This window comes from Streptomyces sp. NPDC052064 (assembly GCF_055585925.1).
This window is the reverse complement of record NZ_JBVJJE010000001.1, coordinates 785,410-896,145: the sequence shown is the minus strand read 5'-3', so window position 1 is coordinate 896,145 and position 110,736 is coordinate 785,410. Positions and strand designations below refer to the sequence as shown.

Annotated in this window: 111 protein-coding genes and 1 pseudogene (2 of these 112 cut by a window edge); 74 read left to right on the top strand and 38 right to left on the bottom strand. The window is 69.4% G+C overall.

From position 1 onward, the window contains the following. Positions 1-247 carry the 5' end (the start) of a hypothetical protein gene (locus ACZ6TU_RS04285; protein WP_467672450.1) on the bottom strand. Its footprint begins 719 nt before the window's first position, so only the first 247 of its 966 coding nucleotides appear in the window; the start codon lies at positions 245-247; its stop codon lies off the left edge, out of view. Between the two features lie 231 nt (positions 248-478). Between ACZ6TU_RS04285 and ACZ6TU_RS04280 the strand changes: the two genes are divergently transcribed. From ACZ6TU_RS04280 to ACZ6TU_RS04270, 3 genes are all read left to right on the top strand, one after another. Further along, entirely contained in the window at positions 479-2,107 is a 1,629-nt protein-coding gene (locus tag ACZ6TU_RS04280; protein ID WP_469546598.1) for an MFS transporter, read from the top strand. A gap of 17 nt (positions 2,108-2,124) precedes the next feature. Next, a complete protein-coding gene (locus tag ACZ6TU_RS04275; protein WP_467672448.1) occupies positions 2,125-2,658 on the top strand; it encodes a hypothetical protein in 534 nt (177 codons plus the stop codon). A gap of 126 nt (positions 2,659-2,784) precedes the next feature. Next, positions 2,785-2,982 (top strand): hypothetical protein, encoded by a 198-nt coding sequence (locus tag ACZ6TU_RS04270; RefSeq protein ID WP_467672598.1) that lies wholly within the window; start codon positions 2,785-2,787, stop codon positions 2,980-2,982. 19 nt (positions 2,983-3,001) lie between these two features. Here ACZ6TU_RS04270 and ACZ6TU_RS04265 read toward each other — a convergent pair whose 3' ends face one another. Beyond that, positions 3,002-4,411, bottom strand: coding sequence for a DUF2252 domain-containing protein (locus ACZ6TU_RS04265; RefSeq protein WP_469546474.1), 1,410 nt, complete (start codon positions 4,409-4,411; stop codon positions 3,002-3,004). Continuing rightward, entirely contained in the window at positions 4,408-5,049 is a 642-nt protein-coding gene (locus ACZ6TU_RS04260; RefSeq protein WP_469546472.1) for a potassium channel family protein, read from the bottom strand. The genes ACZ6TU_RS04265 and ACZ6TU_RS04260 overlap by 4 nt, the downstream gene beginning before the upstream one ends. A gap of 220 nt (positions 5,050-5,269) precedes the next feature. Here ACZ6TU_RS04260 and ACZ6TU_RS04255 point away from each other — a divergent pair, with 220 nt between their 5' ends. The 5 genes from ACZ6TU_RS04255 to ACZ6TU_RS04235 all read left to right on the top strand — a co-directional run bounded on the left by ACZ6TU_RS04255 (position 5,270) and on the right by ACZ6TU_RS04235 (position 9,861). Then, on the top strand, positions 5,270-5,929 hold the full coding sequence (locus tag ACZ6TU_RS04255; RefSeq protein ID WP_467672442.1) for an HdeD family acid-resistance protein: 660 nt from the start codon (positions 5,270-5,272) through the stop codon (positions 5,927-5,929). 94 nt (positions 5,930-6,023) lie between these two features. After that, the gene (locus ACZ6TU_RS04250) at positions 6,024-7,382 is read left to right on the top strand and encodes a hypothetical protein (RefSeq protein WP_469546468.1); all 1,359 of its coding nucleotides are present in this window, start codon (positions 6,024-6,026) and stop codon (positions 7,380-7,382) included. A gap of 149 nt (positions 7,383-7,531) precedes the next feature. Further along, positions 7,532-7,996, top strand: a complete 465-nt coding sequence (locus ACZ6TU_RS04245) for an SHOCT domain-containing protein (RefSeq protein WP_467672438.1) — start codon at positions 7,532-7,534, stop codon at positions 7,994-7,996. Positions 7,997-8,026: 30 nt separating this feature from the next. Next, positions 8,027-8,506: a DUF7144 family membrane protein gene (locus ACZ6TU_RS04240; protein ID WP_467672436.1), complete on the top strand. Its 480-nt coding sequence runs from the start codon at positions 8,027-8,029 to the stop codon at positions 8,504-8,506. A 53-nt stretch (positions 8,507-8,559) separates the two neighbouring features. Further along, the gene (locus tag ACZ6TU_RS04235) at positions 8,560-9,861 is read left to right on the top strand and encodes a diacylglycerol/lipid kinase family protein (RefSeq protein WP_467672434.1); all 1,302 of its coding nucleotides are present in this window, start codon (positions 8,560-8,562) and stop codon (positions 9,859-9,861) included. Positions 9,862-10,213: 352 nt separating this feature from the next. On the opposite strand, the gene ACZ6TU_RS04230 is transcribed toward ACZ6TU_RS04235, so the two are convergent. Next, a complete protein-coding gene (locus ACZ6TU_RS04230) occupies positions 10,214-11,176 on the bottom strand; it encodes a TetR/AcrR family transcriptional regulator C-terminal domain-containing protein (RefSeq protein WP_467672432.1) in 963 nt (320 codons plus the stop codon). A gap of 178 nt (positions 11,177-11,354) precedes the next feature. Here ACZ6TU_RS04230 and ACZ6TU_RS04225 point away from each other — a divergent pair, with 178 nt between their 5' ends. After that, positions 11,355-12,566, top strand: coding sequence for an FAD-dependent monooxygenase (locus ACZ6TU_RS04225; RefSeq protein ID WP_467672430.1), 1,212 nt, complete (start codon positions 11,355-11,357; stop codon positions 12,564-12,566). A 182-nt stretch (positions 12,567-12,748) separates the two neighbouring features. Continuing rightward, positions 12,749-13,996: an MFS transporter gene (locus tag ACZ6TU_RS04220; RefSeq protein ID WP_467672428.1), complete on the top strand. Its 1,248-nt coding sequence runs from the start codon at positions 12,749-12,751 to the stop codon at positions 13,994-13,996. Between the two features lie 282 nt (positions 13,997-14,278). Here ACZ6TU_RS04220 and ACZ6TU_RS04215 read toward each other — a convergent pair whose 3' ends face one another. Then, positions 14,279-14,518, bottom strand: a complete 240-nt coding sequence (locus tag ACZ6TU_RS04215; protein ID WP_467672426.1) for a hypothetical protein — start codon at positions 14,516-14,518, stop codon at positions 14,279-14,281. Between the two features lie 57 nt (positions 14,519-14,575). Here ACZ6TU_RS04215 and ACZ6TU_RS04210 point away from each other — a divergent pair, with 57 nt between their 5' ends. Then, positions 14,576-14,722 (top strand): hypothetical protein, encoded by a 147-nt coding sequence (locus ACZ6TU_RS04210; RefSeq protein ID WP_467672424.1) that lies wholly within the window; start codon positions 14,576-14,578, stop codon positions 14,720-14,722. A gap of 101 nt (positions 14,723-14,823) precedes the next feature. Here the strand turns inward: ACZ6TU_RS04210 and ACZ6TU_RS04205 are convergent, their stop codons facing one another. Next, positions 14,824-15,408 carry a TetR/AcrR family transcriptional regulator gene (locus ACZ6TU_RS04205; RefSeq protein WP_467672422.1) on the bottom strand — a complete coding sequence of 195 codons (585 nt, stop codon included), beginning with the start codon at positions 15,406-15,408 and terminating at the stop codon, positions 14,824-14,826. 154 nt (positions 15,409-15,562) lie between these two features. On the opposite strand from ACZ6TU_RS04205, the gene ACZ6TU_RS04200 reads away from it, so the two are divergent. From ACZ6TU_RS04200 to ACZ6TU_RS04185, 4 genes are read left to right on the top strand one after another with little or no spacing between them, the layout of a single operon-like run. Continuing rightward, entirely contained in the window at positions 15,563-15,994 is a 432-nt protein-coding gene (locus ACZ6TU_RS04200) for a tautomerase family protein (RefSeq protein ID WP_469546460.1), read from the top strand. Next, a complete protein-coding gene (locus ACZ6TU_RS04195) occupies positions 15,987-16,997 on the top strand; it encodes a zinc-dependent alcohol dehydrogenase (protein ID WP_467672418.1) in 1,011 nt (336 codons plus the stop codon). Before ACZ6TU_RS04200 ends, ACZ6TU_RS04195 begins: the two co-directional genes overlap by 8 nt. Next, a complete protein-coding gene (locus ACZ6TU_RS04190) occupies positions 16,990-17,700 on the top strand; it encodes a PaaI family thioesterase (protein ID WP_469546458.1) in 711 nt (236 codons plus the stop codon). Before ACZ6TU_RS04195 ends, ACZ6TU_RS04190 begins: the two co-directional genes overlap by 8 nt. Before the next feature lie 26 nt (positions 17,701-17,726). Then, positions 17,727-18,380, top strand: coding sequence for a M15 family metallopeptidase (locus tag ACZ6TU_RS04185; RefSeq protein ID WP_469546454.1), 654 nt, complete (start codon positions 17,727-17,729; stop codon positions 18,378-18,380). Positions 18,381-18,494: 114 nt separating this feature from the next. Here ACZ6TU_RS04185 and ACZ6TU_RS04180 read toward each other — a convergent pair whose 3' ends face one another. After that, positions 18,495-19,259: a MerR family transcriptional regulator gene (locus ACZ6TU_RS04180; RefSeq protein WP_467672410.1), complete on the bottom strand. Its 765-nt coding sequence runs from the start codon at positions 19,257-19,259 to the stop codon at positions 18,495-18,497. Between the two features lie 81 nt (positions 19,260-19,340). Between ACZ6TU_RS04180 and uvrA the strand changes: the two genes are divergently transcribed. Both uvrA and ACZ6TU_RS04170 read left to right on the top strand, forming a co-directional pair. Continuing rightward, positions 19,341-21,800, top strand: coding sequence for an excinuclease ABC subunit UvrA (uvrA, locus tag ACZ6TU_RS04175; RefSeq protein WP_469546450.1), 2,460 nt, complete (start codon positions 19,341-19,343; stop codon positions 21,798-21,800). A gap of 75 nt (positions 21,801-21,875) precedes the next feature. Beyond that, complete coding sequence (locus ACZ6TU_RS04170) at positions 21,876-22,298, top strand: DUF6281 family protein (protein ID WP_469546447.1); 423 nt, start codon at positions 21,876-21,878, stop codon at positions 22,296-22,298. 14 nt (positions 22,299-22,312) lie between these two features. Here ACZ6TU_RS04170 and ACZ6TU_RS04165 read toward each other — a convergent pair whose 3' ends face one another. After that, positions 22,313-22,918 carry a DUF7848 domain-containing protein gene (locus tag ACZ6TU_RS04165; RefSeq protein ID WP_467672404.1) on the bottom strand — a complete coding sequence of 202 codons (606 nt, stop codon included), beginning with the start codon at positions 22,916-22,918 and terminating at the stop codon, positions 22,313-22,315. A 105-nt stretch (positions 22,919-23,023) separates the two neighbouring features. Between ACZ6TU_RS04165 and ACZ6TU_RS04160 the strand changes: the two genes are divergently transcribed. Together ACZ6TU_RS04160 and ACZ6TU_RS04155 are read left to right on the top strand one after the other, a co-directional pair. Beyond that, on the top strand, positions 23,024-23,983 hold the full coding sequence (locus ACZ6TU_RS04160) for a helix-turn-helix domain-containing protein (RefSeq protein WP_469546443.1): 960 nt from the start codon (positions 23,024-23,026) through the stop codon (positions 23,981-23,983). Beyond that, positions 23,931-24,044 (top strand): DUF397 domain-containing protein, encoded by a 114-nt coding sequence (locus ACZ6TU_RS04155; protein ID WP_243382681.1) that lies wholly within the window; start codon positions 23,931-23,933, stop codon positions 24,042-24,044. Before ACZ6TU_RS04160 ends, ACZ6TU_RS04155 begins: the two co-directional genes overlap by 53 nt. Position 24,045: 1 nt before the next feature. Here the strand turns inward: ACZ6TU_RS04155 and ACZ6TU_RS04150 are convergent, their stop codons facing one another. Continuing rightward, a complete protein-coding gene (locus tag ACZ6TU_RS04150; RefSeq protein ID WP_467672400.1) occupies positions 24,046-24,390 on the bottom strand; it encodes a hypothetical protein in 345 nt (114 codons plus the stop codon). Then, a complete protein-coding gene (locus ACZ6TU_RS04145; protein WP_467672398.1) occupies positions 24,387-25,043 on the bottom strand; it encodes a DUF6232 family protein in 657 nt (218 codons plus the stop codon). The genes ACZ6TU_RS04150 and ACZ6TU_RS04145 overlap by 4 nt, the downstream gene beginning before the upstream one ends. Positions 25,044-25,314: 271 nt before the next feature. On the opposite strand from ACZ6TU_RS04145, the gene ACZ6TU_RS04140 reads away from it, so the two are divergent. Next, positions 25,315-26,262: a DMT family transporter gene (locus ACZ6TU_RS04140; RefSeq protein ID WP_467672396.1), complete on the top strand. Its 948-nt coding sequence runs from the start codon at positions 25,315-25,317 to the stop codon at positions 26,260-26,262. On the opposite strand, the gene ACZ6TU_RS04135 is transcribed toward ACZ6TU_RS04140, so the two are convergent. Together ACZ6TU_RS04135 and ACZ6TU_RS04130 are read right to left on the bottom strand one after the other, a co-directional pair. Next, positions 26,159-27,043: a LysR family transcriptional regulator gene (locus tag ACZ6TU_RS04135; RefSeq protein WP_467672394.1), complete on the bottom strand. Its 885-nt coding sequence runs from the start codon at positions 27,041-27,043 to the stop codon at positions 26,159-26,161. The two genes, ACZ6TU_RS04140 and ACZ6TU_RS04135, sit on opposite strands and share 104 nt — an antisense overlap. Before the next feature lies 1 nt (position 27,044). Further along, the gene (locus ACZ6TU_RS04130) at positions 27,045-27,374 is read right to left on the bottom strand and encodes a PLD nuclease N-terminal domain-containing protein (protein ID WP_467672392.1); all 330 of its coding nucleotides are present in this window, start codon (positions 27,372-27,374) and stop codon (positions 27,045-27,047) included. 69 nt (positions 27,375-27,443) lie between these two features. Between ACZ6TU_RS04130 and ACZ6TU_RS04125 the strand changes: the two genes are divergently transcribed. Together ACZ6TU_RS04125 and mqnP are read left to right on the top strand one after the other, a co-directional pair. Next, positions 27,444-28,895 (top strand): menaquinone biosynthesis decarboxylase, encoded by a 1,452-nt coding sequence (locus tag ACZ6TU_RS04125; protein WP_467672390.1) that lies wholly within the window; start codon positions 27,444-27,446, stop codon positions 28,893-28,895. After that, the gene (gene mqnP / locus ACZ6TU_RS04120; RefSeq protein ID WP_467672388.1) at positions 28,892-29,794 is read left to right on the top strand and encodes a menaquinone biosynthesis prenyltransferase MqnP; all 903 of its coding nucleotides are present in this window, start codon (positions 28,892-28,894) and stop codon (positions 29,792-29,794) included. Before ACZ6TU_RS04125 ends, mqnP begins: the two co-directional genes overlap by 4 nt. On the opposite strand, the gene ACZ6TU_RS04115 is transcribed toward mqnP, so the two are convergent. After that, positions 29,784-30,389 (bottom strand): rhomboid family intramembrane serine protease, encoded by a 606-nt coding sequence (locus ACZ6TU_RS04115; protein WP_469546435.1) that lies wholly within the window; start codon positions 30,387-30,389, stop codon positions 29,784-29,786. The two genes, mqnP and ACZ6TU_RS04115, sit on opposite strands and share 11 nt — an antisense overlap. 91 nt (positions 30,390-30,480) lie before the next feature. Here ACZ6TU_RS04115 and ACZ6TU_RS04110 point away from each other — a divergent pair, with 91 nt between their 5' ends. The 9 genes from ACZ6TU_RS04110 to ACZ6TU_RS04070 all read left to right on the top strand — a co-directional run bounded on the left by ACZ6TU_RS04110 (position 30,481) and on the right by ACZ6TU_RS04070 (position 36,865). Continuing rightward, complete coding sequence (locus ACZ6TU_RS04110; RefSeq protein ID WP_467672384.1) at positions 30,481-31,167, top strand: UbiX family flavin prenyltransferase; 687 nt, start codon at positions 30,481-30,483, stop codon at positions 31,165-31,167. 79 nt (positions 31,168-31,246) lie between these two features. Then, positions 31,247-31,702: an Lrp/AsnC family transcriptional regulator gene (locus ACZ6TU_RS04105; RefSeq protein WP_390991669.1), complete on the top strand. Its 456-nt coding sequence runs from the start codon at positions 31,247-31,249 to the stop codon at positions 31,700-31,702. Positions 31,703-31,739: 37 nt separating this feature from the next. Continuing rightward, the gene (gene mqnE, locus ACZ6TU_RS04100) at positions 31,740-32,903 is read left to right on the top strand and encodes an aminofutalosine synthase MqnE (protein WP_467672382.1); all 1,164 of its coding nucleotides are present in this window, start codon (positions 31,740-31,742) and stop codon (positions 32,901-32,903) included. A gap of 24 nt (positions 32,904-32,927) precedes the next feature. Beyond that, positions 32,928-33,578: a UdgX family uracil-DNA binding protein gene (locus ACZ6TU_RS04095; RefSeq protein ID WP_467672380.1), complete on the top strand. Its 651-nt coding sequence runs from the start codon at positions 32,928-32,930 to the stop codon at positions 33,576-33,578. A gap of 16 nt (positions 33,579-33,594) precedes the next feature. Continuing rightward, positions 33,595-34,119: a GNAT family N-acetyltransferase gene (locus ACZ6TU_RS04090; RefSeq protein ID WP_467672378.1), complete on the top strand. Its 525-nt coding sequence runs from the start codon at positions 33,595-33,597 to the stop codon at positions 34,117-34,119. A 104-nt stretch (positions 34,120-34,223) separates the two neighbouring features. Next, positions 34,224-34,523: a DUF4229 domain-containing protein gene (locus tag ACZ6TU_RS04085; RefSeq protein WP_467672376.1), complete on the top strand. Its 300-nt coding sequence runs from the start codon at positions 34,224-34,226 to the stop codon at positions 34,521-34,523. Positions 34,524-34,688: 165 nt separating this feature from the next. Beyond that, a complete protein-coding gene (locus tag ACZ6TU_RS04080; RefSeq protein WP_330219385.1) occupies positions 34,689-34,766 on the top strand; it encodes a putative leader peptide in 78 nt (25 codons plus the stop codon). A 62-nt stretch (positions 34,767-34,828) separates the two neighbouring features. Further along, on the top strand, positions 34,829-36,130 hold the full coding sequence (locus ACZ6TU_RS04075) for a dicarboxylate/amino acid:cation symporter (protein ID WP_467672374.1): 1,302 nt from the start codon (positions 34,829-34,831) through the stop codon (positions 36,128-36,130). A 78-nt stretch (positions 36,131-36,208) separates the two neighbouring features. Beyond that, complete coding sequence (locus ACZ6TU_RS04070; protein ID WP_467672372.1) at positions 36,209-36,865, top strand: TetR/AcrR family transcriptional regulator; 657 nt, start codon at positions 36,209-36,211, stop codon at positions 36,863-36,865. Positions 36,866-36,881: 16 nt separating this feature from the next. Here the strand turns inward: ACZ6TU_RS04070 and ACZ6TU_RS04065 are convergent, their stop codons facing one another. Further along, positions 36,882-37,748: a MaoC family dehydratase gene (locus ACZ6TU_RS04065; RefSeq protein WP_469546426.1), complete on the bottom strand. Its 867-nt coding sequence runs from the start codon at positions 37,746-37,748 to the stop codon at positions 36,882-36,884. Continuing rightward, positions 37,748-39,055 (bottom strand): 3-oxoacyl-ACP reductase, encoded by a 1,308-nt coding sequence (locus ACZ6TU_RS04060; RefSeq protein ID WP_467672368.1) that lies wholly within the window; start codon positions 39,053-39,055, stop codon positions 37,748-37,750. Before ACZ6TU_RS04060 ends, ACZ6TU_RS04065 begins: the two co-directional genes overlap by 1 nt. Before the next feature lie 94 nt (positions 39,056-39,149). On the opposite strand from ACZ6TU_RS04060, the gene ACZ6TU_RS04055 reads away from it, so the two are divergent. The 7 genes from ACZ6TU_RS04055 (at position 39,150) to kstD (ending at position 51,299) form a co-directional block, all read left to right on the top strand. Further along, positions 39,150-40,433 (top strand): acetyl-CoA C-acetyltransferase, encoded by a 1,284-nt coding sequence (locus ACZ6TU_RS04055; RefSeq protein WP_467672366.1) that lies wholly within the window; start codon positions 39,150-39,152, stop codon positions 40,431-40,433. A gap of 231 nt (positions 40,434-40,664) precedes the next feature. Next, positions 40,665-42,584 carry an AMP-dependent synthetase/ligase gene (locus ACZ6TU_RS04050; RefSeq protein WP_467672364.1) on the top strand — a complete coding sequence of 640 codons (1,920 nt, stop codon included), beginning with the start codon at positions 40,665-40,667 and terminating at the stop codon, positions 42,582-42,584. Between the two features lie 69 nt (positions 42,585-42,653). Further along, complete coding sequence (locus ACZ6TU_RS04045) at positions 42,654-46,178, top strand: NACHT domain-containing protein (RefSeq protein ID WP_469546421.1); 3,525 nt, start codon at positions 42,654-42,656, stop codon at positions 46,176-46,178. Positions 46,179-46,339: 161 nt separating this feature from the next. After that, positions 46,340-47,434 (top strand): sugar ABC transporter substrate-binding protein, encoded by a 1,095-nt coding sequence (locus tag ACZ6TU_RS04040; RefSeq protein ID WP_467672360.1) that lies wholly within the window; start codon positions 46,340-46,342, stop codon positions 47,432-47,434. Between the two features lie 61 nt (positions 47,435-47,495). Beyond that, positions 47,496-48,095, top strand: a complete 600-nt coding sequence (locus ACZ6TU_RS04035) for a TetR/AcrR family transcriptional regulator (protein WP_467672358.1) — start codon at positions 47,496-47,498, stop codon at positions 48,093-48,095. 120 nt (positions 48,096-48,215) lie between these two features. Continuing rightward, on the top strand, positions 48,216-49,427 hold the full coding sequence (locus ACZ6TU_RS04030; RefSeq protein ID WP_469546416.1) for an MFS transporter: 1,212 nt from the start codon (positions 48,216-48,218) through the stop codon (positions 49,425-49,427). 90 nt (positions 49,428-49,517) lie between these two features. Beyond that, the gene (kstD, locus tag ACZ6TU_RS04025; RefSeq protein ID WP_469546414.1) at positions 49,518-51,299 is read left to right on the top strand and encodes a 3-oxosteroid 1-dehydrogenase; all 1,782 of its coding nucleotides are present in this window, start codon (positions 49,518-49,520) and stop codon (positions 51,297-51,299) included. Positions 51,300-51,339: 40 nt separating this feature from the next. Here kstD and ACZ6TU_RS04020 read toward each other — a convergent pair whose 3' ends face one another. The 3 genes from ACZ6TU_RS04020 to ACZ6TU_RS04010 form a co-directional block, all read right to left on the bottom strand. Continuing rightward, on the bottom strand, positions 51,340-51,999 hold the full coding sequence (locus ACZ6TU_RS04020; protein WP_467672352.1) for a class I SAM-dependent methyltransferase: 660 nt from the start codon (positions 51,997-51,999) through the stop codon (positions 51,340-51,342). 64 nt (positions 52,000-52,063) lie between these two features. Further along, positions 52,064-52,309, bottom strand: a complete 246-nt coding sequence (locus tag ACZ6TU_RS04015; protein ID WP_467672350.1) for a glycine zipper domain-containing protein — start codon at positions 52,307-52,309, stop codon at positions 52,064-52,066. A 117-nt stretch (positions 52,310-52,426) separates the two neighbouring features. Beyond that, the gene (locus ACZ6TU_RS04010; protein ID WP_003992177.1) at positions 52,427-52,630 is read right to left on the bottom strand and encodes a cold-shock protein; all 204 of its coding nucleotides are present in this window, start codon (positions 52,628-52,630) and stop codon (positions 52,427-52,429) included. A gap of 320 nt (positions 52,631-52,950) precedes the next feature. Here ACZ6TU_RS04010 and ACZ6TU_RS04005 point away from each other — a divergent pair, with 320 nt between their 5' ends. Together ACZ6TU_RS04005 and ACZ6TU_RS04000 are read left to right on the top strand one after the other, a co-directional pair. Next, complete coding sequence (locus ACZ6TU_RS04005; RefSeq protein WP_467672348.1) at positions 52,951-53,799, top strand: menaquinone biosynthetic enzyme MqnA/MqnD family protein; 849 nt, start codon at positions 52,951-52,953, stop codon at positions 53,797-53,799. A 90-nt stretch (positions 53,800-53,889) separates the two neighbouring features. After that, a complete protein-coding gene (locus ACZ6TU_RS04000; RefSeq protein ID WP_467672346.1) occupies positions 53,890-55,629 on the top strand; it encodes a serine/threonine-protein kinase in 1,740 nt (579 codons plus the stop codon). Here the strand turns inward: ACZ6TU_RS04000 and ACZ6TU_RS03995 are convergent. Then, entirely contained in the window at positions 55,544-56,209 is a 666-nt protein-coding gene (locus ACZ6TU_RS03995) for a hypothetical protein (RefSeq protein ID WP_467672344.1), read from the bottom strand. The genes ACZ6TU_RS04000 and ACZ6TU_RS03995 overlap by 86 nt on opposite strands. Positions 56,210-56,316: 107 nt before the next feature. Between ACZ6TU_RS03995 and ACZ6TU_RS03990 the strand changes: the two genes are divergently transcribed. Both ACZ6TU_RS03990 and ACZ6TU_RS03985 read left to right on the top strand, forming a co-directional pair. After that, the gene (locus ACZ6TU_RS03990) at positions 56,317-58,668 is read left to right on the top strand and encodes a protein kinase domain-containing protein (RefSeq protein ID WP_467672342.1); all 2,352 of its coding nucleotides are present in this window, start codon (positions 56,317-56,319) and stop codon (positions 58,666-58,668) included. 98 nt (positions 58,669-58,766) lie between these two features. Then, a complete protein-coding gene (locus tag ACZ6TU_RS03985) occupies positions 58,767-63,248 on the top strand; it encodes an FtsK/SpoIIIE domain-containing protein (RefSeq protein WP_467672596.1) in 4,482 nt (1,493 codons plus the stop codon). A 63-nt stretch (positions 63,249-63,311) separates the two neighbouring features. On the opposite strand, the gene ACZ6TU_RS03980 is transcribed toward ACZ6TU_RS03985, so the two are convergent. Both ACZ6TU_RS03980 and ACZ6TU_RS03975 read right to left on the bottom strand, forming a co-directional pair. After that, a complete protein-coding gene (locus ACZ6TU_RS03980) occupies positions 63,312-63,920 on the bottom strand; it encodes a hypothetical protein (protein ID WP_467672340.1) in 609 nt (202 codons plus the stop codon). A 141-nt stretch (positions 63,921-64,061) separates the two neighbouring features. Beyond that, a complete protein-coding gene (locus ACZ6TU_RS03975; protein WP_003992186.1) occupies positions 64,062-64,322 on the bottom strand; it encodes a WXG100 family type VII secretion target in 261 nt (86 codons plus the stop codon). A 204-nt stretch (positions 64,323-64,526) separates the two neighbouring features. On the opposite strand from ACZ6TU_RS03975, the gene ACZ6TU_RS03970 reads away from it, so the two are divergent. The 3 genes from ACZ6TU_RS03970 to ACZ6TU_RS03960 all read left to right on the top strand — a co-directional run bounded on the left by ACZ6TU_RS03970 (position 64,527) and on the right by ACZ6TU_RS03960 (position 66,158). After that, positions 64,527-64,787, top strand: a complete 261-nt coding sequence (locus ACZ6TU_RS03970) for a hypothetical protein (RefSeq protein ID WP_467672338.1) — start codon at positions 64,527-64,529, stop codon at positions 64,785-64,787. A 39-nt stretch (positions 64,788-64,826) separates the two neighbouring features. Beyond that, the gene (locus ACZ6TU_RS03965) at positions 64,827-65,666 is read left to right on the top strand and encodes a hypothetical protein (RefSeq protein WP_469546405.1); all 840 of its coding nucleotides are present in this window, start codon (positions 64,827-64,829) and stop codon (positions 65,664-65,666) included. A 90-nt stretch (positions 65,667-65,756) separates the two neighbouring features. Further along, positions 65,757-66,158 carry a hypothetical protein gene (locus tag ACZ6TU_RS03960; protein ID WP_467672334.1) on the top strand — a complete coding sequence of 134 codons (402 nt, stop codon included), beginning with the start codon at positions 65,757-65,759 and terminating at the stop codon, positions 66,156-66,158. A 22-nt stretch (positions 66,159-66,180) separates the two neighbouring features. Here ACZ6TU_RS03960 and ACZ6TU_RS03955 read toward each other — a convergent pair whose 3' ends face one another. The 4 genes from ACZ6TU_RS03955 to ACZ6TU_RS03940 all read right to left on the bottom strand — a co-directional run bounded on the left by ACZ6TU_RS03955 (position 66,181) and on the right by ACZ6TU_RS03940 (position 69,650). Next, entirely contained in the window at positions 66,181-67,617 is a 1,437-nt protein-coding gene (locus ACZ6TU_RS03955; protein ID WP_467672332.1) for a PE-PGRS family protein, read from the bottom strand. 179 nt (positions 67,618-67,796) lie between these two features. Continuing rightward, a complete protein-coding gene (locus ACZ6TU_RS03950) occupies positions 67,797-68,474 on the bottom strand; it encodes a hypothetical protein (protein WP_467672330.1) in 678 nt (225 codons plus the stop codon). Positions 68,475-68,825: 351 nt separating this feature from the next. Beyond that, positions 68,826-69,428, bottom strand: a complete 603-nt coding sequence (locus ACZ6TU_RS03945; RefSeq protein ID WP_467672328.1) for a hypothetical protein — start codon at positions 69,426-69,428, stop codon at positions 68,826-68,828. Between the two features lie 78 nt (positions 69,429-69,506). Beyond that, the gene (locus ACZ6TU_RS03940; protein WP_469546401.1) at positions 69,507-69,650 is read right to left on the bottom strand and encodes a hypothetical protein; all 144 of its coding nucleotides are present in this window, start codon (positions 69,648-69,650) and stop codon (positions 69,507-69,509) included. Positions 69,651-70,709: 1,059 nt separating this feature from the next. Here ACZ6TU_RS03940 and ACZ6TU_RS03935 point away from each other — a divergent pair. From ACZ6TU_RS03935 to ACZ6TU_RS03900, 8 genes are all read left to right on the top strand, one after another. Further along, a complete protein-coding gene (locus tag ACZ6TU_RS03935; protein ID WP_467672324.1) occupies positions 70,710-71,285 on the top strand; it encodes a hypothetical protein in 576 nt (191 codons plus the stop codon). Between the two features lie 103 nt (positions 71,286-71,388). Continuing rightward, positions 71,389-72,564 (top strand): hypothetical protein, encoded by a 1,176-nt coding sequence (locus ACZ6TU_RS03930; protein WP_467672322.1) that lies wholly within the window; start codon positions 71,389-71,391, stop codon positions 72,562-72,564. A gap of 47 nt (positions 72,565-72,611) precedes the next feature. Then, the gene (locus tag ACZ6TU_RS03925) at positions 72,612-73,190 is read left to right on the top strand and encodes a hypothetical protein (RefSeq protein ID WP_467672320.1); all 579 of its coding nucleotides are present in this window, start codon (positions 72,612-72,614) and stop codon (positions 73,188-73,190) included. 60 nt (positions 73,191-73,250) lie between these two features. Beyond that, positions 73,251-74,090 carry a hypothetical protein gene (locus tag ACZ6TU_RS03920; protein ID WP_467672318.1) on the top strand — a complete coding sequence of 280 codons (840 nt, stop codon included), beginning with the start codon at positions 73,251-73,253 and terminating at the stop codon, positions 74,088-74,090. Between the two features lie 611 nt (positions 74,091-74,701). Next, positions 74,702-75,088: a hypothetical protein gene (locus ACZ6TU_RS03915; protein WP_467672316.1), complete on the top strand. Its 387-nt coding sequence runs from the start codon at positions 74,702-74,704 to the stop codon at positions 75,086-75,088. A gap of 28 nt (positions 75,089-75,116) precedes the next feature. Then, positions 75,117-75,329: a hypothetical protein gene (locus ACZ6TU_RS03910; protein WP_467672314.1), complete on the top strand. Its 213-nt coding sequence runs from the start codon at positions 75,117-75,119 to the stop codon at positions 75,327-75,329. A 129-nt stretch (positions 75,330-75,458) separates the two neighbouring features. Continuing rightward, positions 75,459-75,866: a hypothetical protein gene (locus ACZ6TU_RS03905; RefSeq protein WP_467672312.1), complete on the top strand. Its 408-nt coding sequence runs from the start codon at positions 75,459-75,461 to the stop codon at positions 75,864-75,866. 219 nt (positions 75,867-76,085) lie between these two features. Beyond that, a complete protein-coding gene (locus tag ACZ6TU_RS03900; protein ID WP_467672310.1) occupies positions 76,086-76,631 on the top strand; it encodes a hypothetical protein in 546 nt (181 codons plus the stop codon). Positions 76,632-77,031: 400 nt separating this feature from the next. Here ACZ6TU_RS03900 and ACZ6TU_RS03895 read toward each other — a convergent pair. Then, positions 77,032-78,092, bottom strand: a pseudogene (locus ACZ6TU_RS03895) (hypothetical protein). Between the two features lie 572 nt (positions 78,093-78,664). Between ACZ6TU_RS03895 and ACZ6TU_RS03890 the strand changes: the two are divergent. The 4 genes from ACZ6TU_RS03890 (at position 78,665) to ACZ6TU_RS03875 (ending at position 82,409) form a co-directional block, all read left to right on the top strand. Beyond that, positions 78,665-79,162 (top strand): hypothetical protein, encoded by a 498-nt coding sequence (locus ACZ6TU_RS03890; protein WP_467672309.1) that lies wholly within the window; start codon positions 78,665-78,667, stop codon positions 79,160-79,162. A gap of 69 nt (positions 79,163-79,231) precedes the next feature. Then, positions 79,232-80,038 carry a hypothetical protein gene (locus ACZ6TU_RS03885; protein ID WP_467672307.1) on the top strand — a complete coding sequence of 269 codons (807 nt, stop codon included), beginning with the start codon at positions 79,232-79,234 and terminating at the stop codon, positions 80,036-80,038. A 102-nt stretch (positions 80,039-80,140) separates the two neighbouring features. Next, positions 80,141-81,379: a mucin-2 gene (locus tag ACZ6TU_RS03880; protein ID WP_467672305.1), complete on the top strand. Its 1,239-nt coding sequence runs from the start codon at positions 80,141-80,143 to the stop codon at positions 81,377-81,379. Positions 81,380-82,010: 631 nt separating this feature from the next. Then, entirely contained in the window at positions 82,011-82,409 is a 399-nt protein-coding gene (locus tag ACZ6TU_RS03875; protein WP_467672304.1) for a hypothetical protein, read from the top strand. Positions 82,410-82,416: 7 nt separating this feature from the next. Here ACZ6TU_RS03875 and ACZ6TU_RS03870 read toward each other — a convergent pair whose 3' ends face one another. From ACZ6TU_RS03870 to ACZ6TU_RS03855, 4 genes are all read right to left on the bottom strand, one after another. After that, the gene (locus ACZ6TU_RS03870) at positions 82,417-82,977 is read right to left on the bottom strand and encodes a hypothetical protein (protein WP_467672302.1); all 561 of its coding nucleotides are present in this window, start codon (positions 82,975-82,977) and stop codon (positions 82,417-82,419) included. A 177-nt stretch (positions 82,978-83,154) separates the two neighbouring features. Beyond that, the gene (locus ACZ6TU_RS03865) at positions 83,155-84,036 is read right to left on the bottom strand and encodes a hypothetical protein (RefSeq protein WP_467672300.1); all 882 of its coding nucleotides are present in this window, start codon (positions 84,034-84,036) and stop codon (positions 83,155-83,157) included. 137 nt (positions 84,037-84,173) lie between these two features. Next, positions 84,174-84,827 (bottom strand): hypothetical protein, encoded by a 654-nt coding sequence (locus ACZ6TU_RS03860; protein WP_467672298.1) that lies wholly within the window; start codon positions 84,825-84,827, stop codon positions 84,174-84,176. A gap of 385 nt (positions 84,828-85,212) precedes the next feature. Continuing rightward, a complete protein-coding gene (locus ACZ6TU_RS03855) occupies positions 85,213-86,160 on the bottom strand; it encodes a hypothetical protein (protein ID WP_467672296.1) in 948 nt (315 codons plus the stop codon). Between the two features lie 423 nt (positions 86,161-86,583). Here ACZ6TU_RS03855 and ACZ6TU_RS03850 point away from each other — a divergent pair, with 423 nt between their 5' ends. Next, positions 86,584-88,509 (top strand): glycosyltransferase, encoded by a 1,926-nt coding sequence (locus ACZ6TU_RS03850; RefSeq protein WP_469546388.1) that lies wholly within the window; start codon positions 86,584-86,586, stop codon positions 88,507-88,509. A gap of 40 nt (positions 88,510-88,549) precedes the next feature. Beyond that, positions 88,550-89,755, top strand: a complete 1,206-nt coding sequence (locus ACZ6TU_RS03845) for an LCP family protein (RefSeq protein ID WP_469546386.1) — start codon at positions 88,550-88,552, stop codon at positions 89,753-89,755. Here ACZ6TU_RS03845 and ACZ6TU_RS03840 read toward each other — a convergent pair whose 3' ends face one another. The 3 genes from ACZ6TU_RS03840 to ACZ6TU_RS03830 form a co-directional block, all read right to left on the bottom strand. Beyond that, the gene (locus ACZ6TU_RS03840; protein ID WP_467672290.1) at positions 89,756-91,006 is read right to left on the bottom strand and encodes a hypothetical protein; all 1,251 of its coding nucleotides are present in this window, start codon (positions 91,004-91,006) and stop codon (positions 89,756-89,758) included. After that, complete coding sequence (locus ACZ6TU_RS03835) at positions 90,996-93,050, bottom strand: hypothetical protein (protein ID WP_469546384.1); 2,055 nt, start codon at positions 93,048-93,050, stop codon at positions 90,996-90,998. Before ACZ6TU_RS03835 ends, ACZ6TU_RS03840 begins: the two co-directional genes overlap by 11 nt. A gap of 156 nt (positions 93,051-93,206) precedes the next feature. Continuing rightward, a complete protein-coding gene (locus tag ACZ6TU_RS03830; protein ID WP_469546383.1) occupies positions 93,207-93,908 on the bottom strand; it encodes a hypothetical protein in 702 nt (233 codons plus the stop codon). Positions 93,909-94,541: 633 nt separating this feature from the next. Here ACZ6TU_RS03830 and ACZ6TU_RS03825 point away from each other — a divergent pair. The 13 genes from ACZ6TU_RS03825 (at position 94,542) to ACZ6TU_RS03765 (ending at position 103,459) form a co-directional block, all read left to right on the top strand. Then, a complete protein-coding gene (locus tag ACZ6TU_RS03825; protein ID WP_467672284.1) occupies positions 94,542-95,267 on the top strand; it encodes a hypothetical protein in 726 nt (241 codons plus the stop codon). A 17-nt stretch (positions 95,268-95,284) separates the two neighbouring features. Then, positions 95,285-96,187 (top strand): hypothetical protein, encoded by a 903-nt coding sequence (locus ACZ6TU_RS03820; RefSeq protein WP_467672282.1) that lies wholly within the window; start codon positions 95,285-95,287, stop codon positions 96,185-96,187. Next, on the top strand, positions 96,184-97,491 hold the full coding sequence (locus tag ACZ6TU_RS03815; RefSeq protein WP_467672280.1) for a CpaF family protein: 1,308 nt from the start codon (positions 96,184-96,186) through the stop codon (positions 97,489-97,491). Before ACZ6TU_RS03820 ends, ACZ6TU_RS03815 begins: the two co-directional genes overlap by 4 nt. Positions 97,492-97,537: 46 nt before the next feature. Beyond that, positions 97,538-98,488, top strand: coding sequence for a type II secretion system F family protein (locus ACZ6TU_RS03810; protein ID WP_467672594.1), 951 nt, complete (start codon positions 97,538-97,540; stop codon positions 98,486-98,488). Next, positions 98,485-99,408, top strand: a complete 924-nt coding sequence (locus tag ACZ6TU_RS03805; protein ID WP_467672278.1) for a type II secretion system F family protein — start codon at positions 98,485-98,487, stop codon at positions 99,406-99,408. The genes ACZ6TU_RS03810 and ACZ6TU_RS03805 overlap by 4 nt, the downstream gene beginning before the upstream one ends. Before the next feature lie 68 nt (positions 99,409-99,476). Next, entirely contained in the window at positions 99,477-99,728 is a 252-nt protein-coding gene (locus ACZ6TU_RS03800; protein ID WP_010041603.1) for a hypothetical protein, read from the top strand. A 64-nt stretch (positions 99,729-99,792) separates the two neighbouring features. Beyond that, entirely contained in the window at positions 99,793-100,251 is a 459-nt protein-coding gene (locus tag ACZ6TU_RS03795; RefSeq protein ID WP_467672276.1) for a TadE family protein, read from the top strand. Then, positions 100,251-100,685 carry a TadE/TadG family type IV pilus assembly protein gene (locus ACZ6TU_RS03790; RefSeq protein ID WP_467672274.1) on the top strand — a complete coding sequence of 145 codons (435 nt, stop codon included), beginning with the start codon at positions 100,251-100,253 and terminating at the stop codon, positions 100,683-100,685. Before ACZ6TU_RS03795 ends, ACZ6TU_RS03790 begins: the two co-directional genes overlap by 1 nt. Beyond that, positions 100,682-101,158, top strand: a complete 477-nt coding sequence (locus ACZ6TU_RS03785) for a pilus assembly protein TadG-related protein (RefSeq protein WP_467672272.1) — start codon at positions 100,682-100,684, stop codon at positions 101,156-101,158. The genes ACZ6TU_RS03790 and ACZ6TU_RS03785 overlap by 4 nt, the downstream gene beginning before the upstream one ends. A gap of 71 nt (positions 101,159-101,229) precedes the next feature. Beyond that, entirely contained in the window at positions 101,230-101,628 is a 399-nt protein-coding gene (locus tag ACZ6TU_RS03780) for a hypothetical protein (protein ID WP_469546373.1), read from the top strand. Next, the gene (locus ACZ6TU_RS03775) at positions 101,615-101,890 is read left to right on the top strand and encodes a hypothetical protein (RefSeq protein WP_469546370.1); all 276 of its coding nucleotides are present in this window, start codon (positions 101,615-101,617) and stop codon (positions 101,888-101,890) included. Before ACZ6TU_RS03780 ends, ACZ6TU_RS03775 begins: the two co-directional genes overlap by 14 nt. 60 nt (positions 101,891-101,950) lie before the next feature. After that, the gene (locus tag ACZ6TU_RS03770; protein WP_469546366.1) at positions 101,951-102,940 is read left to right on the top strand and encodes a hypothetical protein; all 990 of its coding nucleotides are present in this window, start codon (positions 101,951-101,953) and stop codon (positions 102,938-102,940) included. A 291-nt stretch (positions 102,941-103,231) separates the two neighbouring features. Next, a complete protein-coding gene (locus ACZ6TU_RS03765; protein ID WP_467672266.1) occupies positions 103,232-103,459 on the top strand; it encodes a hypothetical protein in 228 nt (75 codons plus the stop codon). A gap of 67 nt (positions 103,460-103,526) precedes the next feature. Here the strand turns inward: ACZ6TU_RS03765 and ACZ6TU_RS03760 are convergent, their stop codons facing one another. After that, positions 103,527-103,886, bottom strand: a complete 360-nt coding sequence (locus ACZ6TU_RS03760) for a hypothetical protein (RefSeq protein WP_467672592.1) — start codon at positions 103,884-103,886, stop codon at positions 103,527-103,529. A 273-nt stretch (positions 103,887-104,159) separates the two neighbouring features. Then, a complete protein-coding gene (locus ACZ6TU_RS03755; protein ID WP_467672264.1) occupies positions 104,160-104,840 on the bottom strand; it encodes a hypothetical protein in 681 nt (226 codons plus the stop codon). Between the two features lie 179 nt (positions 104,841-105,019). Here ACZ6TU_RS03755 and ACZ6TU_RS03750 point away from each other — a divergent pair, with 179 nt between their 5' ends. Then, positions 105,020-105,664 carry a hypothetical protein gene (locus tag ACZ6TU_RS03750; RefSeq protein ID WP_467672262.1) on the top strand — a complete coding sequence of 215 codons (645 nt, stop codon included), beginning with the start codon at positions 105,020-105,022 and terminating at the stop codon, positions 105,662-105,664. 79 nt (positions 105,665-105,743) lie between these two features. On the opposite strand, the gene ACZ6TU_RS03745 is transcribed toward ACZ6TU_RS03750, so the two are convergent. From ACZ6TU_RS03745 to ACZ6TU_RS03735, 3 genes are all read right to left on the bottom strand, one after another. Further along, positions 105,744-106,280, bottom strand: a complete 537-nt coding sequence (locus tag ACZ6TU_RS03745; RefSeq protein ID WP_467672260.1) for a hypothetical protein — start codon at positions 106,278-106,280, stop codon at positions 105,744-105,746. 145 nt (positions 106,281-106,425) lie between these two features. Beyond that, on the bottom strand, positions 106,426-107,496 hold the full coding sequence (locus ACZ6TU_RS03740) for a hypothetical protein (RefSeq protein WP_467672258.1): 1,071 nt from the start codon (positions 107,494-107,496) through the stop codon (positions 106,426-106,428). Then, on the bottom strand, positions 107,493-108,149 hold the full coding sequence (locus ACZ6TU_RS03735) for a hypothetical protein (protein WP_469546360.1): 657 nt from the start codon (positions 108,147-108,149) through the stop codon (positions 107,493-107,495). The genes ACZ6TU_RS03740 and ACZ6TU_RS03735 overlap by 4 nt, the downstream gene beginning before the upstream one ends. Positions 108,150-108,489: 340 nt before the next feature. Between ACZ6TU_RS03735 and ACZ6TU_RS03730 the strand changes: the two genes are divergently transcribed. Next, positions 108,490-110,736: the 5' portion of a BTAD domain-containing putative transcriptional regulator gene (locus ACZ6TU_RS03730; RefSeq protein WP_467672254.1), read on the top strand. The gene runs 750 nt beyond the window's last position; only the first 2,247 of its 2,997 coding nucleotides appear in the window; the start codon lies at positions 108,490-108,492; the stop codon falls past the right edge of the window.

Sequence of the window (110,736 nt, the reverse complement as noted above, 5' to 3'; positions counted from 1 at the left end):
CCGATACGACAGTCCGTCGGCCGCGAGCGACCACCCGGGCCCGGAGCTCCGCCTCGGTGGCGTCGGGGTGCCTCCGCCGAAGTGAGGCGATTGCTTCGGGCACGGCCGGCCCGATGCGGCGGACGGCGAAGTCGGCGAGAAGTTCGGGGAGGTGCCCGGGATCGGTGACGACCGACGCCAGCAGCGAGCGTTCAGGGGAGGGCTCCTTGCGGGAGCCCGCAGTTCTCGGATACGCCCGGTGCTGCACATGTCGTATCTACCACGAATCACCTCGATCGCCGCCTGGCTCACCATCGAAGTCGGCGCCCGCCCTCCTCACCAGCACACACCACCGCGGCGCGGCCCTTCCCCCGTGGCGGGTGAGGCACGGGGCCCGCGCTTGGGATGCGATGGGAGGAGCAGCGAGGCGTGCGCCGGCCTGCTGCCCCGCCTGCTCCGGCGGCGTACCTGAGCTGGACAATTCTGCGAGGTGGACAGCGTGAAGCACTGGCGGGCTCTGATCGTCCTCGGTACGGCCCAGTTCCTGATGGTCCTGGACACCTCCGTCATGAACGTGTCCATCAGTCAGCTGGTCGAGGACTTCGACACGGAGGTCACCGCCATCCAGGCCGTCATCACGCTGTACGCGCTCGTCATGGCCGCGTTCATGATCATCGGTGGCAGGTTCGGGGACATTCTGGGGCGTCGCCGCATGTTCCTGCTGGGGCTGGTCGTCTACGGCGTGGGGTCCGCCCTGACCGCTGTGGCGCCCACCCTGTGGGTCCTCACGCTGGGTTGGTCCGTCATCGAGGGGCTCGGAGCCGCCATGGTGCTGCCGGCCATGGCCGCCCTCGTCGCGGAGTCGTATCGCGGGAAGGACCGGGCCGTCGCCTACGCGGTCATCGGCGGGCTCGCCGGCGCCGGGATCGCGGTCGGCCCGCTGCTGGGCGGCTGGGTGACGACGTACCTGACCTGGCGGCTGGTCTTCGCGGGCGAGGTGGTGGTCGTCGCGGCCGTCCTGCTGTGCCGCCGCGTGATCGCGACGCCCGCTCCGACCGGCCCGCGCCCCCGGCTGGACGGGGTCGGCGCGGTGCTCTCCGCGGCCGGACTGGGGCTGGGCGTGCTCGGGGTGCTGCAGAGCAGCACCTGGGGATGGGTGCAGCCCCGCAACCCCCCTTTCACCGTCCTGGGCTTCGCCCCGACGCTGTTCGTCGTCGGCGCCGGGGCGGCCGTCCTGGCGCTCTTCCGGCAATGGGAACGGCGGCGGGAGCACCGGGGCGCCGACCCCCTCGTGCACCTGTCCCTGCTGGGCAGACCCTTGCTGCGGTCCGGTCTGATGACGCTGCTGAGCCAGAACCTCATCCTGCTGGGGCTGTTCTTCACGATCCCGCTGTACTTGCAGGTGGTTCAGGGGTTCGACGCCTTCGAGACGGGCCTGCGTCTGCTCCCGGTGTCCGCCACCATGCTTGTGACCTCCCTGTCCGCGTCCTCGCTGGGACGGGTATGGGGGCCGCGCCGGGTGGTGCGGCTGGCCCTGCTGACCCTGACGGCGGCCATCGTGTGGCTGCTGGCCACCATCGACCCGGTCATCGACGACGCGCAGTTCGCCGGAGCCATGGCCCTGCTGGGCGTGGGCGTCGGCCTGCTCGCCTCGCAACTGGGCAACGTCGTCCAGTCCGGCGTCGGCGAGGACGAACGCAGTGAGGCCGGAGGGCTCCAGTTCACGGCCCAGAATCTGGGCTCCGCGCTGGGCACCGCGCTCATCGGGTCCATTCTGATCGGTGCGCTGGCCCACGCCTTCACCACGCAGGTGGACGACAATCCGCAGCTGTCCGAACAGACCCGTGAACAGGTCGGTGTCGCCCTCCAGGCCGGGATCACCTTCGTCCCCACCGATCGGGTGCGCTCGGCGGCCGAGCGTGCCGGGCTGCCGCCGTCCGAGGTCGACGCCGTCGCGGACTCCTACGCCTCCGCGCAGCTGGACGGCCTGAAGGCGGCGATCCTGGCCACCGGCGGCATCGCCCTCGCCAGCTTCCTGGTCACTCCGCACCTGCCCACCGCCCGGGAAGGCCGTCGCCAGCAGCCGGACGCCGAGGCTCCGGCCGGGGCGACGGGATCGACGCGCTGAGTTCGGGGGAGTCACCGGTGTCCAGAACCAGAGCCACGACCGGCCCGGCCGCGGCCCGCGCGGAGCGCCGAGCCGAGCGCCGGGCCCACGCGGACTACACGGGCGGCGTCTACGGATCCATGCTCGCGGCCTCCGTGGTGATCGGCGCGGGCTCACTGGGCTCGTTCCCCCGCACCGAGCTGGTGCTGCTGCTGTTGCTGACCGGAGTGGTCTTCTGGGTCGCGCATGTGCACGCCCAGCTGTTCGGGGCGCGCCTGGCGCAACAGGCTCTGGACCGCCGGGTCGTGCTGCACGTGTGCCGTGACGAGTGGCCGATCGTCAACGCCACCGTTCCGCCGGCCGCAGCGGTGGCCGTCAGCCCGCTCCTGGGACTGGACGTGCGAGGCACTCTCTGGCTGGCTCTCTGCGTCGCCGTGACCGGCCAGGTGGGCTGGTCCGTGGCCGCGGCCCGCCGCGCCGGTGCTTCGCCGCGGCTCATGGCCGCCACCGCATCGGTCAACGTGGTGCTCGGGCTGCTGATCATCTCCTTCAAGATCGTTCTGAAGCATTGATCCTTGGCGTCCGCTCGCCGGGCGGCGGTCACCTGTACCGGGTGAGGTCCGACGGGGCACGGAGGCGGAGGATCGCGGGAAAGGGCACCGTCCGCCGGACCGAAGCAGTCCATGGAGGGACAGCTCGTGCGCTACGAGATCCGCATCGAGGGACACTTGTCGGAAGCGCTGGCCAAGGCGTTTCCGGAGCTGGGCCACGTGGTGATGTCCGGTCAGACCGTCCTGTTCGGCCCTGTCGTGGACGAAGCGCACCTCTATGGGCTGCTGGCTCGCTGCCAGTCACTGGGACTGCGGGTCCTGGAGATGCGCCAGCTGCCGGAGTGACGGGACCGGGGCGCCGTACTCACAGCCGCTCCGCCCTGATCCGGCCGGAGCGGCAGGCGTCCTCCAACGCCGCGAAGTCCCGTTCGTTCTGGTCGGCGTACGACTGGGCGAACTCCGTGAGCGCGCGGTCGAAGCGGTCGCCGGCGCCCAGATAGGCGGCGAGGGCGATGGGATCGCCCGAGCGGGCGTGGGCCCGCGCCAGGGACGCCCCGCACAGCCGGCCGAAGAGGGCGAGCAGGCCCGGCCCCATGGTCTCCGGCTGCGCGATGCCCTTCCAGTCCCACAGCTGGCGCACGTAGAAGTCCCGGTCCTGACCGTCGAGGCCCACGACGTGCGTCCAGCCCAGGAAGATGTCACTGGCCGTCTGCATCAGGCGCTGTCCGGTCACCACCCGGCGCCCCTGGTTGTCGTAGCCATCGCCACCCGTGTGGGCGGACAGCACGGACTCCTGGGCTTCCTTGGCCTGAAGCAGAAGCGGATCGTCGTCGTCCCTGCCGAGCAGGAGCAGGATCCAGCAGCGCGTACCGACACTGCCGACACCCACCACCTTCCGGGCCATGTCCACCAGACGGTAGTGGCGCAACAGGTGGCGGCGTTCGGACGGCAGGGTCCGCGCGTACCCGTCCACCAGGGTCCGAAGCTCCCTCTCGCGCCCCTCTTCGGAGGGATCGTCGAGCAGGTGGTCGATCGGAGTGATCAGTGGCGGGTCGGGAGTGATGCGACGGCCCTGCGCCGTGACCCTGGTGAGCTTGGCGAAGGCCCGCAGATGGGTACGCGTGCGGGCCCGCTCCGCCGCCCGGGCGGTACGGCGTGCCGCCTCCGCGTCCCTCGACGAGGTCATCAGCTCCCGCAACCGGTCGGCGTCGTCCTGGGCGTACCAGACGTCCAGGGTGCGCATGCCGGCGAACTCGTGCATCCGCTCCCGGTACGCCTTCACACAGGCGCGCACGGTGCTGTTCTGCTCTTTGAGCGAGAAGCCGTTCGCCCGGGCCGCCGTCACGAAACCGGCCGCCAGCCGTTTGACGTCCCACTCGAACGGTCCGGGCAGGGTCTCGTCGAAGTCGTTGATGTCGAAGACCAGGCGGCGCTCCGGCGAGGCGAGCAGCCGGAAGTTCAGGGGGTGGGCGTCCCCGCAGAGCTGCACCTGGAGCCCGGTGCTGGGGAGGGGCGCCAGGTCGGCTGCCATGATCGCGGCAGCGCCGCGGCAGAAGCGGAACGGCGACTCAAGCATGCGGCCGTAGCGGATCGGCACCAACTCCGCCACCCGCTCGGCCGACTGCCGCTCCACCACCTCGATGGGATCGGGTCGCTGCTGTGCTGTCTCGTACCAGCCGTGCGACGAACGCGGCGCCCGCCGACGAGCGTTCCTGCCGTACGCCGCTCGCTCGTCCGGGGACAGGGACGCGGTGAAAGCGCTCGGCACGGTCATGGTTCCACCTCCTCGTCCGGCGTCCCGGCGTCGGCACCGGAACGCGCTGTTGCCGACGGCGCGCGGCGCTGCCGGCGCAGCCCCGCCTGGACCGCGCTCGCCAGCACCCGGGCGGCGACGCCGACGAGCAGCAGCCCTCCCGTCATCTGGAGCATCGTCAGCACGCGTCCGGTCTGGGAGTGGGCGGTGATGTCCCCGTAGCCGACCGTGCTGAAGGTGGTCAGGGTGAAGTACAAGGCGTCCGTCCTGGTCAGCGGCTCGCTGAAGGAGCCCGGGGCGGAGCGGTCCAGCAGGTAGTAGGCGCCGGCGAAGAGGACCAGGAACAACACCAGCGTGGCGGCCAGGGCCTCGACGGCTCTCAGCCGCGGGTGCGGCGAGCGCGTGATGACCCGCACCTCCCACCCGAACACCAGCAGCACCGCCAGCAGGCCGCACACGAGCAGCGCCGAGGCACCGGCCGTACCGCGCTCGTCCAGGGGCAGCACGTAGTAGGCGGTGACGAGGCCGACCGTGATGAGCACGGCGCGGGCGACGGCGACGACAGCCGCCCACCGGCGGGGGCGGCGCCGCCGACGCGGCCGGTCCGCGTCCGGCCCTGGCCGGGCCCGGTCCGTCCGGGCGGTGTTCGGATCGCTCATCTCGTGTCTTCTCGCTCCGTCCGACCCCGGAAGGCGGGTGGGCCGGGCGCTGGGAGACTTCCAGCTCACCGCCACGGCGGAGCCGATGGATCACCCGTGGTGGGTGAGCCGGTCACCGAGCGGCAGGCGTGACCCTGGAGCGGTCAGGTGCTCGCGCACCGCCCCCTCACCCCACCCCGTCGGCTTCCGGAGGCGACGGCTGATCACGCGAGGAGGAGCCATGACCGTGTCGCGTGGTCCGGCATCGCGTACCGGGCAGGAACCCGAGCCCGGCGGGGTGGCCCCGGGTTCGATGGGAGACTCCGCAGACGTGCTCGCGCGGCTCGGCCGTTCATGGACCTGGCTCCTGGGGTCGGCCGTCATGACGCTGGTGCCGGGCGTCCTGGTGCTGGTGTGGCCAGAGGCGACCCTGCACGTCCTGGCGGTCCTCATCGGCCTGTACCTGCTGGTGACCGGGGCGTTCCGGTTCGTGGCCGTCTTCGCGCGGGAGGGGCACGAGCGGCTGCCGGGGCTGCTCCTGGCCGTGCTGTACGTGCTGGCCGGGGTGCTGTGCCTGAGGAACCCGCTGCAGACGATCGCCGCGCTCTCGCTGATCACCGGGGTCGTCTGGCTCGTGTCCGGCATCCTCACCCTCTACACGGCCATCTCCGTCGAGGACCTGCCGCACCGCGGCGTCGTCACGGTCGTCGCCGTACTCGGCATCGTCGCGGGGATCGTGGTGCTCGCCCTGCCTGCCGAGTCGGCCCGTGCCCTGACCAGGCTGCTCGGCCTGTGGCTCGTCCTGCTCGGCCTGGCCGAGGCGGTGGTCGCCCTGGCTTGGCGGGCCGCGCTCCGAAAGACGCATCCCCCGGAGCCGGACGCCCCCGCCGCGACGGCCTGACACCGCACGAGCGCTCCGTTTCGGCTGCCTCCCCGACCGTCATCCCGATCAGCGACCGTCGCCACCGGCGCGGCGCACGCGGAAAGGAGCCCCCATGAACCCCGCCGCGCCCCCGGATCCGCCGGACTCCGGCGGAGACGTCACCCGGCACCACGTCATGACCGCCGAGGAGCGAGCGGAATACGAGCGACTGCGCCGTCACGCGGCGGTGCGCCACCGGCGGGTACGCCAGGCCGGCTCCTCGGTCCTCCTCCTGCTGGCCCTGGTGCTCGCGCCCCTGGCCGTCGCCGCGGCCTGGGTCCAGGACACGGTCTCCGACACCGACCGGTACGTGGAGACCGTCGCGCCGCTGGCGTCCGAGCCGGCCGTGCAGGAGGTCGTGATCAACCGGCTCACGGACCGCGTGGTGGACAACGTCGACGTCGCGGCGGTGACGGACTCGCTCGTCAGGGCTCTCCAGGACGCCGGGGCTCCACCCCGCGTCGCGGAAGGGGCCGAGTCCCTCGAGGGTCCGCTGCGCAACGCGGTCAGAACCGTCGTGGACCGCACCGTCACCCGAGTGATCACCAGCGACGCCTTCCAGCAGGTGTGGGAGGGCGCCAACCGGCGTTCGCACGCCGCGGTGGTGAACATGCTCACCGGCGACCGCGAGGGTGCCGTGCGCGCCGAGGGCGACACCGTCCGACTGGACGTGGGAGCGGTCGTCGACCAGGTACGGGAGCGGCTCGTCGACGCGGGTTTCGACAAGGCCGCCGCCATCCCGGACACCGACCGGACGATCACCCTGTTCCAGACGGAGGAACTGGGCAAGGCGCAGGACGCGATGCGGCTGCTGGACATCCTCGGCACCTGGCTGCCCGTCCTGACCGTCGTACTCGCCGCGCTCGCCGTGTGGACCAATCCGGCCCACCGGGTCATGCTGATGATCACCGCGACGGGTGTGGGCGTGATGATGGTCGTGCTGCTCGTCGCACTGGCCGTCGTCAGACGGGTCTATCTGGACTCGGTCCCGCCCACGGCGCTGCCCACCGACGCGGCTGCGGCGATCTACGACACGTTCGTCGGCTTCCTGCGCGACAGCACACGCACCCTGCTGGTCGTGGCGGTGATCACGGCACTGGTCGCGTACCTGTACGGTCCCGGACGCCCCGCCCGCGCCGTCCGCACGGCGGCGAACCGGGGCACGACGGCCGCCGGCCGAGGGCTGCGCCGCGCCGGACTGCGCACCGGATCCACCGGACGCTGGCTGACAGACCACCGGGCATGGACCACCGGTGGCGTCATCGCGGCGGGAGCGCTGGCGCTGGTCCTCTGGAACCACCCCACGGTCGGAGCGGTGGCCCTCGCTCTGGGCATCGCCGTGGCCGTCCTGATCATCCTGGCGATCCTCGCGGCGGCAGCCGGACCGGCCGACCGGGCGGCGGACCAGGCGACGGAAGGGTCGGCCCCATGAGACCCCCATGAGACATGGTGCGCGTCCCCCCGGGCTGCCGGCTGCCGCACGCTCACCCGCATCGGGTGAGGCCGCCCGGCCCTTGCCGTGCCCACGCTGAAGACAGCACGCAACGGCGGCCGTGCGGGCGCCGGGGACGGAGGAGAGACATGAGCGCGCAGACGTACCTGGCGTACGACTATCCCCTGCTGAGCGTCTTCTGGAGCATGCTCCTGTTCTTCCTGTGGATCATGTGGTTCGTCCTGCTCTTCCGCGTCGTCGTCGACATCTTCCGTGATGACGACCTGAGCGGCTGGGGGAAGGCCGGCTGGCTGGTGTTCACCGTCCTGCTGCCCTTCCTGGGCGTCTTCGTCTACGTGATCGCCCGCGGCAAGAACATGGGCCGCCGGGAGGTCGCCCAGGCGCGCGCACAGCAGGAGGATTTCAACGCCTACATCAGGCAGACCGCGGTCGGCGGCCGGACCAGCAGCGTCGACGAACTCGCCAGGCTGTCCGAGATCCGCTCCCGCGGCGACATCACGGACGAGGAGTTCCGCAGGGCGAAGGACCTGGTCCTGACCGGCCACGGTCCGGCGGAGCACTCGGGATCCACCTCCCGTACCTCTGGTCGCTGACCATCCGGATCACAGGAAACGAGGCCCAAGATGACCGCGACACACACCCGGCCGGCACACACGGCCAAGCAGGAATGGGCAACCGGCCTGACGGCATTCGCGGCGGTGATGCTCTTCCTCGTCGGCCTGCTCGACATCTTCCGGGGCATCATGGCCATCGCCGAGGACGACATCTTCGTCACGACGCGCGACTACGTGTTCCAGTTCGACCTGACCGGCTGGGGCTGGATCCACCTCGCTCTGGGTGTGGTCGCCGTGATCGTCAGCTTCGGACTGCTCAAGACCGCGACCTGGGCACGCGTCGTCGGCGTGGCCATCGCCGGACTCGTCATCATCGCCAACTTCCTCTCCCTGCCGTACTACCCGGTGTGGTCGGTCGTGATGATCACTATCTCGGGCTTCATCATCTGGGCCCTGTGCGTGGTCCAGCGCGACAACCTCTTCGACCTGTCCGAGGAGCGCCCGGTGTACGAGGAAGGCCGCTCCTACGAGAAGCGGCCACCGACCTAGTGCGACGCGACGGGAACACGAGGGGACCGGGAGGGGTGAGTCCAGCCGTACCTATGGGCCCTGCAGGACTGGCCCGCCTCGCTGTACTCGCCCTGCTGGGCAGCATCCTGGTGGCGCTCATCGCCGCCGGTCTGCGGAGCGTGCTGTGGGCGCTGGCGGGCATCGCCGGACTGGCGCTGGCCGCCGTTGGGGTGTGGTGGGCCCTGGCGCACACCGGGGCGCTCCGTGCTCTCGGGGCGGTCCTGTCGGTGGTGGCGCCAGTCGCTGTCCTGGCCCTCTATGCCACGTTCGGCATGCTGGGGCCGGTCTTGCTGTCCCTGGCTCTGTGGGGCCTGGCCGTCACGGTGGCGCGTACGGCCCTGAGCCCCGGGCACACCACCTCCGAGCAGTCCGGGCAGGCGGTCGCCGAGGCGCCCCGCAGCCCTTGGATCCTCATGAATCCGCGCTCCGGCGGCGGCAAGGTGGGCCGTTTCCACCTGGTCGACAAGGCCCGGGCGGCCGGCTGCCGGGTGGTCCTGCTCGAAGGCGGCCAGGATGTCGCCGAACTGGCCCGGCAGGCCGTCGCCGAGGGGGCCGATCTGCTGGCGGTGGCGGGCGGCGACGGCACCCAGGCGCTGGTGGCCGAGGTCGCGGCGGGCCACGACCTGCCGTTCGTGGTGATTCCCGCCGGCACCCGCAACCACTTCGCCCTGGACCTCGGCCTCGACCGCGACGATCCGGCGGCGGCCCTGGAAGCCCTGACCGACGGTGTCGAACTCCGCATCGACCTCGGGTACGCCGCGGACCGGGTCTTCGTCAACAACGCCTCGTTCGGAACGTACGCGTCCGTCGTCACCGACCCCGCGTACCGGGACGCCAAGGCCCGCACGATCCTGCGCACCCTCCCCGGCCTCCTCACAGGCGAGGACGCGCCCAGACTGCGGTCGCGGGCCGACGCAACGTACGTCGACGGACTTCAGGCACTCCTCGTCAGCAACAATCCCTACGGACGTGCCGTCGACGCGGCCCATCCGGGGCGCAGGGAACGGCTGGACTCGGGCCTGCTCGGCGTGGTGTGCGTGCGGGTCGGCAACACCCCTCAGGCGGCCCGGCTGGTGCGCGGCCCGCGCTCCGGGGGACTTGTCCGGCTGAGCGCCAGAGAAGTCGTCGTCGAAGCCGGCACGGACACCCTCCCGGTCGGCATCGACGGAGAACACGTCGCTCTGCCCTCACCCGTCGTGTGCCGCAGCGCGCCCGGGGCGCTCCGGGTGCGTGTGCCGCGCCGTCGCCCCAACGCACCGCGTGTCAGCGGCGGGGCGGCCGACTGGCCGCGCGTGACACGGTTGGCGCTGGGGCGCCCGCCTGTTCCCGGGTGAGTGGCTCAGGCGGTTGGGACGGCTGCGACCCGAAGTCACCAGCGGTCGCCCCAGGGCACATCCAGGGCACATGAGCCTGGGAAACTGCGTGGACCGGCGAGAACTACGGAGACGTGTTTCCGCAGGTCAGCCCACTTTTCGCCGAGAAACCCCAGGTCAACGCCCCGCCTCTTCCAATCGCTGCACGAGTGGCAGGACTTCTCGCATCGGTTGCATGAGGCGGGACATCAGCCTTATTGCTTGGTTTGGCCCTGAGTTGAGGTCTCCTTCAGATCGGGCGGGGTTTTCGAACCCCGCCTTCTTCGCGCCCGGGGCGAGAGTGCGGCCCAGGCCAGGACCTCGACCAGGTCTTTCAGCCGGCGGAGCTCTCGTCGAGAAGTGAGGCGAGACCCTCGAGGAGGCGCTGGAGGCCGAACTCGAAGAGGGCGTCGAGGTCGAGGTCGTAACCGGCCGTAGCGAGGCGTGAGAGCTGGGGGAACCGGCCAGTGGCCAGAATCGCCAGGAGCGCGGGCTCCTGGGTGTCCATCCACTCCTCGCTGTCGAGGCCGCTGTGCGCCTCGGCTTCCCGCTCCGCCTCCAGGTTGACAGCGATTCCACGGGCGTAGTTGAGCAGCATCAGGTGCGCGGTGAAGGCGGACTGCAGGTCAAGTCCGTGCGTCTGCAGGACAGTGAGCATCCACTCGCTGTACGGCAGTGCCGAGGTGATCATCTGAGGGCGGGTCACCGACAGGGCCGGTGCGAGCCACGGGTGGCGGCGGAACCGTTCCCAGAGCTGCCGGGCCGCCAGCTCGATCGCCTCGCGCCAGCCCTCCGGCGGGTCGGCCGGCAACGGGCGCTCCGCGATGACCGTGTCCATCATCCGCGTCAGCAGGTCTTCCTTGTCGGCCACGTGCCGGTACAGCGACATGGTCGCCACCCCGAGCTCGGCGGCCACCCGGCGCATGGAGAGCGCGGCCAGCCCTTCTGTGTCGGCTACCGTGACGGCGGCGGTGACGATCCGCCCGAGCGTGAGCGCCGACTGGCCTGATGACGCATCAGACGGCCCGCCCGGGCGGGGGGCGGCCGCACTGCGGGCAGTGCGCACCGGGCGGCCCGGGGCCTCCACGACCGTCCCGACGCCCGGGACGGCACGGACCACGCCCTCGCGGCGCAGCTCGGTGAGCACCTTGGTCGCGGTCGCCATCGCGACGCCCCACTGCTTGGTGATCTCGCGGGTCGAGGGCACGCGATCGCCCGGCGCCAGTTCGCCCGTCTCGATCCGCCGCCGCAGTTCGGCGACGATCTGGCTGTAACGGGGTACCGCTTGTCCGCCCACCGACACCCTCCGTACTAGTGCACTGGATGGGACGCCATCCTAGTCTCCGACGCCGGGCAATATCCGGTCGCGAGGTCCCTCCGTGCCCATCCGTACTAGTGCAGCAGCAGCCAACTGCTCGTGTTGAAATGCGATTTCATGCTTGCGCAGGCGCTTGCGTACGGCGTACGTTCGCCTCATGCCGAACAACGAGATACTCATCTGCGGTGCCGGCGTCGCAGGACCTGCGCTGGCGTACTGGCTACGCAAGGGAGGGTTCACGGTCACCATCGTGGAGCGCGCGCCGCGACCGCGGCCCGGCGGGCAGACCGTGGATCTGCGTGGCGCCGGCCGCACCGTGGTCGAGCGGATGGGCCTGATGGACCGGGCCAGGGCGGAGAGTGTGGACCAACGCGGCTTCGCGCTCGTCGACGCCTCCGGCCGGACCACTGCGCGGGTGCCCGCGGACAGCTTCGGCGGCGAGGGGATCGTCTCCGAGATCGAGATCCTTCGCGGCGACCTCGCCCGCCTGCTGTACGAGTCCACCCTGCCGGACACGGAGTACCTGTTCGACGACACGGTCACCGAGATCGATCAGGACGCGAACGGGGCCACCGTCACCTTCGAGAAAGCCGCGCCGCGCCGGTTCGGGCTGGTCGTCGGAGCGGACGGGCCGCACTCGGTGGTGCGCGCGCTGGCCTTCGGCCCGGAGCAGGAGTTCGTCCGCCCGCTCGGCCTCTACACGGCCTGGTTCACCGCCACCGACGACATGGAACTCGACGGCTGGTATCTGATGCACAACGCGCCCGGCGGACTGGTCGCCTCCGCACGGCCCGGCCGCCTCCCCGGCGAGATCAAGGCCGGCCTCAGCTTCCGCTCGGCACCGGTCCCCTACGACCGCCGCGACGTCGCCGCCCAGCAGGAAATCGTGGCCCAGCGCTTCGCCGGCGTCGGCTGGGAGACCCCACGCCTGCTGCGGGCCATGCGCACCGCATCGGACTTCTTCTTCGACTCCATGGGCCAGGTCCGCCTCGACCGCTGGTCGCGCGGCCGTGTGGCGCTGCTGGGCGACGCCGGATACTGCGCGACCCCGCTGACCGGCCTGGGGACCAGCCTGGCCCTGGTCGGCGCATACGTACTGGCCGGTGAGATCGCCGCTGCCGAGGGCGACCACCGCATCGCCTTCCGCCGCTATGACGAGGTGATGCGCCCGTACGTGAGCCAGGCCCAGCAACTCCCGCCGGGCGGTGCCTCGGGGTTCGCGCCTTCAGGCCGGCTCGGCATCCGCCTGCGGGACCTCTCCATGCGGCAGATGACACGCTGGCCGATGCGGAACCTGCTCGCCGCTCAGTTCGCCAAGGCCGGGGACATCGCACTGCCGGAGTACAGTCTCGCCGCAGACGTGCGGTGAGCGGCCCAGCACCAGACGGTCCTACGCCCAACTCGCGGCCGCATTCGGCATCGGGAACGCCACGTCGGGGACACGCCCAGGTCGCAACGCGTCGGTCCACTGGGTGCGGCCCTCCTCGTCGGCCCGGTGCCAGTCCGATAATCCGTTGACGGGCGCGCCGGCCGGCCCCAACGATCGGGCGCATGTCTGTCGCCCTGGCTCCCCTGCGCCACCGCCCGTTCCGTCACCTCTTCGTCGGTACGACGGCCAATCTGCTCGGCAACGGTGTGGCGCCGATCGCCCTGGCCTTCGCCGTGCTCGACGCCACTGGCTCGGTCGGTTCGCTCGGGTTGGTGGTCGGGGCACACTCCCTCACCAGCATCCTCTTCCTGCTGTTCGGCGGGGTGTTGGCGGACCGGCTGCCGCGCGGCCCGCTGCTGGTCGGCAGCAGCGTGGTCAGCGCCGCGAGTCAGGCGGTGGCCGCCGCCCTGGTCCTCACCCACAGCGCCGCCATCCCCCTGCTCATGGTGCTCGCCGCGGTCAACGGGGCGTCCAGTTCCTGCTACCAGCCCGCCGCCCAGGCCCTGCTGCCCCAGGCCGTGCCGGCCGAGTCCGGCCGCGCCGCCCTCGCGCTCTCCCGGATCGCGGGCAGCAGTGCGACGATCCTGGGCGCTTCGCTGGGCGGCGTACTGGTCGCCGCGGTCGGCCCCGGCTGGGGCCTGGCCGTCGACGCGCTCAGCTTCGCGCTCGCCGCCGCGTCCTTCGCGCTGGTCCGCGTCCAGGTCACGCCGCCCGCTCCCAGCCCCGGCCTGGTGCATGAACTGCACGTCGGCTGGCAGGAGTTCACCTCCCGCAGCTGGGTGTGGATGATCGTGGTGGCCTTCTGCTTCCTCAACGTCGGCATCACCGCCTCGTTCACCGTCCTCGGCCCGGCCGTCGCCGACACCACCGGGATCGGCCGCACCGGCTGGGGCCTGGCCGTCGCCGCGTCCTCGCTCGGCGCGGTCGCCGGCGGCGTACTGTCGCTGCGATGGCGGCCCCGGCGCGCGATCCTGGTCGGCTGCGCGCTGATGGGCCTGACGGCGACGACCCCGCTGCTGCTGGCGCTCGCCCCGTACACCTGGGTGCTGGTCGTGGCCAACTTCGTGGCGGGCGTGGGTGTCGAGCAGGCCGCCGTCGCCTGGTACGCGGCCCTCAACGAGCAGATCCCCGAGGACCGCCTGGCCCGCGTCTACGCCTACGACGACCTCGGCTCCTACCTCGCGCTCCCGCTCGCCCAGTTCGCCGCCGGACCCGCCGTACTCCTCCTCGGCCTGAACGCCACCCTCTACGCGGCCGCCGCGCTCATCCTCCTCGCCACCCTCGCCATGGTCGCCACCCCCTCCATCCGCGCGCTGGTCCCGAAGACCGCGGAACGGCTGCCCGCCTCCGAAGATCCGGTGCCTGGCTGAGCTCGACTCCGACGCGCAACGCAGCCCTGAGGGCTGCGCAGGCCGCCTCGGTGGCTGTACGTGCACGAGCCTCTCGCAGCCACTCTCGGGTGTCTGAGGGAATGCCAGCGCGGGTGGTGCCGGCCTGGGAAGACTGACATGAATCGGCGATATGGCAGCGGATCATGTGCAGGATTTCGAGCTTGTCGAAGTCGGCTTTACCGAGTCTCGGAGCGTCCGAATCGGTGCTGACCTGGACAGTGGACCTGCTCCTCCACAGCCCAGGGGCTTCGGGGGGATGGGTCAAGGGGCCGCGAGTTTCTGATCGGGAGAGGTGTTGGCCTGCTGTCCGGCCGCTGGTGGCGTGCCCCTCAGCATCGCGACGCCGACGATCAGGGCGATCAGCACGAAGCCCGCAGGGGCAAGGAAGGCCACGTGGTAGCCGCCGACGAGCACGGTGAGGCCGATGGCGCCGCCGATCTGTTGGGTGGTGTTGAACAGCCCGGATGCGACGCCTGACTCGGCGGGCGTGACGGCGGCCATGCCGCGATCACCACCGCGATGGGCACGAAGCTCAGACCTGCCTGCAGGGAGCTGTACTTGAGTACGCGCTGCAAGTACAGCGTGCCGAAGAACAGCAAGCCGAACATGCCCGCGATCATCACGACCTGCACGATGTTCGCCACCGTCAGACTCCGCGAGCGGAAGAGCCGCAGAGGCAGTAGCGGATGTGCTGCCGTGGCCTGACGGAGGACGAACCCGCCGAGCACCCGAGCCATCTATGACACCGCAGTCGCGGCGAAGTCGGCAGCTCCTCAGAACCAGCAGCCGGAACGCTGACGTGGGTGTCAGCGCTTGATCGCGCCGGCGACGAGCGCCTGCAACTGCTCGGCGGTGTCGTCGAGCGGCTGCGCGCTGCGTTTGGCGCGGCACATGGCGACCGTGCCCTCGACTGCCGCCACGACCAGCGTCGCGAGTTGTGCGGCCTGTTCGGCCTCGGTGCCGTGCTCCCGTAGTGAGGCGGCCAGCAGGGTCTCCCACTGAGAGAACACCTCTGCCGCGGCAGTCACAGCGGGCGGGATCTCACCGGCCGGGGGCTCCTCGATGGCCACGGCCAACACGGGGCAACCGGCGTGGAAGTCGCTCTCGACGACGATCTTGCGCCACAGGGCGAGGAACGCCCGCAGCCCTTCGACGGGCCCCGACTCCAGCTCCTTGCGCAGGCTGCGGGCGACCCACTCGCCCGTGTACCGGACGGCCTCGGTGGCCAGCTGCTGCTTGCCCTCGGGGAAGTAGTGGTACGTCGAGCCGAGCGGCGCCTTGGCGTGCTTGGCCATCTCCCGGATGCTCGTGGCGCTCAGACCCCGCCGACTGATCATGTCGGCGGCCCCAGCCACGATCCGCTCACGCGACGGCGTACTGCGCTCGGCCACCTGTGCACATCCCCTCTGGCTATAACGGCCGTCATAGTCTAGCGTGGCCACTCGTTATAACGACCGTCATAGCCAGTGGCTGCCGACGGCCACTGGCTGTCGACGAACAGAGTCCGTCGGCGAACAGTGACTGTCGGCGATTCGAGGAGCTGCCATGCCGATGATCAGGCTGACCGTCCCGACCGGTGCCCTCACCGATCAGGGGCGGACGACCGTCCAGCGCGACCTGGCCGCCGTGCTGCTGCGCTGGGAGGGCGCACCCGACACCGCCTTCTTCCGCGCCCAGGCGTGGAGTTACCTCGTCGAACTGCCCGAGGGTGCCCAGACCACCGCCGAGGACGACGCGCCGCGCTTCCTGGTGGAGGTCACCGTCCCGCAGGGCGCCCTGTCCGAGCGCCGCAAGGCGGGGCTGGTCGAGGAGGCGACGAAGACCGTCCTGGGCGCCGCCGGCCTCGGCCCGGACGACACACTGCGGGTGTGGGTGCTGGTGCACGAGCAGCCCGACGGCACCTGGGGCGCGGGTGGCTCCGTCATCCGGTACGCCGATCTGGTGGCACTGGCGAAGGGGCAGTGCACCGATGCGTGAACTGACCTACGTCGCCAAGCGCACCGTCGAATGGCGAGAAGCACCCGACCCCAGGATCCAGTCGGCCGGTGAGGCGATCGTCGCCCCGGTGGCCGCCACCCCCTGCGACGTCGACTCCTCGATCCTCGCCGGGCACGGCTTCATCGAGCCGCCCTTCGCCCTCGGCCACGAGTGCGTCGCCCTGGTCGTGGAGACCGGGGACGCCGTCACCGCCGTCGCCCCCGGCGATCTCGTGGTCGTCCCGTGGTCCGTCAACTGCGGGGGCTGCGACCGCTGCCGGGCCGGCCTGACCGCGCACTGCACCGCCGTGCCCTACATGGCGATGTACGGCGCACCGATAGGCGGCAACTGGGGCGGACTCTTCTCCGACCTGGTCCGTGTCCCGTACGCCGACGCCATGCTGGTCCCGCTGCCCACCGGCCTCGACCCGGTCGCGATGGCCTCGGCAAGCGACAACTGGTCCCTGGCCTGGCGCCTGGTCGCGCCCCACCTCAAAGCCCGCCCCGGAGCACGGGTGCTGGTCGTCGCCCGCGGCAGCATCGGCCTCTACGTGTGCGACATCGCCCGCGCGCTCGGCGCCTCCGACGTGCTCTACGTCGACCCCGCCCCCGAACACCGCGAGCTGGCCCGCGCGTTCGGCGCCGCCACCACCGAGACCCTGGAGCCCCTCCCGCAGGGCTTCGACATCGCCGTCGAGGCCACCGGCCGCGTCGACCAGCTAGGCCTGGCCGTCAAGTGCCTCGCCCCGGAGGGGATCTGCGAGAGCGCGGGCAACCACTTCCGCCCCGGCGAGCTGCCCCTGCTCGACATGTACCTCACCGGTGTCACCCTGCGCGTCGCCCGCGACAACGTACGCGCCCACATCCCCGACGCCCTCGCACTCGCCGCCTCAGGCAAGGTCGCCCCCGAACGGGTCGTCTCCGACGTCATCGACTGGGAGGACCTGCCGGCCGCGCTGCCGGAGAAACACCTCAAGCCGGTCTTCGTCCGGGCAGATGTCTGACCGCCCCCGGCTTCCGCGCACCGGCACCGACACCGGCACCCGCACCGGCACCGAGGAACTGGAGCGCCGGAAGGCGGCCATCACCCGCCTCGGTCACGAACTGCGTGCTCTGGTGGAAGCCACCGTCCGCACCGACGCTTCCCCGGACACCCTCCACCGCGTGGCGGACGGCGTCCGCACCGTCACCGGCCGGCTCACGGGGCGACGTCGCGCACGAGGCGAGATCCCCGAGGTGGACGAATTCCCGGCGGGACCGCGGTTCTACAGCCCCGTCACGGGAGCCGGCAGCCCGCTCGCCCCACCGATGCGGATCACGGCCGCCGACGACGGCCTGATCGGCGAGTGCACCCTCGCCGGCACCCACGAAGGCCCGCCCGGCTACGGCCATGGCGGGGTGAGCGCCATGCTCCTGGACGAACTGATGGGCCGCGCCTGCGCGGCAGCAGGGACGCCCGGCCTGACCGTCTCCCTCCAGGTGCGCTACCACCGCCCGGTCCTGCTGGAAACACCCCTGCGGATCATCGCGCGCGTCACCGGCACGGACGACCGCAAGATCTTCGTGAACGGTTCGATCACCAGCGAGACAGCCCCGGACGCCGACCTCGTCACGGCCGAGGGAGTCTTCGTCACCCCCAACCCCGACAGCACCCGCGCCCTGTTCCCGGGGCTGCAACGGGTGATGGTCAAAGAGCTGCGCGGCTGAGTCGGCCCCTGCGTCATGATCGGCGCATGACCGAGATCGTGCTGATGTCAGACACCAGAATCGCGGCGATCCCCGTGGCCGACTGCGGGGAAAGGCTGCTCGACGTCAGGGTGCGGGAGTCCATCGCCGTCGACCCTCGCAAGGAAGACGGGTCGGGCGCTTTCGCGCACCTGCGGGAGGGCGTCCTGGCCCGCCTCCTGACGGCTCAGGAGCTGCTGCCGGACGGCGTTCGCCTGCTGTTCGTCGAGGGGTACCGGCCGCCCGCCCTCCAGCGTTCCTATTTCGAGCAGTACTCCGACGCTCTGCGGGCGGACCATCCGGGCTGGTCGGCGGAACAGGTGCGGGAGGCCGCGAGCCGCTACGTGTCACCGCCCGAGATCGCTCCCCACAGTGCCGGAGCGGCAGTCGATCTCACCCTCATGTCCGCCGACGGGCAGGAACTCGACATGGGGACGCGGGTGAACGCCAGTCCGGAGGAGAGCGACGGCGCCTGCTACACGAACGCCCCCGGCATCCCGCCCCGGGCACGCGACAACCGGCGGCTGCTCGGCGACGCACTGACGGCCGCGGGCCTGGTCAACTACCCGACCGAGTGGTGGCACTGGTCGTACGGCGACCGGTACTGGGCCCTTGCCACCGGTGCGGAGCACGCGCTCTACGGGGCGCGGGAGCGGGATTGAGTGTCACGTCGTCATCGGAGGCGGGGCATGGGCTGGGGTTCGGCAGTGAACGGAGGGCAAAGGTCCTTCGGCGTAGATGAGATCGAGCAGGTGAGCAGTGCGCGTCGGCCGTCATCACGTGGGTGATGGTCCCGGCCTACCTGCTGTCGGTCCTGTCGTCGTCCCGGCCGCGGTGAGCCGGTCCAGGTAGGCGTGGAGGGCGCCCGCGCCCTCGACCATGACCCTCGTACGAGCCGTCAGGGCCTCCCCGCGCGCCGCGATGGCCGCCCGCAGGGCGTCGCTGCTGCCCTCCCGGCGCAGCCCCTCCAGCACCGGGCGGATCTGGTCGAAGAGATAGTGACTGCGGCGCAGCGTGTGCACGAGCCGGGCGTCGCGCACATCGGCGGGTTCGTAGACGCGGTACCCCGTGCCGCGCTCGCGCCCCGGCGTGAGCAGGCCGGCCCCCTCCCACACCCGCAGCGCGGACGTCCGTACGCCCAGCAGCGCGGCCACCTCCCCGATGCGCAGCCCGCCGGAACGCGGCAGCGGGGCGGGCGGCTCCGCCGCCAGCAGCTCCATGGCCTCGCTCGCCGCCCGCAGGGAGACCCGCTCCTCGTGCAGGGCGGCATGCGCGGCGTCGACCAGGGCGAGCGCGCCCGGGACGTCCCCGTCGTGCAGGGACCGCATGATCCGCGTCGCCGTCACAGGCCCGTACCCCCGCATCAGGGCCCGGTACGCCAGCAGCGCGCCGCGGTGCACGTCCCCGAAGACGCGGTAGCCGGACGCGGTCCGCGCGGCGGGCGGCAGCACACCGGCGTCCTCGTAGTTGCGGATCTGCTGCGTCGAGACACCGGCCAGCCGGGCCAGGTCGACGGGACGGAGACGGCGTTCGGTGGTCATCGATTTGAAGGTTACGGCAGGAGAACCACCGATGATGCCTCGAAAGCCTCAACACCGCGCTTCAATGGAAGACTTGAAGGAATGGACAACAGCATCCGGGTCACCGGCGCCCGCCTCCACAACCTCAGGAACGTCTCCCTCTCCCTCCCGAAGAACAAGCTGGTCGTCCTGACCGGCCTGTCCGGCTCCGGCAAGTCCACGCTCGCCTTCGACACCCTCCACCGGGAGGGCCAGCGGCAGTACCTGGAGTCGCTGGGCATGGTCACCGGCTTCGTCAGCAAACCCGCCGTCGACTCGATCAGCGGCCTGTCCCCGTCCATCAGCGTCGACCAGCACCTCACCAACCGCAGCCCGCGTTCCACGGTCGGCACGGTCACCGAGGTGTTCACCTACCTGCGGCTGCTGTGGTCGCGGATCGGAACCCGCCCCTGTCCCGGCTGCGGGAAGAGCATCCCGCCGTCGTACGCGAACGAGGCGGAGGCCGGCACTGCGGCCGACGAGGACGCCGAGGGCGAGCAGACCCCTTGCCCGCACTGCGGCACCCTCGTGCCCGAGCTGGTGATGGGCTCCTTCTCCTTCAACAAGCCCGCGGGCGCCTGCCCGTCCTGCACCGGCCTCGGCGAGGTGATCCGGCCCGACGTACGGCGACTGGTCGACGGCTCCCGCTCGCTGGCCCAGGGCGCCGTACGGGGTTGGAACCCGAAGCTCACCGAGTGGAACCTCACCGCGCTGCGGGCAGCCGCCCGCCACTACGGCTTCACCTTCGACGCGGATCGCCCGGTCGGTGAACTGGGCGCGCCGCTACAGGACTTGTTGGTGTACGGCGTCGAAAGCCCGGAGTTTCGACGGTACTTCCCCGCGGTCGACCCGCCGACGACCGTGGCGGCGGGCCGTTTCGAAGGGATCGCGACGGCGCTGCTGCGGCGCTACACCGAGCGCGCCGACGACCCCGAGTACCGCGAACGGGCCGAGAAACAGGGCCTGGTGAAGCAGCCCTGCGGGGAGTGCGAGGGCACCCGGCTGCGGCCGGAGAGCCGGGCGGTGACCGTGCACGGACTGACGATCGTCGAGGCGGCGCACCTGCCGCTCACCGAACTCGACGGCTGGCTGGCCGGCCTGAAGGAGCGGTCGGCCGGCGACGAGTGGCTGTTCGTGGGGCCGGTCGTCGCCGACCTGGAGGAGCGGGTACGGCGCCTGGTGGACGTCGGGGTCGGCTACCTCAGCCTGGAGCAGTCCACGCCGAGCCTCTCCGCGGGGGAGACCCAGCGGCTGCGGCTGGCCGCCCTGCTCGGCTCCGGTCTGACCGGCGTGCTGTACGTCCTCGACGAGCCGACCATCGGCCTGCACCCCTCGGACACCGCCCGCCTGATCGGCGTCCTGCGCCGCCTGCGCGACCTGGGTAACACCGTGCTGGTCGTCGAGCACGACCTGGACGTGCTGCGGGCGGCGGACCACGTGGTGGACGTCGGCCCGGGGGCGGGCCGGGACGGCGGCCGGATCGTGGCGGCCGGGACGCCGCAGGAGGTGGCCCGGGCCGAGGGATCGGTGACCGGCGCGTATCTGTCGGGCCGGCTGCCCGCGCCCGAGTCGCGTGGACGCGGCGACAGCGACTCGGCCGTCGTGATCCGTGGGGCCCGGGCCCACAACCTCAAGGACGTGACCGTACGCATCCCGCTGAACCGCCTGGTGACGGTCACGGGCCCGTCCGGCTCGGGCAAGTCGACGCTGCTGCTGGACATCCTGGGCCGGGCCGCCCGCCGGCACTTCCACCGGGCGGGGGAACTCCCCGCCGAGCACGACGGCATCGACGGCTGGGAACACCTGTCCAAGGCCGTCCTCATCGACCAGGAGCCGATCAGCCGCGTCCCGCGCTCCAACGCGGCGACGTACTCGGACGTCTTCACACCCATCCGGGAGGTCTTCGCCGCCCGCAGCGAAGGCCGCCTGACAGCGGGCCACTTCTCCTTCAACGTGCCGGGCGGACGCTGCGAACGCTGCGAGGGCGCGGGCGTGCTCACCGTCCGGATGCACTTCCTCCCGGCGGTGGAGGTGCGCTGCCCGGCGTGCCGGGGCCGCCGCTTCCGGCCGGAGGTGCTGTCCGTCCGCCACGAGGGCCACGACATCGCCGAGGTGCTGCAGGCGACGGTGGACGAGGCGCTGACGGTGTTCAAGGACGTCCCACCGGTGGCCACCCGGCTGAAGCGCATGGCGGACGTCGGCCTCGGCTACCTCCCCCTGGGCCAGCCCGCCACCACCCTCTCCGGCGGCGAGGCCCAGCGCCTGAAGCTCGCCAGGGAGCTGGGACGGCGGACGACGGGACGCGCGCTGTACCTGCTGGACGAGCCGACCACGGGCCTGCACGCCGCCGACACCGCCCGCCTCCTCGACGTCCTCCAGCGCCTCGTCGACGCGGGCCGCTCGGTCGTGACCATCGAGCACAACCTGGATGTCGTGCGGGCCTCCGACTGGCTGATCGAACTGGGGCCCGAGGGCGGCGCGGCCGGGGGACAGCTGGTGATGGAAGGAGCACCCGGGACCTGAACCTTTCCGGACCCCCGCACGTCTTCGTTCCGTATCCAATGAGCCGGAGTCCAGGCTCCAGAAGGAGGCGTACCGATGAAGACGCCACTCCAGCGCGGCAGACGCGCACCCGCGTGGGGGCTGCTGGCGGCGACCGTCGCCTCGCTGTCCGTGGGCTGCACGGCGGAGTCGTCGTCGGACGACGGCGACGGCGCGCGGCCCGCGCCGTTGTGCGCGTACGTCGTCGAGTACGACGGCCGCAGGTACCTGGGCGGGGGCGAGACCGACGTCCCCGTGGGGAAGTCGCTCGGCCATGCCACCCGCCCGGCGTGCGACGACACTCCGGGCGACGGCGACGACGGGGAGGGCCCGGCCCTGATGACCGCGTTCGCCGTGCGGGGGGTGGACCCTGGCGTCGCCATCGCGGTGGCGGAGGACACCGACCACTACCGCCTCGTCGTCGCCGACACCGTCGAGGAACTCCCGCCCGAGCTGAAGAAGCTGACCGACCGTTCCTGACGCCCGTCCGGGCCTCAGCCTCGCTTCTCCAACACCGCGTAGTCGGCGAAGCTGCGGCGGTAGCGCAGGTGCCGGGTCTCCTGGGTGTGCCTGCGCTGCCACTCCTCGACCTCGCCGGGCGCCTGGCACGGGCCGGAGCTCGCCCCGCAGTCCGCGTCGTCGCCGGAGACGCAGTACGCCTGGTACTCGGGCAGGGCCGAGGAGTCCTGCACGATCGAGTAGGGGACGTACCGGAAGATCCTGCGCCCTGCCGGTTCTCCGCCATGCTCTTCGCGTTGGTGGTGGCGCAGCAGGACGTTCGCGTCCGTCACCGCACTTCCGTCGAACGCCGCCCGCGCCTTGTCCCGCCGGGCGGCCAGTTCCTCACAGACCGCACACCCCGGTACCGGTGCGGGAGGGCGGCTCGGATCGGCCGACAGTGCTTCCCTGGAACGGTCGTTGGCCGCGCGCACGCCCGCCCTGAGCCGCTCCTCCAGGCTTGCGACCCGGATCCGCGCCGGGTCGGCCTGCCACTCCCGGCCGCCGCCGACCGGGCGCAGCATCACGTACGGGCCGGTCTTGTCCTGATACTCGCCGACCATGCGCGTTTCAGGGTCGTAGACGAGCGTTCCCGGTTCCATTCCCTGCACCTCCGTAACTCTGGGTGTACCGAGCGTTGCGCAGGGGAACAGTCCGGTTCAATGCTTGGCGTGTGACACCGGTGCACTGTCACGGAGGGGGGAGCCGTGAGCCGACGGAACGGCGGGGCGGAGTCGGGGGTGAGCACGGCTGCCGTGTTCGGAGAGGTGCTGCGGCATTTCCGGGAGGCGGCGCTGCTCACGCAGGAGGGCTTGGCGAGGCAGATCCCGTGCGACCGCTCGCACGTGGCGCGGGTGGAGGCGGGCACGAGGGTTCCGCAGGAGAGTTTCGCGAAGCAGTGCGACGAACTTCTTTGCACGGGCGGGGTGTTGCTGCGGCTGTGGGGGCGGATCGACTGGTATCCGCAGGTGGAGCATCCTGACTGGTTCCGGCGCAGGGCGGAGATGGATGCTAAGGCAGTCAAGCTGTACGAGTACCAGGACATGGTCATGCCGGGCTTGTTGCAGACAGCGGAGTACGCACGGGCGTTGCTTTCCCAGAAGGCCAGTGGCGAACTACTCGAAGAGCGGGTGCGGGCGCGTCTGAGTCGACAGCAACGCTTCCTGGCAGAGGACGGCCCGATGTACGTCGCCGTGCTGGACGAGAGTTGTCTGCGTCCCGTGGGTGACTCAGTCGTGATGCGTGATCAGTGCGTGCATCTGCTGAGCCTCGGGCAGCGCCCCAACATCCGCATCCAGGTGGCTCCGGCCAGCCGATTCGACCTGGTCCGCCCCAACAGCGCCATGTCGCTGATCACGTTGCCCAACGGGGAGCAGTGGGTCTACTCGGAGTCGCTGAGTCACGGCTACTTCAACAATGATCCAGACGCCTACGCACAACAGAGCCAGGCCTATGATGTGCTCAGGGCTGACGCTCCGTCTGCCCCGGAATCTGCCGCCTTGATCAGGGAGGCGATGGAAGGGTATGGGCGGGACCATGAACAGTCGCGACCTCGGCGCAGTCCCCTGGATCAGGAGCAGCTACAGCGGCAACGACGCCGGCAACTGCGTGGAAATAGCCCCCGGTTTCCCCGACACCGTCCCCGTCCGCGACAGCAAAACCCCTGACGGACCGGTCCTGCTCGTCACCCGGTCCGCCTGGTCCGCTTTCCTCTCCGGCGTGCGCTGAACTACTGCCCGCTCAGCATCTGCAGGATCCGGTTGGCCGCCTCCGCCACCGGCTGGCCCACGGCCCCGACGGCCGCGGCGATCGCGGCGACAGCCATCAGCGCACGGTGCCGCTCCTGCGCGGGCGCGGCGTCCGCGGCCAGCACCGGCAGGGAGTCGTCGATGAGTTGCGCACTCGGTTGCGGCAGATGGTCGCGCAACTCCCGGACTTCGCGGATCAGTTCGGCCAGGGCCAGCTGCAGGGCCGGGTCCGTTTCGCCCGTGGCCCCGTTCTTGACGATGCCCGTGTTGCCGCTGCCGCCGTGCATGCTGACGTTGTCGCCGTAGTAGTAGTTGTTGCCGCTCATGCCGCGATCCCCACGTTCCCGCTGCCGCCGTACATGTTCACGTTGTCGCCGAAGTGGTAGTTGGTGGGCGAGTTGATGGTGAGCTGCTCCACCGTCACCTGGAACTCGGTGTCGGGGTTCTCCAGTGCGCCCGCCACGTAGCCCACGAGCTGGTCGAGGTGCTGCGGGGTCCGGCTGGTGACCATGGCGGTGGACGGGCCGGCCGTCTCGATGGCGAGGACGTAGTGGGACGGCGCCGTGACCACGGAGAGCATGTCGACGAAGAAGTAGATCAGCGCCGCACCGGAGCAGACCCATACGAAGATGATCAGTCCACTGCCGCTGGACTGATTACCTTCGTACGGGGATGCCCCGCTGTCGCCGGCCTCGTTCGCGAGGGAGATCAGGCCGCCGATGATCGACAGGCCGATGGTCACGGCCAGGATGATCCCGGTGCGTGCCAGGAAGCGGAAGACCGCCTCCTTGCGCTTCGGGCGGAGGGTGAACGTGTACACCCGCGCGATGTTCCGAAGCGGGTAGGCCGCTGTGCCGACCCATAACAGCCGCTTGCTGACGCGCAGTTCGATGTCCGTCATGGCACGCGGCGGGGTGGCGGGCGGGGGTGGGACGTCCCACTGCCCCGGTGGCTGCCCCGGTGGCTGCCCTGTTTCCATGAAGTCCCCCTGAGACCTGGTGAAGGCACAGTGAGAGCGGTCACTGTGTGAACACCATTGACGACCATGAGTTCCCCGGGAGCAAGTGCTTTCACGGAAGCCCCGCACGCTGGGACCGCCCGCGCCCCTCAGGACTCGTCGCGCCTCGGGCCGCATGGGACGCGTTCACCTCGGGTCTGCGCTGACCCATCGGCCGCGCCGATGACCCCATCGGCAGCACGCCCCGCTGGCGCGTGGACCCCCGGGTCAGGCTCTCCGTAGCGTCTTCGGCATGACCTCGGATCTCAAGGGCACCGCCCAACTCACCGCCGCCATGGTGCTGTCCGGCACGCTCGGCGTCTTCGTCGTCGAGTCGGGCGCCTCGCCGTTCAACGTCGTCTTCTTCCGCGTCCTGTTCGGCGCGCTCGCCCTCGGCGCCTACGTCGTCGCGCGGGGCTGGCTGCGGGGCCACGGCTTCACGCCGCGCAGCCTCGGCCTCGCCGTCCTGGGCGGCGTGTTCATCGTCTTCAACTGGGTGTTCCTGTTCGAGTCGTACGAGAACACCTCGATCTCGGTCGCCACCGTCGTCTACCACACGCAGCCGTTCTACGTGGTGCTGCTCGGTGCGCTGCTGTTCCGTGAGCGGCTGACCGCCGCCAAGGTCTGCTGGATCGCCGTCGCCTTCGTGGGGCTGATCCTGGTCTCCGGGGTCACGCCCGGCGACTTCACGAGCGGCGGCGGGTATCTCCTCGGCGTGGGGCAGGCCCTGCTCGCCGCGCTGCTGTACGGCCTGTCCACCCTGGTCACCAAGCGCGTCACCGGCGTACGCCCGCACCTGATCGCCCTGGTCCAGGTCGTCGTCGGCATCCCGCTCCTGCTCCCCTTCGCCGACTTCGGCGCGATGCGCGGCACCGGCGCGGACTGGGGCTGGCTGATCGGGCTCGGCGTGATCCACACGGGCCTGATGTACGTCCTGATGTACGCCGCCTACGCCAAGCTGCCGACCTCGAAGATCGCCGTCCTCGCCTTCGTCTACCCGGCGATCGCCATGGTCATGGACTGGGCGGTGTACGGCCACCACATCGGACTCGTCCAGACTCTCGGTGTCCCGCTGATCGTGCTGGCGAGCCTGCGGGTCACCCTCGCTCGGCCACGAGTTTCCGCGTCTGCTCCACGAACAGCCGCGCGTGCGCCGGAAGCCGCTTCCCGGCCCGCCACGCCAGTTGCGTCCGAAGTGTGAACGGCGGCTCCCAGTCCAGCCGTACGAGTGCCCCCTCCGCGAGTTCGGCGGCGACCGTCACCTCGGGCAGCAGCGAGATCCCGAGGCCGGCCGCCGCCGCGCGTTTGGTCGCCTCGATCGTGCCGAACTCCATGAACTGCACGGACTCGGCGAGGGTGTTGAGCTCCCGCTCGAACAGGTCGCGGTAGGCGCAGCCGGGCTCGGTGGCCAGCAGGGACTGCCGTACCAGGTCCGGGAGTGTCACCGTCGAACCGGCGAGCGGATGGCCGGGTGCCGCCACCAGCGCCAGCGGCTCGACGGCCAGCACCTCGCTGTCCAGGCCCACGTGCTCGGTCTCCGCCTCCATCAGGAAGCCGAGGTCGTACGTCCCCCGCCGCAGTGCCTGCCGGGTCTCGTCGCCGGTGGTCGTCCGCAGCGCGAGCCGCACTTTCGGATAGCGGTGGTGGAACAGCTCCAGCAGCGGCGGCAGGCGGTAGGACGTCAACGACTCCATCGTGCCGACCGTGAGCGACCCCGCCGGTTCCTCGGCGTCCGCCACCGCCGCCCGTGCCTCCTCGCTCAGCTCGATGATCCGCCGCGCGTAGGGCAGCAGCCGCTCACCCGCCTCCGTCAGCCGGATGCGGCTGCCGAGCCGGTCGAACAACTCGGCGCCGAGCGTGGCCTCCAGAGCGCGGATCTGGCTGGTCACACTGGACTGCGCGTACGTCAGCTCGGCCGCGGCCCGGGTGAAGCTCAGCAGCGTGGCGACCTTCTCGAAGGTGACGAGCAGCCGCAGTTCCACGTCAGGGCTCGTCCCGCTTCTTCTTGTCGTCCTCGCCGCCGGGCTTGTCGTCGTCGCCGAGGGACTTCAGGAAATCGGGGTTGTCGTCGGGCGCGACCCACTGCCCCGGCCGACTGCCACCGCGGACCCCGGACCAGCCCTCGGCGGCCGGGCTGCGCTTCTTGCCCGCGATCAGCCAGGAGATCGAGCCGACCAGCGGGAACAGCAGCACGAGGATCGCCCACAGCGGCTTGGGCATGTGCCGGATCTCGTCGTCCTTCGTGCTGATGCAGTCGATGAACGCGTACACGCTCAGCGCCAGCGGCACGAGCAACATCAGTACCCGGAGCATGCGCGGCCTCTCAGCGAAAGCGGGTGGGCGGTTCAGGGCCAGGGTAGCCGCTCGGGGATACTGGACCGCATGGCTTACGACGATCTTCGCTCCCTGCTCAGGGCTCTGGAGCGCGAGGGCGACCTCAAGCGCATCAAGGCCGAGGTGGACCCGTATCTGGAGGTCGGGGAGATCGTCGACCGGGTGCAGAAGGCCGGCGGTCCCGCGCTGCTCTTCGAGAACGTACGCGGGTCGAGCATGCCGCTCGCGATGAACGTGTTCGGTACCGACCGGCGCCTGCTGAAGGCACTGGGCCTGAAGTCGTACGGCGAGATCTCGGAGCGGATCGGCGGGCTGCTGAAGCCCGAGCTGCCGCACGGGTTCGTCGGCGTGCGCGAGGCCTTCGGGAAGCTCGGCGCGATGACGCACGTGCCGCCGAAGAAGGTGAAGGACGGGCCCGTGCAGGAGGTCGTCCTGACCGGGGACGACGTCGACCTGGACCAGCTCCCGGCCCTCTTCACCTGGCCCAAGGACGGCGGCTCCTTCTTCAATCTGGGGCTCACCCACACCAAGGACCCGGAGAGCGGCATCCGCAATCTCGGGCTGTACCGCCTCCAGCGCCACGACAAGCGCACGATCGGCATGCACTGGCAGATCCACAAGGACAGCCGCAACCACTACCAGGTGGCGGCCAGGCGAGGGGAGCGGCTGCCCGTCGCCATCGCCTTCGGGTGCCCGCCCGCCGTGACGTACGCCTCCACCGCTCCGCTGCCCGGGGACATCGACGAGTACCTGTTCGCCGGGTTCCTGGCGGGCAAGCGGATCGAGATGGTCGACTGCAAGACCGTGCCGCTCCAGGTGCCGGCACAGGCGGAGGTCGTGATCGAGGGCTGGCTGGAGCCCGGCGAGATGCTGCCCGAGGGGCCGTTCGGTGACCACACCGGCTTCTACACGCCGCAGGAGCCGTTCCCCGCCCTGAAGATCGACTGCGTGACGATGCGGAAGCGGCCGCTGCTCCAGTCGATCGTCGTGGGCAGGCCCCCGACGGAGGACGGACCGCTCGGCCGGGCGACGGAACGCTTCTTCCTCCCGCTTCTCAAGATCATCGTGCCGGACATCGTGGACTACCACTTGCCGGAGGCGGGCGGCTTCCACAACTGCGCGATCGTCTCGATCGACAAGAAGTACCCCAAGCACGCGCAGAAGGTCATGCACGCCGTCTGGGGCGCGCACATGATGTCGCTGACCAAGCTGATCGTGGTCGTCGACTCCGACTGCGACGTGCACGACCTGCACGAGGTCGCCTGGCGGGCGCTCGGCAACACCGACTACGCCCGGGACCTGAGCATCGTCGAGGGCCCCGTCGACCACCTCGACCACGCCTCCTACCAGCAGTTCTGGGGCGGCAAGGCAGGCATCGACGCGACGAAGAAGTGGCCCGAGGAGGGCTACACGCGTGACGGCGGCTGGCCCGACATGGTGGAGTCCGATCCGGAGACCGCGGCGAAGGTGGACCGCCGCTGGAAGGAGTACGGCCTGTGAGTTCCGCTTCCGCCGCGATCCCGCAGCCGGGCCGCACGAAGGCCTTCCTCCGGCTGGTGATGATCGAGCACTCGGTCTTCGCGCTGCCCTTCGCCTACATCGCCGCCCTGACGGCGATGTACCAGTGGGACAAGAACGTCCACTGGGGGCGGCTGCTGCTGGTCACCATCTGCATGGTGGGGCTGCGCACCTTCGCGATGGCGGTCAACCGGATCATCGACCGCGAGATCGACGCCCGTAACCCGCGCACCGCGCACCGCGAGCTGGTGACGGGCGCGATGTCGGTACGGCACGCGTGGACGGGGGCCCTGATCGCCCTCGTCGTCTTCCTCGGCGCGGCGGCCCTGCTCAACCCGCTGTGCCTGGCGCTGGCCCCCATCGCGGTGATCCCGATGGTGGTCTACCCGTACGGCAAGCGGTTCACGAACTTCCCGCAGGCCATCCTGGGCCTCGCCCAGGCGATGGGCCCGGTCGGCGGCTGGCTGGCGGTCACGGGTTCCTGGTCCTGGGACGCGGTGATCCTCGGTCTCGCCGTCGGCATCTGGATCGGCGGCTTCGACCTGATCTACGCCTGCCAGGACGTCGAGACCGACCGCGAGATCGGCGTCATGTCCGTCCCGGCCCGCTTCGGCATCCCGGCGGCGATCTGGGGCGCACGGGTCTGCCACACCCTCACGACGGCCCTGTTCGTCTGGTACGCCCTGGCCACCGACGCGGGCGCCTTCTTCTGGCTGGGCCTGCTGATCGTCGCCGCCGCGTTCCTCTACGAGCACACGATCGTCCGCCCCCACGACCTGTCCCGAGTGAACAGGGCGTTCTTCAGCGTCAACGGCTTCATCGGCATTGCCCTGTTCGTGTGTGCGCTGCTGGACCTGCTGGTGCGCGGCCTCACTGTGTGAGCGCGTGCGGGGTGGCACGCCGGCGGCGGAACACGAACGCCGCCGCCACGCCCGCCAGCAGGCCCATCAGGTGGCCCTGCCAGCTGACGCCCGTCTGGGTGGGGGCCAGGCCCGCCAGGATGGAGCCGCCCCAGATCGCGGCGATCAGGACGCCGGCCAGGATGCCCAAGGGGCGGCGCTCGACGAAGCCGGTGATCAGCAGGAAGCCGAAGAGGCCGAAGATCAGGCCGGAGGCGCCCGCGGTGTTGGTGTGGGCCGGGGCTATGAGCCATACGCCCAGGCCGTCGACGATCACGATCAGCGCGCAGACCAGCAGGAAACGGCGCAGCCCCGCGAGCGCGGCGAGGAAGCCGAGGACCAGCAGCGGCACCGTGTTCGCGGCCAGATGGGCGAAGCCGAAGTGGATGAAGGCCGACGGGACGACGTCGACCAGCTCGGACGGGGTGCGCGGGGTGACGCCGAGGCCGTCCAGCACGTGCCCGCTTATCACGTCCACCACTTCCAGCAGCCACAGCAGCGCGATCCAGGCCAGCATCAGCTTGCCCGCGGCCATCGCACGGTCGCCGCGCGACCAGCCGGCTCCCACACCCGACATGGCGACCCCCAGTGCTCGCTCGTCTCCTTCAGGGAACGCCCCGCCCCCCTTGGCCGGTTCCCACCCTGTGACGCCGGATAGGCTCGGAGTTGTGAACCCAGTCAAGCCAGGCGAGACACCGCGTACGCCTTGGATCGTAGGGGTGTCCGGCGCCTCCGGCACCCCGTATGCCGCTGCCGTGCTGCGGGCACTCCTCGCCGCCGGCGAGAGCGTCGACCTCGTGGTGTCCCGGGCCTCCCGCCTCACCCTGCTCGACGAGACCGGGATCTCCTTCCGGGACGCCCACTGGCAGGACGACCTGCGGGAATGGCTGTCCCGGGGCGCCGACGGCAAGCCCGGCACGTTCTCCGTGGACATCGACGCCGTACGGCACTGGAGCGCCGGCGACCTGGCCGCCGGGCCCTCCTCGGGGTCGTACCCCACCAAGGGCATGCTGATCGTGCCCGCCTCGACCGCGAGCGTGGCCGGGGTCGCGCTCGGGCTGTCGAAGGACCTGTTGCAGAGGGCGGCGAGCGTGACCCTGAAGGAGAGCCGCCCCCTGGTCGTGGCCGTACGCGAGACCCCGCTGAACGGCCAGACCCTGCGGCACCTGGTCACCCTCGACGACGCGGGCGCGACGGTCGTGCCCGCCTCACCCGCCTTCTACGCGGGCGCGACGCACATCCAGGACCTGGTGGACTTCGTCGCCGGACGCGTACTCGACTCGGCGGGCGTGCCGCACCGGCTCTACCGCCGTTGGCAAGGTGAGCTCGGCGGCGGATCACACCGCGCCGACTGAGCCACACCCCTGCACGGCGCCAGTACGTCATCACAACCACAGACTTTTCAGACAACTTCAGCGGAAGGCTTCGATCGCAATGGACGCGGTGGACAGGCAGCTCATCCAGGCCCTGAGGGAGAACGGCCGGGCCTCCTACGCGGAGCTGGGACGCCTCGTCGGACTGTCGGGACCGAGCGTCACCGACCGCATCAACCGGCTGGAGGCGGCCGGTGTCATCACCGGCTACCGGGCCACCGTCGACGCCGCCTCGCTCGGCCTCGGCGTCACCGCCCTGATCGGCATCTCGCTCTCCGACGCCACCGACCACGAGGACGTGGCGCAGCGGCTTCGGGACCTTTCGGAGATCGAGGACTGCTGGTTCATCGCGGGCGACGACTCGTACATGCTCAAGGTGCGGGCGGAGAACGTGGACGGCCTGGAGAAGATCATCCGGCGGCTCAGCGGCACCAAGGGCGTCTCCCGGACGCGCACGACCATCGTGCTCTCCACGAAGTGGGAGAACCGGGTCGGGGAGCTGCCCGAAGAGGAGTAGTCGTAACGTTGGCACGTCGTCGTAGAAAGGTGTGGGCATGGATCTCGGGCTCAAGCGCGAGCTGGAGGAGAAGGTCAGGGCGGGTGTACGCCTGACCCGTGAGGACGGCATCGCGCTGTACGAGTCGGACGACCTGGCCTGGCTCGGCGGCCTCGCACACGAGGTGCGCACGCGCAAGAACGGCGACGTCGTGCACTTCAACGTCAACCGTCACCTCAACATGACCAACGTGTGCACGGCCTCCTGCGCGTACTGCTCCTTCCAGCGCAAGCCGGGGGAGAAGGACGCGTACACGATGCGCATCGAGGAGGCCGTCAAGCTCGCGAAGGCGATGGAGGGCGAGAACCTCACCGAGCTGCACATCGTCAACGGGCTGCACCCGAACCTGCCGTGGCGCTATTACCCGCGCTCGCTGCGGGAGTTGAAGGCCGCGCTGCCGCACGTCTCGCTGAAGGCCTTCACGGCCACCGAGATCCACCACTTCGAGACCATCTCCGGGATGAGCGCGTCGGAGATCCTGGACGAGCTGATCGACGCGGGGCTGGAGTCGTTGACCGGCGGTGGTGCGGAGATCTTCGACTGGGAGGTCCGGCAGCACATCGTGGACCACCGGACCCACTGGGAGGACTGGTCCCGGATCCACCGGCTCGCGCACGAGAAGGGTCTGAAGACTCCGTGCACGATGCTGTACGGCCACATCGAGGAACCGCGGCACCGGGTGGATCACGTGCTGCGGCTGCGTGAGCTCCAGGACGAGACCGGGGGTTTCCAGGTCTTCATCCCGCTGCGGTACCAGCACGACTTCGTCGACCTGCAGGACGGCAAGGTGCGGAATCGCCTTCAGGCGCGGACGCAGATGGCGACGGGGGCGGAGGCGCTGAAGACCTTCGCGGTGTCGCGGCTGCTGTTCGACAACGTGCCGCATGTGAAGGTCTTCTGGGTCATGCATGGTGTCCAGACCGCGCAGCTGGCGTTGCAGCACGGGGCGGACGACATGGACGGGTCCGTCGTCGAGTACAAGATCACGCATGACGCGGACAACTTCGGTACGCCGAACAAGCTGACGCGTGAGGACTTGCTCGACCTGATTCGCGACGCCGGGTTCCGTCCGGTGGAGCGGAACACGCGGTACGAGATCATTCGGGAGTACGAGGGGCCGGACCCGGAGCGTCGGGAGTCTCCTCAGCCCATGCGGGTGTGACCCCGAGGTGGGTACCCGGGGGGCATGGTTGCCACCAAGGCGCCTGAAGACGCCTATACCGCTGAACCCTTTGTTCCTGGTCGCGGTGGGTTGCCCGCCCTGCGGCGGGCCGCTGCCGACTGCCGGGGTTGCCCCCTGCACCGGGACGCCACGCAGACCGTCTTCGGGGCCGGAGACAAGGACGCTCGCGTCATGCTCGTCGGGGAGCAGCCCGGGGATCAGGAGGACCGGCAGGGGGAGCCGTTCGTCGGGCCCGCCGGGCGGCTTCTGGACCGTGCTCTGGAGGAGGCGGGCATAGACCCTTCAGAGGCCTACGTCACCAACGCGGTCAAGCACTTCAAGTTCACTCAGGCCGAACCGCGCAAGCGCCGGATCCACAAGGCACCCACCCTGCGTGAGATGACCGCGTGCGGGCCCTGGCTGGCCGCGGAGCTCGCGGTCGTGGAGCCGGAGCTGATCGTCGTCCTGGGTGCCACCGCCGGGAAGGCGCTGCTCGGGTCCTCGTTCCGGGTCACGCAGGTGCGGGGCACGGTGCTGGAGGAGGAGATCCACGGCCGGCCGGAGCGGCTGGTGCCGACGGTGCACCCGTCGTCGGTGCTGCGGGCGGACGACCGGGAGGCGGCGTACCGGGGGCTGCTGTCGGACTTGAAGGTGGCGGCGCAGGCACTGGCGTAATAGCTACAATCGCTCCATGCCCCTTACCTTCACCTTCGATCCCGCCGTCACGCCCGAGCTGCGTGACGGCATCCTCGACCTGTGGGCCGACGTCTCCAACGCCGGCGGGGCCGTCGGCTTCGTGCCGCCGGTGGCGCGGGAGGACATCCGTCCCTGGCTGGTGCGGCACTTCGCGTCGATGGCGGAGGGGCGGGTCAGGCTTCTCGTCGGGCACGACGAGGAGGGACGCGTCGCGGCGACCGCGTTCCTCACCCTCAATACGCACCATCTGATGACGCATTGGCTGTGGCTCTACACGGTGATGGTGCACCCGCGTCACCAGGGCAAGGGCTACGGGCGCGACCTGCTGGCCGCCGCCGCGGACGCGGCCCGGGGGCTCGACGGCATCGAGGCGATCCGCCTCACCTGCCGCGGGGGTCTCGGCCTGGAGCGCTTCTACGAGTCCTGCGGTTACAAGGAGGTCGGCCGCATCCCCGGCGCGATCCGGGTGGCGCCCGGGGACGACCGGGACGACGTCGTCATGCTGCTGCCGCTCGCCTGAACCCCGCCTCGTACCCCCCTGCAAGATCGACGGCCCGGCGTGTTTCACTGGACGGTGCCCCTTTGGGTGCGTTCTGGCCGTTCGAACCGGAAGAGTGGATTGAGATGCTCCGCTACACGCTGATGCGCCTCGGTATCTTCGCAGGCTGCCTCGTGGTCGTCTGGGGCCTCGTCTACTCCGGCCTCGCCCCGCGCGGCCTCGGTGCCAGCAACGGCCTGTGGATCGTCATGCTCGCCCTGCTGCTCTCCGCGCCGATCAGTTTCGTCGTGCTGCGCAAGGAGCGGGACCGGGCGTCCGTGCAGATCGTGCGGCGGGTGGACCGGATGAAGGCCAACCTGGAGGCCAGCCGCAGCCAGGAGGACGTCGCCGACGACTCGTCCCGGGCACAGGGCCAGGCCTCGTAAGGTCCCCGCACAGGCGTACAGCGCCCCGTTTCCGTACTTGCACGGAAACGGGGCGCTTTGTCTTATGTGGGTGGGGTCATGTTTCGGCCTGTCAAAGCCAGGCTTTGAGGTCCTCAAAGTTCAGGTGTTAAGGTCGATGTCATGAAGTCAGCAGTCGCGCCCTCCATGCCTCTGAGCGTTCCGCTCGTGGCGCGCCTGCACGTGGATCTCTGTCGGTGCGCGTCCGCTACCTGTCGTCCCTGACGTATCGCAACCCCCGTCGTCTCCCACGTCAGTCCCTACGCGTCCCCCAACGGAGCCAGTCCGTGTCCTCACGCACGAAGTCCTTCAAGGTGCCCTTCTGGGCCCAGATCATCGCCGGTCTCGTCCTGGGTGTGCTGCTCGGCTGGCTCGCCCGCAGCCAGGATCTGTCCTGGCTGGTCACGACCCTGGAGAAGGTCGGCGACACGTTCATCGGCCTGCTGAAGCTCGCCGTCGCCCCGCTCGTCTTCTTCGCGATCCTGGTCTCGATCACCAACCTGCGGAAGGTCAACAACGCGGCCCGCCTGGCCTCGCGCACCCTCCTGTGGTTCATGGCCACGTCGCTGATCGCGGTGAGCATCGGCCTGGTCATCGGCCTGGTCACCAACCCGGGCGCCGGCACGGGCCTCACCCCGAAGGACGGCGCGAAGCCCGACCAGGCCGGCTCCTGGATCGACTTCCTCACCGGCATCGTGCCGACGGACGTCATCACGCCGTTCACCGAGCTGAACGTCCTGCAGATCGTCTTCATGGCGGCCGTCGCCGGTATCGCGGCCCTGCAGCTCGGTGAGAGGGCCCAGCCGATCCTCACCCTCAGCGAGTCCGTACTCGAACTGCTGCAGAAGGCGCTGTGGTGGGTCATCCGGCTCGCCCCGCTCGGCACCGTCGGCCTCATCGGCAACGCCATCGCCACCTACGGCTGGGACCTGATCGGCAAGTACGCGACGTTCACCGCCGACATCTACGTCGGCTGCCTGATCGTGCTGTTCGGCGTCTACCCGGCGCTGCTCGCGACCGTCGCCAAGGTCAACCCGATCCAGTTCTTCAAGGGCGCCTGGCCCGCGATCCAGCTGGCCTTCGTCTCCCGCTCGTCCGTGGGCACGATGCCGCTGACGCAGAAGGTCACCGAGCGGCTCGGCGTGCCGAAGGAGTACGCGTCCTTCGCGGTGCCGTTCGGCGCGACGACCAAGATGGACGGCTGCGCCGCGATCTACCCGGCCATTGCCGCGATCTTCGTCGCCCAGATCTTCGACATCCAGCTGGGCGTCGGTGACTACCTGCTGATCGCGTTCGTCTCGGTGGTCGGCTCCGCCGCCACCGCCGGTCTCACCGGTGCGACGGTCATGCTGACCCTCACCCTCTCCACCCTCGGCCTGCCGATGGAGGGCGTGGGCCTGCTCCTCGCGATCGACCCGATCCTCGACATGATCCGCACCGCGACCAACGTCGCCGGTCAGGCCCTGATCCCGGTCCTGGTCTCCGCCCGCGAGAACCTGCTCGACCGCACGGCCTACGCCACGGCCGACGGCTCCTCCCTGGACGAGCCGCGCGAGGCGCAGCCCGAGCAGGTCCCCGCCGCGGCCTGACGCGCCGACGCCCTCCCTGGCCGGTCCTCATCGGTTTCCCGACCGAGGGTCGGCCGGGGGGACCGTACGCTAAGCGGTATGGGTGCCGTGAAGACCAAGCGGATGCCACGTGCGGTCCGTGAACAGCAGATGCTGGACGCCGCCGTGCAGATCTTTGGACAACGGGGGTACATGGCCGCGTCGATGGACGAGATAGCCGAACTCGCGGGCGTGTCCAAGCCGTTGGTCTACCTGTACCTGAACTCCAAGGAAGACCTCTTCACCGCCTGCATCCGCCGCGAGTCCAAGGCACTCGTCGAGGCGGTCCGGGCCGGTGTCCGGCCCGATCTGCCCGCCGACCGGCAACTCTGGGAAGGGCTCGGCGCGTTCTTCGCGCACACCGCGCGCAACCCGGACGCCTGGTCGGTCCTGCACCTCCAGGCCCGTACGCACGGCGAGCCCTTCGCCGCCGAGGTCGCCGCGATGCGCGAGGAGATCGTCGCGTTCGTGACCCAGCTCATCCTCGCCGCCGCGCGTGAGGCACACCGTGACCCCGACCTCCCGGAACGCGAGGTCGCCGGGCTCGCCGAGGCCCTGGTCGGCGCCGCCGAGTCGCTCGCCGCCTGGGCCAACGCCACCCCGGGCGTCACGGCCCGCCAGGCCGCGGCCACGATGATGAACTTCGCCTGGGCGGGCCTGGGTGACCTCATGGCGGGGCGGCCTTGGTCACCGCCGGAGGGGCAGGCAGGCCCCTAGACCGCCGGCCCGTCCGTCACACCGGGTGGACGTCCCCGGTCACATGCACCCGCTCGGCCCCGCTCCGCAGCTCGAACCGGCCGTCCTCCGCCGCGTACGTCACCGTCCCGGGCAGCAGGACCGGTGCCCGGAAGTCCGCGCGGACATGGCAGGAGTCCGGCGTGCCGTGTGCGGCGAGACAGCGGGCGACGGTCCACATGCCGTGGGCGATGGCCCGGGGGAAGCCGAACAGGCGGGCGGTGAGCGGGTGGAGGTGGATCGGGTTGCGGTCGCCGGACGCCGCCGCGTACCGGCGTCCGACATCCTCGGCGAGCCGCCATTCGGCGACGGCCGGCAGCGGTTTCCGTATCTCCTCCCGGGGCGTCCCGGCATCCTCCCGTGGCGCCTGGGCGGGCCGTCGCGTTCGGTGCCGGGCGAGGTAGGTGCTCCTCGACTCCCAGACGATGTCCCCGTCCTCGCACACCTCGGTGACGACCGACGCCTCCGTGCCGCGCCGGTGGGGCGCCAACCCCTCGACGTACACCGCGAGTTCGTACGCGCCGGTGGCCGGCGTCGCCCGGTGCCGGGTGATCGTGATCGACGTGTGGACGAGTCCCAGCAGCGGCAGCGGAAAGTCCCGGCCGCTCATCAGCCGCATGGCCAGGGGGAATCCCAGCACGTGCGGATACGTCAGCGGCAGCGCGTCCTCCCCGGTCGGGAACCCGCAGACCCGCTCGTACGCCGCCAGCCGTGCGAGGTCGACGCGCAGGCCGGGCAGCACGAGCCGGGTGCGCGGGAACTCCGCGTCGGGGGCCGGGCGTTTGAAGGGGGACAGCAGGGCACCGCGCGCGAGCAGCGGGGCGAGGGAGGGGGACCCGGTGAGGACGAGAGCGGCGTCGACCATCACGCCCCCAGCAGGCTCTGGCCGCATACGCGCACGACCTGCCCGTTGACCGCGCCCGAGGCCGGGTGCGCGAGCCAGGCGGTGGTCTCGGCGACATCGACCGGCAGACCGCCCTGCGCGAGGGAGTTCATGCGGCGGCCCGCCTCGCGGATGAACAGCGGGACGGCGGCCGTCATCTTCGTCTCGATGAAGCCCGGCGCGACCGCGTTGACCGTCACCCCGTGCTCCGCGAGCGCGCGCGGCGCGAGGGAGCGGACCAGGCCGACGATGCCCGCCTTGCTCGCCCCGTAGTTGGTCTGGCCCGTGTTGCCGGCGATGCCCGCGATCGAGGCGGTCGCCACGATCCGGCCGCCCCGGTTCAGTGTCCCGGTCTTCAGCAGCGCGTCCGTCGTGCGCAGCACACTCGCCAGGTTCACCTCCAGCACCGGGATCCAGCGTTCGGCGGGCATGTTCACCAGTCGGCGGTCCCGCGTGATGCCCGCGTTGTGGATGAGCAGGTCCAGGCCGTCCGGCAGGGCCTCGGCGATGCGCGCGCCCGCGTCGGCGGCCGTGATGTCGAGGAGCAGCGCGGTGCCGCCGAGCCGGTCGGCGACGCGCCGGGCGTCCTGCTCGGCCTGTGGCACGTCGAGGACGACGACCCGGGCCCCGTCCCGGGCGAGCGTCTCGGCGACCGCCTCACCGATGCCGCGGGCCGCGCCGGTGACCAGGGCGGTGCGGCCGGCGAGGGGACGGTCCCGGTCGAGAGGGGTGGCGGGCTCGTCGCCGGACCCGACCTCGATCACCTGCCCGCTCACATACGCCGACTTGGGCGACAGCAGGAAACGGAGGGTGGACTCGGCCGCGGAAGCGTCGACGAGGCGGACCAGGTTCACGGTCCGGCCCCGGCCGATCTCCTTGCCCAGGGAGCGCGTGAAGCCCTCCAGGGCCTGCTGGGCGGCGGCCTGGTGGTGGTCGGCGGGGTCGAGCGGCGCGCCCAGCACGACCACGCGCCCGCTCGCGACCACCGAGCGCACGACAGGGTGCAGGGCCGCGTGCACCTCGGCCAGCCCCTCCACGTCCCGCACCCCGCTCGCGTCCAGGACGACGGCCGCCGCCCGGTCGGAGCCGGCCGGGCCGATCCCCGTCCGGGCGAGGACCGGCGCCAGGTCGAGGCCGGACCTGCCGGTGGTGAGGTGGAGGAGGCCGCCGTCGAGGGCGGGCCGCTCGGGGGACCAGCGGGTCAGCGCCGCGGGCTGGGGCAGGCCGAGCCGGCGGGTGAGGAAGCGGCCGGGCCCGGTGGCGGTGAAGCTCAGATAGCGGTCGGCCATGGCGACTCCCAGCTCGGATGACTGCTCACATTTGCTTACTCTGGAGTAAGGTTACCGCAGGTAAGGCTACGTCACAGACGAGGAGCGGGTCGAGATGAGCCCCCAGAAGATGTCGGTGCGGCGCGTGGCGGTCGTCGGCGGAGCGCGCATCCCGTTCGCCCGCTCCGACGGCCCGTACGCCACCGCCTCCAACCAGCGGATGCTCACCGCCGCCCTCGACGGCCTGGTCGAGCGGTACGGGCTCCAGGAGCCGGGCGCGGTCGGCGAGTTCGTGGCCGGCGCGGTCCTCAAGCACAGCCGCGACTTCAACCTGGCCCGCGAAACGGTCCTCGGCTCGCGCCTGCACCCGGCCACCCCCGCCTACGACATCCAGCAGGCCTGCGGCACCGGACTCCAGGCCGTCATCGCCGCCGCCAACAAGATCGCCCTCGGCCAGACCGAGTCGGCGGTCGCGGGCGGCGCCGACACGGCGAGCGACGCGCCCCTGGGCGTCAACGACACCCTGCGCCGCATCCTGCTGGAGGCTCGGCGGGCGAAGTCCGTGGGCGCCCGGCTGAAGGCCCTGGCGAAGGTGCGCCCCTCTCACCTCGTCCCCGACATCCCGCGCAACTCCGAGCCGCGCACCGGCCTGTCCATGGGCGAACACGCCGCCGTCACCGCCCGCGCCTGGGACATCGGCCGCGCGGCGCAGGACGAACTCGCGGCGACCAGTCACCAGCGGCTGGCGGCGGCGTACGAACGCGGCTTCTTCCAGGACCTGGTGATCCCCTTCCGCGGCCTGGTCCGCGACCAGAACCTGCGTCCCGGCTCCACCGCGGAGAAACTCGCCTCCCTGAAGCCGGTGTTCGGCCTCGGCCACCCCGACCCGACCATGACGGCCGGGAACTCGACCCCGCTGACGGACGGGGCCGCGACCGTCCTGCTGGCGAGCGAGGAGTGGGCCCGCGAGCGCGGCCTGGAGCCGCTGGCGTATCTCACCGCGTACGAGACGGCGGCCGTCGACTTCGTCGGCGGAGATGTCGCCGGTGGCGAGGACGGGCTGCTCATGGCACCCGCGTACGCGGTTCCGCGCATGCTGGAGCGGGCCGGACTCGGCCTGGCCGACTTCGACCTGGTGGAGATCCACGAGGCCTTCGCCTCCCAGGTGCTGGCGACGCTCGCGGCCTGGGAGAAGCGGGGTCTCGGCACGGTGGATCGCGCCCGGCTGAACGTCGCGGGCTCGTCCCTCGCCACCGGCCACCCCTTCGCCGCCACCGGCGCCCGGATCGTGGCGACCCTGGCCAAGCTGCTCGCCGAACGGGACGCACCCGCGCGCGGGTTGATCTCGGTCTGCGCGGCGGGCGGCCAGGGGGTGACGGCGATCCTGGAACGGGCCTGACAGGGGAGGACGGGCCGAACCTGAAGGTCCCTCACGTAACCCCCGAGAATGCACAGGCCTGGCGCCGGACCATCCCCGAACCCGCACAAACCCGCCACGTAAGGCCCGTACGATCCCGTTCCTACCGCCAGTAACCCCTTTCTGGGGGTTCAACCGGTTGAGCGCCTCGGCGTGCGAGGCACGTACGTATGCAGCAAGCAGTTCTTTCGCTGCGCGCCCCAGGAGCCGCCCGTGTCCACTGCCCATCCCTCCTCCGCCTACGGTGACATCTACGGCGGACCGGTCCTGGTCGAGCCCGAGACGCGGCGGCTCGACGGGGCGGTGCGGGAGGCGTCCGTACCGCCGCTGGCGCCGCCGTGGACCCACGGGTCCCTCGCCGACCTGCCGTTCGACAACGCGAGCGCGGCCCCGGACGCCGTGGCGCTCAGCCGCAAGGGCGCCGACGGGCGCTGGAGCGACGTCACGGCGGCCCGGTTCGCCGACCAGGTGCTGGCCGTGGCGAAGGGACTGATCGCCGAAGGGCTGATGCCGGGCGACCGGATCGCCGTGATGGCCCGCACGATCTACGAGTGGACGGTCCTGGACTTCGCGGCCTGGGCGGCCGGTCTGGTCACCGTTCCCATCTATCCCACGTCCTCCGTCTTCCAGGCCCGCTGGATCCTCCAGGACTCCGGCGCGGTCGCCCTGGTCACCGAGTTCGCCGGGCAGGCCGCCGCGCTCGGTCCTGAGCGCGAACGCCTGCCCGACCTGAGGCACATGTGGGTCGTGGAGAAGGGCCACGTGGACCGGCTCGCGGAAGCCGGCGCGCACCTGTCCGACCAGGAGGTCGAGGTGCGGCGCGGCATGCTGGGCCCCGGCACGCTGGCCACCCTCATCTACACCTCGGGCACCACGGGCCGCCCCAAGGGCTGCGCGCTCACCCACGGCAACTTCTTCGCCGAGGTCGACAACGCGATCGAACTCCTCTACCCCGTCTTCAAGGCCAAGACCAGCGAAGAGGCCTCGGTCCTGCTGTTCCTGCCCATGTCCCACGTCTTCGGGCGCATGGTGGCGATCGCCTGCGTCCGCGCCCGCGTACGGCTGGGCCACGCGCCGAGCATCAAGGCGGACAACCTGCTCCCGGATCTGGCGAGCTTCCGGCCGACCTGTCTGATCGCCATCCCGTACATGCTGGAGAAGGTCTTCAACTCGGCCCGTGCCAAGGCCGAGGCGGGCGGCCGGGTGACGTCGTTCGACCGCGCGGTGTCGGTGGCGCAGCGCTACGGCGAGGCGATGGAGGCCCAGCAGACGGGCGCCGGCTCCGGCCCCTCCCACGCCCTCAGGGCCGCCCGGGTCTTCTACGACCCCCTGGTCTACCGCCGTATCCGCAACGCCATGGGAGGCAGGGTCCGCTACGCCATCTGCGGCGGCTCACCGCTGGGCCGCCGCCTCGCCGCGTTCTACGCGGGAGCAGGCATCGAGATCTTCGAGGGCTACGGCCTGACGGAGACCACGGGCGCGTCGACCGTCACCCCGCCCCTGAAACCCCGCCTGGGCACGGTCGGCTGGCCCCTGCCCGGCACTCGCGTCCGTATCGCCGCCGACGGCGAGATCCTCCTCGCCGGCGACCACGTCCTGCGCGGCTACTGGGACCCCCAGGCCGGTGGCGTCGTACCCGCCGCCCCCGACGGCTGGCTCGCCACGGGCGACATCGGCGAACTGGACGACGAGGGCTACCTGACGATCACCGGCCGCAAGAAGGAACTGCTGATCACCGCGGGCGGCAAGAGCGTCGCCCCGGCCCCCCTGGAGAACTGGCTGCGCTCCCACCCGCTGATCTCCCAGTGCATCGTCCTGGGCGACGGCCGTCCCTTCGTCTCGGCTCTGATCACCCTGGACCCGGAGGGCATCACCCACTGGCGCCAGATGAACGGCAAACACCCCGTACCGCCCAAACTCCTCGTCGACGACGAGGAACTCCGCTCCGTCCTCCAGCGCGCCATCGACGAGGCCAACAAGATGGTCTCCCGCCCGGAGTCCATCCGCCGCTTCGCGATCCTTCCCGAGGACTTCTCCGAGGAGGCGGGCCACCTGACCCCGTCGATGAAGCTCCGCCGCGAGGCGGTGATGCGCTCCTTCGCGGCGGAAGTGGAGGGTCTGTACGCGCGGTGAGGCACCGAGCCCGCGCCGGTTTCCCCGACCAGGCCTCCTCTCGCCTTCCAGGGCGGCTACCGTCGTGTCATGGGGTGGAAGTCGAAGCGGGTCGAGGCGGTCGGGGAGCGGGCGGTCGGGGCGGGAGGTGACGTCAAGGCCGCCGCGACCGGCGATCACGGCGTGGCCATGTACATCGAGAACCAGTACGTGCAGCAGACGGCGGAAACGGTCCTGACCCCCGAGGAGACGGACGAGGCACTGCGCCGTTACGCCACGCGCATCCGCGAGACCTACGGCCGCCTGGACCTGGAAGTGCTGATCCCGACCGAGGAGGGCGAGCATCCTCCGGTCGGTCTGGACGAGGTGTTCGTCGCGCCCACCGTACGGGCCGACCCGCCGCCCGTGGAACTGCCCCGCGACATCCGTCAGCGGCTCGTGGACTCCGGTGAGTGGCCATCGAGTCTCCCGCCCGGCCTCGAACGCGAGGCACTGGACCGCGCTCGGCAGGCCTACGCGGAGCGTCCCGCGCGGGACGTCCTGGAGGTGCTGGCCGACCCGCACGAGGACCGTCTCGTCCTGCTCGGCGACCCCGGCGCGGGCAAGTCGACCCTCGCACGCCATCTCGCGCTGACCCTCACCGGAGCGGTCCGGCCGGGCGACCCGCTGGCAGCCCTCGACGGCCGCGTACCGCTCGTCGTCGAACTGCGGGAGTACGCCGCGGGGGAGTGGCGGGAGCGGACGTTCGAGGACTTCCTCGAGCACCTGCACGCCACGAAGGGCATGGCGCCCCCGTACCCGGTCACCGAACGGATCCTGGCCGAGGGCCGTGCGGTGGTCGTCTTCGACGGCCTGGACGAACTCTTCGAACCCGCCGCACGGGAACAGGTCAGTCACCGCATCGCCGACTTCGCCGGCCGCTACCAGCAGGCCGGGGTCCGGGTGGTGGTGACCTCGCGCGTCATCGGATACCGGCGGGGCGTCCTGGAGCGCGCCGGTTTCGCCCACTACATGGTCCAGGACCTGAGCAGGCAGCAGATAGAACTCTTCGCCCGGCAGTGGTACGCCACCGCGTACCCGCACGACGAGGAGCGCGCCGCCCGCCTGTGCCGTCGGCTCACCGAGGCGGTCGGGCACTCCCGGCCGGTGGGTGAGCTGGCCGGCAATCCCCTCCTGCTGACCATCCTCGCCATCATCGGCCGCCGCAGGGAGCTGCCCCGGGACCGGCAGGGCGTCTACCGGCACGCCGTCGCGGTCCTGGTGGCGCACTGGGACGAACACGCCAAGCACCTGCGCGGGCCGACGGACCTGGAGGCACTGTCCTACCTCGGAGACGAGGACCGGCACGAGCTGCTCCGGCTCGTCGCCCGGCGCATGCAGGACGGCGAGGGCGGCATCGCCGGGAACCACATCCACCAGGACGAACTGCTCGCCACGTTCAAGGAGTATCTGTCAGAGCAGTACGAACTGCCCGTCGCGCAGGCTGTGTCGGCGGCCCGGACGATGGTGCGGCAGTTCCGGGAGCGGAACTTCATCCTCAGCCACTACGGGGGCGGGGTGTACGGCTTCGTGCACCGGGCCTTCCTCGAATACCTCGCGGCCGTCGACATCGACCGGCGCTACACGCGGGAGCGGGAGTGGACCCGGGAGGAGTTCGTCGAGGAGGTGTTCGCACGGCACGCGGAGGACCCGGCCTGGCACGAGGTCCTGCTGCTCCTGGTCGGGCAGATCGGGGAGCGGGAAGCGGGCGCGGTGATCGACCGGTTGCTGGAGATGCACCGGCGGCGGGTCGACCCCGACTGGGACTCGTCCCTGCTGACGCTGAGTGTGCGGGCGCTGGCGGAGGTACGCAGGATCGGAGTGCTTGCGGGGCAGAGCAGGGCGGTTGTGGACGAAATCGTCGCGCGCGTGGAGCGGAGAGATTCGTTGTTTCTGCTGACCGGCGTCGACGGGACGGAAGAGACCCTGGCTGCCCTCAAGACCTTTCCCCCGCACTGGAGCGGGCGATCCCGGTTCCTGCGCTGGTTCCATCTGCGCGGCCAGTTCCTCAGCGAGTCGCTGCCTGGCCAGTACGCGTCCGTGCTCTACCAGGAGTCGACGATCCCGCGGATCATGGCCGGGTGGGCCCATTCCGACTTGGTCCAAGCCGCACTTGTGGCGGGGCTGGGGGAACGCTGGGGGGACGAGCGGGACGTCCGCGAGCTGCTGCGCACGCGCGCGGCCGCCGACCCCGCTGAGCACGTCCGCAGTAAGGCTCTGGAAGCGCTGGCCGAACTGGGCGCGGGCGAGGGGGACGTCAGCGAGCTGCTCGCGGATCGTTCGGTCGCGGACTCCTCACTGCGGATCCGCGTCCTCGCGCTGTCACTCCGCGGTGACAGCGCGTCGGACAAGGACCTGTGGGCGCCCATCACCGCCCTCGCCGTCTCCGCGGAGGACAAGTACCAGCGGTGCCACGCGTTGTCCGCGCTGGCTCAGCATCGTGGTGACCAGCCCGAGGTCAGGGAACTGCTTTGCCGCTTGGCGGTCGAAGACCCCGACGGCTCCGTGCGGGATGAGGCACTGAGTCATCTCGATGGTCTGCTGGACGACGAACGCGTGGCGGCCCTGATGCGCAGCCGGGTAGCGGAGGACCCGGCCCCCCACGTCCGGCTGACAGCCCTGTCTTACCTGACCCGACACACGGGGGAGCCCGAGCTGGCGCGCAGACTCGCAGTCGAGGACCCGTACTCGTTCGTCCGGTCACAGGCCCTGTTCAGCTTGCGGGCCATCCGTAGTGACGACCCCGCCACCTGGGAGCTGGCCCGGCGTCGAGCCGTTGCGGACCCGGACGAGAGGGTCCGCCGATCGGCGTGCAGCATGCTGGGGCAGACGGCGGGATCCCAGCCCGGCACGGTCGAGTTCCTGCGCGAGCGGGCTGTGGCGGACCCCGGACCGCAGGCTCGGGGAGGCGCGCTCTACGGGCTGGTACGACTGACAGCGGACGAGCCCGGCACCTGGGAACTCGTCCGCGAGCATGCCGTCGGTGACACCGATGGCGTCGTACGGGCGGAGGCCGTGGAGCACCTGTGCTGCCACCGCGGGGACGACGCCGGAACATGGGAGCTGGCTCTGGACCGACTCGCCAACGATCCCGAGACCCAGGTCCGCATCGAGGCGCTGCGTGGCCTGAGGCACTACCGGGGTGACGAGTCCGCAAAGTGGGCCGCGATCCGTGCCCGCGTGTATGACGACGACTCCATCCTGGTCAGAAAGCTGGCGCTGGCATGGCTGGCCACGGGCCGGGACGACGCCGCGCCCCACGAGGTGTTCCGGGACCGGGTGGTGGCCGATGCGGATCCCGTGATCCGGGCCGACGCCCTGCGCTGGTACGCCGTGTGCGAGACGGACGCCACGGCGGCCGAATTCCTGCGCCACCGGGCCGTCGCCGATCCCGACCCCCAACCCCGCATCGCCGCCCTGCAGTCACTCGCCTTCGGCTGGCCCGCCCACCCGGAGACCCTGCCGCTGTTGCGGGAGAGGGCCGAGTCCGACGAGGAGGAAGGGGTACGGGACGCGTCGGCGCATGCTCTGGCGGCGGCCGAGTCGCTGTGCCCCCTCAGTGACCGGCTTCCCTGAGAAGGCCCCGACGGCGAGCCCCCGCTCGGCCTTTGCGAGGTCTTCACACCTGGTCCTTGACGACGCACGGTGCCTCCCCGTTGGCTTTCTGCCACCTCGTCGCGATGCTCCCCCATCGGAAGGCACCACCAGTGAAAGCGCGTACCACCCGTCGGCCCGCTGTGCGTCCCCTCTCCATAGCCCTGGCGGTCACCGTGTCGGCCCTGTCCCTCGCCGCCTGCGGCGGCAGCGGGAGTGACGACTCCGCGGGCGTGAAGAAGGGCAACGACATCACGGTGGGCCTGCTGCTGCCCGACCGGGACACGGCACGCTTCGAGAAGTTCGACTACCCCCTGATCAAGAGCGAGGTCGCCGAGCTCACCGAGAACCAGGGCAAGGTCAAGTACGCCAACGCCGAGGCGAGCGTGTCCAGACAGAGCCGGCAGTTCCAGCAGATGATCGACGACAAGGTCGACGTCATCCTGGTGGACGCGCTGAACTCCAAGACCATCGCCTCGGACGTACAGAAGGCCAAGGACGCCGGCATCCCGGTCATCGCCTACGACCGGCTCGCCGAGGGCCCGATCGACGCGTACGTCTCCCACGACAACGAACTCGTCGGGCAGGTGCAGGGCCGCGCCATCGTCGGGGAGCTCGGCGACAAGGCCGCGAAGAGCAAGGTCGTCATGATGAACGGCGACCCCGCCGACCCGAACACCGGACGGTTCAAGGACGGCGCGCTCAGCGAGCTCCAGGGGGCGGTCGACATCGTCGAGCAGTACGACACCAAGGAGTGGAAGCCCTCCATCGCCAAGGCGAACATGAAGAAGGCGATCCGGGCGGTCGGGCTGAACAACATCGCCGCCGTCTACTCCGCCAACGACGGCATGGCGGGCGCCGTCATCGAGGCGCTGCAGGAGGCGGGCGCGAGCAGGATCCCGCCGGTGACCGGGCAGGACGCCAACCTGGACGCGGTGCAGCGGATCGTGTCGGGGGAGCAGTACATGACCGTGTACAAGTCGTTCCTGCTGGAGGCGACGAACGCCGCGAAGATCGCGGTGGCCAAGGTCCAGGGCCGCTCGATCGAGTTCGCCGCGCTGACCCGGGAGACGGTCGACAGCCCCACGCAGAAGGCCATCCCGGCGATGCTGGTGCCGGTGGTCGCCCTCACCAAGGACAACATCAAGGAGACGGTGATCACGGACGGGGTCTACACGGTCAAGGACATCTGCACCGCGAAGTACAAGGCGGACTGCGAGGCGATCGGCCTCGAGTAGCGGGTCCCCACCCGACAGGCTATTGGAACCTGCAGTCCAAAACCGTGTTAGCGTCCTGTCCATGGCCCGGCCGAGGAAGTTCGACGAGGAGCGGGCCCTGGACGCGGCGATGCGGATTTTCTGGGAGAGGGGCTACGAGGCCACCTCCACTCAGGATCTGTGTGAAGCCACCGGCCTGGGGCGCAGCAGTATCTACAACACCTTCCAGAGCAAGCACGACCTGTTCGGGCGGGCCCTCGCCCGGTACCTGGACACGATGACGCTGGCTCAGACGGCGGTCCTGGACGACGCGGAGCGGCCTGCCGCCGATCGGGTGCGTGCTCTGCTCGCCCAGGTCGTCGAGAGCGAGGCGGAGTGCCGGATCGGCTCCGGGCGAGCCCTCGGCTGCCTGGGGGTCAACACCGTCGTGGAGCTGGGCGCTCGCGACCCCGAGGCGGCCGCGATGCTGGAGCGTGACACCGCGCGGCGCCTCGCCGCGTACCGGGTCGTGATGGAGGCCGGCCGGCGCGACGGCAGCATCACCGCCTCGCGCGATCCGGAGGCGCTGGCCCGGTTCCTCAACGCGACGGTCGCCGGGCTGCGTGTCTCCAGCCAGGGCGGCGCCGGCCGGGCCGACCTGGAGGCGATCGCCGAGACCGCCATGGGCGCGATGGCGTCCTGAGCCCCGCCTGCCCGTCGGGCTCCCGGGCTTTTTCATGCCCCAATTTTGAACTGAACGATCCATAACGGGTCTGTTCACACCCGGCCGATCCCCAACACCGAGAAGCAGAGGAGTCCCACCGTGCCCCGTTCCGTATACATCCTGGCGCTCGGCATCTTCGCCATGGTGACCAGCGAGTTCGTGGTCGCCGGGCTGATGCCCCAGATGGCGGAGGGCCTGCACGTCACCGTCCCGCAGATCGGGTACCTGATCACCGCCTTCGCCGTGGCCATGGCGGCCGGTGGCCCGTTCCTGACCATGGCGGTGGCCAAGCTCGCCCCACGGACGGCGCTCATGACGCTGTTCGCCGTCTTCCTGGCAGGCAACGTCCTGGCCGCGACCGCACCCGGCTACGCGGTGATGACAGCCGCCCGCGTCATCACCGGCGTGGCCTCCCAGGCCTTCTTCGGTGTCGCCGTCTCCCTGTGCGTCCAGCTCACCCGCCCGGAGGTGCGCGGCCGGGCGATCGCGGTCGTCATGAACGGGCTGATGCTCGGCACGCTGCTCGGACTGCCGCTGTCCACCCTGGTCGGTGAGCGGTTCGGCTGGCGCGCGGCGTTCTGGGTGATCTCGGCACTGGCACTCGTCGCCGCGGCCGTGACCCTCGCCGGTGTACCCCCTCTGGAGCGGGCGGGAAGCGGCGGCTCACTCCGCGAGGAACTCGGCGTCTTCCGGAACCCGAAGCTCTGGCTGGTCCTCTCCACCAGCACGCTGATCATCGGCGCGACGTTCTCCGCCTTCAGCTACTTCAACCCCATCCTCACCGAGGTCACCGGCTTCTCCACCGGAACCGTCCCCGCCCTTCTGATCGCCTACGGAGCCACCACTGTCCTCGGCAACACCGTCGTCGGCCGCCTCGCCGACCGTCGGACCGTGCCCGTCCTCGCCGTCGGCCTCCTGCTCAACGCGCTGTTCCTCACCAGCTTCGCGCTCCTCGCCGACATGCCCGCACCCGCCGTCGTCTGCATGCTGGGCATCGGGCTGGTCGGCGTCACCATGAACCCGGCGATGGTCACCCGCGTCCAGCGGACCGGAAACGCCGGCCCACTGGTCAACACCGTCCACACCTCCTTCATCACCCTCGGCGTCATCCTCGGCTCCTCGCTCGGCGCCGTCGCGATCGGCACCTGGGGCCTGCGCGGCACCCTCTGGCTCGGCGCCGGTATGGCCGTCCTCGGGCTGACGACCCTGCTGCCCGAGCTCACCCCCGGGCGGCCGGGAACGCCCGCGGAGCCGACTCGCCCTGCCCGACGTCCGGCCCGCGCAGGATCCTCCCCCCAGGAGCGGAGCTGAACTCGCCTCGTGTGCATGGCTCTTGACTTCGCAGGGCTCGCGCGCGACATTCCCCATCCCCTGCGCGTTCCTCTTCCGGCTGGAGCGGCCATGACCACTAGCACGAACTCCGTCGGGACTCCCGGGGCCCCGTCCCGAAGACGAGTGCTGGCCGGCGCCGCGGGTGCCGGCCTCGCGGTCGCCGCCGGAGTGCAACAGGGCGCCCACGCCGCCGACTCACCCCCGCTCGGCACGTACGACGTCGTCGTCATCGGCTCCGGCGCGGCCGGGATGACCGCCGCGCTGACCGCCGCCGGGCAGGGGCTGAGCTGCGTCGTCGTGGAGAAGGCCCCGACCTTCGGCGGCTCGACCGCCCGCTCCGGTGCCGGGATCTGGATCCCGAACAACCCGGTGATCCTCGCGGCCGGCGTCCCCGACACCCCGGCCAAGGCCGCCGCCTACCTCGCCGCCGTCGTCGGCCCGGACGTCCCCGCCGACCGGCAGCGCGCCTTCCTCGCCCACGGCCCGGCCACGATCTCCTACGTCATGGCCCACAGCCCCCTGCGATTCCGCTGGATGGAGGGCTACAGCGACTACTACCCCGAGCTGCCCGGGGGCCTGGCCAACGGCCGCTCCATCGAGCCCGACCAGCTCGACGGCACGATCCTCGGCACCGAACTGGCCCGTCTGAACCCGCCGTACATGGACGTCCCCGCCGGCATGGTGGTCTTCAGCGCCGACTACAAGTGGCTGGCCCTGGCCGCCGTGAACGCCCGGGGCGCCTCCGTCGCCGCCCAGTGCCTGGCACGCGGTACGAAGGCCACGGCGCTCGGCCAGAAGCCCCTGACGATGGGGCAGGCGCTGGCGGCGGGCCTGCGCGCGGGGCTGCGCTCCGCAGGCGTACCGGTATGGCTGAACACCCCCTTGAGCGACCTGCACGTCGAGAACGGCAGGGTCACCGGAGCCGTGGTCACCCGCGACGGTGCCCCGGGCCTGATCCGCGCCCGCCGGGGCGTGATCGTCGGCTCCGGCGGCTTCGAGCACAACGCGGCGATGCGCGACCGCTACCAGCGACAGCCCATCGGCACGGAGTGGACGGTCGGCGCCAAGGAGAACACCGGCGACGGGATCCGGGCGGGGGAGCGGCTCGGCGCGGCGCTCGACCTGATGGACGACGCCTGGTGGGGCCCGGCGATCCCGGTCCCGGGCCGGCCGTACTTCTGCCTCGCCGAACGCACCCTCCCCGGCGGGCTGCTGGTCAACGCGTCGGGCAGGCGCTTCGTCAACGAGGCCGCGCCCTACAGCGACGTCGTCCACACCATGTACGACGTCCACCACACCGACCCGGCCATTCCGTCCTGGCTGATCGTCGACCAGAACTACCGCAACCGGTACCTCTTCAAGGACGTCCTGCCGGGCCTGCCCCTTCCCGACGCCTGGTACGACTCGGGCGCCGCGCACAAGGCCTGGACCCTGGACGCCCTGGCCACGTCGATCGGCGTACCGCCGACGGCCCTGCGCACGACGGTCGACCGCTTCAACTCCCAGGCACGGCGGGGCGAGGACCCCGACTTCCACCGCGGCGACAGCGCCTACGACCACTACTACACGGACCCCTCGGTCCTCCCGAACCCCTGCCTGGCCCCCCTCTGGCTCCCCCCGTACCACGCCTTCCGTATCGTCCCCGGCGACCTCGGCACGAAGGGCGGCATGCGAACGGACGCCCGGGCCCGCGTCCTGCGCCCCGACGGCTCGGTGATCCCGGGCCTGTACGCGGCGGGCAACGCCAGCGCGGCGGTGATGGGCCACAGCTACGCGGGCGCGGGCTCGACCATCGGGCCGGCGATGACGTTCGGCTATATCGCGGCGAGGGATGTCGCGGGGGTGTTGTAGGGGGCGACGTACGGGGGGCCGGGCGGGTTCGCGGGTACGCCTAGGCCGTCGGCTCCGGCGGCTTGCGGGCCACCAGGCACGCCTGGGCGACCGGCTCCCCGAGTGCCTCGTCGGGCTCCCGGACGGTCCGGGAGCGCAGGACGAAACCGGCGGCTTCCAGCAGGGCGGCGATCCGCTCCGGCTGCCGCCGCCGGAAGGTCAGCCCCACCGGGTGCCCGAAGGCCTCCTCGTAACGGCGGGGCTCGTCACCGGCCTGGAAACCGAGGAGCAGGTGCCCTCCGGGCCGCAGGACGCGGCCGAACTCGGCGAAGACGGCCGGCAGCCGGTCGAGCGGGGTGTGGATGATCGAGTACCAGGACACGACCCCGTCGAGCGAGCCGTCGGGCAGGTCCAGCTCCAGTATCGAGCCCCGCTCGAACCGCAGGCCCGGATGCTCGCGCCGGGCGATCGCGAGCATCGACTCCGACAGGTCCAGCCCGAACACGGACAGCCCTCGTGACGCCAGGTACGCCGTCACCCGCCCGGGCCCACACCCGAGGTCGGCGACCTCGCCCCCCTCACCCACGAGCTCCGCGAAACCGTACAGCTGCCCCAGGTCAAGCGGCATGGCCACGTGCGGGTCACTGAAGTGAACGGCGTAGTCCTCCGCCACGGTGTCGTAGAAGACACGGGTCTCGGTCAGGAAATCGACTTCGGTCATGGCCCGACCCTATTGCGAGGGACTGACACCGCCGGCCCGCGCTGCCAGGGCCCGTCACGCGGCCCTACCGCGCAGGCCCGTCTCCCCGGTCCCCGCCCGTCTGCCGCCCCCCGAGCCCAGCCCCCGCACCGATCGCCGTGCCCAGGCCGAGGCCCAAGGCCAGGCCCAGGCCGATGTTGTCGAAGACCGTCAGGCCGAGGACGAGTCCCACCGCCGTGCCGAGGGACAGGCCGAGGGCCAGGCCCGATGCCAGGCGCTTGTCGGCGGGGGTGTCGCTGCCTTCCCCGCCGTTCTCCGGATCAGTCTGCATCCGGCCATCCTCCCACGGTCCCTCGGGCGGAATTCGCCGGGAATTCACCGGGGCGTAGGGGGCGAAAAGGCAGGAGCCCCGCCGCCTGACGGCGCGGGGCTCCTTGGGTACTACTGATCAGACCGGCGTGACGTTCTCAGCCTGCGGACCCTTCGGGCCCTGCGTGACATCGAAAGACACCTGCTGGTTCTCCTCGAGCGAGCGGAAGCCGCTCGCATTGATCGCGGAGTAGTGGACGAAGACGTCGGGGCCGCCGCCCTCCTGGGCGATGAAACCAAAGCCCTTTTCGGCGTTGAACCACTTCACGGTTCCGGTAGCCATAAGCCCTCCTTGGGCCCAAAAGGGTTGCCCTGCTCCAGAACCAGCAAGTGTGAAGATAAATTCTGCACAACTGCATACGTCTGAGAATGACGAGAGCCCGCGGTCACATGCTCCGCAGGCTCTGTACTGCAAGGGAAACCAAACTGCAACTTGCGATGAGCCTAGCACGCAGGCCCCCGAATGCAATAGGGGTCAAGATCACGTCACCCGAATGTTTGAACATCCCCCGCCGAGTGGCGGTAGAAGGCGCCGGCTGCGGCTCACGGGCCCACGGCGGGGCCGGGCGTGGGCCCGTACGCCATGAGGGCTAGCCTCACGATGTGGACAATCCTCGCACCCGGCCGCGCGTCGGCCACATCCAGTTCCTGAACTGCCTGCCCCTGTACTGGGGGCTCGCCAGAACGGGCACGCTCCTCGACTTCGAGCTCACGAAGGACACCCCGGAGAAGCTCAGCGAGAAGCTGGTGCAGGGCGAGCTCGACATCGCCCCGATCACCCTGGTCGAGTTCCTCAAGCACGCCGACCAACTGGTCGCCTTCCCCGACATCGCCGTCGGCTGCGACGGCCCGGTCATGTCCTGCGTGATCGTCTCGCAGGTCCCCCTGGACCGGCTGGACGGCGCCCGCGTCGCCCTCGGCTCGACCTCCCGCACCTCCGTCCGCCTCGCCCAGCTGCTCCTCGCCGAGCGCTACGGCGTACAGCCCGACTACTACACGTGCCCGCCCGACCTCAGCCTGATGATGCGAGAGGCCGAGGCGGCCGTCCTCATCGGCGACGCGGCACTGCGCGCGAACATGCTCGACGGGCCGCGCTTCGGCCTGGACGTGCACGACCTGGGCCGGCTGTGGAAGGAGTGGACCGGGCTGCCGTTCGTCTTCGCGGTCTGGGCGGCACGCCGCGACTACCTGGAGCGCGAGCCGGTCCTCACGCGCAAGGTGCACGAGGCCTTCCTCGCCTCCCGCAACCTCTCCCTGGAGGAAGTCGACAAGGTCGCCGAGCAGGCCGCCCGCTGGGAGGACTTCGACGAGGAGACCCTCGCCCAGTACTTCACGACACTCGACTTCCGCTTCGGCGGCCCGCAGCTGGAGGCGGTCGCCGAGTTCGCCCGGCGCGTCGGCCCGACGACCGGCTTCCCCTCGGACGTGAAGGTGGACCTGCTCCAGCCATGAGAGGGGCGGTGCTCCCGCACTACTCTGCTGGGAGCGCGCGTACGGGGGTCGGCGAAGGCCTGCGGGCGCCTACGGGGGAGGGGTGACGCCATGCGGCCGCTCGAAGTCGACGAACCCACCGTCGTGGGGCCCTACCGGCTCCTCGGCCGACTGGGCTCCGGCGGCATGGGCCGGGTCTACCTGGGCCGTAGCGCCGGCGGCCGTACGGTCGCGGTGAAGATCGTCCATCCGCACTTCGCACTGGACGAGGAGTTCCGGGCACGGTTCCGCCGCGAGGTCGAGGCCGCGCGCCGGGTCGGCGGCGCCTGGACGGCACCCGTCCTGGACGCGGACCCGGAGGCGCGGGTGCCGTGGGTGGCCACGGCGTACGCGGCGGGCCCCTCGCTGTCGGCGGCGGTCGCCGAGGGCGGCGCGCTGCCGGCCCACACCGTACGGGTGCTGGGAGCGGGGCTGGCCGAGGCGCTGGCGGCGGTGCACGAGCTGGGCCTGGTGCACCGGGACGTGAAGCCCTCGAACGTACTCCTCACGCTCGACGGCCCGCTGCTGATCGACTTCGGGATCGCGCGGGCCACGGACGGTACGGCGTCCCTGACGTCCACGGGCGTGTCGATCGGGTCGCCCGGCTACATGTCGCCCGAGCAGATCCTCGGCAAGGGCGTCACGGGCGCGGCGGACGTCTTCTCGCTCGGCGCGGTCCTGGCGTACGCGGCGACCGGCGAACCGCCCTTCCCCGGGGACTCCTCGGCGGCCCTGCTCTACAAGGTCGTGCACGAGGAGCCGGAACTCGGCGGCCTGGACGGGCAGGTGCGGGAGCTCACGGCAGCCTGCCTGACCAAGGACCCGGGCGCACGGCCCGCCCCCGCCGAGGTGGCCCGGCGGTTGGCTCCCGAGGGCGCGGCCCGGCTGGTGGCGGGCGGGTGGCTGCCGGGGGCGCTGGTGGAGCAGGTGAGCCGGAGCGCCGTGCGGTTGCTGAATCTGGAGGCGACGGGTTCGGAGGGGGCGGGGTTTTCGGGGCCGGTCGGTTTCAGCAGCCCCTCGGTGGGGGTGCCCGAGACGGCCGGGGCCGGGCCCGGGGGCGAGGACGCCGGCGTGTTCGGCCCGCCGCCGGTCATGCCCCCACCGGTCACACCGCCATCAGCCGCACCGTCCGTGCCCGCACCCACACCGGCCTCTTCCTCCGCCGTACCCGAACCCCGCGACGGTCACCGGCAGGACACGGTCGCCACCCCCGGGAGGCGCCGCCCCGGCAAGGTCTCCGTCTCCGTCGCGGCGACGTCCACGCCTGAGGGCGGCGGGCGGGTGCGGAGGCTGAGCTGCACCGTGGCGCTGACGATCGCCGGGGCGATGGCGGCCGTGACGATCGGCTCGGTGTTCGTCTTCGACCTGTTGCCGGGCCGGACCTCCCACGACGACACGAGCGACTCCGGCGCGGGCCCCGACTCTCCACCTGCGGCGACCCCGAGCTCCGCCCCATCCGGTGCCGTGCCCGCCGCCTACCTCGGCACCTGGGAGGGCCAGGGCAGCGCCCTCGACGGCAGACTGCCCCTCGGCACGTTCCGGATCACCGTCGAACGTGCCACCGCCGGCCAGGAGCTGGGCCGCCTCCGCCAGACCGACCAGTTCGGCGGCGTCTGCGTCGACGTACTGACCCTGAAGCAGGTGACGAAGAAGGAACTCGTCGCGACGTCCGTGGGCGCGAAGACCAACCACAGCGGCTGCAACCCGGCCCCCGCGACCGTCCACCTCACGCCGGTGGGCGACGACCTCCGGTACCGCTCGGAGAGCGAGGAATCGGGTCGTCCTCAGGCCCGGATGTCGAAGGTGCGGTAGCGGAGGACCGACCGCTGTACTTGACGAGCAGGGTGATCAGCAGGGCGGTCGCGGCGAGTGTGGCGACGAGGCCGACGGCCCACAGCCACGGGTAGTGCACATGCACCCAGCAGGGGCCGCCGTCGCTGTAGCAGTCCTGGTCCCAGTCGCGGCGCCGCTTGGGCCGTACGGTCGCCATGATCACCCCGGCAACCAGGTACCCCGCCGCCAGCCCGGGCAGCGAGGCGGCCACCCAGGCCAGTGAACGCGCCTTGCTCTTCGTCCAGTTCATCCGGGTGAGGGGCCACACCCAGGCGAGGAACACCAGCGGTACCAGGGCGCCGGCACTCGCGGCAAAGGCGTATGCCCCGCCAGGCCACGCGGGCGCGAAATCATCCCAGAGGTCGTGGCCCCAGTGCATGTCGAAGAGGACCAATGGAATGATCAGGACGACGAAGCCCGGCAGCACCATGCAGCCGAACAGGCGATCCCCAAGACTGGTCTTCGCCCGACGAACGGACGGCCGCCCTGGCCGGTGCTCGTACCGCAGCGCTGCCCCCGCCGCCTTCCTCCGCTTCGGCTTCGCCGAACTTCCGCTCATAGCCCCTGACTCTCCGCCTGTTCAGGCGCTCACTACTGTGTCTGCGATAGCGAACACCATCAGATACGACCAGCGCACCACAACGCGTGACACGGGGAAGGCCCACCATGGAGACGCTGCAGCCGGACGATCCAACGGAGTTGGGCACCTACCGTCTCCTGCGAAGACTCGGTGCCGGCGGCATGGGCCGCGTCTACCTGGCCCGTTCGCGCGGTGGCCGTACCGTCGCCGTGAAGGTCGTACGTCCGGATCTGGCAGCGGACGGTGACTTCCGCGACCGCTTCCGGCACGAGGTCGAGATAGCCAAGGCGGTCTCCGGCCGCTTCACCGCCCCTGTCGTGGATGCCGACCCGGACGCGCCGCTGCCGTGGCTGGCGACGTCGTACGTGCTCGGTCCGGATCTCACGGAAGTGGTCGCTGCGCACGGTGCGTTGCCGGAGCGGACCGTACGGGCACTGGCTGCAGGCCTAGCCGCCGCTCTCCAGGAGGTTCATGGAGCGGGGTTGATCCACCGCGACCTGAAACCGTCGAACGTCCTGCTGGCGGCGGACGGTCCGCGCGTCATCGACTTCGGGATCGCGCGTGCGGTGGACGGAAACCGTATGACACAGACGGGAGTCGTGGTCGGCTCACCCGGTTACATGTCACCGGAGCAGGCGCTCGGTAACGATGTCGGCACGCCGGGAGACATCTTCTCGCTGGGTGCCGTGCTCGCGTTCGCGGCGACCGGCAGGGGCACGTTCGGCCACGGAGCCGTCTCGCACGCCTCGTTGCTCTATCAGGTCGTGCATGGCGAGCCCGATCTGGAGGGCGTCCCGCAGCAACTGCTGGGCCTCGTCCGCGCATGTCTTGCGAAGGACCCGGCGCATCGACCGGCGCCGTCGGAGATCGTGACGGCACTCGCACCACAGGGCGTCGAGGGTGCGCTCAGCGACTGGCTGCCGTCGGCGGTGGCATCGACGATCGCCACGCATGCGGCCGGAATACTGGACTTGGAGGCACCGCAGCAGCCGCAGACCCCGGTCGCCGCGTCCTTCGGTCCCGCACCGGCGATGGCGGGTGGGACACCGGCGTCAGCGAGCACACCGACGCCGGGGTACGGGTACCCGCCGACCTCAGGGCGCGGCGGTACTCCAGCGGCTGTCTACGGCACCTCGATGCCCGGCTACGCCACACCGCCGGGTGACGCGCCCACCCCGGGACACGGGACGACCACGCCCGCCCTCGCCACCGCCTCCACCGCTCCTTCCCGCCGCCGCGTCCTCGGTCTTGTGCTCGGCGGTGCCACCGCCGTGGCTGTGGCGGGCGGGGGCGCCGCTTGGTGGCTCGGCCAGGACGGTGACACCTCCGGCGGGGAGACCGGCGCGAGTGCCGTCGGTGGTTCCGCACAGCCCGTCGAGGAGAACTTCACCACCCCACCGGCCGGAGTCGCCCCCCAGCCGCTGTGGCACGAGCAGGCGGCGGAGGACAGCACCACCACGGATGTACCGCTCCTCATCCATGACGGCCTGCTCCTGGTCAGCGGCGACCCTTTGGTGGCGTACGACGTGAAGACCGGCGATGCCCGTTGGTCAAAACCTGACGTCTGTGCCCCCGGCTCACAACTCTTGTTCCGTGACGGCAAGATGTTCCTGACCGATGGTGGCGCCGAGGGAGTCCTTGTCGCGCGCGATGCGAATACCGGCGAGGAGGTGTGGCGCAGCCGCCTCGGCAAGCAACTCAACATCGAGGGCACCATCGCCATCGACGACAAGAACGTGTACGTCACGGTGACCGACTACGGCCGAGCCGCGAGCGCCACCGAGTACCGCACTGCGGTCGCCGCAGTCAGTCACAGCACCGGTAGAAAGGTGTGGCTGCAGCACCGGGACTGGGGCACGAAGGACTACGACGTCCAGGGCACCGTCTCCGGCAAGTACCTCGTCTACACAGACTCCAACTACAACCTCACCGTGCGCGACACCGCGACCGGTGACCAGTTGTGGACCCAGAAGATCGGCGACGACTGGGCCTGGCAGCCCGCGGTCGCGAACGGCCTGGTCTTCCTGCCCGGGGAGAAGCTGACAGCGGTCGACGCGGAGACCGGCAGCACACGGTGGACGCTCTCCCCCAAGGGCCGCCGTGGCTTCAACAACCCAGCCGTCATCGACGGGGTGCTCTACGTCAGCGACTACGACCGCGGAATCTGGGCCGTCGACGTCAAGACCGTCAAGCGGATCTGGCTCTGCGAGGACCAGGAGCGTGGCGGGCCGGAGACGTTCGTGAGGGTCGGCACGACGCTGTACTGCGCCGCCGGGCCCCTGTCAGGGGGCGTCATCGCCCTTGAGGCCAAGACCGGCAAAGTGCGCTGGACCTGGACGGACAACAAGGACTCCGGCGCTCCGTGGCAGATAGCCGCCGCGGGAAACCGCCTGTTGGTGACGAACGGTCCGGAGATCTACGCGATGCCGGCGGTGTGATGCCGGGGCGCTGGGGCGCTGTGCCGGGGACTGCCATAGTCTCCGTTAGCTGAAGTTAACGAACGTGGCCACAGGGGCCGACGGGGAGGATGACCACCATGCGGATGCTGGTCACGGTCGTACGCGAAGGCGGTGAGCCGGAGGACGTCGTCGTCACCACCGACGACACCGCCACGGCAGCCGACGTCGCGGAGGTGTTGGCGCAGACCGTCGGGCTCAGCGCCGATCCGCCCGGCGGTGGGTCGGGGAACGTCCTGACCATGCCCGGCACCTCGCTGGCTTCGCTGCCCGGCTACGGCGCGGCGGTCACCGGAGCGCCGGCACTGTGGGCCGACGGTGTGCTGTGCGATCCTGCGGCACCGGCAGCCGCCGTCCTGCGGGACGGCATGCGCGTCTCCGTCGAACACTCGATAGGGCCGCTGCTGCGCAAGGGCGAGCCGGTCGGGCAGTACGAGTTGCGGGTGGCCGGCGGTCCCGGGTCCGGGCGGGTGGTCCGGCTGGGCGTCGGCGCCGCCACTGCCGGATCGGCGCCGACCTGTTCACTCCCCTTGCCGGACGCGTCACTGCCTCCGGTCGCCCTCCGGCTGACGATCGACCTTCAGGGCAACGTCACGCTCACCCCGGAGGCCGGGGCCGGTGTCCGACTGAACGACGACGCGGTGACGGCCGGGACTCCCTGGCCGCTCGGCGGTGTCGTACGGATCGGCGACTCGCTGCTGGTGCTCGACAAGGTGGCCGAGCCGGACGCGCACCTGTCCCTGATGAGCGAGGGCGGTCTCGCCTACAACCGCCCCCCTCGGCTGTCGCCGCTGCGGCCTCGGCGGCGGCTGGCCGTGCCGGTGCCGCCCAGCAAGGGGGAACGGGCGCGTTTCCAGTTCATCATGGCGTTCATGCCCATGCTGTTCGGGCTGGCCATGTACCTCTTCACCAAGCAGATCTACATGCTGCTGTTCTGCCTGATGAGCCCGCTCATGATGCTGGGGCAGTGGATCAGTGAGAACCGCGAGGGCAAGAAGAAGCACAAGACGTCCCTCAAGCAGTACAAGAAGGACCTCGCGGCCCACGAGGCCGAACTCGTCACCCTCAGCAAGGAAGAGCAGCGCGCCCGCCGCGAGGACAACCCTGACCCGGCCGAGATCCTGCTCTTCGCGACCGGCCCCCGCCGCCGCCTGTGGGAGCGCCGGCTCACCGACCCGGACGCGATGCAGCTGCGCATCGGGCTCGGCGCCCTGCCCTCCGACGTGGAACTCGTTTTCGCACGTGGCGGCTCGTCGCACGACGAGGAGCCCCCGGAACCCCCGGTCCTTCCCGACGTCCCGGTCACCCTGCCCTTCGCCCGGCTCGGCGTGGTCGGCATCGCGGGTGACCGTGCTCGCGCCCTCGCCACCGCGCGCTGGCTGAGCGTGCAGGCCGCCGTGCTGCACAGCCCCCGCGACCTGTCACTGGTCTCCCTGGCCGCAACGCCCGCCGCCGGCGCCGAGTGGCACTGGGCGCACTGGCTGCCGCACACCAACCCCGACGAGGGGCAGGACTGCGTCGCCCTGGTCGGTTTCGACTCGGAGGGCATCAGCCGCAGGGTCAACGAACTTCTCAACGAGCTGGCTCGACGCAAGGCAGCCCGCGAGCAGCACAACATGACGGGCCAGCTGTATCCGGACGCCAATGTGTTCCTGATACTCGACGGGGCACGGTTGTTGCGCCGCGTACCCGGCGTCCCGCAAATCCTGACCGAGGGCCCGCAGTACGGGATCTTCGCCCTCTGCATCGACGAGGACGAGCGGCTGCTCCCCGAGGAGTGCAAGGCCGTCGTGGCGTGGTCGCCGGACGCGGCCCACCACGTCCGGGTGCGCGGCTACGGTTTGGAGGCCGTCGGCGACGTCCTGGCCGACCAGGTCCCCTACGAATGGTGCGAACTCCTGGCCCGTTCCCTCGCCCCCGTCCGCGACGTCAGCCGCGACGACGCCGATTCCGCCCTGCCCACCTCGGCCCGGCTGCTGAACCTGTTGAACCTGCCCAATCCGGGCGGTGTCGACGTCGAACGCATCTGGCAGGCGGGCGGCTCGACGACATCGGCACCCATCGGTGTCGCCGCCGACGGCCCCTTCGTCCTGGACATCCGCCGTGACGGGCCGCACGCGCTGGTCGCCGGTACCACCGGTGCCGGTAAATCGGAGCTCCTGCAGACGATCATCGCATCGCTGGCGGTGGCGAACCGCCCCGACTCTCTGAACTACGTCCTCATCGACTACAAGGGCGGCAGCGCGTTCATGGACTGCGCCCGCCTGCCGCACACCGTCGGCATGGTCAGCGACCTCGACGCCCACCTGACCGAACGGGCCCTCGCCTCGCTCGCGGCAGAACTGCATCGCCGGGAGCGGATCCTCTTCGACGCCGCCGCCAAGGACATCGAGGACTACAACGACACTCGCAAGCTCCGTCCCGAACTGGAGCCGATGCCCCGGCTGGTCCTGGTAATCGACGAGTTCGCGTCCCTGGTCGCCGAACTGCCCGACTTCATCGCGGGACTGGTCGACATCGCACGACGGGGCCGCTCCCTCGGCGTGCACCTGATCCTCGCGACACAGCGTCCCGCGGGTGTGGTGAGCGCCGACATCCGGGCGAACACCAACCTCCGCATCGCCCTGCGGGTGACGGACGCCGCCGAGTCGATGGACGTCATCGACGCACCGGACTCGGGCGCGATCTCGAAGTCGACGCCAGGACGTATGTACGTCCGTTCCGGCGCCCAGTCCCTGATCGGTGTGCAGTCGGCCCGTATCGGTGGCCGTCGCCCCGCCACAGGGCAGACGGGCCCGAAAGCCACACTGATTCCGTTGCCCTGGAACGCTTACGCCCGTCCGCTGCCCAAGCGGGAGGAGGCCGAGGACGACGGCACGATGGTCACCGACCTGGCCGTCCTGGTGGACGCGGTGCGCGACGGCGCGGAGCGGATGGGCTTCGGCGAACAGCGCAGCCCGTGGCTTCCGCCGCTGGCGGAGTCCGTCACGCTGGACGAACTGTCCACTTACGGTGGCGCACCAGCCACCACCCCTGGCGACGACGTGGCTCCGATCCCGTACGGCCTGGTCGACCTGCCGGCGAAGCAGACCCGCATGCCGGTGTCCTTGGACCTGGTGCAAGGTGAGCACACCCTGCTGCTCGGTGGCGCTCGCTCCGGCCGCTCGACGGCACTGCGCACGCTCGCCGGCTCGCTGGCCCGCAACACATCCCCGCACGATGTGCACGTCTATGCCATCGACTGCGGCTCCAATGCCCTACTGCCCTTGGTACGTCTGCCGCACGTTGGCGCCGTCGTGACACGCGATGAGCCGGACCGGGTCCGCAGGCTGATCCAGCGCCTCCAGGTGGAGGTCGCCCGCCGTCAGCAACTGCTGGCGATGGAGGGCGCGTCGAGCGCAGCGGAGCAGCGCGCGGGAGCCTCCCCGGAGGAGCGCCTGCCCTGGATGGTTCTGCTTCTGGACAGTTGGGAAGGTTTCGCGTCGACCTTCGAGAACTACAACTACGGCCAGTTGCTGGAAGCGGCCCAGAGACTCTTCCGTGAGGGGTCCGCAGCGGGACTGAAGGTCGTCATGACGGCCGACCGCAGTGGTCTGAGCGGTCACGTCTCCTCGGCCTTCGCTGACCGCCTCGTCATGCGCTTCGCCGACCCGAACGACTATTCAACGGCCGGTCTCCAGGCCCGCGAGGTGCCGAAGAACATGCCGCCCGGGCGCGCCCTGCGTATCACGGACACGGGCGTGGACGAGACGCAGATCGGTCTTCTGGCGCAGGACCCGGCCGGCCAGGCACAGGTCCGCGCGCTCCGCGAGATCGCCGAGGAGGCGCGAACGCGCTACGGCCGCGTGCCGGCGGGCCGCCGGCCCCTGCGCGTCGACGCTCTGCCGACGCGCATCACAGCGTCGGAGGCAATGGCCCTGGACCCGGACTTCGTGCCGCCGTCGCCGCTGTGGGCGCTGGTCGCCGTGGGCGGGGACGAACTCCACCCCATCGGCATCGACTTGGAGGAGAACGGGCCCGGGTTCGTCATTGCAGGCCCGCCGAAGTCCGGCCGATCCACGGCACTGCTCTGCGCCGCCGAGTCCCTTTTGCGCGCAGGTACTCCTCTGGTGGTCGTGACACCTCGCCGGTCTCCGCTGCGGGAGCTCGAAGGCCGAGAGGGGGTTCTCGGCATGCTCAACGCGGAAAGCTCGGGCGACGAACTGGAGGAGCTCCAGGACCAGCTCGGCGGACGGCCGTACGTCGTCGTGGTCGACGACGCCGAACTCCTCTACGACGCGCCGCTGGACGAGCCGCTGGAAGGCGTCATCCGTAAGGGAGCCGACGGTGGCGTGGGCCTGCTCGCCGCCGGCACTACGGACTCACTGTCCGGCCAGTACCGGGGCTTCGCGGTCGAGGCCCGCAAGTCCCGCAACGGCATGCTGCTGACACCGCAGAGCTCGTCGGACGGCGAACTGTTCGGCATCCGGCTGCCTGCGAACAGTGGGGGCGGGGCAGCGGGCAGTGGATTGTTCGTGGCCGGCGGGGCGTTCGTGCCGGTTCAGGCCGTGATGAACGCGTAAATCGTGAGGGGCTCCCGCTAGGTGAGCGGGAGCCCCTCAGCGCTCACCTGTCTGGCTCTGGGACTACTGCTTCGTGTTGCGGACGCCCTCGTCACTCGGCTTATTGCCACCCGCCGACGAGGCGGGCGGTTCATCCGGACCGAACGTGCGAAGAATCCAGAGACGACGCCAGACCACTGCCGTGACGAGGCCGAGGCAGATGATGGCCAGAGCTGAAGTGCCGTAGGCGGGCAGGTTCGCCGGCGGGTCTTCCACCCAAGCGCGGGCGAGGATTCGCGATGGGGCATCGCGGTCGTACGTGACGACCAGTGAGGCATCGGTGTGCGTGTCGGGGTACATCCCGGCGTAGTCCGAAAGCTTGACCTCGTTACCGGCCCTGGGCCCGGTCACGAGGCGAACCTTGACGTACTTCGGTTTCGAGTCGACACCGACGACCGTGGCAACAGAATCGACGCCACGGGAGCGCAGGTCCTGTACCAAGCAATGCGGAGGGAGACAGAGAGTAAGAGCTATACCGATGCACAGCAGGAATATCCCGGACAGTGCCAAGATCACGCGACGTTGCGGGAGCTTCGGCCGCGGCTTCCACGCAGTCGCATCGGCGGCAGCTTTGCGTGCCTCTTCCACGTGGGGTGGGAGTTGATACCGGTCCGTGTGGCGTTTGCTCTTCATCTTGGCCATAGTCATCGCAGGGACGCGGACGCCAGAGCTTGGTATTTCTCCTCAAATGCCGCCGGGGGCACCCCGTCCGAGGTTCCAAGACCTCGAAGGAATGCCCCGGCAGGCTGCGACATCCAGACGTTCCGCGTCGGCTCAGGTGGCGCGCTCGATGTTGTCGGCGCTGGTGTTGGCCGACTTGCTGGCCTCGTTCAGCGTGTCGACCCACTTGTCGAACGTCGGCTTCACGTCGTGCCAGTCGTTCCGGAAGCGGTCGGCCTTGGGGCCCTTCCAGTAACCCGAGCTCTGGCTGGTGGCCGTCTCCAGAGCCTTGATGAGGCCCTGGAGGTCGGTGGCCTTCTTGCCGAAGAGCTTGGACAGCTCCCGAAGCTGAGTGAGATCTGCACCGCGATCCATGGCGATCCTCCCCGTGTCACGTAGGTAAACGGACTATCCGTTTGCAACAAGGGACGCTACCGCACCAGCCGTAGTTGCAGTCCAGCGCCTTCGGAGATCGGAGTTTCGTGTGAACAAGTGGTGTTCACCTGGGTCAGGAGCCCGATGAACGTCTACACGGAGCGCCAGTATGCTGGGGAGCCTGGGACAGCGGGGGAGGCTGCTATGGCAAATCCTGACATTCAGGAACTCAACCAGCGGGCCAGCCAGCTGAGGTCGCTGGCCGACCACATCGATTCACTTGTCGATGCCGCCAAGAAGCACAGCACCACCGGGATGAAGACCTGGTCGGGCCCCAACGCGGACGACGTGCGCGGGCGGCTCAAGAGCTGGCAGACGACGTGCGGCACCGTCGCCAAGGCGCTGCGCGACGAAGCGCACCAGTGCACGCAGGACGCCAAGGACCTGAAGGACGAGAAGAAGTAGCGGGCGCTGCCCCTGCTACGGCGAGAGGAACCCGTACCAGTGCCCTCGTACGACAGCTCCCGAGCCCGCTTCAGGCTGGCCGACCGTCACATCGCCGTGTTCGCACACCTCGTGGACGGCGAGACGCCACCTGAGGAGCTGTGGGAGTCATTGGTCGAGCTCCAGCGCATCGGCCTGGTCGGTGAGGAGGGAGAACTGGCTCCGGTGCTCCGCGAGCCGCTCGGCGCCCTGGCCGACCCGATGGTCATGATCCAGGTGGAGATCACGGGCGAGCACGGTGTGGTCAACCATGGTGTGGTCGTGGGACAGGAGGCCGTGATCTCACACGACGGCTGGCCGGGAGAGGAGGAATCCGAGTACGTCTCCATCGAGCCGAACACCCTCGTGTGGGAACTGGCCCGCAAGGTCAACCTGCACCGCGGGGAAAAGCCGGTGGAAGGCGCTCCCGAGGTTCGAGTCGAGACGACCATGGGCGCTCTGGACGCCGCGTTCGTCGCCCTGGAAGAGCCTGGTGCCGACGACGACGCGACCCGCGGCCTCGTCCGCAAGGCACTCATTGAGGCGGACACCAAGCTCAAGGACCCGGTCCTGGGCCAATTCCTGGACTTGGTCGTCTCCCTGAATGCCACCTGGCGCATCACCACGGCCTGGGACGGCGAACACGAGGCTCAGCGCTCCACCATGGTCCGCGCCCTGGCCGTCTGGGACTGCGGCCCCCTCGGCTACTGGATCCGCGAACAGCCCGAAGAACCGATCATGCCGGGCCAGGTCGGCCCGGACAGCGCGCTCGTCCTGGTGAAGTCCGACTCTGCCGAGGTTTGGGAGAAGATGACGGATCTGTTGCCGGACAAGGAAGAACTGCTGATCGCGGGTGAGTGAGGCCGGAGTCTCGGACATGTCCGAGGTGCATCCGCGTGCGAGCCGAGAGGAACTGCGGCGTTGGGGCGGCACGCTGGGGTCCTCGTATGTGTGCCCCTGGCGATGACCGGGTGTGCGTGGCTGGCTCAGCATCAGGGCGCACTGGTGTTGGCGGGCGGGTTCCTGGCCATGCTCGTGCTGGCCGTTGCCTGGGCCATGTGTGGTGCCGGACCGGGTGCGTGTGGAGACGGCCGGGCGTGCACGGTCGTGACCACTGATACCGCCAAGCCCGGCACCTACGAGGTGGACGACCCCGACGGCTGCGACGACGACCTCAGGGAGGGGCAGAGCGTCACTCTGGTGGTCGATCCGGAGGGCTGGCTGAAGCCACGGCTGAGCAGTCACGTCAATGGCGCTGCGTCATACCTGATCTGGACGCCCGCAGGGCTGCTCACCGCGACGGAGAGTTTTGTACTGTACGGGCGGCTTGGGAGGCGGGGGCTGCGAAAGTGATGCGCAGTCCCTGAGCGGTACGTCAGAACCAGTTCATCGGATTCGCCTTGGACTTGGCGATGCTCTTCCCCAGGTCCTTGGCCTTGTCACCGACCCAGCCGGCCGCCTTGCCCGCGCCCTCCTTGATGTCGTCCCAGTGCTGGACGACCTTCGCGCCGCCGTAGATGAGGCCCGTCCCCACCGCGAGGCCGATGGTGATCGGGTTGGGGGCGACCATGGCGGCCGTGAGCGAGGCATTGAAGCCGACCTCGGCGACATCGGCGACGTACGCGGCGCCCTTCTTCTTGAAGGCGTCGACGGGATTGCCCTGAGAAATGACGTTGGCGGCGCTGAAGCCGGTCGACAGGACACCGCCCACGATGCCGGCGCCGCGCAGGAACCCGGCGGTCTTGGCGGCGGCGCCGAGGCCGGTACGCAGGGCCCCTGCGCCGCGCGCGGCGTTCGTGGCTTCAGCGACGGAGTTGGCGAACCGCTGGCTGTTCGCGGCCTTGGTGAAAACCTTGATCAGGCTCGCGTTGCCGGCGCGGGCGACAGCCTGGCCGGAGTGCGTGAAACCGCCGTACATCCTGGCCGCCTGGTCGGAGCCGACCAGGAAGTCGATGACGCCGTTGGCACGGAGCGTGTTCATCAAGGGCGTGGCACGGACCCAGTTGTAGCCCTGGCCGATCAGGTCTCCGCGAATGCCGCTGGTGAGGGGGATGCGGGAGAGGTTCTGGTAGGTGGTGCTCCGGCCGAAGAGGGAACCGAGCTGACCGGGCAGCCAACTGCCCGGCGCGCTCAGGGAACGCAGCTTCGGAGTCCACTTGATCAGGCCGTTGCCCGCAGACCGTATGAGTCCGCTCTCGGAGCCGCGCAGGACCACGCCGAGCCGTGTCTTCCAGGTCCGAAGGGCGCCCGCCTTCAGCGAGTTGCCCAGCAGCACCTTGGTCAGTGACGTGCCCTGGAGGGTGACGACGGCCGTGGCGGCGGTGACGGAGCCCCAGTCGCCGTACAAGCCGATCACGGAGGCGATCGTCTCTTCGTGCGGCTGGAGCCCGGGGATCTGGGCTATGGCGTGAGCCTCCAGCCGCTGGATCCAGTCCGCCAGCGACTCGTCGGGCCGCCGCTTGAACTTGTAGGCGTTCGGATCTTCGCTGGCCGCGACGGAGTTGGCCAGGAGGAGAGCGTCGGGGCCGAGACCCTCGCTCTTGTACTTCTCGATCTCCTTGGGGCTGAACCCGGCCCACATGAGTCCGGCCTGCGGGTCACCGCTCTCCAGCCGGGCGAAGACGGCCCGCTTGCGCAAGTCCGGTGCTGTGTCCTTCACCCAGCTGCGCAAGGGCTTGAGCGTGGTCAACTTGCTGGTTACGCCGAGCCTGGACGCTCTGGTGAATGCTTCGTCCAGCCCGTCCTGGACCCCGCCGCGCCCGTCGAGCAGCTTCGCGAGCTGGTCCAGGTCGTCCGGATTGACATTCCTCATGCCCACGTTTCAATTCCCCAGAGCGCGTGTTCCGGAACCAGCCGGTCAAGGCTGTGGAGTTACTGCTCCATGGTACGGACGAGGCTTCCGTGAGACCGTTGGATCACCTTCTCTTTACCATGTGCGAACGCATTCTTCAGGGAAGCTGTCGGTCTGACTCCCACGCTCTTCGGCAGTGCTCAACCGATACGCAGGAGTGCGTACGCGAAGACGAGACGCCGATCCAGCCACGCGGCCCGGACCAGGAACCTGCGGTCGCTCTCGGACGTCAGGACGAGTTCGTCGCCGGCCTTCCACTCGAGGACACGTGACTTGGCCGGTTGATCACCGCCCTCCGCCCCCATGTCGGCGACGGCTTGGACGACGCCCAGCAGCAGCTTGCCTGCGCCGCGCTGGACCATGTCCTTCGGGCCGCCCTTCGCCCACTCGGCGCTGCTCACGATCTCCGGGTGCCCTGGCTGGGCGATGCGCCAGGTCGGCTTCAAGGCGTGCTTCAGCGGAGCGATGCGCTGGATCGTGCCGATGACCTGTCCCTGAACGTCGCGCACTGTGTAGTGGCGACGGCCCTCGACCTCCTGCGGCTCGTCGAGGGAGCAGAGCAGCCTGCCGCCCTCCGCGTCCTCGTAGAGGCGCCGATCGTTCGCAGCCGACGACTGGGGAGGGAAAAAGGCACAGGGTGCGTTGACCCGCTGGACACCCGAGCCCTGCGGGACCCTGAAGGCACGGACACCGAGTGCGGCCCGCTTGCGCTGCCCTGCGGCAGGCCGTTCCTCGTCGGTGATGGCGAATTCCCAGGCGTCCGCCCAGGGGACGACGTGGATGGGAGGTTCGTCGATGTGCCTGTTCTTGCCGAACACGGTGCCTCTCCGGGTCACTGCGAGGATGGGTTCCGACCATAACCCCGCCCCGTGAGGCCGCGGTCGGCCGGGCATCTGGCCGGAGAGGCCGAGTTGCGCACGACGGTGCGTGCTACGCGCTTGTCCGCTTCATCCGTACGACGTCGTCCGACGACTCCGACACTTTGAACAACACACCCGCGAACTCGACCGTGTCGCCGACCCGTACGCCCTCGTAACCGGCCACCTTGATGTCCGCGCGGCTGCCGCTGATTCCGCCGGTCTGTGCGTCGCTGCCGACGCACGCAGAACGAACCGCCTGCTGTCGGAGGTGGAGCTGAGTTTCTGTTGAAGGCGGACCGGCAGAGTTCGTTACTCCGCCGTGTCCGAGAATTTTTGCATCAGGGCGAATGGGGACGACAACACGGCGCCACCCAGCGTGAGGACTTCAGTGTCCACCTCCTCCAGCACGATGGCGATCGCCAGGTCTATGGCGTCAACCGGGCCGGTGGCCGTGCCCGTGCTGCCGGTTCCGGCAGACGGGGTGTACTGACCGGACTCCATCGTGAGCCGGACGCCCTCTCTCTCCAGGACCTTCACACTCCCCCACTCCTCGGAGGAGTAGACGTACTCCCGACTCTCGTACGCGATGCGCAACGCCCGGTCCTCCTTTCGCAGGGCCCGGGCGTTGAAGCGCAGCTCCGCGTGCCGGCCGTCAAGGGTAAGCTCGGCCTTGAAGAGCGAAGGCCGTCCTGACCTGCGCTTCCCGCGGAAGCTCGTCTCCGGGAAGGCGGGACCGCTCAACCGAACGGTGTCCATCCCCTTTTCGAGCGGCCGGTAGAGCGGGCAGCGCTCCACGGTGACGGGTCCGAAGCACCCTGCCTCCCCCGTGAGCCCGACCCTGGGCAACTCTTTCTTCGTGCTGATGCTGTACGGCGCCAGTTCGAACTTCCAGGACTCACTGCTCGTTTCCATGGCGACACCTGCTCAATTCCTGCGGACGTTCTTATTCGAGCTGTGAATCTCGCCGCGCTGCGGCCCACTCGGTCGTTGCTAGTCGAACGGGTTGAGCGCACTGCCCAGCTTCTTTGCGCCGTCGGCAATGTCGTTCCTGACGTCGCTCGCCTGGTCGCACACCCAGTCGGCTGCCTTGCAGGCGCCTTCCGCGCTGTCGTCCCAGTACTCGACGACCTTCACCCCCCCCCGTATACGACGCCGGTCCCTACAGCGAGGCCGATGGTGACCGGATTGGGTGCGACCATCGCCGTGGTCCAGGGTGGCGATGTTGGCCACGGAGAATACCGTCGCTCCCGCCGACCCGACGATGCCCGCCCCGCCCCAGCCCCGCGGTCTTCGCTGCCGCGCCGAACCCATCGGCCTTCCCGACCGTCCAGAGGCTGGCCTGTCCCGCGCGGATAATTTTGCTGCCCTGAGCGGGGCAGCCCGCCGCACATGCGGGCCATGTCGTCCGACCCGGCGAAGAAGTTGATGGCCTGATTGGGGGTGAATCCCAGCAGTTTGGAATTGATGAAGCCGCGTCGGCGCAGCGCATCCCACGCGTTACCCCAACGGTCGCCCAGGAGGCCGGAACTGAAGGGAACCGGGGGCGGACAACGAGCGAATCGGCGGGTTGTACTTTCCAAGCCCGCCCAACGCAGGATGGGGTTGCTTCCGGGCGCGGTCCACCGTTCCGCGAGGGCAGCCTTCATCGGCCCTAGCTTCCCTGTCTTCACTGGCGTGAACCCTGCCCACAGCAGCCCGGCCATCGGGTCGCCGTTCTCCAGGCGCAGGATGGCGGCGCACTTGCGCAGATCCTGGGCCTCGCTGTGAGTCCAGGACCTCATCGGCTTCAGGGCGACGGAAGCCCGCTCACCCCTAGTCGCGCGACTCGGGTGAAGGCCTCGTCCAGGCGGTCCTCTACGCCACCGCGTCCTTTCAGAAGTTTCGACCGTGCTCCAGGTTCTCGTGTTTTGCCACCCGAAGCGAATTCTTCCCCGTCTCTCGATGGCCGGATGGGCCTCCGCCGATCGCGTCTCAGGCTATGCGGGCCCCTCCCGTTCCACCAGGCCCGGTCCGCCCTTGGCACGCCGTGAAAGTACTGCGCGAGGCTGGTTCACCCAGGCCACCGTGCTGGTGAGACACCGCACTATCGGGCATAACCGGCAAACCCACCTAACGGGGCCCTACTAGCTCGCTGTTGAGGGCGGTGGGTAGCCTGACCGGAACGGAGGCCAATCAGAGTCGAATGGAGCGGTCGTGGGCGGCGCGGACGGTTCTGGAGCGGGCGCATCGACAGCGCCGTACGGTCAGGCGGTGGTGTACGAGGAGAAGCTGCCGAGGCGCTGGACGATCGCTACCGCGGTGGTTTTTGCTGTCTGGGTCGTCTATCAGGCCAGCATCCTGCTTCCCGAGGACAGCACGGTTTGGTTCGTCATACTCGGGTTTTCGACGATCCTCGCGCTCGTATTCAATGCTGTGCCGATTTCCAAACGCATCTATAATCGAATTCATATTCGAGACGGGCGGCTGACCGTGGGACGGGAGACGATTCCGGTGGAGTCGTTGACGGTCGACTCACTTCGGGAAGTTCGTGAGCAGCCAACGGATGCGGAGTTCGTCGCGTCCCTGGCTTCGCGGTCGCGTGAGGAACTCGCGGAGTTGCGACGGAGGAGCGGTGCGACCAGGCCGCCCCGGATCATGGGTGGGGGATGGTCCGTGCCGATGGGCATGGATCAGGTCGTGGTCGAGACCGCGCAGGGCGAGTCGCTGCTGATCGCCACTCACCACCGCGAGGCGCTGGTGGACGCACTGATGCGAGCCCGCCAGACCTAGAGCAGGGGCCCGGCTCCGAGGCCCGCAGTCTCGGTAGGCCGTTCACATGCCTGTGCTGCTTCCTTCTGGGGAAGGAGCCGACTTGATCACCTGAAGGAGCCTCGTGACAGGCAAGCTGAACAGAGTGGTGAACCCGCAAGACCTCGAACAACTGGCCAAGTTGCTCGATGGGCGGGGAGGAGTGGAGGACAAACTCAGCGAGGCATTCACGCGGGCCTCGGCACTCGGGGTGTCGGACAAACTGACCGCGATACGGCCGATGCATTCCTGGGTATCGGACACCGCGCCCGCACTTCGCAGGAAGGCAGCGTATGCCCGCCTCGAGGATGGCGATCCGCTGGCCGGCCTGCTGCTCGCCGGATTCACCCCCGAGCAGCTCAAGAACAAGGATCTGCCACCAGATGTCCTGCTAGTCGCCAATGCGACCGCGTCCGACGGCGAGGTCGACGATGACTGGCTCAAGAAGAAGGACGGCGAGACCCTCGACGACTGGCTCGTGAGGGTGCAGGGCGATGCCGTCACGCAGCTCACCGGCAACGAGAAACTGGGCAAGGCGGTCGCGACGTACATCGAGGGAGCCGCCAACCTATCGGCGTTCTTCACGTCGTCCACCACGGCGCTGCTGGGCGGCAAGTCGCTCATCTCGTACTTCAAAAGCTCCAAAGTGCTCAATGCGCCGGGCACCTTCACCGCCCGCCTGATCAACGGCCACTGGGACAAGCTGTCCAGGATTCCGAAAGCCGGGAGTTGGCTCACCCGGGTGCCGACCAGCGCGCTCGCGGGATCCGACGAGGCGGCGATGCTCGCCGGATACATGCGCAAGGGCGCCTTCTACATGCCCACCTCCACCGAGGCCAACCTGCTCCGCGTCGCCCAACGCGGCGGTCTCGCCAACGCAGCCAAAGCCGCCGGATGGATTCGAGGCGCCGGCATCGTCGGTTCCGTCGGCGCCACCGCATGGGGCGTCGCCAACCTGGCGACCATGGATCACGGCAAGGCGTGGAAGGAGGACAAGGCCAAGTACCTCTCCAACTGGACCGGTACGGCCTTCAACGCCTCGCTCACCGCCGCTATGGTCGCCCCCAACCCGGTCACCGTCGGCCTCGCCGTCGGCACTGGAATCGCCTATGCCGGAACCCTGGTCTGGGACAACTGGGACAGCATCAGCAAGGGTGCGGAGGAGGCCGCGGACTGGGTCGGTGACAAGGCCGACAAGGCCGGTGAGGCCATTTCCGACGGCGCCAAGAAACTCGGCAGCGCCCTCAACCCGTTCGACTGATGCCGGCCATGGCACATCCGCGCCGAGCGGCGCGAGGGGAAGGAACCATGCAGCAACACACGTACACCCTTGACCACTGGGAGGACCGTTCAGGTCACCGGCTGTCCTGGAAGTTCGGGTACCGGGGGACGGCAGGGGAGTTCGGGAGGATCGAGGTGGTCTACCCGGCGAGTCGGCACGGCGACCGTCACGTCACCGAGGTCAGGGGGGACACCATGCCCGCCACCTCCTTCATGGGCTGGGCCCACGGACGAAAGCCCTCGCTTCACATGGGGCAGCTCAGTGTCGGTGGGACCGGAGTCCGGCTCAAGCGCAACCGCTGGGCACAGACCAGAGCCGGACGGGCGCTGCGAATGCAGGCCGCCGGGCGGGAGTATCGCTACCTCGCGACCAGCGCACGGCACCGCGACCGTGCCCTGATCCGGAACGGTGTGGAGATCCGGACCACTCGGCGCGGCAGCGGTGCACGGAAGAAGGCGACTTTCACCGTCCTGGGGCAGGCCGACGCCACTGACCTCGCCCTGGCCGCCGTGATGTGCGGTGTCAACACCCGCAACCTCACCCGGGCCGGGGCTGTTCGCGCCTTTTTCAACAGGTCGCTGAGCTGGCTGGAGATTTTCCAGTGACCCCCATGAACTTCCTGAGCCATCGCCGCCAAACGTTTCCGCTGACGAAAGCGACACGCAATGCCCTCGTATGACAGCACGCGAGGTCGGTTCCGGCTTGCCGAGAGCCACCTGGCCGCCCTCGGTCACCGTATCGAAGGGGAGGAGGTGCCCCGGGAGCTGGCCGATGCCGAGCGCGAACTGCGCGAGGCCGGCCTGACCGACCAGGCCGGCAACCTCGACCTCGCGCTGAGCCCGCTGGTCAGCACCCTGCGGGCTCCCACCGTCGTCCTTCATGTGGAGGCGCTCGGTGAGCACGGCACCCTCCATCATGGCGTCACCATCGGCGACGGCTACGTCTACTCCCATGAGTCCTGGCCGGGCTCCGCAGAGTCGGAGTATGTCCGGCTGGAGCCGAACATGCTCGTCTGGGCGCTGGCGCGGATGGTCAACCTCCAGGGAGAGGACACCGTGGACGTTGCCACGCCCGAGATCGAGGCCACCATGGCCGTCCTCGACGCGGGGCTCGCCACCCTGGACAGCCTCCATGGTCTGACGGCCGAGGAAGGCGTCGACCGGATAGCCGAAGCGTTGAAAGGCGCCGGACTCTCCCGGAAGTCGCAGCTCAGCACGCTTGCCAGGTTGATCGCCGGGATGCGTTCCAGCTGGCGGATGACCGCGGCATGGCAGGGGCACGACGGGGGGACGCCAGCCTTTCAGGTGCGCGGGTTCGCGGTGTGGGATTGCGGACCTCTCGGCTACTGGCATCGTGAGCTGCCCGCCGAGCCGGTCCTGCCCGGTCAGGTAGATGACACCACTCCGCTCAAGCTGGTTCGGGCCGATGCCAAGGAGGTCTGGCAGCTGATCACCGATCTACTCCCGGCCCGAGAGGAGTTCGCGGCTGCGCCGCACCCGGGGTGAGCGGGCCCTGCCCGGAATCATCCTGGGCCGGACCCAAGTCGCCAATGGCGGTGAAGAACACCTCCGATAACCTTTCCGGCCACACGCCCGGCGATCTCCTTGACGTCGCCGCTCACCCACTCGTTGCGCCCTACGGTCTCTCGGTGTCCCGGCTGCTCGATGCGCCCCGTGTGCTTCAACCGACCGCCTTCGGCGGTGCGTGGCTGAGTGTCCCGACGACCTGCCCCCTACCCCTTGCCCCCTGCGGCAGTTGTCCGTCGATGTCCGCGGCCGGTTCGATGTAGCACAGCGGGCGCCGCGCGGGTCCTCGTACAGGGTGTGCCCGGGGCGCGAGGGCAGAGCCCGGGCGGCTGCGTTCCGGCGGACCCGAGGTGACGCGCACGGAGCCAGGACCCGCAGGTCCTTCGAACCCCTCGCACGCGTACCGCGGGTTTGCCGTGCACGGCGCTCTTGCGCTCGACGGTCATAGCACGTTCCACGGTTCGGGCGCGCACGGGCTGACCCGTGGTCTGTGTGGGCCGGTCGCACGTCTACACCCGCTGTGCAGGCGATACCTGATAACGATCTATGGTTGATTGCTCAGCATCATGGACTCATCATCAGGAGATGCGATGCGGAAGTATCGAGTCGCTCGTGGCGCCCTTGCGTTGGCCGGCGCTGTCACCCTCGTCGTCGCCGCGACGGGCAGCGCCAGTGCGGCCGACACCACGTTGCGACTGAAGCGCGGCGGGCACACCATCGGCAGTATGACCCACCTCGACCCCGACCCCGACACGTTCCGGGTGTGCGACACGCGGGCCGACGGCCACGGTGTCACCGGCAAGCTCTACATGTACATGGCCGGGTGGCAGTTGAAGGAGACGCAGGGGGACGGTGGCGACGCCGGCTGCGGCTCCTTCGACTACAACGTCGTCCCGTACGCTGCCAAGTATCTGATGAAGCTGTGCTGGAACGGCCCCGGCGGGGCCTGTGTCCAGAAGGAGTTCACCGAGGACTGACAAAGCCGCCGCGTTGCACGCGGGGTTCATGCCAGAGGAGTTGAAGGGCGCGCACCTTCCGCCCGACGTCATGCTGATCGCGAACGCCTCTGTTGCGAACGGCGACAAGTTCGACACCGAGTGGCTGGAGCGGCAGAAGGGCGAGATGCTCTCGGACTGGATCCAGCACATCAAGGGTGATGCCGTCGCCAAGGTGACGGGCGATAATTCGGGGAAGTGGTCGGGGATTACATCGACCTGACGACAATGGTCTCTACGGTTCCGGGCGCCTTCAAGATGACGGCGGTGGGCGCAACTCAGCTGATCCGGCATCCCGATTTTCCCTGCACGTAGCAAAGCCCTGGCTGCAACCATTGGGGCACGTACTCCTGTGCCGATCCTTGATGTGCTGACCGGAAAGGACAGTCTCGCGGCCTTTTCGGGGAAGAAATGGGCTTGGGAGGCAAACCTGCTCAAGGTCGGCAAGAACGCCGGTGCTGTGAGCAGGGCGACCGGAGCGAGTCAACTGGGTGCCTTCGCCTCCGGAGCCGGGACAGTGATGCGTGCGGCCGACGTCGGCGGCAGCGCGGTGTCCATGGTGCTCGGTGCCGTCGACCTTGTACAGGAAGGAAACCTTGTCGAGGCCTTCAAGCGGGACAAGGTTGCATATGTGGCGAAGGCTTCCGGCGTGGCTTTCCATGCTTCCATGACGATGGCCATGGTCGCGCCCACCCCCCTTCACGATCGGCGCCGCTGTGGTCACGGGGGCCGTCTATGGTGTCGCGACCATCGCCGATAACTGGGAGACCGCCAAGAAGTTCCCGGGAAAGGTCGCAGACGCCGGGGCCTGGGCAGGGAAGAAGATCAGTGAGGGAGCTGGGAAACTTGCCGACGACGCGAAGGCGCTGGGCATTGCGCTCAATCCCTTTGCTTTATCCTTCGTGGCGGAAGAGGTTAGGGTCGGAGAATGTCCCGATTTTCATTCGAGCTTGAGTGTTTCGCGAATACAATGACGTCGATGAATCAACGTCACGTGAACTGCTGGCGAGGTGACGTCGGCGGGCTGGGCCCAGTTGAACTCGTCGTTCCTGCCTTGGAGGTCGTTCCTGTTAGCGAACGTGCCGAGTACGAAGGCGCCATGGTGACTGGTGAGAACATTCCGATGTCCTCCTTCAAAGCTCTCCGGTACGGCGGGCGGCCTCGCGTGGCCGAAGGGAAATTGAGCGTGGCAGGGCAGCATGCGTCCTTCACTCGGAAGACCTTGCGGATGAGTAGAGGCGCCCGGGCTCTGAGGATCTGGGCCGTGGGGCGTGAATGCCGGTACCGGGAGGAAGGGAACCGGCGGCATCACGTGCTGGAACGCCCCCGGTCCCGCATCCTCATGACCCGTTCCAGTGCGTCAGATCCGGAGATCATTTCCGGAACGGCTCACGGAGCTGTGGATTCTGTTGACATCAGTCTCGCGATCCTGTTCGAGGGTGTGTACACGCGCAACCTGTCGTTTCGAGGTGCGCTGATCTCGGCTCCGGGAAGATTCATGGATTCGGTGTCCAAGCTCTCTTGATTTTCTACAGACCTCAAAGCGTGGTGTCGGTGGGGCTGACGGCCCTCGATCCCTGCGGTACCCCGACTGCGTGAGGTGCGCGCAAGGCGGCGGGCTGACCCATGAACGGCGGGCCTTCTGCGGGAAGTTGCGGGCAGAGACGGCCGAGCGGTTCGCCCAAGGCGACGAGAACGCGGTCATCGCGCACAGCGGCGGGTCAGCGTTCGATGGGTACAGCGCTGGCGCAAGGCCTGGTCAGAGGACGGTTCGGGAGCCCTGGCCCTCCCAAGCCGGCCCCCATTGCCGCCGCTCAGCGACCGGCTGTGCACGTTTCTCTCACTGAGGTCTCGGCGACCTTTGTGGCGAGTGCCCCCACGCGCATACGCGTGAGGGCTTGTCAGCAGCGGCCACATGCGGGGGCTCAGCGGTTGACGGCCTTGATCTCCTGGACGATGACGTTCTGCTCATTGCCGAAGGTGCCGTTGGGGAAATCGCCGCCGGCGTCGCCGGTGCCTGTCCAGGCGATCTCCCAGGTGATGGTGGCCTGGAGTTTGAAAGTACCGTCGCCGGAGGAGCGAAGGTACTTGATCCCGCACGGCGGTGTCTCGCCGGACTTGCCCTTGGCGTAGGGCTCGCCGATGCAGCCGTCGGAGTTGATGGTGCACTCGCCCGAGGCCGGGTAGGTCTCGGCGTCCTCGGTGCCCGGCTCCAGCTTGAGGGACAACGGCTTGGCGGTGGTGGTGGCCTGGATGTTGAAGCCGGGGACGTTGATGGCCGCCGTGGCCTGGACCTCGTCGAAGACGGCCTTGTCGAGCCAGGCCCAGGTCGGCAGGTTCACCTTGGTGGTGGCCTCGGGGGAGAGGGTGACCCTGGTGTCGGGGAGCTCCATGTGCTGGTAGGCAAGGACGGCGAGTGTTTCCGGGCTGATGGCCTCTTCGCGCTGGGGCGGCGGGGCGTCGCCGTTCTCGACCCAGAAGGGGAGGTCGGTGCACGAGGTCCGCTTGAGGTAGTCCGGCTCGTTGGGGTTCTCGCCGCCGGCCCAGAACACTCCCTTGCCGTCGTTCTCGACGTTGTAGTCCTTGTAGCCGGGGGTTCCGGGCCAGCCGTACCCGTCCTCGTAGTGGCGCTTCGTCTGGCCGATCGCCGAACCCCGCGGACCTGCCCATTCCGGGGGGCGTACCAGCAGGGAGGTGGTGTCCAGTTGACGTCCGAGGACGTCACGTTTCCGGTGCTGCCCTCCTTGGTGACGGCTCCGGAGTACTGGATGCGGGCGGCGGCGTAGATGCCCGTCGTGTCGCCTACCTGCACGGCCTCGTAACCGGTCACCTTGATTCCCGCACAGCTCGCGCTGAATCCGTCGGACTGCGCGTCGCTGCCGACGCGGACGGTGATTGACAAGCGGGTCGGAGATGTCCATACGACGCTGTTGTCGAGCCTGGGCCCCCTCGGAGGGAACCCATCAACGCGGCGGCCAGCATTCATCGGTAGGTGGAGAAGCAGAGATTGTTGTCCGCTGGTTTCCCTCCGACTTGAGCGAGTCGGGGCCGCCGCCACCGCGGCTCTGACTTCCTCGTCCTGCGGATTCAGGACCACCTGGTAGGAGCAGATGGCCGGAATTCCTTCAGCCGTCTCTCTCGCCACATGCAGCTGCTTCTGGAGGGCCTCTCGCGCCGCCGATGCCGCAGATATCGGCTTGCATGACGCTTTGGGGTGGATGAGGTAATTGACCTGTTTGCTGTTTGCTGGAATGGCGCGGTGCGTGCTGTGCGCTTCCCCCGGCCAGCCTGCCATGTGGTTCGATTGCCTTTGCTTTGCGTGCCTTGACGTGGCAACCCAGTTGCGCTGTGCGGCTTGCCGGGCTGGGTGAGACGCTGTTCTCAAGTGCCTGATGTCGCGCCTGTCTGTGGCCGTATGGATCGGGTGGGCATGGAAGTGACCGGACTGATGGATGAGGGGAAGGCGTCAAGCGTATGAGCGGGGTGTCGTTCGAGCTGCAGCGTGCTGCGTCATCCGGCAAGGGTCCTCATGGCGATACCTACTCGTGGGTGGGGCACGTGGAGGGACTCGGGCGTATCGAGCTGGCCTTCCCTACGGAGTACAGCGACTACCCGTCGGAATATTGCGAGGTGGCCGCGAGCGGGCAGAACTTGCCGCTCACCACATATCTCGGGCTGCGCTATCTCCGTCGCCCGCTGCTGGCCAGTGGGGAGCTGCGGGTCGACTGGGATCCAGCGGAGCTCTCCAGGAACGTGTGGTGGCCCGGCCGCGGGGGGCGTGCCCTGCGGATCTTGGTCAAGGGGCGTGAGTACACCTACGCCGAGCGGGGTGGCAAGCGCAGCCATGAACTGGTGCGCTCAGGTGCCGCCGTGCACATGAGGCGTTCGAGCTGGAGTAACCCACGCACTCTTTCTGGGACATGCCTGGGCGAGGCGGATGCCCTCGACATCAGTCTCGCTCTCGTCCTTGAGGGCGTCTACACGCGGAACCTCACGACGCGCGGTGCGCTCGTGTCGCTGCCCGGACGGTTCCTCAACCGGTTCAGCTCTCTATGATCACCGGTCAAACGATCTCTGATTCTTCAATTATCTCTGACTTCAGGGGGAAACAACAGAATGCCTTCCATGGACGCGGCCCGGCGCCGATTTCGGCTGACCGATTCCCATGTCAGCGTGCTGGGATTTCTTGTGGAAGAAGAGCAGATCCCCGATGAGCTGTCGCAGGTACGGGCCGAGTTGCGGGATTCAGGATTCCTCGACGCCGAGGACAAGATCTCGGCCGATCTCTATCCGCTCGTTGCGACACTCATGGAGCCCCGGCTCATTGCCCGAGTCGAGATGACCGGACCGCAGGGTGTCACCCAGAGCGGAGCCGTCATCGGGGACGATTTCATTTACACGCACGAGAACTGGCCTGGTGACGCCGAGTCGGAGTACGTCCCCGCAGAGCCCGAAACGCTGGTGTGGGCGCTGGCCCGGATGGTCGATCTGCACCGGGACTTCACCGAAGAGGGGGACTCCGGTGAAGTGATTACGTCGACGATGAGCACGTTCGATGGTGTGGTCGAGCGTATGGAGGCGGGGCAGCTCGAAGAGCCGGAGGCTGTGGCCCGAGCAGTGGACGCCCCGGTGCGACTGGCCGAGGTGCTGGCCCAGCTGAACTGCATGTGGCGAATCACCATGGCCTGGCGGGGGGCTGAAACGAAGGGCAGCGGGCTGGCAGTACGGGCCCTCGTAGTGTGGGACTGCGGAGTCGAGGGGTACTGGCTGCGGGAGTTGCCTGCCGAGCCCATCATCGAGCGTCAGGTGGACGCGAGCAGTGAACTGCGGGTTCGGCGTACCTCGGCCAAAGAACTATGGCAGATGATCACGGATCTACTTCCGGACGGGGCGCAGCTCGCCTCCGCACAGCACTCCCAGGCCACGTCCTAGCCCGGCGGCATGCCTCGGCGTTTCTGAGGCCGTCCGTGGCGTTCGAGCCTTTCGCTTAGCGGCACCGGCCCATCCACACAGCGCAGCACATGACGGGGAAGAATGAGCGACAGTTCCAAGCGCATGGCCAATCCCGAGGACATGGAGCACTTGGCCAAGCTACTCGATGGTAGAGGCAATCTGCGGGACAAGCTGGACGAGGCCTTCACCCGGGCTTCTCGACTTGGGGTAGGGGACAAGCTGGGTCCCATCAAACCGATGAGGTCATGGACCGACGACACGGCCGTCGACCTACGTCGGCGGGCGGCCATTCTGCGGGCCGAGAACGGGGACCCCCGGGCGGCGGCGCTGTACGCGGGATTCCGGCCGGAGGATCTCAAGGCTGGGGAACTCCCGCCTGACGCCATGCTCATCGCGAACGCCGCCATCGCGAATGATGACAAGTTTGATGCCGCCTGGCTGCAACGCAAGCCGGGCGAGACGTATCAGGATTGGCTGCAGCGTATCCCGGGTGACGCTGTAGGCAAGATCAGCGGCAATGAGAACCTCGGCGAGGTCGTCAGCGACTACATCGACCTGACGGCCCTCGTCTCGACCGTTCCGGGCGCCTTCTCGACGGCAGCCCTGGGAACGTGGAAGCTGTACAAGCGTTTCAAGCATGGCGACTTGATGAAGGCGCCCGGGACGACACTCGCCCAGATCCTCAAGGGCCAGGGATCCAAACTCCTCCCGGCCCGAATAAGGCTGCTCGGTGCGCAGATCGGCCGGAGCACGCCCCCTGTCGTCCTCAAGATCCTCAGCGGATCTGACACACTCGCCCAACTACACGGCGGGCGCCTGCACGCCTGGGAAGCGAACCTCCTCAGGGTCGGGAAGAACGTGGGCGCGGCCTCGCGGGTCGCCGGGGCGAGCCGACTGGGGGCGTTCGCCTCCGGAGCGGGGGGCGCACTGCGTACCGCCGGATTCTGGCGTGCGACAGGCATCGGCGGCAGCGTTCTGGCCACGGGCATCGGGGCCGTTGACGTCATGCAGGAGGGAAACCCTGTCGAGGCGTTCAAGCGAGACAAGGCGGGATACGTTGCGAAGGTGTCGGGCGTGGCCTTCAACGCCTCGCTCACTGCCGCCATGGTCGCGCCCAACCCCGTGACGTTTGGTGCGGCAGTTGTCACAGGCGCGGTCTACGGCGTTGCGTCCATCGTCGATAACTGGGAAAAGGTCAAAGAGTTCCCTGGAAAAGTCGCGGATGCCGGAGCCTGGGCAGGGAAGAAAATCGGCGAGGGGGCGGGGAAGCTCGTCGATGGGGCGAAGGAGTTGGGCAGTGCCCTCAATCCCTTTGATTGATTTTGCCCTGGAGAGCTGTAGGGCAGGAGACAGCCTCAAATATCGTTGAGAGGCGGGGCTTGATCCCTGAGTGAGTGCACTGCTGGGGGAAGGCACGGCAATTGCCGCCTGCGTAGGAGGCCCTTCGGATACGGGCGGTGGCGGCGTTGGTGGCGGGCCGGCCTCGCGAGGATGTTGCGGCGGTCCTTCAGGTCTCTCTCAAGGCCCGTGGACAAGTGGAAGGCGAAGTGACTGGCAGGCGGGCGGGAGGCGCTGGTGCCCAGCTACGCGGGCGCCGGGTCGGCGAACATGAGGTTCTCGATGACGTCGAGCGGCAGGCGATCCAGCAGGCCGTACCAGATCACCGCCCCTGCGCCTGGGCCAGGCTGGGCAACTGTGGACGCGTGCCGCGGATAGGAGGGTGGTCGAGCAGGACACGGAAGCGGTCCGCGTCCGGAGGAAGGAGACATGGCCTGCTATCCGCGCGCAGAAGAAGGCGAGGTTGGCTAGGTGCCTTTCGCTGACCAGCCCGGCATACGTTCCATCAGGACGGGCCGTACCTGGGGCGAGAAGGGCCGCACCGTGGTCGTCCACCGCACGGGGTAACCGGTTCTCGGTCAACGCGATGTCCGCTGTCAGCATCATGGACCGTATGCACTTCACGGTCTTCACCGAGACCTTCGACGCCGACGTCATGTGCCGGTTCCTCGACCGGCTCGAGGGCCACTTCAACCGGACGGTGCACCTCGTCGTGGACGGCCCCTCTGCTCACCCGCTCCTGCAAGGTCTGCGCCTGGCTGGCCGATCACCCGGACCGCATCGAGCTGCACCTTCTGCCGTCCTACTCGTCGGAGCTGAATCCCCGACGCTGGTCAACGCCGACCCCAAACGGTGTCTTCCGATACGCAGGCGGGCCCGCGACCAGTCCCAACTCGTCCCCAGGACCCGCCGGTTCTTTCACCGGCGTCAACGTCAGTCACACATCGTCCGCCGCTACTTCGACGGCCCACGCGTACGCTACATCCTCGAATGCAACTCTTTGAGTTTCTGATCAATGCTTACGGACTACGCGTTTCGGTGTGGGCGGTCACTGCCTGGAGTAGTGCGGTGAGGAAGGACACGCGATCACGTGTGGCGAAGCGGAGCTGCTCGCCATTCCAAGTGCGGATCACGACACTGTCCATGCCCATGGGAACGCTCCAACCGCCACCCACAAGCCGGGGATTGCTTGGTCCATTCCGGTGTTGTCCCTGTCCGGATGCGTTGATTCCGTTTATGGATTCGGTGTGCCGGTGGGCTGTGGTGGGATGCACCGCTTGGGAGGCCTCCCGTATGGAATTGGGGTCGATGTCGGCGAGCGCAATGCGTTCTCGACCAGCTCGGAGCGTCTGTGTGTCTATCTGAATTCGGTTGTAGATGAACTTGGAGACCGGAACAGCCAGGCAGGGCAGTAGAACCAAGAGGAACAATGCGCACAGGCCGAGCCAGAGACCGATCTCATCGGGAATCGTGTCGAGTGCCATGTAACCTATGCCGGCCAGATAGGCGGTGATGCATATCCCGGACCATGTTTTTGGTGTCTTTTCTTCGTATTGCATACTCTTTGCTGCGCCCTTCATTATTTGGAAACAGATTTCCTCAATTTATATTGAGTGCCCGGCTGGAGAGCAGTCCCAGGGAGCACGAGCTCGTAGCGTCCTCATAGTGGGCGCTTCCTCTCGCCGATCGCCGAACCCGCGGTCCCGCCCATCGTGGTCGGTCAGCACCACTCTCGGGCTTCTTGCCCCTCGGCCCCATCACCTGTTGACAGACTGGATCTCCTGAACGGTGACCTTCTGCTCGTTGCCGAAGGTGCCGTTGGGGAGCTGCGTCGGGTTGGGGTTGCCCGTGCCGGTCCAGGTAATCTCCCAGGTGACGGTGGCCTGGAGATTGAAGGTGCCGTCGCCGGAGGAGCGGAGGTACCTGATGCCGCACGGCGGGTTCTGGTCGGCCTTGCCCTTGCTGTACGGCTCGCCGATCGAGCCGTCGTTGTTGATCGTGCACTCGCCGGAGGCGGGATAGGTCTCGGCGTCGGGCGTACCGGGCTCCAGTTTGAGTGAGACCGGCTTGGCAGTGGTGGTGGCCTGGATGTTGAGGCCGCCCACGTTGAGCGCGGCGGTGACGGAGACCTCCCTGAACTTGGCCTTGTCCAGCCAGGCCCAGGTGGGGAGGTTGACCTTTGTGGTCGTCTCGGGGGCGAGGGTTACTTCAGTCGTCGGCAGTTGGATGCGGTTGTAGGCGAGTTCGGCGAGGACCTGCGGAGTGACCGCGTTCTCCACGGGCGGGGTGGCACCGTTCTCGACCCAGAAGGGCTGCTTGTCGCAGAGCTGGGCCTCGGGCTCCGTCCAGCGGGCTTCGTCGCGGACGGCCACCCACCAGTTGCCCTCGTCCTTCTTGTCGAGGTTGTAGTTCTTGTACTTTCCGTCCTTGTATTCGTTGCGGAACATACCGACGGCAGACTTGGCATAGCTGTGCTGGCCCGGAGTGTTGACCGTCTCGTCGTACATGCTCTCGACGTACTTGGAGAACTCCTCCGCGGAGCGCGGTTCGTACCAACACGCGGGCGGGGTCCAGTTGCCCACGGGGGTGACGTTGCCCTTGCCGTCACCGCCCGTGGTGGCGCTTGTGTACCTGATCATGGAGACGAGGTCGCTTCCCGACCTTCCTCCGCTGGTGTCGACCTCGGCCTCGGACGCGCCGGGCCCCTTTGCCTCTGCGGTGCCGGCGGTCATTCCGAAAGCCAGGATGAGAACACTTGCTGTGGTCAGGCCACGGGTCAGGGCGCGCACGTCTTGTCCCCTCTCTTCGACAGTACCTCCGTGGTCTGCCACACCCCATTGCTGTTCTTCTTGAGCTGCGTGCTGTACGTGACGAAGGGGCTCTCGTCGGACGGTGACTTGTCCACCGTTCCGGTCTTGCGGTTCTTGTTGTAGGCCTTGCTCTCGTCGGCGCAGTAGACGACTGCGGCTGTGTCGCTGTCCGCGACCTTGACGTTCGGGTTGAAGTAGCGCGTAATGCCTGTCCACGTGAGGTCCTCGTCCAGCCAGGCCAGGACCCACTTCTGCGCGCTCACCAGCGCTTTGCCCTGTCGGTAATACGCAAGCGTCGACGAGTTCGTGTCGCCACGGAGGATCGCGTCGTCCACCGCGTTCACCGTCTGCGTTACATCGGACAGCACTGCATCCTTGGTCGGATCACCCGTCTTCCAGCCCTCGAACTTGTTCTCCACGCCTTTGGGAAACGTGATCTTGGGCCTGTCCGCTGGACCGGCGCTGGCGCTGGGTGAAGCCGAGTTCGCCGTGTCGCCTGTATCGGCGCCGGCGATCTTGTCGTTGTCGCTGGACTTGTCGTCCTCGCTGCCGCAGGCCGTCAACAGCAGTGCTGCCGTCGCCGCCAGTGCGGCAGCAACGGGCAATGGGCGGCGCTTCACAGTGACTCCCCGTGAGACAGAAGTTCAGTCAAGAGCACTGACGGTATCGGTGAGGTTCTCGCTTTCACCAGAGCGAACTTCCGCGAGAACAGGGGCAATCTGGGGTGTATGGGGCTCTCGGGGGGCTGGTTGTGTCCTGATCGTGCCCAAACAGGCGGTGGCCCCGGATGCCGCAGTGTGCGACGTCCGGGGCCGTGGTGCAGAGGTCCGATCCTTGGTCCTGGTTGCCGCCGCCGCTGTTGATCGGCGTCGCAGTGGGGTCCGTCGGGGTGCGGCAGGTGGTCCCGGGGGCTTTTCGGCCTCGCGGTCGTGATGGGCACATGGGGCGGCGTGCGGCAGAGTCGGTGGGACAGGGAGTACGTCCCGGCCTGAGCGGATGCCCGGCTCAGTACATGGCTTCCTTCGGCACATCGATCTGCCTGAACTCCACCCACCGCCCCAGCCGTTCGTATCGCCCCGCCGCCACAAACAGCACGTACGGAGCCGCAAGGCCGACCAGGGCCACCGCCCACACCGGCAGGAGCCAGCCCAGTTGGGACACGCACAGGCAGCACGCCAGCAGGGCCACTGCCGTGCGGGCGAATGACCTCGCGTCGTCGGTCATCCTGCGGCGGCTGTCCGCCGAACTCGTGAGCAGTGCACCGGCGCGCATGCCCAGGGCGGCACCCGCCGGCAGGCCCCAGAGGATGCCGCCCGGCAGGAACATGGCCGGGAAGCCGTCGTAGGGGAAGCTGAAGTTGAAGCCCGACGTCAGGCCCGTGACCGCGCCGATGAAGGTGCAGCAGAGCACGGTGACCGCCGCGAGTTGGTCCCGGATCTGGAGGGAGAGGGTGCTGTCGTTGTCCCTTCGTACCTCACGGAACACGCCGCCCGAGCCGACGACGAACAGCGGTGTGCCGATCACCATCAGGATCGCGGCTCCGAACACGCCTCCGTTCTTGCCCGGAGCGTCCGTAGCCGGGAAGAAGTCGCGCACCTGCCACGCCACCGCCGCCATCAGTGCGACGTACAGCCAGTAGCCGGCGATCAGTGCCCAGCCCGCGCCGATCCGGGCCCGTCGTGCCCGTGCCAGTGGGGTGTGGAGCAGGCCTGCGACAGGGAGGGCGATCAGGGCCCAGGCGAAGATGAAGGCCTCCGAGGCGGGGTCCTCGGCCCGGACCCTCTCGAAGAGTTCCGGAGAGGTGGAGAGGCCGAAGCGTTCCGGGGAGGACGTCAGCAGGAGTGCCAGGGCCAGGGAAGCGACTCCTGCCGTGATGCCCGTTGTGATGCGCGCGACCTTGGCTCGCTTGGTCGATGTCTTGCCGGCCGTCCCACCGCCCGCCGCCGCGGTCATGCGTTGCCCCCCTTGAAGCGCGTGAGGCCGTGAAGCCTGTGAAGCTCGCCGTTCCGCCCATACGGCCAGAGTTCCGAAACTACACTCGCGCCCCATGCGTAACTCCCGCAGCATGAACGCGAAGAGCGTGTCCGGTTCGCACGGAGGCTCCGGCGAAAGCCTCTGGAGAAGACGGCCCGCGCCGGGTGCGGGAGCCGGCGCGTGGTCGGACCCCGGGGGCGGTGACGCCCCCTGACCAGCCCCGCATCCCCCCACACCCCGACCCGCCGCAGCAAAGGGCGTCACAAACAGTCCCGAGACCCCCGCGCCCACTGGCTGTTACTCGCCCTCACCCTCCCCCTCGTCTTCGCCTTCCTGATCTTCGAAGGCTGGACCCAGCACGAGGTCGACGCCGCGAAGACGCGGACGCCCTGTGCCTCGCCCGTGCCGGAGGCCGTCGCGAAGGGCGGGCCCGTGATCGGGATCAACCGGGACGGGATCCGGTCCGGGGCGATGCCCGCCCGGACCGTCGCGCTCACCTTCGACGGGGGGCCCGACCCCGTATGGACCCCGCGGCTGCTGGATCTGCTGCGCCGCAGTCAGGCACGCGCGACCTTCTTCGTGCACGGCGCCCGCGCGGCCCGGTATCCGGAGCTGATCCGACGCATCCGTGCCGAGGGGCATGAGATCGGGTCCAACACGTACACCGGAGCCGTGCTGGGCGAGTCGTCCGCGCCCCGCTTCCGGTCCGAGCTCGAACTGACCCAGAGCGCACTGGCCGGCGCCACCGGGCTGCGTACCAATCTGCTGCGGATGCCGCGGACCACCACCCCCGACACCCTGTGCGGTCGTGAGTGGCAGGCGGCGCGGCGGGCCACCGGGTACGGCTACGTGCTCGTCGCCGCCGACAAGGGGGCGCGCAAGCCCGCGCAGGGAATCGTCCGGCAGTTGAGTCAGACGGAGAGCGCCTATGCGGAGGCGCGCAGGCTGCTGAAGAACCGGAGCGTGGACCGGTTCACCACCGTGTCCGACGGGCTCGGGCTCGTTCCGTACAAGTCCGCCTCCTTCGTCGAGCGGTGGTCGGGGGAGGGGCTGATCTGGGCCACGCGTATCGGGCAGGTCTTCTCCACCGCCATGATCTGGATCCTAGGCGTCGCCGGTGGGCTGGGCGTGCTGCGGCTGTTGCTGCTCGCCCTGTTCGCGCGGGCCCATGTGCGCCGGCTGGAGCGGTTCCGGACCGGGGCGCCCTGGATGCGTGAGGTGTCCGGGCCGGTGACCGTGCTCGTCCCGGCGTACAACGAGGAGGCCGGGATCGGGTCGACCCTGCGGTCGCTGCTCGACTCCACCCATCGGGAGCTTCAGGTCATCGTGATCGACGACGGGTCGAGCGACCGGACCGCCGATATCGCCGAGAACACGGGTGACGCGAGGGTGGTGGTCGTCCGCCAGCCCAACTCCGGCAAGGCCGCCGCCCTCAACACCGGGCTCGCCCACGCGCGGTACGACATCGTGGTGATGGTCGACGCCGACACCGTCTTCGAGCCCGATGCCATCGAGCGGATCGTCCAGCCGCTCGCGCATCCCGCCGTGGGGGCCGTCAGCGGCAACACCAAGGTGGGCAACCGGCGCAGTCTGCTGGCCCGTTGGCAGCATCTGGAGTATGTCTTCGGGTTCAACCTCGACCGGCGCATGTTCGAGGTGCTGGAGTGCATGCCGACCGTGCCGGGTGCCATCGGGGCGTTCCGCCGGGACGCGGTGATCGGGGTCGGCGGGGTCAGCGAGGACACTCTCGCCGAGGACACCGACCTGACGATGGCCCTGTGGCGGGCCGGCTGGCGGGTGCTGTACGAGGAGTCCGCCGTCGCCTGGACCGAGGTGCCCACCACCATCAAGCAGTTGTGGCGGCAGCGGTACCGGTGGTGTTACGGCACGCTGCAGGCGATGTGGAAGCACCGGGGGGCTCTCGTCGGCAGGGGGCCCGCCGGGCGGTTCGGGCGGCGCGGGTTGACCTACCTCGCGCTCTTCCAGGTCGCCCTGCCGCTGCTCGCGCCCGTCATCGACGTCTACGCCCTGTACGGCGTGCTGTTCCGCGACCCGTGGGAGTCCGCCGCGGTGTGGTTCGCGTTCCTCGGCGTGCAGATCGTCTGCTCCGGCTACGCGCTGAGACTCGACGGCGAGCCGGTGCGCGCCTTGTGGTCGATGCCGTTCCAGATCGTCGTCTACCGGCAGTTGATGTATCTCGTCGTCATACAGTCGCTGGTCGCGCTGCTGGTCGGCAGCCGGCTCAGGTGGCAGCGGATGCAGCGCTCGGGCACGGCCGCTGAACAGATCGGTGGGCCGGTTCCGTATAGGAGCGTGCCGATGCGTTGACACCCACAGCACCTTCGAGGCGAGACAGCGGGACGGGCCGATGAGCGACTGGACCGACCATCCGGGAGACCACCGGGCGGGGCAGGACCCGAGACAGGACCCGAGAAGGGTCCCGCCGTCGTCCCCCCTGGTACCCCCGCCGTCGACCCGTACCGCCCCCCTGCCCGGCATGCCCTCGTCGGCCGCGCCCGGTCGCTACGACAACAGCGTCCAGGAGCGGGGCCGAAGAGGCGGCAGCGGGAACCCCGGCAGCAGGAAACCGCGGCGCCGAGCCGGACGGAGCCGCCGGTTCCTGCGTACGGCGGCCGTGCTGTCGTCCGTCCTGCTGCTCGCCGGTGCCGGTACGTACGTCTGGGCCGACACCCGGCTCAACCAGCAGGTCGACCTCGGCACGCTCTCCGGCCGGGTGCCGCGCGGCGAGGGCACCAACTACCTGGTCGTGGGCTCCGACAGCCGTGAGGGACTGTCGCAGCAGGACCGGAAGGAGCTGAACACCGGCTCGGCCGAGGGACGCCGTACCGACTCGGTGATCCTGCTGCACACCGGGGCGAACGGCACCACGATGCTCAGCCTGCCGCGCGACTCCTGGGTGACCCTGCCGCCCTACGTCGATCCCGACACCGGCCGCAGCTACCGGGCCGCGCCGAACAAACTGAACGCGGCGTTCTCCCTGGGCGGCCCCGACCTGCTCGTGCGGACCGTGGAACGCAACACCGGCGTGCACATCGACCACTACGCGGAGATCGGCTTCGCCGGCTTCGTGGGGGTGGTGGACGCGGTCGGCGGCGTGGACATGTGCCTGGACAAGCCCGTACGGGACGAGGACTCCGGCGCCGACCTGCCCGCCGGCTGCCAGACCCTCGACGGCGCCGAGGCGCTGGCCTTCGTACGGCAGCGCAAGCAGGAGGCGCAGGGGGACCTGGGCCGCACCCGCAACCAGCAGAAGTTCCTCGCCGCCCTCGCCCGCAAGGCGGCCACCCCGTCCACCCTCGCCGACCCGTCCAAGTCCTTCCCGACCCTGCGCGCCGGCCTCGACACGCTCATCGTGGACGAGAGCACGGAGCTGCCCGACCTCATGTCGCTGTTCGAAGCCATGCGGAAGGCCGCGTCGGGCGGGGGCAGACAGCTCAACGTGCCCGTGGCCGACCCGGACCTGCGTACGCCCCAGGGCAGCGCGGTGAAGTGGGACGACCGGCGGGCCCGCGCCCTGTTCACGGCACTGCGCGAGGACCGGCCGACCGGCTGATCAACGAGTTGCGGTTCGGCGGGTGTTGAAACCGTCCAGAGGCGACATCAGCGAGCCGTACCCCGTCGCCGCCCACACGCTCCGCCTGGCCGGCAGCTCGAAGTAGGGCACGGTACGGCCGTCCTCGTCCGCGTCGGTGAGCACCTCGGGCGCCCTGCGGGCCTGCAGCGCGTCCGCGCACTCCTGGCACACCGCCACGTCGAGCCGGTCGCGTCGGCCGAGTTGGCGCCACCCGGTGCGGAGGGCGGCGCGGCCGTGCCGGGGGTCGAAGAAGCAGAGGGGGAGGCCCACGGAGCCGGCGAGGGCGTCGCGGCCCTCCTGCGCCAGGGCCAGGACGCCCGCCAGGTCCGACAGGCCCCGGGCCTCGTCGAGGACCGTGCCGGCGGCGGCGTAGGCGTCGAGGGCGCGCTGGAGATCGGGTGTCGTGGTGGCGTCGGCGGCCTGGGTCGCCTCGCCGAGTGCCAGCACCTCCGCCTCGGCCCGGCGCCGCAGCCCCGCCTCGTCGGCGGCCCGGGCCGTCGCGAACACGAGCTGGGGGATGGCCGAGGGGGTCCTGCGGGAACGGACCAGGGCGCGGGTCGCGAGGGCGGTCAGGGCCAGGGCGGGCACGGCGATGAGCGGCCAGAGCCACCACCCCCCGGTGCCGTCCGAAGACGACTCGGACGCCGGTGACCCGGAGGCCTGCGCTTCGGGTGCTGCCGAGCGGTCCAGCTCCTTCATCGCCTCCTCGTACCGCTGCTGGCCCTTGCCCTCCGCCACCAGGTCCACTGCCTTCGCGGTCAGGTCCGCCAGCCCCGCGTTCCGCATCTCGTCCAGGAATCCGGTCGCGGCCACGGCATCACGCGCCTGGTGGGTGTCGGCGGGCCACTCGTAGCCCTCCAGGGAGTCGGGAAAGTCGCTGTCCGTCGTGATGACGATGAGTTCGCGCTGGTCCGGGAACCGGTCACGGACGATTCCCGCCAGCACCTCGGAGTCGCCGGCGAACGCGTCGCCCTTGGTGAGCGGTGTGAGAACGACCTTGATGGGCAGGCCCGTGCTGCGGATCCGGTCCGCCAACTGCCGCTGCCGGGACGGTGGTACGGCATCGGTGTAGGCGTCGTCGACGTAGACGGGGGAGGTGCGCAACGCGCTCGCGATGCGCTGCCCGGCGCTCGGGCCGTCGCCGTCGGCCGCCCGGGCGGTGGCCGTGGTGAGCGCCGCCAGCAGCAGCGCCGCGAGGACGGTGATCAGGCGCTTGACGTCAGTGGACACCTGCGGTCTCCCTCACCTTGTCGACGAGCCGGGCGATTCCGTGGGGCAGGGCGGTCAGCGGTCCGTCGGTCACGTCGTAGTACGGCAGGCGGTTGTTGCCCGAGGACGGGTCGGGCAGCTTCAGCAGACTGCCCGGGATGCCGCTCGGGTCGGCGATGGCCGTGTTGCGGCAGAACTCACAGACGGGGAGCAGGCGGCGGGCGACACCCTCGGTCGAGACGCGGACGTGGTGGCGGCTGACGCCGGGCCCGTGCAGGGGGTTGACGCCGCAGCACAGGTCCGTCGTGTCGCCGGCGAGCGCGGCACGGCCCGTTCGAGCGAGCACGATGACCGCGACCAGGGTCGCGGGGTCGGTGCCCGACTCCCTGACGCGGTCGAGGTCGCCGTCGACGAGGAGCAGCGCCGCGTCGAGGTGGTCCCAGGCGCGACCGCGTTCGTCCCGGTCGGCGAATTCCTCGGTGAGGTTGGTGAGTTCGGCGTAGGCGGTACGCCGGAGGTAGGACACCGACGGCTCGGTCGGGGCCGTGAGGGGCAGGCGGTGGGTCGGCTCGGGGGTGGGAGAGCGCCACCGCAGCAGGCCGCCGAAACCCCACGTCAGTCCGGCCACCACACCGGACAGCAGAAGAGCCAGGAAGGCGCCCACGAACAGGCCGGGCCAGAAGTCGGTGGCGAACAGGGGAGGGAGAGTGTTCTCGTCGGCGGCCCTCGGGGCGGGGGCCGGGGCGGACTCGGATTGCGGCCGGTCAGTGTGTGGGGTCTTGTCGATGAACGTCATGAGCTTGTCGAGGCGCTCGCCGAGGAGGTGGTCGTCGGCCTCGTCCGCCCTGCTGTCGCCCAACGTGACGGAGTCCGGCAGGTCGAACGAGAGGCGGGTGGAGTCCAGCCGCAGCCCGTGGTTGTAGACGTCGATCGTGCCGTCGTCCGGATCGGCGACGACGTACATCCCGTCCTCGCCCACCTTGGCGTGCACCGCCGCGGCGAACAGCCCCGAGTCGCCGGCCGACTCGCTCTCGGGCGTCTGCGGCACGAGGGAGACGTACACCGGGCCGCCGCCGTCGGAGCGCCGGAAGTCCCGGATCCGGTCGTGCAGCCGGTCGAGTTGGCGGGAGTCGAGTACGCGAGGGCTCTCCGGGTCGGCATAGACCGGGTCCTGCTTCAGTCCCGACGCGACGCGTTCCACACGGGCGGTCAGATCGGTGGGGGTGGGCGGCTCAGCCGCGCTCGACTTGGTCTGGTAGAAGACGACGGGAGCGGTGAGGGCGATCGCCGTGGCGGTGAGGACGGCCGCCCCGGGTACGACCCACCGGGGGACGCGCCGCTCCGCCCCGGAACGCCGACGGCGGCGCCGCACGTACCAGGCCCCCAGCACGATCAGCAGCGGTACGCCGGTCAGCAGGCTCCCCGTGAGGAACGACTGGTTGCGGCGGTCGGACGGGCCGATGTACATCTCGGCGGGCTCGTCGTCCTGGTACTTCTGGCGAGCGGCCTCCGCACGGGCGGTGGCCTTCTCCTCGCCCTGCGCGATGACGTCGACGAAGCGTTCGAAGCTGCGCAACGGGCCTGCGTCGTAGGGGAGTTCGTACAGAGCGACGGTGGCGGCGGCGTCCGCAGGGGCGCGGACGCCGTAAGCCGTGGCCTCCGCGAGATCCGTCCCCTCGAACAGGACGTACAGCCCATCACGCCCGAGCCGGTCGTGCACCGCGCCGAGCAGCTGCTTGCCGTCCGTGCTGCTCTGCATGGGCAGGACCAGGACGTAGGTCGGGACGTCGGTCTTCTTCGCGAGCCTGGCGAAGTCGGAGGCGGTGGACCGGGGGACCTCGCGGGGGAGTTGGTCGGTGACGTGGACCGGGTTCTCGCGGAGGCGGTCGGCGAGGTAGGCGGCCTGGGTGGCGGGGATCGTGTCCGCTGCTCGGGCCGGGGTGGCTGTTGCGAAGACGGCCGTCAGCGCCCAGAGGGCGAGAAACAGCCAGAGGACACGGGTTCCGCCACCGCTTCTTGCCCATGTCTGTCCTGCGTAGGACTCGTCTGCCGTGACTGCCCTCACCGGTGTGGCCCCCCGCGGTCCGATCGCTGTCCGCGCCGCACTCTACTCGGGGCTTCGCGAGTGCTACAGGTCGGCTGTTTGCGGCTTCGTCCGGCCCCGGGGGCGCCAGGGGGGCGAGGGACTGGTACTGGTAGCCGAGGACTCGTACCGGCGGCTTCAGCCCAGCTTCGCGTTCTGCGCCTTCACTATGTTCGCGGACATCTTGGCGTCGCTGGGCCGGGTGCTGTCGGCGATGGCGAAGCCGTTCACCGAGAAGTAGACGGCGAGCACGTCACCGTGGCGGACGGCTTCGGTGTGCAGAGTGTGGGTGACACCCTGGAACGTCATCGTCGACCGGAAGGCGACGGCACCAGTCGTCGTGCCCTTCTCGGCGGTGACCGAGTCGTAGGCCGTGGTGTTCTTGCCCGCCTTCGCAGTGAAACCGTCGCTGCACTGGGGCACGGCCTTCGCCAAACCGGCCAGCACCGACTCGGCCTTGGCCGCCGGCCCGTACGAGGCGAGAGTGATGTTCGTCGTCGCCTTGCCGTAACCCGCCACGGCACTGCGCGTGAGTTCGGCCTGCGGTTCACCGAGTGGGAGTTGGTTCATCGCGTAGGCCAGCGGGGTGCAGCCGGGCTTGTCGACCGTGACCTCGTCCGAGGACTGGGCGAAGGCGTACTGGGCGTCGGGCTTGGACACGTTGTAGCCGGGCAGGTCGTCCTTCGTCACCATGACCTTCGCCAGCCGCTGCGCCGGAGTGACCGGCTTGGCCTTCGGCGCCGACGGCGAACTGGCGGGCGCGTCCTCGCTGCCAGAGCAGGCGGTCAGTGCGGAGGCCGAGGCCAAGAGGGAGACGGCTGCCAGGGTGACGCGCTTCATGGGGGGACTCCTCCTGGGGGGGATGGTGACCGAGATGAGGTCGCCGCCGCACTCTACTTAACCCACTGTCCGCTCCCGACGCGCCCATGAAGTGCTGGAGAATCCCCATGCGGATCCTGGACCTCACGTCGTCCGCGGGGAGCAGGAAGGTGTCGCGGAGCAACGTGGGGAGGCAGTGCGGGGATGCACCGAAATCCTCTTCCAGGAGATCGCGACGGGCAGCGTGGAACCTCCCGGAGGACCTGCGCCTGGAGCGCCTGGACCTCGATGCCCTGGAGCGCGCCTTGTGAGTGAATCGTGCAGGCATGATGGCCGGGAGGTGCTGACCGCCCCAGGGCGGGTGCGCACCCACTGCCGCGGCGAGTTCGCTGCAGCACACCTGACCTGATAGTTCGGCCCTTGTCGCAACGGGCATTTGCCTGCCCGAAGTTGCAGATGGATAACGGTGCGGGTGGTGCGTTCTCTGAGTTCGGACGCGTCTTGAGGGGCTTATGTGCGGCTGATACGGTGCCATGGCTTGACACTCACTTCGGCGCTGACTATTCGGTCAGCTCAGGCGCCAATCCAACGGGCCGAGAAGTGCGAAGTGTCCTATTTGGTAAGTAACTTCTTGGGTGTACGGGGAGCGGTTGCGTGAAGATCCAAGAGCGTACGGGGGCGGGCGCCGGTCGTTCCGCCGCTCCGGCTCAGCCGTCGGTCGGTGACCGGCTTCCCACACCACCTCGCGAGCGCAAACCGGCACTGGCCGCGCTCGCGGTGCTGCTCATCCTGGTGGGTGCGCTGGGAGTGACGATGCTCGTGCTCCAGGTCGGTGACCGGGTCGAGGTCGTCAAGGTGACGAACGAGGTCCAGGCCGGGGAGTCCCTCAAGGACAGCGACGTGACCTCCGTCATGGTCGCCAAGGACGACAACATCCACTACGTCGAGTGGTCGCAGCTGAAGACCATCCAGACCTACAAGGCCAAGTCCACGATCTACCCGGGCAGCCTCGCGGTCGGTGAGATGTTCGCCAAGAAGGCGACCCTGCCCGCCGGCAAGGCCGCCGTCGGCCTCGCCCTCAAGGAGGGCCAGTACCCGTCGGACATCAAGGCCGGTGACGTCGTCTCCGCCTACCGCGTCAGCACCAGCGGCTCCCCCTCGAACAGCACCGACGACAGCACCGGCTCGAGCGGCACCTCGTCCTCCGGCGGCGCCATCGTCGACGACGCGCGCGTGAACAGCGTCGAGGACGACAGTGACGCCACCGTGAGCACCGGCAACCTCTCGCTCACCGTCCTCGTCGACGAGTCCGACGCGGCCGCGCTCGCCTCCGCGGCGGCCGCGAACCAAGTCGCCATCGTGCACGTCCCCGGCAACTAGAAGGCGGCACCCAACCCATGGCGCTCATCGCTCTCGCCGCCGACAAGGGTTCCCCCGGCGTCACCACCGCGGCCGTCGCGCTCTCGGCGGTCTGGCCGCGGCGCGTCCTGCTCGCCGAGACGGACCCGGCGGGCGGTGACCTCGTCTACCGCAGTGCCGCCGCGCACGGCGGACCGCTCAACCCCAATACCGGCATGCTGTCCATCGCCGCGACCGCGCGCCGCGGACTCGTGCCGGACCAGCTCTGGGACCACGTACAGCCGTTGAGCGGGGGACTGGAGGTGCTCGTCGGGCTCGGTATCGCCGAGCAGGCAGCGGGGCTCGCGGGGCTCTGGCCGACCCTCGGGCATGCCTTCGCCTCCCTCGCCGACTCCCCGAACGCCGCCGCCGACGTCATCGCCGACTGCGGACGCGTCAGTGGGGACACTCCTGCCGTCGAGCTGTTCCCGCACGCCTCCCTCGTGCTGCTCCTCTCCCGCACCGAGCCGGAGGCGATCGCGCGGGTGCGTGACCGTGCCGCGGCGCTGGCCGGCAAGCTGCACGGGGGCCCGCGCGGTGCCGCGAGCCTCGCCAACCCGGTGATCGGTGTCGTCCTGATCGCCGACACGGGTAACGCCGGCAAGCTCGCCTCGCAGGTCAACGACATGCTCGTGCACGCCCAGACCGGCGCCCGCGTGGTCGGCACCCTCGCCGACGACCCGGCCGGTGCCGACCAGCTGGCCGGCCGTAAGCGCGGCCGTCTCGACAAGTCGCTGCTGATCCGCTCTGCCCGCAAGGTCGCCGCCGACCTCTACCAGCAGTACGGCGCCGCCTGGGCCGCCTCCGCCCAGGCGAACCAGGCCCACCAGGTTCAGCAGGCCCACCACGTCCAGCACAACCACCCGGGCCAGATGCAGGGCCACGCGGGGGCCGGCACATGACCGCTGTCGACCACCAGTTGGTCAAGCGGTTCCGCCAGGACGCCGGCGATCGCATCGCCGAGCAGCGCCGACAGGACCAGATCAACAACGTCACTCCGATGTCCACGGAGGACGAACGGCAGTACGCCCGTGCCGTCATAGCCCAGATCCTGGAGGAGTACGCCCGCGCCGAGATCAACGCGGGCCGTACGCCGCTGGACGCCGAGACCGAGGAGCAGTACGCGGCCGCCGTGCACGCGGCGCTGTTCGGCGTCGGTCGGCTCCAGCCGCTGCTGGACAACCCCGAGGTCGAGAACATCGACATCAACGGGTGCGACCAGGTGTTCGTCGGCTACGCCGACGGACGTGAGGTGAAGGGCGACCCCGTCGCCGAGACCGACGAGGAGCTCATCGAGCTCATCCAGATCCTCGGCGCCTACTCGGGTCTGTCCTCCCGCCCCTTCGACTCCGCCAACCCCCAGCTCGACCTGCGGCTCCCCGACGGTTCACGTCTGTCGGCCGTGATGGACGTCGCCCGGCGCCCCGCGCTGTCCATCCGCCGCGCGCGCATGGGCAAGGTGTTCATCTCGGACCTCGTCGGCAACGGCACGCTGACCCCCGAGGTCGCCCACTTCCTGGCCTGCGCGGTCCGCGCCCGCAAGAACATCATGATCGCCGGCGCCACCAACGCCGGTAAGACGACGCTTTTGCGCGCCCTCGCCAACGAGATCCCGCCGAACGAGCGCCTCATCACCGTCGAGCGCGCCCTGGAGCTCGGGCTCGACACCTTCCCCGACCTGCACCCCAACGTCGTCGCCTTCGAGGAGCGCCTGCCCAACTCCGAGGGCCAGGGCACCATCTCCATGGCGGAACTGGTGCGACGCTCGCTCCGTATGAACCCCTCCCGCGTCATCGTCGGTGAGGTCCTCGGCGACGAGATCGTCACCATGCTCAACGCGATGTCGCAGGGCAACGACGGCTCGCTGTCCACGATCCACGCCAACAGCTCCAGCGAGGTGTTCAACCGTATTTCCACCTACGCGTTGCAGGCCTCCGAGCGGCTGCCCATCGAGGCCAGCCAGATGCTGATCGCGGGCGCGGTGAACTTCGTCGTCTTCATCCAGCGGCGCAACAACTTCGGCAACGGCGGCCGCCTCCAGCGCATGGTCACCTCCGTCCGTGAGGTCAACGGCGTCGACGGACGCGTCCTGTCCAGCGAGGTGTTCGCGGAGGCCCCCGACGGCCGGGTCGTGCCGCACGCCCCCCTAGCCTGCCTGGAGGAACTGATGGCACACGGCTACCGGCCGTCCGGGACCTGGGGGTGAGCCGGGGATGAACACGACTCTCGCAGCAATCGGCTCGCTCGGCTCCATGGGCGGCCTGTTCTCCACCACCGTCCTGTACTCGATAGGAAGCGGCGTCGCCGTCGGCGGCGGCCTCGCCCTCCTCCTCGTCGCCGTACGCGGGCTGCCCGTCAAGCCCGACCACGAGAAGCAGAAGGCCGCCGAGCGGGCGAGCGAACTGATCCGGTTCGCCGGCCAGCGCGGCTCGCTCGCAGCCATCGTCGGCCTGGTCGTCCTCGTCCTCACCCGCTGGGCCGTCGCGGGCATCGCGGCCGGCGTGCTCGTCTTCTTCTGGGACCGCCTGTTCGGCGGCGCCGGCGAGGAACGCGCCGCCATGCGCCGCGTGGAGGCCCTGGCGTCCTGGACCGAGTCCCTGCGCGACACCATCGCCGGTGCCGTCGGCCTGGAGCAGGCCATTCCGGCCTCCGCCCGCGCCGCCGCCCCGGTCCTGCGCCCCCACCTCGACGCCCTCGTCGACCGCCTGCGCGCCCGCACCCCGTTGCCCGAGGCGCTCCAGCACCTCGCCGACGAGATCGACGACGCCTCCGCCGACATCATCGTCGCGGCCCTGATCCTCAACGCCCGCCTGCGCGGACCCGGTCTGCGCCAGGTGCTGGGCGCGCTGGCGAAGTCGGCGCGCGAGGAAGTGGACATGCGGCAGCGGGTGATGGCGCAGCGCGCCTCGACCCGACGGTCCGTGCAGATCGTCGTGGCGGTCTCGATCGCCTTCGTCCTCGGACTGTCGATCTTCAACCGTGACTTCGTGGAGCCGTACGGCACCGCCGTCGGCCAGCTCGTCCTGGCCTGTGTCTGCGGCCTGTTCGCGCTCGGCTTCTGGTGGCTGCGCAAGCTGTCCACCATCGAGACGCCCGAACGCTTCCTGGTCCGGGACGAGGCAGCCGTCCAGTTCGTGCGTCCCAGGACGCCGTCGCAGCAGTCCCAGCAGCAGCTGCCGCAGGAAGAGGGGGCACGCCGGTGAACCTCACGATGCCGCTCGTCGTAGGCGCCGTCATCGGCCTGGGCATCTACGCCCTCGTCCGTGCCCTCATGCCCAGCAAGCGCAGCGCGATCTCGCAGGTCGCGCGGATCGACGCCATGCGGGCCCGCGGCTCGGCCTACGAGTCCGCGCGTGCCGAACGCGACAAGGGCCGCTTCGGCGCGCTGAGGGCCGAAGTCGGCCTGCGCGTGTCCGAGTTCTACCTCCAGCAGGGCTGGGAGCAGCGCTCGCTGCGCGCGGACCTGGCGGTCCTGGACCGCAGCTGGGAGAAGTTCCTGGCGACGAAGGTGCTGCTGGGTGTGGCGGGCCTGTTCTTCGGCCCGCTCCTGTTCGCCATCGTCTACACCCTCGGCGTCGGCCGGAGCCCGATCATCCCGGTGTGGCTGGCGCTGCTCTTCGCGGTGATCTTCTTCTTCCTGCCCGACCTGGAGGTGCGGCGGGACGCGGCCCAGAAGCGGCGCGACCTCCGGCGCGTGATCGGCGCGTACCTCGACCTGGTGTCGATGAGCCTCGCCGGCGGACGTGGTCTGCCCGAGGCCCTGATGGCGGCGGCCGAGATCTCCGACGGCTGGGCCAACCAGCGCATCCGCAACGCCCTCTCGGACGCCCGCATCACCGGCATCAGCCAGTGGCAGGCGCTCGGCCAGCTCGGCGAGGAGATCGGCGTCGAGGAGCTCAAGGACCTCTCCGCCTCCCTGGCCCTGGTCGCGGACGACGGTGCGAAGGTGCGGGAGTCCCTCGCGTCCCGGGCCGAGACCATGCGGCACCGGGAGCTCGCCGAGATCGAGGGCAGCGCGGGTGAGAAGTCCCAGTCGATGCTCGTGGCACAGCTGCTGCTGTGCGCCGGGTTCCTGGTGTTCCTGATCTTTCCGGCGGCGATGCGGGTGTTCCAGGTGCAGTGAGCCGTGCAGTGAGCCGACCTTCACAACTCCAGAACTTCCGTGAACCGATTTCGAAAGGACAAGACGTCATGAACGGACGCAACTTCCACACGGGCATCCCGGCAGTGGACTTCCTGGTCACCTTCCTCCAGGCCCGTACCGAGCGCGCCCGCTCCGGCGAACTCGACCGCGGTGCCTCCGCGGTCGAGTGGGTCATCATCTCGGCGGTCGTCGTGGCGATCGTCGGTGTCGTGGCCGCCATCATCAACGCCGCGCTGAGCGAGGGCGCCAACAAGGTCGGCGACTGCATCAAGGGCGCGGACGCGGGCAAGACCTGCTGATCGTCGTAGGAACAGTCGCAGGGACAGCCACAGGACAGTCGTACGGACAACGGGGTTCACGGGGATGCTGGCGGACGTGAGCAGACGGATACGCCGAAGGGTGCGGGCCGCGCGGAGAGCGGCGGCCGCCCGCGGCGACTCCGGCATGACCGCGATCGAGTTCGTGCTGCTCACTCCCGTACTGTTCTTCATGATCTTCGCGACCGTGCAGTTCGCCCTGTACTTCTTTGCGGACCACGTCGCCCAGGCGGCGGCCCAGGCGGGAGCGCGCAAGGCGCGCGCCACGGCCGACGAACGGCCGGGCGCGTGGCGGGGCGAGGCCCAGGACGTGGTGGACAGCTACATCCGCCAGCTGGGCCCGCAACTGGTGCTGGCGCCGGACGTGAAGATGCTCCAGCCGGACCAGAACACGGTCGGTGTGGAGATCGCGGCCCGGGTGCCGACGGTGTTCCCGGGGCTGGACCTGACGGTGCACGCGCAGTCGGCCGGCCCGGTGGAACGGTTCGTACAGGAGGAGAACTGATGACTCCGTCTCCTCGTGCGCTGTGGAGCGACAGCCGGCGGGCGGACGACCGGGGCCTGTCCACGATCGAGGTCGTGATCCTCGCCCCGGTGATGATCCTGTTCATCCTCGTCCTGGTGGCCTTCGGCCAGCTCGTCGACGGCCGCGGAGCGCTCGACGGAGCGGCCCGGGACGCGGCCCGCGCGGGTTCGATCCAGAAGGACCACGCCACCGCCATGGCCGAGGCCAAGAAGGCCGCCGAGGCGAACCTGGGGGATGTCTGCTCCGGGCCCGTGTCGGTCGTCCAGACGAGCCAGGGCTTCGAGCCCGACACCATCTTCACGGTCGAGGTGAGCTGCCAGGTGCGTGGCCTCGCCACGCTCGGCCTCGACGTTCCGACGACGCTGTCGGCGAGCTTCAGCTCCCCGCTCGACCCGTTCCGGAGGTCGGCGTGAGACACCTCCCGCCCTATTGGCGGTCGTGGTGGGCGGCCCGTCGCGCCCACCTGGACGACCGTGGCTCCGGCGCCGGCGCGGTCATCATCTTCGCCCTGGTCTTCCTCTCCCTCTCCGCGTTCGTGATCGACGGCGGCCTGTCCATCTCCAAGCGGGAACGGGCGGCCGACATCGCGGAACAGGCGGCCCGTTTCGCCGCCCAGGACATCGACCGCGAAGCCCTCTACGAGAACCCGGACCTGAACGCCCTGGGGCCGATCAACTACGAGAACTGCAACGCCCGCGTGAAGGCCTTCGCCCGCGAGATGGACATGACGGGCGCGGACATCGCGGCGACCCACTGCGTGGCGGCGGACGCCCAGCAGGTCCAGGTCGAGGTGCAGCTCACCTACTCCCCGGTCTTCACGGGGATGTTCTACGGCGGCGACGTGGTCGTCCACGGGCAGGCGGTGGCGGAGAACCAGGTCGGCTGATGCCCGCCGCCCCCGTCGGCCGTCCCTCTCGGCTCCGCTGAGCACGATTCCCCCACTGGAGGTACAACCCCATGCGCACACGCACGACCACGGCGGCGGCGACCGCCCTGACCGCGGCGGTGGCGCTGCTGCTGACGGGCTGTGGTGGCTCGGACTCGTCGGACACGAAGGACGCGGGCAAGATCGCGGGAGCGGAGTCGGGTTCGGGGTCTTCGAAGCCGTCGGCGTCCGCCCCGGGCGACGACATCGAGCGGCCGGAGATCAAGCTGCCGTCCGACGTGGAGAACGTCTTCGAGGAGACGCAGACCGGCGACGCGAAGAAGGACGCGATCCTGGCCGACAACGAGCGGCGTATCAACTCCATCGACGAGGCGATCACCGTCGATGCCAAGAAGTACCCCGCCCCTGAAGTTCTACTCCAAGGACGACGCGCTGGCGTCGGCGGCCTCCTACATCATGTCCTTCCGTGACGAGAACCGGAGCTTCACCGGCACGACTCGGTACTACGACCGCGAGGTCACGTTCCACAAGGATGGGGCCGCCTCCGTCACCTACTGCATGGATGCGACACAGGCCTACCCGAAGGACGGGACGACCGACAAGGTCGACCGGTCGGTCAAGGCGTCCCCGAGCGACTACGTGTTCTACAGCACCCGTCTGGAGAAGAACGCGAAGGGCGTGTGGCAGACCACCACTGTCTCGTCCACGGAGGCTGCCAAGAGGTGCATGTGATGAGCCGTAACAGTGCTGCGCGCCGTCGCTGCGTCGACTCTGGCCGTCGCGGTGGCTGCCATGCCCTCCACGGCCACGGCCGGTGGCGGACGAGGCGGAGGTGAGAAGGGCAGCTACGAGGGCAACGCCGAGGGCTCCTCGAACGGCCGTGTCATCACGGCCAAGACCAAGATCAGGGTCACCACCGACGGCGGCTCCCGGTCCTCCACGGGAACCCTGACTCCGTCCAACAGCAACTGGACGCCCCCGGCCTGTTGGTACGAGCCGGCGTTCTCGCCCAAGGAAATCGAGGCCACCGTCAAAGCGTGGCGGGACATGGACGGCATCGTGTTCCTCGACGGCATCGGGGACTTCATCGGGATGGCGCTGGACCACCGGTACAAGGACGGGCACCCGTACAAGAACTACAACCTGGACAAGCAGGGCGAGGGCATGTTTTGGGCGGCCGCGGTGAACCCCAACCGCAAGGACGAGCCCGAAGCCATGTCCTGCGACAAGTCGCCCTTCTGGGTCGACGAGGGCGAGCCCCCCAACGAGCCCCTGGCCGTTTCCCCTCAGGTCCTCGCCGAATACGCCTACGACGAACTCCCCGTCCCAGACACCGAGATCGAGATGGCCCCGACGGGCAAGTCGACCGTCAACCTGCCCACCTGGATCTGGCTCGACAAGGCCAAGTTCAAGAAGCACTCGGTGACGGCGAGCCTCCCCGGCACGGGCCTGTCCGCGACCACCACCGCCGAACCCGTTTCCTTGCACATCGAGCCGGGGACGGCCGACGCCCAGACGTACCCAGCCTCCGGCGAATGCGCGATCAACGAGGACGGCAGCATCGGCGCACCGTACGCGAAGGGCAAGGCCGACCAGACCCCGGCCTGCGGCGTCAGCTACCTGCGCTCGTCCGGCTCCGACGGTCCCTACCCGCTGCGTGCCACGGTCACCTGGAAGATCAGCTGGACGAGCACGAACGGCGAGGGCGACGACCTCCCCGACGGCACATTCGGTACGACCCAGGACGTGACGGTGCAGGAGATCCAGTCGGTGAACCGCTGATCCGGAACATTCGACGGATCTGCACACCGTTCACCGTGAGGTCGTGACAAACCAGGGCAGGAATTGAGCACCACTCACTTACCCCGCCGTGCATTGCACACCGGTACCGCGCAGTGGCGGAACATGTGAAGGTGACGGGCCTTTCGGTGACCGAATGGTCACACACATGAATTCGGTCACCGAAATCCATCGCACCCCGATAACCACAGACTGGCCGACCCTTCACCCGACGTGCTTTGATCGGTCACGCTCGAGCACTTCGAATTATTGAAACGAAGGGAACCGCCTTCCATGGCCTTCACCCCGCAGATCCAGACCGCCCACATGTCCGACGCCGAGCTGGACACCATCGCCGGCGGCCAGGCGGGCGGCACCGCGGGTGCCGGCGCCGCAGCCGGTCTCTACGTCGAGACCTCGGCCGCCGGCGTCAACACCGGTGTCGGCGGCGGCGTGGGCCTCGCCGTCTCGCCCGAGGGCATCGCGGCGGACCTGCACCTCAACGCCGCGGTCGCTTCCTGACCCCAGGCGCGCGAAAGGCCCCGGATCTCCGGATCCGGGGCCTTTTCACGTCGGGGGCACGGCCGCCTTACTTGCCGCCGCCACCGCCCCCCTTACTTCCCTTCCCGCTCCGCTTGTCCTCGGTCTTCATGGCGTCGTTGGCCTGCTTGGCAAGCTCGTCATCAAGCTTCTTGAACTCGCGAACGACGGCATCGGACATACTCGCCAGCGCATCGAGCTGCTGAGTGATGTCCTCGCGCCCGTCCTCCCAGTTGGACTCGAAATCCCCGAGCGCGTCATTGACGCTGCCGTCGCCGATGTCGTCCTTATAGGACTCGAAGAGCTTCTTCGTGTGATTCAGACGGGTCTTGATGGAACGAAGCCGGCGCCCGTACCCCGAGCCGATCTTTCCGTTGAACGGTTGTGCCTTGTAAATTCCCGTGTGCATAAGGTTGTTGACGGAGATGTGCGCGTGACGAGTCTCTCGCGCGGGCCGTGCCGTCCTTCGCCCGGGAACGCGTTCGACGCCGTCGCGGCCGCCGTACCGGACGTCCACGGTCACCACAAGGCACAGAACCCTGACCTCACGGCCGTGAGATACATCGTCTTCCCTGCCTACGCCTGCGAATTCTCCGGCAGGGAGACGCTGCCCGAAGCTTCGTGCCGTCGGGGAGGTCGCCGCCGGAGCCGTCGTCAAGCCATACCCAGGCTTCGACCCTTATCAGCCGCCGCGCAGACCTGAGGACCTCACGGGTGCGCAGCCACCCCTCTCCGAATGGGCGGACACTGCCTGCCACACACCCTGGGCGTTCTTGCCCATGGGAATCACGTAGAAGACCTCGGGGTCCGTGCCCGCCGGGTTCCCTTTGACCTCGCCGGTCTTGCGATTCTTCGTGGAGGCTTTGCTCTCGTCGGTGCAGTAGGAGAGGGACGCCGCTGCCTTGTCCTCGGCGATGGTGACCTTGGGGTCGAACACGGGCAGCTTGCCGATGACGGTGAGGTTCTTGTCCGTGTACGTCTTGATCCACTGCCGGCTCTGCAAGAAGCCGGCCTCGGTGTCGTAGAAGGCCCGGGCCTTGCTGTCCGGGTCGTTCTCGATGATCGCCGCGTACCCTGCCCGGAGCTGCTCCTTGCCGTCGTTGAGCACGGCCTGCTCGACGGGGTCGCTGCTCGTCCAGTTCTCGAAGGTCAGCCGGAGGCTGCTGGGAAGCTTGATCACGGGGCGCTTGGCCTCGGGCGCCGCAGACGACGCCGAAACGGAGGCCGACGGGCTGCTCGACCCGCTGTCCGCCCCCTTGAGGCCGTCCGACGACTTGCCGTCACCCGCACCGCAGGCGCTCAGAAGCAGCGCCGCCGTCGCGGTCAGCGTGGCGGCAGTGGTGGTCAGAGCGCGGCGGGCCACGATTCGTCTCCCCCGGTGTTCGGCGTATGCGGTAGAGAACGAAGTTATCAGGGGCCGGTACTGGGCCCTTGAGAGGCAGTGGTGGATTGTGCGGGGAAGACGAGGAGCGCGGCGTCGCGGTTGCGAACGGTGCTTGTCATGTCGGAAAGGCGCGGGTGGGCCATGCGAGGGATGAGCTGGTGACTGGTCAGGTTGTTCCCGTTCCGGAGGGCGTCCTGGCGCGCGAGATCTTCGGGCCGCTCGGCGGGGTCGTGGAGGTCGGGGCCGTGTCGGCGACCGGCACGTGGAGTGTCGGTGCAGCCTCCGTCGGCGAGTTGGTGAGCCGTCGGCGTGACGAGGTCGACCGGCTGCTCGAACTCGTCCGTGCCATTGGCGGCTTCTCTTCATCGGTCATGGCCATCGCAGATGAACTGGGCTATCTGCGGGAGCACGAGGTGACGGCACCGTCCTTGCTGCTGTGGTCGGGTGCGGTCGAGGGGATTCCGTCCCGGCTCGCGGACCTCGAACGGCCGGACGTCGTTCGTCGCATGTGCCACATGGCAGCCGACCTGCAGCTGACGCACTTCCTGCAGGCCCTGATCACGGCTGCCGTCGCGGCAGGAGGGGAGGTCCGTCAGGGGGCAGCCGGCATCGCCGAAGCGCTGGCGATCGCGTCCGGCATCGCGGATGCCAGGGGGAGGAGTGCACCGGCGCTGGTCTTCCGGATGTGGCGAGTCGCTCGCCTCCCGGGCCTGCTCCGGCCCGAGGCGGACACGCCCGAGTATGGAAGGGCCGGGTTCCGGGCCTACGACCGGGCGCTCGAAGCCCTGCTGACGGCTGCCTGACGGCGTGAGAGAGGAGGGGTGAGCGGAGTGGAGATCGTCCTGGATCCTCCGTGAGCCACCGAGAACCCGCCTGCATCGGTCAGGGGCAGCCGCCCCTGTCCCCACGCACATTCGCGGTCTGCCACACACCTTGGGCGTTCTTGCGTAGTGACACCTGGTAGAAGACCTCAGGGTCCGTGCCCGCCGGGTTCCCCTCGACCTCGCCGGTCTTGCGATGCTTCGTGTACGCCTTGCTTTCGTCCGTGCAGTAGCTGAGCAACGCCGTCACCCTGTTCTCGCCGACCGTGACTTCAGGATTGAAGACGGGCAACTTGCCGATGACGTTGAGGTTCTTGTCCGTGTAGGACCTGATCCACTGCTTGCTCTGCTCGCGGGCCGCCTCGGTTTCGTAGAAGGCCACCGCTTCACTGCCGGGGTCGTTCGCGATGATCGCCGCGTACCCGGCCCGGAGATCCTCCCTGCCGTCACTGAGTACGGACTGCTTGACGGGGTCGCTGCTCTTCCAGTCCTCGAAGGTCAGCCGGAAGCTGCTGGGGATGGTGATCTTCGGGCGTACGAGTTCGGACGACGCCTGTGCGGAGGCGGAAGTACTGCTCGGCTCAGGAGTCGCCCTCACCCTCTTGCCCGACGGTTGCCCGCCGTCTCCGCCGCACCCTGTGAGCAGGAGAGCCGCTGCTGTGGTGAGGGTGGCGGTCGTAGTGGTCAAGCGGTGGCGGGGCACAGGGGTCTCGCTCTTTCGGTTGTGCGGTGCGGGCGTCGCTTCAGCGGTTGATCGACTGGATTTCCTGGACGTTCATGTCCTGGGTCGTCTCGAACGTGCCGTCGGGGAGGTCACCGCCCGTGCCGTCGCTGCCCTGCCAGGTGATCTGCCAGGTGACGTTGGCCGAGAGTTGGTAGGGGGTGCCGTTGGTGGCGCGGAGGTAGCGGATGCCGCACGGCGGGGTCTTCTTGGCGTCGCCCTTGGTGTACGGCGTGCCGATCGAGCCGTCGTCGTTGATCTGGCAGTCGCCGGATGCGGGGAAGGTTTCCGCGTCCTCTGTGCCCGGGTCCAGGTGGAGGGCGATCGGCTTGGCGGTCGTCTCCGCCCACAGGCCCGTGTTGGGAAGTTCGGCGCGGACCTTGACCTCCTTGAAGGTGCCCTTGTCCAGCCAGACCCAGGTGGGGAGGTTCACGGTGGACTTGGCCTGCGGCTTGAGCTCGATCTGGGTGCCGGGAACCTCGATCTTGTTGTACGCGTAGTCCGCAAGCGTCTTGGACGTGGGGGCGTTCGGGACCTTGGGGATCTCTGCGGCGTCCTGCCAGAACATGATGCGGCCGCAGTCCCAGGAGTCGGGGTCGGTCTTGTCCGGAGCGACGCTGCGCCAGAAGTAGCCGTCCTTGCCGATGTTGTAGTTCTTGTAGCCCGGCGCGGTCGACAGGGTGTCGTCCCAGTTCTCGGAGTCCTCCTTGTCCCGGTAGTGGTCGGTCCAGAGTTCCACGCCCCACCATGACTCGTGGACACTGACGTCGCCCCCGCCGACGGTCTCCGAGAATTTCTTCAACTGCTCGGGCGTGAAGACGGGCTCGTACCAGCAGGCCGGGGGCTTCCAGTTGACGTCCGCGGAGGACAGGGTCCCGCGCTTGCCGCCGGTGGGACCGCTGTCTTGGGTGACCCTGATTCGGGATGTGCCGGCGGAGGCGTAGATGTCCTTGCCGTTGTTTCCGCCGGAAGTGGCGGGCGGCGTAGTTGTTTTGCCAGGGGTGTAGTTGGCGTATGCGTTGCCGCCGCTGCAGAGCACAATGGCGACGGCAGCGATCGAGGCCCAGCACCGAGCGGGAGTCGGCGTCCTCATGCTCGGCACTCCTTCGCCTTGCCGGTGACCTCGATGACCTGGACCTTCCACGCCTGGGGAGAGCCGGACGAGGGGACCATGAGCAGCCGATGCTTCAGGTAGCTGTCGAGATTCTCCTCAGTGCGGAGAATCTTGTCGGTCTTGATGTCCTTGCTGTAGGCCTTGCCTTGGTTCTCGCAGAACGTGACGAGGACGCGTTTACCGCCGGTCAGAGTGGTCGTCTCGGCGTCGTAATACTGGTCCGTCCCGGCGGGTGTCCAGCCCCCCTTCACCCAAGTCTGAATTTGCGACTTGACGTACTTTTCGGCTTGGCCGTCCGAGTAGAACTGGTACGCCGGGTCGTTCGGGTCCTGCGCTGCGATGCCGTGGTACATCGCCTTGACGTAGTTCTCCGCGTCGGCAAGCGCCGCCGCGTGCTTCGCGTCGGACGGCTCGTCGAAGTCGAAGACCAGGTGCAGATCCTTCGGCACGCTGATGTCGGGACCGCCGCCACCCTCAGGCGCAGACGCCGAAGCCGACGGATTTCTTGCCCCTGTATCCGCCCCCTTGATGTCCTCCGGCGATTTGTCCTCGCCCCCGCCGCAGGCGGTGAGCAAAAGAGCCGCCGCCGTGGTGAGTGCGGCGGCGGTGGTGGTGAGTGCGCGGCGGGCCACGGGCGTTCCCCCGGTGATCGATCGTCTTCGTGCGTGTGCGGCAGGGAACGAAGCTATCAGGGGCGGGTGGTGGGCACTTGAGAGGCGGTGGGGGATTGTGTGGGAAGCGTGAGGACTGTGTCATGGCGGTTGTGAAGGGTCTGGATCGCGACGACGGCACCTCATGGGCAATTCGGGCTTGATGCGCATTGCCTGACAAAGGGTGGTCGGTCCAGGCATCCCTTTCCCACCGCCCTTCGAGGACCTCAATAAGAGTCAATAAGATCTCTGTAGGCTCAGCACACCTCTCGGCCCACAGTTCGCCTCACGGCACTCCACACACGACCCCAGGACACCCGCCATGCCGCGACGCCGCACCTCAAGCTCGTCAAGCTCGACGGGAAGCACGACGGGAACGACAACTCCGAGGAACCGGACGCCGCAGCCGGTGAGGATCCGGCGGCGGTCGTTCGGAGACTTCGTCAAGGCGTTCTTCGCGTTCGTCGCCCTGGCCGTTCTCCTCGTCGGCGTGCCCGGCGCGCTGGCCACGCAGATCGGGTGGCCGTTGCCGAACGGGGTGCCGAGCCTCGACTGGCTTCAGCAAGAGATCACCGTTCAGACCTTCCTGAACATCCTCACCGTCGTGGTGTGGCTCGCGTGGGCACAGTTCACCGCCTGCGTGCTCGTGGAGATGAAGGCCGCGCTGTCCGGTGTCGGTGTGCCGGGGCGGGTGCCGGGCGCCGGGCCCAGTCAGTTGCTCGCCCGGCAGCTCGTCGCCGCGCTGCTGCTCGTCGGCGCCACCGCGGCCAGCTTCACGCCCGGTCTGTCGCAGCTCGGGCAGAGCGGCTACGACGCCAATCAGAAGCCGACCGTTGCCGCCGCCCAGCAGACCCCGGGTCTCTTCGCCCAGCAGCAGGAGCAGGCCGCCGACTCCGCGGCCGCCCTCGCCGAGCAGGCCTCGCACGCCGCCTCGCACGCCGACGCCGGTGGCAGCACCGCCAAGCAGGGCGACACGAAGTACTACCGGATCCAGCCGCCCGAGGGGCGTCACCACGACTCCCTGTGGGAGATAGCGGATCGGCACCTCGGTGACGGGCGTCGCTACCAGGAGATCTTCGAGCTCAACAAGGACCGCATCCAGCCGGACGGGTCCAAGCTCTCCGAGGCCAGCCTCATCCGGCCCGGATGGATCATGGAGATGCCGGGCGACGCGCGCGGCGGCGAGCTCGTCGAGATGCCCGACGAGGCTCCCAACGTCTCCCCGGACGTGCAGCAGCAGATCAGCGACTACGCCCAGACCGGCGATCATGCACAGGGCGGCGGCGCCGGGGGCAGTGGTGCCCAGGGTGGCGGGCACGAGCACGCCGGTGGTGGTCCCTCCGCCTCCCAGGTGTCCCTGCCCGAGCAGCGGCCCGCCCCCGACTCCGGTCACCAGCAGGCCACCGGTGTCGACGCCGAGTCCGGCAGCTCCTTCGGTCTGCCCGAGGCCCTGCTCACCGCCCCGCTCCTCGCCGCCGGTCTCCTCGGTGCCCTGGGGCGGCGGCGCCGGCAGGCGTTGTGGCAGTCGGCGTTCGGGGCCGTCGGCGGGCGACGCGGTATGGAGCCGCCCACGCCGAGCGGTGACGCGCAGGACGTCCAGGACGCGCTGCTCGTCGGTGCCGACCCCGAGGGCGTGCGGCTGCTCGACCGGAGCCTGCGTGGTCTCGCCGCTTCCCTCGCGGAGGAGTCGCGGGCCCTGCCGGTCGTGTATGCCGCCTGGCTCAGCAACGGTGACCTGCACCTCCAGCTCGCCCAGCCCGCCGGGAAGCCGCCCGCCCCCTGGCAGCAGGGACAGGACCAGACCTTCTGGATGCTGGCCCGGACGGACGCCGAGCGCTACGAGGACGTCGACACGGCCGCGCCCTACCCGGGGCTCGTCAGCCTCGGCACCATGGACGACTCGCGGCTGCTGCTCAACCTGGAAGCCGTGCCCGGCATCGTCTCCCTCTCCGGCCGGGAGGCCGACCGGGCCGCCGTCTTCGCGTCCGTCGCCGCCGAGTTGGCGACCAACGGGTGGTCCGACCGCATGACCATCACGCTCGTCGGCTTCGGGCAGGACCTCACCCCTCTCGCCCCGAACCGGATCCGGCACCTCGAGGACATCGAGGCGCTCGTCGAGACCATGGAGGCCGAGACGCGGCAGCGGCGGGGCGCCCTGGGTGCGGCCGGGCACGACTCCGTCCTCACCGGGCGCACCGGTCCCGCCCAGCACACCCGCTGGGCCCCGCACCTCGTCCTGCTCGCCGCCCAGCCGTCCGCCGAGGACGCCGTCAAGCTCGCCGAACTCGCCGCCGACGCAGGCCGTCTCGGCATCGGTTACCTCGTCGGCACCGAGACCGGCGACCTGCCGGGCGCCGCCTGGGAGATGGAGATCACCGGCCAGGGCAAGCTGCTCGCTCCCCTCCTCGGGCTCGAACTCGACGCCCAGCTGCTGCCCGCCGCCCAACAGCGGGCCGTCGTCGAGCTGTTCGTCGACGCCGACCCCGAGAACCGTCCCGAGGGCGGCCCGGCCAACAGGCCGCCGTTCCTCGTCGACATCAGCGAGCAGGGGCGGCCGGCCGTCTACGCC

Bases quoted from the DNA above. Each gene is read 5' to 3' on its own strand.
- ACZ6TU_RS04265 (WP_469546474.1), bottom strand. From the start codon at position 4,411: ATGACCGTGCCGAGCGCTTTCACCGCGTCCCTGTCCCCGGACGAGCGA.
- ACZ6TU_RS04260 (WP_469546472.1), bottom strand. From the start codon at position 5,049: ATGAGCGATCCGAACACCGCCCGGACGGACCGGGCCCGGCCAGGGCCG.
- ACZ6TU_RS04255 (WP_467672442.1), top strand. From the start codon at position 5,270: ATGACCGTGTCGCGTGGTCCGGCATCGCGTACCGGGCAGGAACCCGAG.
- ACZ6TU_RS04250 (WP_469546468.1), top strand. From the start codon at position 6,024: ATGAACCCCGCCGCGCCCCCGGATCCGCCGGACTCCGGCGGAGACGTC.
- ACZ6TU_RS04245 (WP_467672438.1), top strand. From the start codon at position 7,532: ATGAGCGCGCAGACGTACCTGGCGTACGACTATCCCCTGCTGAGCGTC.
- ACZ6TU_RS04240 (WP_467672436.1), top strand. From the start codon at position 8,027: ATGACCGCGACACACACCCGGCCGGCACACACGGCCAAGCAGGAATGG.
- ACZ6TU_RS04235 (WP_467672434.1), top strand. From the start codon at position 8,560: ATGGGCCCTGCAGGACTGGCCCGCCTCGCTGTACTCGCCCTGCTGGGC.
- ACZ6TU_RS04225 (WP_467672430.1), top strand. From the start codon at position 11,355: ATGCCGAACAACGAGATACTCATCTGCGGTGCCGGCGTCGCAGGACCT.
- ACZ6TU_RS04220 (WP_467672428.1), top strand. From the start codon at position 12,749: ATGTCTGTCGCCCTGGCTCCCCTGCGCCACCGCCCGTTCCGTCACCTC.
- ACZ6TU_RS04215 (WP_467672426.1), bottom strand. From the start codon at position 14,518: ATGGCCGCCGTCACGCCCGCCGAGTCAGGCGTCGCATCCGGGCTGTTC.
- ACZ6TU_RS04200 (WP_469546460.1), top strand. From the start codon at position 15,563: ATGCCGATGATCAGGCTGACCGTCCCGACCGGTGCCCTCACCGATCAG.
- ACZ6TU_RS04195 (WP_467672418.1), top strand. From the start codon at position 15,987: ATGCGTGAACTGACCTACGTCGCCAAGCGCACCGTCGAATGGCGAGAA.
- ACZ6TU_RS04190 (WP_469546458.1), top strand. From the start codon at position 16,990: ATGTCTGACCGCCCCCGGCTTCCGCGCACCGGCACCGACACCGGCACC.
- ACZ6TU_RS04185 (WP_469546454.1), top strand. From the start codon at position 17,727: ATGACCGAGATCGTGCTGATGTCAGACACCAGAATCGCGGCGATCCCC.
- ACZ6TU_RS04180 (WP_467672410.1), bottom strand. From the start codon at position 19,259: ATGACCACCGAACGCCGTCTCCGTCCCGTCGACCTGGCCCGGCTGGCC.
- uvrA (WP_469546450.1), top strand. From the start codon at position 19,341: ATGGACAACAGCATCCGGGTCACCGGCGCCCGCCTCCACAACCTCAGG.
- ACZ6TU_RS04170 (WP_469546447.1), top strand. From the start codon at position 21,876: ATGAAGACGCCACTCCAGCGCGGCAGACGCGCACCCGCGTGGGGGCTG.
- ACZ6TU_RS04165 (WP_467672404.1), bottom strand. From the start codon at position 22,918: ATGGAACCGGGAACGCTCGTCTACGACCCTGAAACGCGCATGGTCGGC.
- ACZ6TU_RS04150 (WP_467672400.1), bottom strand. From the start codon at position 24,390: ATGAGCGGCAACAACTACTACTACGGCGACAACGTCAGCATGCACGGC.
- ACZ6TU_RS04145 (WP_467672398.1), bottom strand. From the start codon at position 25,043: ATGGAAACAGGGCAGCCACCGGGGCAGCCACCGGGGCAGTGGGACGTC.
- ACZ6TU_RS04140 (WP_467672396.1), top strand. From the start codon at position 25,315: ATGACCTCGGATCTCAAGGGCACCGCCCAACTCACCGCCGCCATGGTG.
- ACZ6TU_RS04130 (WP_467672392.1), bottom strand. From the start codon at position 27,374: ATGCTCCGGGTACTGATGTTGCTCGTGCCGCTGGCGCTGAGCGTGTAC.
- ACZ6TU_RS04125 (WP_467672390.1), top strand. From the start codon at position 27,444: ATGGCTTACGACGATCTTCGCTCCCTGCTCAGGGCTCTGGAGCGCGAG.
- ACZ6TU_RS04115 (WP_469546435.1), bottom strand. From the start codon at position 30,389: ATGTCGGGTGTGGGAGCCGGCTGGTCGCGCGGCGACCGTGCGATGGCC.
- ACZ6TU_RS04105 (WP_390991669.1), top strand. From the start codon at position 31,247: ATGGACGCGGTGGACAGGCAGCTCATCCAGGCCCTGAGGGAGAACGGC.
- mqnE (WP_467672382.1), top strand. From the start codon at position 31,740: ATGGATCTCGGGCTCAAGCGCGAGCTGGAGGAGAAGGTCAGGGCGGGT.
- ACZ6TU_RS04095 (WP_467672380.1), top strand. From the start codon at position 32,928: ATGGTTGCCACCAAGGCGCCTGAAGACGCCTATACCGCTGAACCCTTT.
- ACZ6TU_RS04090 (WP_467672378.1), top strand. From the start codon at position 33,595: ATGCCCCTTACCTTCACCTTCGATCCCGCCGTCACGCCCGAGCTGCGT.
- ACZ6TU_RS04085 (WP_467672376.1), top strand. From the start codon at position 34,224: ATGCTCCGCTACACGCTGATGCGCCTCGGTATCTTCGCAGGCTGCCTC.
- ACZ6TU_RS04080 (WP_330219385.1), top strand. From the start codon at position 34,689: ATGCCTCTGAGCGTTCCGCTCGTGGCGCGCCTGCACGTGGATCTCTGT.
- ACZ6TU_RS04070 (WP_467672372.1), top strand. From the start codon at position 36,209: ATGGGTGCCGTGAAGACCAAGCGGATGCCACGTGCGGTCCGTGAACAG.
- ACZ6TU_RS04065 (WP_469546426.1), bottom strand. From the start codon at position 37,748: ATGGTCGACGCCGCTCTCGTCCTCACCGGGTCCCCCTCCCTCGCCCCG.
- ACZ6TU_RS04060 (WP_467672368.1), bottom strand. From the start codon at position 39,055: ATGGCCGACCGCTATCTGAGCTTCACCGCCACCGGGCCCGGCCGCTTC.
- ACZ6TU_RS04055 (WP_467672366.1), top strand. From the start codon at position 39,150: ATGAGCCCCCAGAAGATGTCGGTGCGGCGCGTGGCGGTCGTCGGCGGA.
- ACZ6TU_RS04045 (WP_469546421.1), top strand. From the start codon at position 42,654: ATGGGGTGGAAGTCGAAGCGGGTCGAGGCGGTCGGGGAGCGGGCGGTC.
- ACZ6TU_RS04035 (WP_467672358.1), top strand. From the start codon at position 47,496: ATGGCCCGGCCGAGGAAGTTCGACGAGGAGCGGGCCCTGGACGCGGCG.
- kstD (WP_469546414.1), top strand. From the start codon at position 49,518: ATGACCACTAGCACGAACTCCGTCGGGACTCCCGGGGCCCCGTCCCGA.
- ACZ6TU_RS04020 (WP_467672352.1), bottom strand. From the start codon at position 51,999: ATGACCGAAGTCGATTTCCTGACCGAGACCCGTGTCTTCTACGACACC.
- ACZ6TU_RS04015 (WP_467672350.1), bottom strand. From the start codon at position 52,309: ATGCAGACTGATCCGGAGAACGGCGGGGAAGGCAGCGACACCCCCGCC.
- ACZ6TU_RS04010 (WP_003992177.1), bottom strand. From the start codon at position 52,630: ATGGCTACCGGAACCGTGAAGTGGTTCAACGCCGAAAAGGGCTTTGGT.
- ACZ6TU_RS04000 (WP_467672346.1), top strand. From the start codon at position 53,890: ATGCGGCCGCTCGAAGTCGACGAACCCACCGTCGTGGGGCCCTACCGG.
- ACZ6TU_RS03995 (WP_467672344.1), bottom strand. From the start codon at position 56,209: ATGAGCGGAAGTTCGGCGAAGCCGAAGCGGAGGAAGGCGGCGGGGGCA.
- ACZ6TU_RS03990 (WP_467672342.1), top strand. From the start codon at position 56,317: ATGGAGACGCTGCAGCCGGACGATCCAACGGAGTTGGGCACCTACCGT.
- ACZ6TU_RS03985 (WP_467672596.1), top strand. From the start codon at position 58,767: ATGCGGATGCTGGTCACGGTCGTACGCGAAGGCGGTGAGCCGGAGGAC.
- ACZ6TU_RS03980 (WP_467672340.1), bottom strand. From the start codon at position 63,920: ATGAAGAGCAAACGCCACACGGACCGGTATCAACTCCCACCCCACGTG.
- ACZ6TU_RS03975 (WP_003992186.1), bottom strand. From the start codon at position 64,322: ATGGATCGCGGTGCAGATCTCACTCAGCTTCGGGAGCTGTCCAAGCTC.
- ACZ6TU_RS03970 (WP_467672338.1), top strand. From the start codon at position 64,527: ATGGCAAATCCTGACATTCAGGAACTCAACCAGCGGGCCAGCCAGCTG.
- ACZ6TU_RS03955 (WP_467672332.1), bottom strand. From the start codon at position 67,617: ATGAGGAATGTCAATCCGGACGACCTGGACCAGCTCGCGAAGCTGCTC.
- ACZ6TU_RS03945 (WP_467672328.1), bottom strand. From the start codon at position 69,428: ATGGAAACGAGCAGTGAGTCCTGGAAGTTCGAACTGGCGCCGTACAGC.
- ACZ6TU_RS03925 (WP_467672320.1), top strand. From the start codon at position 72,612: ATGCAGCAACACACGTACACCCTTGACCACTGGGAGGACCGTTCAGGT.
- ACZ6TU_RS03920 (WP_467672318.1), top strand. From the start codon at position 73,251: ATGCCCTCGTATGACAGCACGCGAGGTCGGTTCCGGCTTGCCGAGAGC.
- ACZ6TU_RS03915 (WP_467672316.1), top strand. From the start codon at position 74,702: ATGCGGAAGTATCGAGTCGCTCGTGGCGCCCTTGCGTTGGCCGGCGCT.
- ACZ6TU_RS03910 (WP_467672314.1), top strand. From the start codon at position 75,117: ATGCCAGAGGAGTTGAAGGGCGCGCACCTTCCGCCCGACGTCATGCTG.
- ACZ6TU_RS03900 (WP_467672310.1), top strand. From the start codon at position 76,086: ATGAATCAACGTCACGTGAACTGCTGGCGAGGTGACGTCGGCGGGCTG.
- ACZ6TU_RS03885 (WP_467672307.1), top strand. From the start codon at position 79,232: ATGGACGCGGCCCGGCGCCGATTTCGGCTGACCGATTCCCATGTCAGC.
- ACZ6TU_RS03880 (WP_467672305.1), top strand. From the start codon at position 80,141: ATGAGCGACAGTTCCAAGCGCATGGCCAATCCCGAGGACATGGAGCAC.
- ACZ6TU_RS03875 (WP_467672304.1), top strand. From the start codon at position 82,011: ATGCACTTCACGGTCTTCACCGAGACCTTCGACGCCGACGTCATGTGC.
- ACZ6TU_RS03870 (WP_467672302.1), bottom strand. From the start codon at position 82,977: ATGAAGGGCGCAGCAAAGAGTATGCAATACGAAGAAAAGACACCAAAA.
- ACZ6TU_RS03865 (WP_467672300.1), bottom strand. From the start codon at position 84,036: ATGATCAGGTACACAAGCGCCACCACGGGCGGTGACGGCAAGGGCAAC.
- ACZ6TU_RS03855 (WP_467672296.1), bottom strand. From the start codon at position 86,160: ATGACCGCGGCGGCGGGCGGTGGGACGGCCGGCAAGACATCGACCAAG.
- ACZ6TU_RS03845 (WP_469546386.1), top strand. From the start codon at position 88,550: ATGAGCGACTGGACCGACCATCCGGGAGACCACCGGGCGGGGCAGGAC.
- ACZ6TU_RS03830 (WP_469546383.1), bottom strand. From the start codon at position 93,908: ATGAAGCGCGTCACCCTGGCAGCCGTCTCCCTCTTGGCCTCGGCCTCC.
- ACZ6TU_RS03820 (WP_467672282.1), top strand. From the start codon at position 95,285: ATGGCGCTCATCGCTCTCGCCGCCGACAAGGGTTCCCCCGGCGTCACC.
- ACZ6TU_RS03815 (WP_467672280.1), top strand. From the start codon at position 96,184: ATGACCGCTGTCGACCACCAGTTGGTCAAGCGGTTCCGCCAGGACGCC.
- ACZ6TU_RS03810 (WP_467672594.1), top strand. From the start codon at position 97,538: ATGGGCGGCCTGTTCTCCACCACCGTCCTGTACTCGATAGGAAGCGGC.
- ACZ6TU_RS03800 (WP_010041603.1), top strand. From the start codon at position 99,477: ATGAACGGACGCAACTTCCACACGGGCATCCCGGCAGTGGACTTCCTG.
- ACZ6TU_RS03795 (WP_467672276.1), top strand. From the start codon at position 99,793: ATGCTGGCGGACGTGAGCAGACGGATACGCCGAAGGGTGCGGGCCGCG.
- ACZ6TU_RS03790 (WP_467672274.1), top strand. From the start codon at position 100,251: ATGACTCCGTCTCCTCGTGCGCTGTGGAGCGACAGCCGGCGGGCGGAC.
- ACZ6TU_RS03780 (WP_469546373.1), top strand. From the start codon at position 101,230: ATGCGCACACGCACGACCACGGCGGCGGCGACCGCCCTGACCGCGGCG.
- ACZ6TU_RS03775 (WP_469546370.1), top strand. From the start codon at position 101,615: ATGTCCTTCCGTGACGAGAACCGGAGCTTCACCGGCACGACTCGGTAC.
- ACZ6TU_RS03770 (WP_469546366.1), top strand. From the start codon at position 101,951: ATGCCCTCCACGGCCACGGCCGGTGGCGGACGAGGCGGAGGTGAGAAG.
- ACZ6TU_RS03765 (WP_467672266.1), top strand. From the start codon at position 103,232: ATGGCCTTCACCCCGCAGATCCAGACCGCCCACATGTCCGACGCCGAG.
- ACZ6TU_RS03760 (WP_467672592.1), bottom strand. From the start codon at position 103,886: ATGCACACGGGAATTTACAAGGCACAACCGTTCAACGGAAAGATCGGC.
- ACZ6TU_RS03740 (WP_467672258.1), bottom strand. From the start codon at position 107,496: ATGAGGACGCCGACTCCCGCTCGGTGCTGGGCCTCGATCGCTGCCGTC.